Source organism: Inconstantimicrobium porci, assembly GCF_009696465.1.
GTDB classification, from domain to species: Bacteria; Bacillota; Clostridia; order Clostridiales; family Clostridiaceae; genus Inconstantimicrobium; species Inconstantimicrobium porci.
The window spans coordinates 1-115,343 of the sequence record NZ_VULX01000003.1 but is presented as its reverse complement, the minus strand read 5'-3'; the positions used below and the strand labels follow the sequence as shown (position 1 = coordinate 115,343).

Genomic DNA, 115,343 nt, shown 5'->3' with positions numbered 1-115,343 from the left:
TTGACTTTATAATTATCAACTGTCTTATCTATAAGAACAAAATGAGTTGTCATCATATTAAAATTATCCTTTAGTTTATTAAGACCGACAATTGATGCCATGCTCTTTGGCAGAGACTCATCAAGATTATAATATACGCTTGCATTTCTCTCTCCAAATACAGCTGGAATAAAAGCTATTACAAAAACTGCTATAAAAGCCTTGTAATGCTTAGTAACTATTCTTGATACTTTTGCGAAATTTGGAATTATTGTCTTATGTGTAGACCTGTGAATTGGCTTATCAAAAGCTAAGATAAATGCTGGCAAAACTGTTACTGCACATATAACACCAATAATAACTCCCTTAGCCATTACTATTCCTATATCTTTTCCTAAAGTTAAGTCCATAGTACATAATGCTAGGAAGCCTGCAATAGTTGTAAGAGAACTTCCTGATATTGAAAGCATTGTTGCAGAAATAGCTTCAGCCATCGCATCTCTTTTATCTTCATACTCTTTAATCTTTTCATCATATCTGTGCATTAAGAATATAGAGTAATCCATCGTAACTCCTAGTTGCAAAACAGCAGCTAATGCTTTTGTTATATAAGATATTTCACCTAGAAATATATTTGTTCCCATGTTATAAAGTATGCCGATTCCTATACATACAAGGAATATGATTGGAACTAGTGTTGATTCCATAGATAGAATAAGAACTACAAGTGAAAAAACAACGGCAAGTATAATATAAAATGGTGCTTCTTTATCCGCAAGGTCCTTAGTATCCTTTAATATAGCGGACATGCCACTTAAATAACATTGCTTACCCATTACATCTCTTAAGCCATCAATTGAGTGCTGAGTAGTTTCAGATGCTGATGATTCTTTAAGTTTAACGACCATAAGTGTTGAATTACCATTATACATCTGTTTTTTCACATAATCCGGAAGCATTTCCTTTGGTATTGATATATCAAGTGCATCATCAAGCCACAATACATCTTCAACACCATTTACCTTTTTCATTTTGTCTTTCATAGTTACAATGTCCTTTGACTCCATACCATTAACTACAATTAACGCCATTGAAGCATCAGAATAAGTTTTATCAAGTATTTTTTCCCCTTTTGTTGAATCCAGATTCTTAGGGAGATACCCCAATATATCATAATTAATCCTAGTATTAAAATACCCAAATACAGATGGAATCAATAGTAATAATCCTATAATCACAACAAGCATATAGTGATTTGATATGAATTTCCCAAATTTCCTCATCTAATTCATCCCCTTTTAAACTCAAGCTATCATAGTTAGTATTTTTTTAAATAAAATAGGTTTAATACTATCTATGTCTGTCGGTTCATTATTGATTATGCAGTTATACGATACGCTTCCAACCAATTCTACAATCAAAAATAGTGTAATCTCAGCCTCCTCTCCTGACATACCTCTTTCTATTAGTTTTTCTATAAAAAAGGTTACAGTCTCTTCTACTTCGTCATGTTCATCCAACCTGCTGACTGCAATCTTATATAGGCTCCATGAAAAGTTCTTATTAATTAGCTTAAGCATTAGTTTATTATCTTTAAAGTAATTAATCACATATTCTACAAAAAATATACACATCTCATCAAATTCAATAATATGAGACTTCTTGGTTGCATCCATTGCTTCATCAAATATCTGTCTACTTTTTTGAAGTATTATTTTATTGATGATGTCATACTTGTCCTTAAAATACAGATAAAATGTCCCCTTAGCAACACCCGCTCTTTTTACAATGTCATCAATTGCTGTATTATTAATCCCCTTTGATATAAATAAATCGAATGCTGAGCTACACAGCTTCTCTTTCTTTAAATTTTTCTTCATTATATTTTTTTCTTTGCTCATCAATGCTATTCTCCTTTGCAAATATGACTAATAGTCATTTAACAATTACCATTATATGTCCAAAATGACTATTAGTCAATATTTTTCAGCCATTTTTTTGAATTTATTCTATTTCTTACGCATCTAAGAGTTGCTCACTTTTCATCTCTTTTTTGTTATACTCAATATAATATAAACCAATTAAATTACAGACACGTAATTATGTGTAAAAAAAGAGCATGTACAAAAATACATGCCCAATTTATATATAGAATCAATTTATACTATTTCTCTTTTGCAATTGTTATTATTTTCTTAACTCCAAATATAACAAATCTTATAGCCAGATATACACAGAACAAATAGAAAAATCCATTCATTCCAGCAACAATATCACCAAATTCCATGTTTCCTCTTTTAGTAAGCCACTGTTCTATTTCTATAGCAAATACTATAACAGTAAGCACAGTTAATGAATAAATAAATGAAATTGCAGTTATGCTGTACTTTGAAAGCCACTTAAACAATGCCTGAGTTGCAAAGAATATTACCATACCTATGATGCCAATAACAATAAAATGCAGCTGCTTATCATTGATGCCTGTCCCTAATCCCCCCACAGAATTCTGTATTGCATCATGAATATTATTTACTATATTTAAAAATTCCTTCATTATTTTTACCATAAAAAAACCACCTCACACTAATATTTATATATTATAGCATAAAGGTGGCTTAAGATTATAATAATTTTATTACATTATCACTTTTGCTACTGTTGTAGTTAAAAAACATACTACTATGGCGATAGCTGTAGGTATAACAAAACCTGCAATCGTCCATTTTATACTACCGGTCTCTTTTTTTATTGTATACAGTGTTGTGGCACAAGGCCAGTGCAATAGTGCAAAAAGCATTGTATTAAGAGCAGTAATATATGTCCATCCATGTGAAACAAGTATCTGTCTTAACTGATCAATGCTTTGAAAATCAGTCATTGATGATGTTGATAAATAAGCCATTAATAATATAGGAATGACTATCTCATTTGCTGGTATTCCAAAAATAAATGCCATAAGTATATATCCATCAAGGCCTAAACATCTGGCAAATGGATCTAAGAAACCTGAAATGGCTGCAAGCACGCTCATATTCCCAATCTTGATATTAGCTAGCAACCATACAATAGCACCTGCCGGAGCAGCTACCACTACAGCCCTTCCTAAAACAAAAATGGTTCTATCGATAATTGAAGTATAAAGAATTCTACCTACCTGAGGTTTCCTATAAGGTGGAAGTTCTAATGTAAAACTTGAAGGTACACCTTTTAGTAATGTTTTTGATAATACATATGATACAATCAGTGTCATTAAGATGCCCAGTATAACAATACCAGTAACTATTAGTGCAGGTATAACATTTAATCCTCCTGCAGTGACTTTAGCCGTAAAAAATACTGCTGCTATTGCAATAAGTGTAGGGAACCTTCCATTACAAGGCACAAAATTATTTGTTAGAATTGCAATAAGCCTTTCTCTTGGAGAGTCTATTATTCTGCAGCCAATTACCCCTGCTGCATTACATCCAAGTCCCATGCACATACTAAGACACTGCTTACCATGTGCACATGCTTTTTTAAACAGATGATCAAGATTAAAAGCAACTCTCGGTAGATATCCCAGATCCTCTAATAGCGTAAATAGAGGGAAGAATATTGCCATAGGTGGAAGCATTACAGAAACTACCCATGCAAGCGTTTTATATAATCCATCTATTAACACTCCAGTAATCCATGATGGTACTGCCAGTTCTATAAACCATTCTTTCAAAATATCCTGAAGTTTAAATAGTCCTGTACTTAAAAGCTCCGATGGGTAATTTGCACCTTCTATTGTTAACCATAATACCAATGCAAGCATAGCGCACATTAGTGGTATGCCATATTTTTTTGATGTAATGACATCATCTATTTTTTTATTTAATTCGTTTTTCTTCCCTATCTGTTTTACATATTTTCTGCTTATTTTTTCAGCCAGTTTATAATTTTTTTCTGTAATTTCATCACGTATCTCCTTTTTGCTAAGTGCTTCTATTTTATCTTTAAACTTTAGAGATATTTGATCTACTACTTTAATATTTATATACTTTTCCATTGACTTTAGCAGACTTTCATCTCTGTCGATTATTCTTAAAGCGAGCCATCTGGAATTAATTTTTATCCCTGCCTTTTTAATTTCTTGTTCTATTTCTCCTGCCAGTTTTTCTATTCTGTCACTATATTGTACTACTTCCCGTGAATTACCTTCTTTATTTAATGACATTTCTTCAATTTTGTCCTTTAATACATCAAGCCCTACATTATTTCTAGCAGCAGTAAGGACAACTGGAATACCAAGTTCCTTTTCAATGCCTGATCCATCAATGTAAAGACCATTCCTTTTGGCTTCATCAATAAGGTTAATACACAGTATAACATTCTTTGTAATCTCCATAACTTGAAATACAAGATTTAAGTTTCTTTCTAAACAATTAGCGTCTGTAACTACTATAGTAGCATCAGGATTACCAAAACAGATAAAATCTCTAGCTACTGTTTCTTCCACAGAAGACGCAAAAATAGAATAAGTTCCTGGAAGATCAACTAATATATAGTCTCTATTATTATACTTAAATTCACCACGAGCATTTGTAACCGTCTTGCCCGGCCAGTTTCCAGTATGTTGATGTAATCCTGTCAGTGCATTAAACACTGTACTTTTCCCTGTATTAGGATTACCAGCCAAAGATATTACAAATTGATTATCAGTTTTGTCCACATTAAATAATTCTTTTAACGAATCCTTACCAGTAGATTCATAAGTAAGTCCCATAAACAACCTCCATAAAAATATTTATTATATTTCGATTAACTGACTTTCTTCACTTCTTAGAGCTATCATTGTTCCACGTACGTTATAAAGAGTAAGATCGTTTAAAGGTCCTTTTCTTACAACTTCTAATACAGCTCCTTTTGTAAAACCTAAAGCCAGCATACGTTCTCTGATTAAACCATCTGCAAGAAGATTTTTTATTTCAACTTTCTGATTTATTTCTGCTTCTGTTAATTTTTTCATCATTACATTCCTCCTCGTATTATACAAGACTAATTTTTTTATCCTCGACTAACTTTTTATTAATATATAGTAGTATATATAACTATAGATGGTTCATATTTTTGAAAAAATTTCATATAAATCTTAGTATACAAATAATATGGAGGTTTTTATGGACAATGAATTTTACACATTTACGCAATATATGAAAAGTGATTATAATATTCTCAGTGCATCTGGAGAAGATTACCTAGAAATGATCTACAGACTCAGCCTTGAAAGAGGTTTTACACGTGGCAATGAACTGGCTGCAGCACTAAATGTTCAGCCTCCATCTGTAACAAGAATGCTCAAAAAGCTTGATTCTCTTGGATATATAGATTATGAAAAATACAGCATAGTAAGGTTAAAAAAGAAAGGAGTAACTATAGGGAAATTTCTTTTAGACAGACACGAGACACTAGAAAATTTTTTAAAGATGATAAATGTTTCAAAGACACTTGAAGAGGCAGAGAAGATTGAACATACGCTTAATGATGAGACAATTTGGGGGATTAAGTGTTTATCAAAATATTTTAATGATAATCCAGATTTAAAAAAAGACTTTACTAATAAATATATTTTAAATAAAAAAAATCAGACATAAAAAATATGTCTGATTTTTTAAATTATTAAAGAACTCTTCTAGCTCTTCCAATACTTTTCCACGGAACATTGGTGATTCTAACACATCCATTATGGTTCGGTGATTCAATCCATTGTCCATTTCCTATATACATTCCAACATGTCCCAAATTACTATAGAACAATAAATCTCCTGGCTTAAGATCGTTAAGAGGGACTTCTATTCCACTGTTAATTTGTGAATATGTGCTTCTTCCAATATTAATTCCAACCTGTTTAAATGCCCAATACATTAAACCAGAGCAATCAAATGCCTTATAGCCTTTTCCTACTTCTCTTGCTGCATTATCATACTTTCCAGCACTTGCATAAGAAGGGTTTTCAGCTTTTAGTCTGTCTAATAATGACGATGTTAATTCTTCTCCCGCACCACCATAAACATATGGTGAACCAATTTGCTGTTTCATTAAACTAAATACTTTTTCATAAGTAGCTGATACGTGTTCACTACTTGATTCATGTGAACTACTGCTATTTGAATTACTTGAACTTGAAGCCGTAACAATCTTAATATATGTCTTACTAGCATATCCTTTTTTACCATTCACATCAACGTGGTACCAAGAACCAGATTCTCCTATAATTTTAAATGTTGTACCTGGATAGATATATCCTAAAACTGAACCTGTTGTACTAGCCGTACTTCTAATTCTTAAGCTGCTACTCACATTATGTAATGTCCCATTCTTAGTAGCATAGTTTTGATTTGTTCCTGAGCTTGTACTATTCTGGCTGTTATTTGAGGAAGAGCCAGAAGAACTGCTGTTATTGTTTGTACTACTGCTTGAACTACTAGCTGAAGTTATTTTAATGTATTCTTTGCTGGCGTATCCTTTTTTACCATTGACATCAACATAATACCAAGAACCAGATTCTCCTATAATTTTAAATGTTGTACCTGGATAGATATATCCTAAAACTGAACCTGTTGTACTAGCCGTACTTCTAATTCTTAAGCTGCTGCTCACATTCTGTAATGTACCATTCTTAGTAGCATAGTTTTGAATTGTTCCAGAAGTTGTACTACTATGACTATTATTTGATGAAGAACCAGATGAACTACTTGTACTATTGTTTGTACTGCTACTTGTTGATAATTTTACATAATCTTTTGATACATAACCTGTCTTACCATTTACAGAAACTTTGTACCAGTTGTTTTCCTGTCCTTCTATCTTAAGTGCTTGTCCATTTCTCAAGTAATCAATAACATTAGTGCTTGTTGATGGACCTTGCCTTAATCTTAAAGAAGTACTTACATTTGTGACATATCCAGTATTACTGCTTTTAGAAGCAGTTAAAACTCTTGGCTCTTCCACAGCAACATTAATATATTCATCATAAACATATCCTGATACATTACCATGCTGTATCTTATACCAGTCTCCTTTTTTCTCTTTAATATCTACTACTGTATTATTCTTAAGCTCACCTACAATAGCAGAACTTGTTGAAGCATTTTCTCTTATTCTTAGAAAGCTGCTTACATTTTGTACTGTACCTTTAGTATTTAATTCTGCTGCATATGCATTATCTTTAGGAATCAAAATTGCTGTTGAAATCGTAGCACCCAGTATTATTCCGCGTAATTTTTCCTTTTTCAAAATTCTTTCCTCCTACGATGCGCAAATTTTAACATATAATCATTAACTTCACTATTAATACTAAAGTTTTTTGAACTTTTTTTCAAGAATAATATAGAAAAAAGGAAAATTATTATGTTAATTTTCCTTTTAACCACATTTATGTATTACTTCTCAGAAAAAGTTGCACATAATGTCTGCTCTGCTTGATGAGCATGTTCACCAGCAACCTTTATACTATCTGCAGTACATATATGACTACAGTTATATACACATTTTTCAGCTGCACATCCAACTTCTACATTGGGATTAGGATCAACTGTAAGATTTGTGAAACCATTATCTTTTTCTACAAAACTTTCACAGTCAGTATACTCAGGTTCATCGGCATTTTTACCACCTACATAAATTGAACTTATGCAACAATAATTATGATTATTATTAGCACAATTTTTAACACTACAATTTAATTTAGTCATATCTATCCCTCCAAAATCATTTTGTTTTATTTTGCTCTTCTAAAAAATAATTTATTCACCTTTCATATAGACTTTATATAGTTTTGACATAATTCTGCCACAATTCACTTTTATAATAGTAATTGTAAAGTAAATAAACAATTTCCCATAAAACATTAAAAACACTAAGTTCCCCATTAAAAAGCTCAAGAAAACCTATTCCCAAGGTTTAACTTGAGCTTTTGTGTATGCAAAAAGCCGGAGAATCAACTTCCCCGACTTCTTCATAAAATCTATAAATCAGTGCTGCCATATACTGCTGCATATTATCAGTAGTACTTTTAGCAGCTTCAAACCACCTATCACCAGTTAGATACAGTATAGGGTTATTAACTACGGACGAGAAACTATAAGCATATTTTGCACTTTTTACAAAAATCATATCAGCAAACTCTTTAAATCTGTAATCTTTATATTCGTTATACTTGGAACTATGATTTATCAATAAATCATAATTTCGATTATCTACATACTTCTCATAAAAATAATGTGTGCTATTTGCTGCTGTCAAATTTGCTACATGGTGAGGTTCATTAATATCTTGAAAATAATGAAGTGATCTGCCAAACTCTGTAATAGCATATTCATGATTAGATTTATAATTGTCAAGTGCATTATTTAGATGCTCCCTGTACTTTTTATATGCATTTTCCTTACTGCCTTTAAGAAACCCAGCAAGATAGCTTTTTCCACTGTATGGATTATAGAAATGACTGCTATATAAATTATCTTTTTCATCCTTATCAGGAAGATCACTAGAAATTACAATTACATACTTATCATTTAATATAGGCTGTATGTTTTCTCTGCCAAAATCATTACATAGTATATTAAATGCATTGTTGCAGAATATCTGATGAGAATGATTTGATCCACCCGATTCATATCTATGATTATCTTTTGCATATATACTTTTCACTGTAAAAAGATTAAGTATTACTACTGAAATTAAAAATACACTTAAGCTTTTCTTCATTATTATTTAATTCCAAGTGTGTTTTTTGCGTCATTTATCATTTTTGTAAGTTCATCTTTTGCTGCTCTGGGTGCTTTTTCAATGTCCTTCATAGTTGATATAAAATCATCCTTACTCTTCTTTAAAAGACTATCACTATCCTTATCTAATGATTCATGTGCTTTATTTATCTCAGCGAGATTTTTATCGATGCTAGCTATAACATCTGCATTCATCTTTTTAACTTCTGCATCATCGCTCTTTACATTTGTCTCAAGGTCTGTCTTTAAGTTTTCAAGTCCCTGTCTTAAATCTTCATATGAAGTTTTTGTGCCTGTTACCATATCTTCAGAAACTTCTACTTTTGCTTCGTCTAACTTGTTAAAATCATAATCTGTGTCTATCTTCAAGTCAGTAAGATAGACATTTGCTCTGTCTTCAAGATAATTTGCATAATCTTCTTTACTTGAAATAGACGCTGCTTCACTGCTCTGTGCACCAGTTCCTGAGTTTTCCTGTGGCTGTACTGTCTTTTCTTCTCCACATCCATAAAAATTAACAACCATTGCAGCAACCGCTGCTAAAGTCAATGCTTTTATTCTTTTGTTCATTCTCTATTCCTCCCAGGCATGAATTGAAAACATCAATTCAAATATTAAATTCTAATATTATAATGCCTTATTTAAAATTTAATATTCCTAGTTCATAAAGCTTATAATAAAAGTAGTACCTTTATTGAGCTCACTAAATACTTTTATTTCGCCATTCTGTGCTTCTATAATGCTCTTTGAAAGTGAAAGCCCAATTCCTATACTATTTGGATCTACACTTTTATTACACTTATAGAATCTCTTAAAAATATTCTTTCTTGTTTCTTCCGTCATTCCTTTTCCATTATCACTTATAAGAATCCTTGTAATAAGTTTTCCCTGTAATACTGTAACTTTTATTATTCCGTCATCATCAGTATGTTCTACTGCATTCTTTATAATATTGGAAAAAGCTTCAGCCAACCAATCTTTATCGTGATTAATATCGGCATCAAGATCACCTTCAGCAATGATACTTTTACTGCTTTTTATATTCTGCATAAAAGGCGCTATAGCAATCTCAACAGCTTCTCTTATTGGCTGCTTTTCCATATCGAACTTTACAGCCCTTGCCTTCAGTCTACCCATCTTTAAAAGATTCATGATAAGCCATTCCATCCTCTGCAGCTGTTCATCTGATTTTACTATAAACTTATTCCTGTCCTCATCTGATAATTTTTCATTAGTCTTCATTATATCGTTAAACATAATGAGAGAAGAAAGTGGAGTTTTAAGCTGATGTGATATATCAGCAAGAAAATCTTTAAGATTGTTCTTCTCTTTCTCCAGCATGCTTATAGAATTATTTATTCTCTCACCAAGATAATTTATTTTTGAGATAAGGATAGAAATTATTCCTTCTTCAAAGTCTCCATCAATATTTCTATACTCACCATTAGTTATCTTGTCAGCTGAATCAATTATTTTATTTAACGAATCAAATACTCTTTTTATATCTCTTACTGAGATAAAATAACAAACTGCTGTAATCAAATAAAATATAGCAAGGAACACGCATGCTGTCATGAAAAACAATTTATAAAACAATCCATTTGCTGCAAAAGAAAGGTTCTCATCATAGCCATAACTTTTTAAAACTTCCTTGGCTTCTTTAAGTTTTCCCTTTGATACATCCTGGCTAAAATTTTTTATAATATCTATCTTATTGTTATATTCAATAATATCAGCATAAGTCTTTATATTGCTGTTAATTATATCATTATTTATTTTTTCTGCGATAATAAATGAAGAAAGCATTATAATAATGCTTCCTACAATTGCTATCAATATATATCTTTTATTTATTCTCTTTATTTCAGGATTTCCATACAATTCTTTTATTTTCATCATTATACTCCTACAATCCTATAGCCAATGCCTCTTATAGTTTCAATATATGGACAATTCTTGTCTTCTTTCAGCTTTTCTCTCAGCCTTTTTATGTAGACTGTAAGTGTTTTTTCTTCAATAAAATCTCCATCTACATCCCACAGACTGCTTAAAAGCTGTTTTCTTGTGAGAACATTTCCTATATTTTTGATCAACATAAGCAGTAGCTTGTACTCCATTGTTGTAAGCTGTATCTTTTCCCCATCCTTATAAACCTCATATTTTAGAGGATATATGGTAAGGTTCCTGAATGTTATCATATCGTTAGATGTGTTTTTGCTTTTTCTTCTTGCTACAGCCTTAATCCTGGCTGTAAGTTCTCTTATTCTTACAGGTTTTGTGATGTAATCATCGGCTCCTATGTCAAGTCCCAGTACTATATTTCCCTCTTCATCACATGCTGTAAGAAAAATAATCGGCACTTCGCTACTCTTTCTCACTTTCCTACATAAATCATAACCTGTTCCATCAGGAAGAGTTACATCAAGAAGTATCATATCTGCGTGTTCATACTTTTCCTCAGCCTGCTTTAGAGTATATGCACATTCAACTTCAAAGCCATCATTCTTAAGTGAGTACTCAATCCCCATAGAAAGTGTTTCATCATCTTCTACTAATAATATTATCATCACATCACCCCTTATAGTCCTAATCGTCGTCTCTTATCCCTTCTACTATTGTAATAGTCTTTAGTTTTTTTAGTGGTGCTAAAGTTGCAGCATATGTTACAAGAATTGTAACTATAATTGATGATATAAATGGTATTACTGCAAATTTATACTGTACTTCGCCAAGTCCTCCGCCTAACTTTATAAGCAGAAGAAGTAATGCAACAGAAATTGCTCCACCAATTATTGATGATATTATACCATATATTGTACCTTCAAGTATAACACTCTTTCTAAGCTGTTTCTGCGTCATGCCTATAGCCTTCATGGTTGAAAATTCTTTCTTTCTAAGCAAAAGATTTGTTGAGATTGTATTAAGTATATTAACAATTGAGATTACAGATACAATTATGATAAAACAGTATACAAAGAATGATATCTGATTATAAGTATGAGTGATAAGATCAACTGCCTGCTGCTTATCCACATAATTATACATAGCATTATTATCATTCTTACTAAAATAATCAAGAGCTCTAGTTCTGTCATTATCATTATCAAAGTTGATTCCTATTCTGCTTATCATCTTAGTTCCTTTTATTACATTTGCGGTTTTATTATTCATAAATATCTGTACTGCATTATCAGATGAAAACCCTGAAAAAGGATCTCGGTTAGCTATAGCCATTATAGTAAACTCATAATATTCATTATTTCTTACTGCCTTTTTTGCTGCATTCATATATTTATCATGGTAATTTTCTTCTTTACGATCTAAATCAAGATTTACTTTTGGAATTCTTATTTTGTCTCCTACCTTATACTTTGCAGGATATACTGTTTTAATCTTGCCATTTTCATTTTTATCCTTGTAGCCTGCTACAATTATCACCTGGCCTTCATTTATTTTCTTTTTATCAATCTTACCTTCAACAATATAGTCCTTTAATATATTTAAAGAATTATTGTCTGTTGAAATTACCCTGGTTAACAAATTAACCTTATCTTCACCAAAGTCATGTTCAAATTTATACCTTTTAGCTGCTGTATTTACTTCATTTTTATCTATTACCGAATATATAGTATTATCAGTCCTAAATACAGACATATTTTTAATGAAGCTGTTTTTCTTAAATTCATCGATAGATTTTTCGTCAAAATTCAATGATGGTTGAACTTCAGCCTGATACGCTACATTTCCATACTCTTCTCTTACCATCTGCTTCGCATAGTCCATGAAACCATAGAACACATTAAAAATAACTATTGAAACAGTTAATGCTAAAACTGTTATGATAAATCTAAGAGGTGTTCTCTTTATGTTCTTATATGCAATATCTCCTTCAATACCAAAGATCTTGCCAATAAGCCCACTCTTTCTTTTCTTAAGCTTACCCTTTTTAATTTCGTTTGAGTTTTTCATAGCCTCAACAGCTGGTATCCTCTTAGCTTTTTCAGCAGGAAAAATCATTGAAAGGAAGATTGTCACAGCTACTACTACTGCTGAAATGAGAATTGCTTCCCAATAAAATTTTACTGTGAAGTTATCCATTCCTAACAGATCTCCGCCAACAAAAATCTTTATACCATACTTTAGCGCAAAGAATCCTACAATACATCCAACTGGAAATGCAATAAGCCCCATCTTGATTCCTTCATTAAAAATTATTCTCTTAATCTGTGAAGGCGTAGCCCCTATAGCCTTAAGTATTCCGAAATACCTGATTCTTTCTATAACAGACATGTTAAATGAATTGTATATTACTATAATTGTACATACAACTATTATTGCAATAACAAATATTGTTATATATTCTAAAGCAATATTCTTGTCCTTATTACTACCATTGCCTGTTAAATAAAGTATTTTACTATTACCGGTAAGATTATCTGAATTTATTGTTACCTCTGCGTTAGATGCTATTTTCTTAATTATAGACTGTTTATTCTTATTTGATTTTAGGTTAACTGCAACTGTATATTTTTCATCACTAGTCATCCTAGATGAATCAAAATATGTCGCAATATTAAGTCCTAAGTAATAATCTGATTTAGATATACCTACAACTTCAAACTCTTCATTCTTGCCTTCTGAATTCTCAAGCTTGATTTTATCACCAATATTAGTTTCAAGGTACTTCTTTGTATAATTATCAATTACAATCTCGCCATATTTTTCAGGCATCTTTCCTGAACTTAATTTACTTCTATAAAGTCTTTTAAAATACCCACTATCACCTACTAAAAGATAACACTCTTTATTATTGACCTTATAACTTTGTTTATCATCAGTGGACCTCTGTACTGAAAAATTTGCTACTTCAACATTCTTGATGATCTTTTCAGCTTGCTTATCTGTTACATCAATAAACTTAAATTCAAAATCATTACCTGTACTTCTTTCATTAGCTATCATAGAATCCCTGAAACTTAAAAGGAATGTACCTACAGCAAATATAAGAACTGTTGCCATCATTATACCAAAGATAGTCATCAATGATCGTTTCTTATTCTGTTTCATGTATCGGTTTGATATTTCACTATAACTTTTCATGATACTTCCTCCTATTCAACAATTCTGCCATCTTTGATTTTGATGATTCTATCAGCATTTTCTGCTATGTTTAAATCATGAGTTATAACTATTGCTGTCTGATTATATTTTTTAACAGAATATTTAATCATCTCGATGATTTCTTTTGAATTTTCACTATCAAGATTTCCAGTAGGTTCATCCGCAAGCACTATTGAAGGCTTATTGATAAGAGCTCTTGCTATTGCAACTCTCTGCTGCTGTCCACCAGATAATTCCGATGGCAGGTGATTAAGCCTTTCCTTAAGCCCCAATGTTTTTACAAGATCATTAAAATATTCTTCATCTACAGTTCTATGATCTAGAAGTGCCGGCATCTTAATGTTTTCTTCCACTGAAAGAACTGGTATCAGATTAAATGACTGAAATATAAAGCCTATTTTTCTTCTTCTAAAAATAGCTAATTTTGATTCATTAAGTTTATATATATCTGTATCATCTATAATTACCTGACCACTAGTTGGCTTGTCTACGCCTCCTATCTGATGAAGAAGTGTACTTTTTCCAGAACCACTTGCTCCTATTATCGCAACAAATTCTCCTTTCTCTACATTCATATTGATGTTATCAAGTGCAACAACTTTATTTTCACTTTTCCCATATACTTTTCCAAGGTTCTTAGTTTCTATTACTTTCATACCTATATTCCTCCAAAATTTTCTTCATGAGTTTATAATAAACTATCAATATTACAGCAGAGTTAATTACTTTATTACAATTTTGTAATAAAACTATTTTATGTACTCACTTTCTATTGCATGTACAAGGTCACATATCATGCTATTATATGGACACTCAATGTTATACTTGCTGCTAAGTCTTACAACTGTTCCATTTATTTTATCTATTTCAGTTTTTGCTTTTCTTAAAGTATCCTGATACATTGATGATTTGCTTAATCTTGTTTTATATGATACATCTAGTGCATTATTAAAGGCTTCTTCAAAAGTAAAATTCATTCCTTCTTTATTAGCCACGATCACAGCTTCTTTTACAAGCTTTGCTGCTATTTCTTTTACGCTGTCATTTTCAGCAACTGCACCATTATTCATTTTAAGAATTGTTGTTAATGGGTTTATAGCTATGTTAACAAATAGCTTACTCCATATTAATCTTTTTACATCATTATTTACTTCAGTAATGAATCTAGCTTTATTGAATATTTCTGCAACTTTTTCTGCATTATCCTGATTTCCAACTACTGTACTAATATGTGTTGTACCACAACCAGCATGTTTTGCATGTCCTGGTCCTACCATTATAGAACTATGTGAAGAAGTTCCAATAATTATGTTCTCTTTCTTTACAAACTTCATTATGTCTTCATCATTTCCATATCCATTTTGAAGTGTAAGCACTATTGTGTCTTCCTTAAAAATATTTTTATGTTTATTTAACTCACTTATTGTATTAATTGATTTCACAAAAACAATCACAAGATCAACATCATTAATATCTCTTGAATCCTCGTATGCCTTTGCTTTATATGTATATGAACCATTCTCCTCATCTAGCGTTATCCCATTTTCATTTATTTTTTCAACATTATCCTTCCATCCATCAATCATTATTACTTCATTGTCTTTTGAAAGATATGCTCCGTATAAGCACCCCATAGCACCTGATCCTATAACTGCAATTTTCATAACATCCTCCTATATTATACATTATTTATCTTAAACACCATTATAATTTACCATTTTTGATATTAACTATCAAATCATCAAATAATAAAATATAACAAATGTAATTATATAAATTCTTTTACAATATTATTATCATTAAGCATTTATTACATTTAAAACAAAAGCGATTTGTCGTATAATAATTATATCAATAAATTGTATTTTTAATACAATTAAGGGGGGATAAAACAAATGTTATTAATAGATGAAGCTAACAGATGTCTACAATGCAAAAATCCAAGATGTAAAAATGCATGTCCAATAAGCACATCTATACCTGAAGTAATTGCACTTTATAAAGAAGGAAAAAATCAAGAAGCTGGCAAAATACTTTTTGAAAATAATCCACTTTCACTAATATGTTCAATAGTATGTCCTCATGAAAATCAGTGTAGAGGAAACTGTGTAAGAGGACTCAAAGGCGAACCAGTTAAATTCCATGAAATCGAAAAGGAATTATCAACAGAATACCTTAATTCACTTCATTTTGATAAAGCTGCTAAAAACAAGGATAATGTAGCAGTTGTTGGTGCAGGTCCTGCTGGAATTACTATTGCCATGATACTTGCTTTAAAAGGATATAAAGTTACAATTTTTGATGCACATGAAAAAATAGGCGGCGTTCTTAGATATGGAATTCCAGAATTCAGACTTTCTAATAAAATAGTTGATATGATGGAAGAAAAACTTCTAGAATTAGGAGTTACTATAAGACCAAATACTGTTGTAGGGCCAGTACTTTCTTTAGATAAGCTTTTATCCGATGGTTATAAGGCAGTTTTTGTTGGTACTGGAGTCTGGAATCCAATGCCTCTTAATATAAAGGGAGAATCTTTAGGCAATGCTCATTACGCTATAGACTATCTTTCTTCACCATCTGTATACAGATTAGGAAAAAGAGTTGCCATTATCGGTGGTGGAAATGTTGCAATTGATGCGGCAAGAACTGCAAAACGTTCTGGAGCTGATGAAGTATATATACTTTACAGAAAAGGTGAAGAAAATATGCCTGCTACTAGAGATGAAATACGTGAAGCTAAAGAAGACGGTGTTAAATTTAAATTCTTCCACGCTCCTCTTGAAATTACAGATAGCGGTGTGAAACTTGCAAAGACCCAAAACGTTACTGATGAAAATGGTAGAATTTCTACAAAAATATTAGATGGAGATGAAGAATTCTTTGAATGTAATTCAGTAATAATAGCTGTAAGCCAGATGCCTAAAACTAATATTGTTTCATCAAACACTGATATAGATACTAATAGACGTGGATTTATTATCATCGATGAAAGTGGCAGAACCACTAAAAAAGGTGTCTTTAGCTGTGGTGATGTTGTAACTGGCGGCAAAACAGTAGTTGAAGCAGTTGCCTCTGCAAAAAAAGTTGCCAAATCAATAGACGAATACTGTAATAATTTATAATCGATGATGGAACTCCTTCGGAGCTTCCAAAATAAAGATGAAATTGCCTCTTTAAAACTCTTCTAAATTCATAAATAAAATAATTTATAGACTTGGAAATAAAGCCTCTATTATCAATAAAAACAGCAGTCATTAAAATGCCTGCTGTTTTCAAATTCAATTTTAAATTTAAAATCTAAATTTAAAAATTATTTTTCTTGTGTCCAGCTAACCTTCTCAACTCATCCACTTCCTGTTCTGTTATATATATCCACTTTCCTTCTTCTATATTATCTATTTTTATATTTAATATTCTTATTCTCTTTAGCTTATCTACTGTGTATCCAAGTGCTCTACACATTTTTCTTATCTGCCTGTTTAATCCCTGTGTAAGAATTATCTTAAAAGTAAAATCATCTACTCTCTTAACTATACATTTTCTTGTAACTCCACAGTTAATATTAACTCCACTGCTCATCCTCTCTATAAACTCATCATCATATTTTTCTGTAAGTGTTACAATATACTCTTTTTCATGATAATTATCGGAATTTAAAATATCGTTAGCAAGATCACCATCATTTGTGAGAATGATTAACCCCTGTGACTCTTTATCCAGTCTTCCTATAGGAAAGATATAAGCTCCATAACTTATATAATCTATTATATTATTATGTACAGTCTTTTCAGCAGTACATGTTATTCCCCTTGGTTTGTTAAATGCTAGATACACTTTTTCATGATCATAAATTTCCTCATTATCTATTAATATTTCATCACTTTCTTCTACCCACTGGCCAGGTATGCACTGTTTTCCATTTACAGTTATTCTACCTTCTTCTATCATTCTCGCTGCATCTTTTCTAGAGCATATGCCCTTGTTGCTCAATAACTTATTTATACGCATATAAACTTTCCTTTACAATATAATTAATACTCTAGATTTTATCATATAAAAAAGAAACTGTCATAAATCCACACATAATTTATAACAGCTTCTTTTCTATCTTAATATTAAATTAGCAAAATCTATTATTTTATGCTTCTGCTACATTATCAGCTTTTACATTCTTAGTTCCAGACAACTTTTTTGCACAAGATAAAACTACAATAACTCCAAGTGCCATAAGCATTATTGCAATAATTAACTGTAATCCATCTACCATGAATACGAAATTTCCTGTAACAAAAAGCTTCTTTAATAGATTTACTGTAGCTTGTAATAATGCAGTAAATGTAACTGCCATCATTACAAGCATAGGAACCCATAGCATAAATCCTTTACGTCCTGTTGCTCTAAGGAATACAACAAGTGTAATTAGTACAAGTGCTGAAAGTAGCTGGTTTGCAGCTCCAAATAATGGCCAGACATTATTATATCCTCCAAGACATAATACAAAGCCAGGTGCAAGAGTAACTGCTGTAGCAAAATACTTATTTGTTAATACTTTCTTAACTCCTGTTACTTTAGATAAATCATCCTCGCCATCAAGAAATAATTCCTGGAATGACATACGTCCTATACGTGCAACTGAATCTAATGAAGTAAGTGCTAGAGCTGAAACGCACATTGTCATAAAACATACAGCAACGTGATTAGGTACACCAAGCTTGCCTAAAAATCCTGCAACTGAACCTGCAAATATTGAGAATGGTGTTCCATCTGGAAGCTTTCCTCCTACAGAAACAGATCCTGCAACTACAAGTGCTATAACACCAAGTAGTGATTCTACAAGCATTGCCCCATAACTAATTCCAAGCATATCTTTTTCATTTTTGACAGTCTTAGATGAAGTACCTGATGAAACAAGACTGTGGAAACCAGATACAGCACCACATGCTATAGTAACAAATAATGTAGGAAATAAGTTTTTCCCACCAACATTAAATGCAGTAAATGCAGGAAGATTCATAGCTGGATTCGCTACTACTACTCCAACAACTGCTCCAACAATCATTCCTATAAGAAGGAATGTACTAAGATAATCTCTTGGCTGCATAAGAAGCCACATAGGTGTAATAGATGCAAGGAAAAGATATATACATACTACTACAAGCCATACATTTTTGCTGAAATATAACGGACATGCTATTCCAAGTGCAAGCATTCCTACAAGAAGTACAACTCCAATAATAAACTGCTGTTTAGAATTTGGCTTTCTATATTTTACATATAATCCAAAAATCATTGCAACAACTATAAAAAGCATTGAAATAGATGCTGCTGCTGCATTTGGTGAGCTTTTGGCACCTGTTTTTGTGAATCCATTAAATGTTGTAGCAACCATATCTGAGAATGCTGCAATTACAAGTAAGGTAAAAAGCCATGCAAAAAGTGAAAAAATCTTCTTACCTGTTTTACCTATATACTGCTCAATTAGAAATCCTATAGATTTACCTTCATTCTTAACTGATGCATACATTGCTCCAAAGTCTGTTACTGCTCCAAAGAATATTCCTCCAACTAGAAGCCATAATAATACTGGAACCCACCCAAAAACTGCTGCAAGTATAGGTCCTGTTACAGGGCCAGCTCCTGCTATTGACGAGAACTGATGTGAAAATACTACTCCTTTTGATGTCGGAATGAAATCCACACCATCTTCATGAGTATATGCAGGTGTCTTAGCTTTTGCATCTATGCCCCATTTATTCGCAAGCCACCTTCCATAAAATAAATATGCACTGCTTAAAATAACTATAGCAACACCTACCATTAATAATCCATTCATAATAATAACCCCCAAGTAAAAATAATTTCTTATTTTTAATATAAATTTATACTAAATATACCGGCTAGCACTTGATATATTTTATACATTTTACATATAGATTATATTTTGTTTTGCAAATCCAATATTTCATTATTTAGATAATAATACCAGAGTGATATTTTGTCAATATTTTTTAAGTTTTATTGTGCATTTTCTTTATTTTATTAGTTTTTACATGTTTCTTATCAAAATAACTCGTCATTTATTATTTTTTTATCAATTGTATTTACAACCAATAAGAATTATTAGATAATAATCAATATAATCTATGGAGGTATACATAATGAAAAATATAATAATAAAAGAAGGTATGAAAGCACCAGACTTTACTTTGAATGGATCAGATAAAAAAGAACATAAACTAAGCGATTACTTGGGCAAAAAGATAATATTATACTTTTATCCTAAAGACAACACACCAGGATGTTCTGTTGAGGCTCAAGATTTTAAAAACTGCTTCGATGATGTAAGCAACAAAAATACAGTGATACTTGGCATAAGCAGAGATTCACTAAAATCTCATGACAAATTCATAGCTAAATATGATCTTCCTTTTATTCTTTTATCTGATGAAGATGAAACAGTATGTAATATGTATAATGTAATGAAAGAAAAGAAAATGTTTGGTAAGATATGTTACGGAATCGAAAGAAGTACATTTATAATCAACGAAGAAGGCATAATTACAAAAGCATATAGAAAAGTAAAAGTACCTGGACATGTAGATGATGTACTAACAAATATTTAAATAAACAAGAGTCTCCATACTATTTAAAGACTAGAAATAATTAAGAATTTAGATTTTAAAATTTAGAATTATGGATGGAACCAGCTAGTTTTGCTAGCTGGTTTCTTATATTTTAATGAAGCCAAAGCCTCCAAACCTCTATGTGCAGTATATTATTAATATAAAAAAAGTTTCCCACAAACTCTTTTTGTGAGAAACTATATTCTACTATTTCTGAGCTAACTTAAACTTTTTCCAGTCTCCGTCTGCTATGTATATTGCGTCTTTTTCAAATCTTTCATCTATTGATGGATTATAGAAGTAAACATAACACTTTTCCTTAGTTCCATCTTTGTGTTCAACTTCAAGTAAAGTTTTATGATATTCATTTTCAGGATTTCCTTCTCCCTTGAAGTTTTCCATTACATCGATAGCATTTATAGTATCATCATAATTTTCAACTTCAAAGATTTCTCCCTGAACTATTCCAGTTCCTTTAGTTATAGCTGGGTAGCCCTTATATGGAAGATCATATAAATCCATGTTCTTTAAAACTGCTGGAGTCATCTTGATAACTCTTCCCTTTAGATACTTGTCATAATTGTAAAACCCTTCTCTTAAACTTCCATAAACAAAAATATTAATATTACTCATTAGCAAATTGTACCTCCTATTACTTTGATGTCTTCGTTATTCTCTACTGCTGCCTTGATACAAAGTTCTAATCCTTTTGCTATATCATTTACTGACATTGATGGTTTTTCAGGCTTATCAATAACTTGAGCTGGTGTATATGGAACATGGATGAATCCGCCCTTAACTCCAGGATACTTTTTATCTATCATATATAGTATTCCATACATAACATGATTACATACAAAAGTTCCTGCAGTATTTGAAACAGCACTTGGAATACCATTTTCCTTCATTTCCTTAACCATTGCTTTTATTGGAAGGTTTGAGAAATATGCATTTTCGCCATCTTCAAATATAGTGATATCTAAAGGCTGATTTTTTTCATTATCTTCAATTCTTGCATCATCTATATTGATTGCTACTCTTTCAGGAGTAACACCAAATCTTCCACCTGCTTGTCCAACTGAAATAACAATATCAGGATTATATTTTATTATGTTTTCTTCTATTCTTTCTAATGATTTTCTGAAAACTGTAGGAATTTCTATTTTTATTACTTCGGCTCCAGCGATGTTGTCTGGAAGCGCATTAACTGCTTCTAGAGCAGGATTTATCTTTTCTCCGCCAAACGGATCAAAACCAGTTATTAATACCTTCATAATATCAGCTCCCTTAATTTATTAGTTAGTGTAAAGTTTCTTCACACTTTTTACTTTAAAATTTATTTATATATCAAGGTTTCGGAAGTTTTTTTGTATAAAAAAACAACGACCCCCTAATTTCATGTTACAATTGAATCTCCTACAATACAAAAATAAACACGAAAGGATGTCGTTATTGTGGATTCAATTATAACTTATTTACTAATATATAATCAATATCGAATTAAAATTATTTATCAACTTATAGGATTTATTGCTCAGCATATACCACTTAAACAAATGCAATTTGATGATTCTAACAGTCCTAAATATCAAAAGTTCAAAGTTGATAAACTTCCTATAATCAAACGTTTTGAGCAGGTTGATTACAAACTGCTTTTAGCGTATTACAAGCATAAATATAATAAAATTATCAAGCCCGTCCAAAGACGTAACGGTAAAACTATATCCCACAAAATTGTCTGTCCTAAATGTGGTGCCACTCATGAATACATCTATGATAACAATGGTAGTAAAGGCCAGTATCAATGCAAAGTTTATGGTACTGCATTTCAAGAGTCTAATTTTGTTACTAAGCCTTTAGTTTTTAAATGTCCATACTGTGGCTCGACGCTTACGGAACGTAAGGAACGAAAACATTTTAAAGTACATAAATGCACAAATAATAAGTGTTCATACTATCTTGCTAATTTAATTAAAAACTTCCCAAACAAAACTCTTAAGTTCATTGCTGATGGCTATAGTGCGTATCCATTAGCAAAGCAGCAATTTGAATTGGAAGAAGATAAAATCTTTAATCTAACCCAAGTCATTGGATTAACAAATGATGATCCTGTCTCAACAGAATTCAGATGGGTAAAACAAGTTGTTGAGCGATTAAACAGGACTTTCAAATCATCCTATCGTGTTACTTGCGGATACGGCAGTGATGACGGTGCCCTTTACGGTTTTTCTTTATGGACTGCATATTACAACTTTTTAAGACCTCATCCTTATAATTACTGGAAGCCTTTAAATGAGCTTAAAGAGTTTGAGTTTGCCGAAAACATGCCTGCTAAATGGCAGATACTCATTAGCTTAGGTCAACAGACAATTCTTCAAATGCAAGAATCAGATGCTTCCTGACAAGTAATTTAACTAAATATTTATTGTTATTTTTTGCCTCCGTCACCGAAGGCCTATTTGCTATATTCAATTTTAAAAATCAAATGAAAGATTAAGTTCATATTTCTAAAATAAGTAAGAAATATTTCTTCTTTATTTTTTCATACGAAACTTTACACTATCTTTCACAGATACTGCTGATGAAACCTCTCTAATGAATAAGTATCCAGTTAGCAACTTACCAGTTGATAATCCTTTTGCCTTTTTAATAAGCATAATTGCCTTTTCTTTAAGTCCATATCTTTCACATAATCCGATTACAGGAAGTGTTAATAAATATAAACACATTTCTCTTTTAGCAATAAACGTTTCTCCTAAAGTATTAAGTATTTCAAAAATACTCATATCTGCAACTAATCCAGTTGCAATACCCGCACTAATAACTACTGCTATAGTATTAAGATTCAGTGCAAATCCTATAATAATTATTAAAATCCCAATTAATGCTATTGTTTTTCAATTCATTTCATCTGTTTTTTATAATTATACATTAAATTTAATTATAATTCTATGGAAATTATTAACAATTTTATAATTATCTTTGCTTTTGATTAAAAGATAACGTTTTCTTATTTATTTCTTGCATTTTTATGTCGAATATGCAGGATATATTTCAAATATTTTGTCGATATATAATAAATCTGTATTCACTTGTCTCTAATATTAAATTGCAATATTAGAGCAAATACAGTAGACTAATCTTAATTTAAATATTAGGAGGTTTAAAATGATTTTAGGAAAAAGCATTGATTATAATTCTTTCAAAGCCAAAGCATCGAAAGAAAATCTTGATATGATTGTTCATAAGGAATCCCAACAGATCAGTTATTTTAACAATTCTAAAGATAAAATTCTCGATAAAATATTAAGTATAAATATAGAAACAAATATAGCAGTCTTCTCGTCATCAAGATGCCCTGATGCCGCTACTGCAACTCCTATACTTGTAGAGATAAGCAAAATTAATCCTAATATACATATTAACTTTTATGATATAGAAGAACATAAAGATTTCTTAAACAAATGTCTTAGTGAATCCAAAATACCTACATTTATTAATATGGACACTAATAGCAATGTTATCTCAAAATACTGTGAATTTCCTGTGGCTTTTAAAAAAATCTTATCAGATGTACAATTTAGAGAAGATGCTGACAGCATCATTACAGACTTTAGAAATGGTGAATTTAATGACATTCTTTTAGACGAACTTATTGAATTGATTCTTGGAACAGAACAGAACAATTATATTTCATTTGATAAAACAAAGCTGCCATATAAATCTGAATCTTCATCCCCTCAAGATTAATTCTGAATGAATATTACAAAATGATGAATTATGAATGAAACTCCATTAAAGGAGTTTCAAAATAATTTAATTCTATATTTTTAGATAGTACACTGAGCAATCTGTGCTTCTTCCTAAGAATCCATATTCGATCAAAGCTCTTCGTACTGTAGCATAATCTTTATATATCCTTTCTATTATTTCGTTGACCTGCTGCTCATTATAATTTTTATTCTTTTCAAAGCTTTCGCAGATTTTTTCAAGAATTATTATCTTCTTCTTCTCTTTTGATGGGTAATTCTTTAATGTACCATCTTTATTAAAATAAGATGCCTTTACTTTTGTTTTTTCAACATCAGTAATATTAAATCTATCATCTAATGTAGTAGCTGTTTTATGAGCATCACATATAAAGCCATTATCAAGAATATTGATACCTTCCTTAGTATCCTCTGATAAAAGCTGCATTATAGATAAGAATATCTTAGCCTGCTTTTCTTTTTCTCTAAGTTTGTATCGATGATTTCTAATTGTTGACTGCGCAACATCTAATTTTGTAGCTATCTCTTTATCTGAAATGTTCTGCGCAAACATCTTTATAATTTCAGTCTGAACAGCTGAAAGACCAGTAAAACTTGAATTCATACTTAAAAGATACTCAAGCATAGACTTGTGCTCTTTTTGAATATGAATTTCTACTGACTTTTTTGAATCATATAGTTCATCAACATATTTGTATATTCTACCTTTAATAAATTTTTTATTGCATATAAGACATGTATAACTGTTGTCATCTTCACTGTAACCTTTTTTTATATCATCAACCGATGAATTCCAGAATCTTTCATTATCCTTATACATATTTATTCCTCCATTTGTTCTTTCCAATACCTAGAACCATCTCTTGTTCTCTTCAGCATCTTATAATCGATAAGCCCTCTTCTAAGCAGAAAATAATCATTAAAGCTATGATATTTATCAATAATGCTGTTTACTTCTTTTTCAGTATAGTCCCTGTCTTCTTCAAACTTAGTACTCAAATACTGTAAAACAGCTTCCTTTGCTTCATGCTTTTTAGGCCATACATTAATTATACCATTTTCATCGATATACCTTTCTAATTTTACCACAATATCGTCCCCCATTAATTTCATAATTATATATTACAATCTTTTCTTGAATTTGTCTATACAGTGGCAAACATTTTACATTATTGTTTGTTATATGCATGTAAAAAAAGCTTCTGCATTTAATACAGAAGCCTTTTTATTTTAATACTTACTTTTTGTGTTCCAATCTATATCCTATTTCTTTGTTTGCAATCCTGTAACCTTCCTCAATCATTTCTTTTTCAGTTCTTTTCGTTCCAATTAGATCCTCAATAGTAATCTGATTTCTGTCTGGAAAATACTTTTCAAGAAGCATGTGTTCTATTTCTACCTGAGTCTTAATTTCCCCGCTATGAACAATATGTTTAACTCTAATTCCTATATCCTCAAGATATCTTCCAAGAAGAATGCTCCTTGGACATCTTATCGGTTCCTTCATTGCACCAAGCAGTGCTATTTTATATCCTTTCTGTAACCCTTTTTTCAATCTATCTATGCCTTTTAAGAATTGATCATCAAATATCAGCTTATTAAAGTCACAGTATCCCATTTCATTATATGTGGATCTATTATCTCTTTTTGCGCCAAATTCATAACCCATATAAATATATGTTAATCCTGCCTTATTTAAAGAATACTTTATTATTTCCTTATCAAAATGATCATTGTATTTTGAATACGGAACAGCTCTTATATCAATGACACAGTTAACTTCATACTTTTTTAGCATTTCTACAAGTTTATCAAAAGAATAATTAGAATGTCCTATGGTATAAATTTCCGACAATTTCAGTATAATCCTTACCTATTTATTACTTTAACCTGCATTGCTGACATAACATCAAGAGCCTTTTCATGAAGTTCATCATCAAAACTTGCACATAAAGATGCATCTACTATAATTTCTGCGTTCATATATTGAGACTGTAGTACTACAACATTGCTGATTACACACATATTGGTAACTACTCCAACTATCTCTATTTCATCAACATTGCTACCAATCTGATTTGATAACTCTTCAATGTTTTCAGATGACATTCCAAAAGAAAATTTGTTTATATGAATAGTATTTTCTGCATCTTTATATTGATTAAGTTTTCCATACAATTCATGTCCATAAGTACCTTCAACACAATGAAGTACAGAGAGTTTCTTACCTTCCCTAGTATTCAAATAATCTTCATGATGAGTATCATAGGTAAATAAAACACTATGACCCTCATTCAAATACTGTTGGATTTTAGTAACGATACCCTTTTCTAAAGTGGCTGCTTTCTCAAATCCCAATGATCCATCTACAAAATCATTCTGATAATCTACAACTACAAGTAACTTTTTCATTTATATTCTCTCCTATCTCTTAACTATTATTTTATAAATTCTTTGAAATTTTTATTATTCTACAGATATTCTCCATTGTCCTCGTTATATTAATTTTACCATTTTTAAGTGCATCTTCAAGAGCTACAGCTCCCGGAACTATACATACAATTGAATCAATCTCTTCATATAATTCTTCTATTCCTTCTCCTGATCTGCCACATAATGCTATCACAGGTATATAAAACTTCTTAGCAGTTTTTGCAACTCCATAAGGTGTCTTGCCCTCTTTTGTCTGTGAATCAATACTTCCTTCACCTGTAATGACGAAATCTGCATTTTTCATCTTTGATTCTAAATTGCAGCACTGAGAAACTATACTAAAGCCATTTTCTAGCTTTCCGCCTAAGAATCCAGTAACAGCAGCGCCTAATCCTCCAGCAGCGCCAGCACCTTCAACATTATCAATGTCAATTCCATACTGTTCTTTTACCACATTCGCATAATGTTTTAAATTATTATCAAGCATAACTATGTCTTCCTCTGATGCACCTTTTTGTTTCGCAAACACTCTGCTTGCGCCCTTATCTCCAGTAAGATGATTTTTAACATCACAGGCTGCCTTTATCTCAATATTCTTAATTCTCTTATCAATCATGCTAATATCAATTTTGCGTATCTTAGAAAGGAAAGCCCCTCCAAATGATATTTCTTCATCTTTTTCATCAAGAAATTTGACACCAAGAGCCTGAAGCATCCCTACTCCTCCATCATTAGTTGAGCTCCCTCCAAGCGTAATGATTAATTTATTGATATTCATATCAAGCGCAGACTTAATAAGCTGTCCAACACCATAAGTTGTTGTAATTAACGGATTTCTTAATGATTTATCTACAAGCTGCAAGCCACATGCTTCTGCAGCTTCAACTATTGCTGTATTCTTATCGCCAAGTATTCCAAACTGTGCCTTAATATCTCTTCCTAACGGGCCTTTTACTATTTCAGAATAAATCGTTCCATTTGTACTGTCAATCATAGACTGCATTGTGCCTTCACCACCATCAGCCATCGGAACTGCTATTATCTCTGCATTGCTAAATACTTTCCTTATTCCCTCAGTAATTGCATTACAGACCTCTTTAGATGTCATGCTCTCCTTAAATGAATCTGGCGCTAAAACAAACTTCATAATTTATTCTTCTCCTTTAAATAACTTATTTTCTATGCTCTCCACTTAAGCTTCATTTTTTTCTTTCTATTGTTGAATTCTCTTGATTTAAGTTTTCTTTTTTCTTTCTCCATCGCAAACTTAACTTCTTTCTGAAGCTTCAAATAATTTTTAAATCTTTCTTTAGATAAAGTGTCCTCTTGTAGCGCCTTTCTCACTGCACAGCCTGGCTCACTGTTATGAGTACAATCACTAAATTTACAATTATGTGCCAATTCTTCAATATCGCTGAAAGTCTCATCCATACCATTTTCAGCATCCCATAATCCCATTTCTCTCATCCCAGGAGTATCAATTACCATATTTCCATCGCTAACAAAAATCATCTGTCTATGTGTAGTTGTATGTCTTCCTTTACTATCATCTTCTCTTATATCATTAACTTTCATTATTTCTTTACCTGCCAATGTATTAGTTAATGATGATTTACCAACGCCTGACGAACCAAGAAGTACAAGTGTCTTATTGCGCTTTATATATTTCTTAAGTTCATCAATACCGTAACCAGTATAAGAGCTTACTGCAAATATATCTATACCAAAGGCTATTTCATTAAGTTTCTCTATCATTTCAGAATAGTCACTGCATAAATCACACTTAGTTAGAATTATAACAGGAGTTCCTCCGCTCTGCCATGCACAAGCTATATACCTTTCTATCCTCTTTATATTAAAATCATAATTCATTGATACAACTATAAATACATAATCAAAATTAGCCGCAACAATCTGTTCTTTCAGATTCCATGAATCAAGACGAGAAAATTTACTTTTTCTCTTTAACACTTCATAGATTACGTCATCACCCATAGGATTATACTTTACTAGAACAAAATCTCCAACAGTTGGATACTCATTCTCAAAACTGTCATTATAAAATAATGAGCCCTTAAGCTTTGCAGACTTTTCCCCAAAACGGCTTATTACTTTATACTGTTCCTTATGCACTTCAATTACTCTTGCTGGAACAATATCTTTATCATCTATATTCATTTCCTCAACTTGTCTTTTATAAAAATCACTATATCCAAATTCTTCTAAATTAATATTATTCATCAAATTCCTCCATAAAATTAAAGTATCTCTTTTCTATACAAAAACTAAATTTTCTCATAATACACTCCTCCTTTAACTAATAAAAATGGGTATAAAAAATCCATAGTAAACAGCCCTCATTAAATAGGCTGCCAACTATGGATATTAACCCCATTTTATTTTTCTTTTTACAGCATTTATTTGTGAAAGGTCTTTAAACACAAAAATACAGCTTCATTCCGTATTTCTGTAAATATTAAGTTTTAGATATTAATCACCTTTATATTCTTTTTCATTCTAAAACAACTCCTTTCAAGCATCATCTCTAATGCTATAAAATAAATACAATTTGATTTTACCACCTTTAACATATGATGTAAATACATTTTTTGCTATATCTTAAATCAAGATTAATTTTGCTGCTACCGCAAATAATATTAGGCCCAAAAAATTATACAGTGAAAATACCCTCATATACTTTCCTGAAGTTTCACCATATTCTTTAACATAAAGCTTGTACGAAATTACACTGGCAAGCGATGCAATAAGCGTTCCTAATCCTCCGATATTAACTGCAAGAAGCAGTTCTTTATAATAGCCGGTGAATCCTGATAAAAGCATAGTTGCCGGTACATTGCTGATAAACTGACTGGAAATAAGCCCTGCCCAGAAAGTATTATCTGCACTTTTGAGAATTCCCCCCATAAATGATTTTACTGCAGGCATATTTGAAATGTTGCCGACAAAAATGAAGAATCCCACAAATGTTATCAACAGTGAATAATCAACTCTTGTTATCAGTGACCTATCCATAATAAGTACAGACACAACTGTAACAGCAAAAGCTATTCTATAATCTAATACATGAAATACAGATAACAATATTATAATTAAAACAACTGAAAAAATAGCTAGCTTTGACTTACTTTTAATGTTTATTTTATTAAATGTCAGTTCAATACTTTCATTCTTTCCCCTGAGTATAAAGAATACTAGAAAAATCACTGATAATAAGACTATTACTGATGTAATCCTGAAAGATTCAGATGTTTTAATATTATAGAAATTATATACAAAAATATTCTGTGGATTACCCATTGGTGTAAAGCTGCTGCCAAGATTAGCTGCTATTGTCTGCAGCACCACAGTCTTAATAACATCAATATCTATTTTCTCACCAATGATCAGTGTAATCGGCACAAATGTCAGAAGTGCCACATCGTTTGTAACAAACATTGATGATATAAAAGTTATAAAGACAAGTGATAAATACACCGTCCTGTAACTTTTACACCTGCTAACTACTGATACTGCTATATAATCAAGCACATTCATTTTCCTGAATGCCGCAACTATTATCATCAGGTTAAAAAGAGTAATCAGCACTTTGAAATCTATGTATTCAATTTTGGGCAACGAAAACACAGATGTTACACATGCCAAAAGGACTGCAATTACAAGTACAGTTTCGTCTTTGATATATTTTTTAATTTTTTCTATTTTCATATAATCCCTCTTCATTACTCTAATTTAATGTCTCTGCCAATAACAATACACTTTGAATCTGTGCCATGGCCTATCATTTCTGTTTTTGCTATAGGTATGTTTCTCTCACCAATAGCTTCTAGAACAAGTTCTTCTATAGAAGGTCTATATTCTTTTCTCTGCATTTCTGTATATGTTCCAAGTATTATTCCCTTAATCTTATCAAAGACACCCATCATTTTGTATTGTGCAAGGAATGTAGCCATCTTCGCTACATCTCCGCCAAGACTTTCAATAAATAATATTTTGTCTGTAAAATCAGGCATATATTTTGTACCAGCAAGCTTTAAAAAACATCTTATATTTCCACCTACAACTACCCCATGCATAGATTTTCCTTTAAGCCATTTATAATCAAAGTCTAAAAGTGTTTCCTCATCATTCATAAATGTCTTTTTGAATTCTGCTATCTGTTTTTCTGCGTTATCAGAAACAAGATTCCTTATCTGATACAGATAAGTTTCCAATCCACATTGAGAATATAATGAATTCAATATTACAGTAAGATCACTATACCCAAAAAACATCTTTTTGTTATTTTTTATTTTTTCAAAATCAAGATATCCAATAACCTGGTTAGCAACATCACCACCTGAAATATCAAACACAGCTTTTATACTGTTATCCTCAAAAAAACTCATAAGTTCAGATGCTCGTTCTTTTCCTGTTCCATTAAAAATTGAATTTTCAGCATAAATATACTTTGATTTCTGAACATCAAGCCCCATATCAGTAAGTACCGCTGTCAGTCTTTCAACCTTTTCAGCATTTTCTTTATATAATCCATTAGAATTAGCTACTAATGCGACTTTATCGCCTATATGCAGTTTCTTCATATTATCTCCTCCTAAAACAATCCATTTATTATTTTACATCATATACTGACTAAAGAATATACATAAAAACATTAATTATGCAAATCATAAAATTGAGAATACTTAGCCAAAATATATAAATAAACAAGAAATTATTTTTTAGGAGATGAAGATTATTGAATAAAAAGAATAGGAAAAAAATAATCGCATTACTATCATGTATATTTCTATGCTTATTCTTATTAGGAGCTGCTTCTGAAGGCAAAAGCAATAATCTAAGTGATACTAATAGTGATGAAATTCATCTAATTCTTGATATAATGCGTTTTGACCAACTCCCAACACATTTCAGGACTACAGCTGACTTATCAGTATTTAATAACACAAATATCAATACCAAGGGTATGAGCACATTAAATATATCAGGCAGTGAACAGTTTTCAAAAACTAATCTTCCACTGCTTGTAGATGCTATAAAATCACCTTACAAAATTACAGATATTGATTTAAGACAGGAATCACATGGCTTTATAAACGAACTTCCTATAAGCTGGGCTAATGCACGTGATAATGCTAATGCTGGTTTAAACCTATCTCAGATAAATATGAGGGAAAATAAACTATTAAAGAGCGTTCCGCTTAATAAACCACTCACTTTCTATAATCGTCCCGATGTTACTATAACCCCAACAGTAACATATACTGAAGAAACACTTGTTAAAAGTAATGGCCTTTCCTATATAAGAATACCTGTTACCGACTTTGATTTGCCTGATAATTCAGCAGTCGATTATTTTCTTAATCTAGTAAAAAACCAGTCAAAGAACTCATGGCTTCATTTCCACTGCAAGGAAGGCGTTGGCAGAACAACAACATTTATGATCATGTATGATATCATCAAAAACTGTAACTATGTATCTCTAGATGATATTATTACAAGACAGGTTAACTTCCCAGTTTCATTTAAAGAAGAAACTAAAGCAGAATTCAGTCAGGGTAAAGAATTTGTATTTTTATCAAAGTTTTATGAATACTGCAAATCAAATGCCAAAGATAACAATCCATCATGGAGCAACTGGATAAAACTACACATATAAAAAAGAGTTGTTTACAATGTTTATGATTGTAAACAGCTCTTTTAACTTTATTTATTCCAGTCAGCTTTGGCTTCTTCTTCAAGCTTAGTAAGCCTTGTATAATAATCTGGAAACTCCATAAGATGTGCCAGTGCAATCTTGCCAGTCAAAATAGGATTATCATTAGTAACATTTGTTTTCTCAGATTTCCTGCCATGTTCTAATTCTACGTTAACCCCTATTGTAAACTGTGAAAGATCAAATTTTTCCTTTGAAAAATCTATTCCTAATTTCTTGGCAATTTCTTTAGCTTCTGAAGTTGTAAACATCTTACTCTGAGTCTCTTTTCTAAAAAGATTACGCATCCTCATATAAATTTATCCTCATAATTGTTATATTTCATGTTATGATTAACTTAACACCACTTTACAAGTAATTAAATTACCATAAAATACAACGAACCAAAAACCGTTTCCTGTACAAACTAAGCATAACAAACAAACTCTTTTGTAAGGACGGTGTTTGGTTCTATGAATAGTATTGGTAATAATTCACTAATTAATACATTAAAAAAATATTAACTGCATATAAAAGTATTTTTTATAAACGAAGCTTTGATAACTTTCAAATAATAGTAATCTCAATTCTATATATGCAAGAAGCTAAGTCTATAAAATTACTTTATGATAAATTTATAAGAAAGTATTGGAATGTCTGCTTAAATAGATTTTACTATTTCTTATCAGAAAAGAATTTTAATATAACCGAGTTAGCGATAGCAACTATCAACATTTTAATAAAGCTTATTCCAAATGAATTAAAAGATAATATAACTATTTATTTAATAGTTGATGATACACTTCAAAGTAAATTTGGAAAACATTTTGATTGTTATAGTAAGCTATTTGATCATACAAGTAAAAACGGATCTAATTATTTAAATGGGCATTGTTTTGTATGTTTAGCTATGGCTATTCCAGTAATGTATAATAAAAAAATTCATTATATTAAAATTCCAGTGCAATACAAACTCTACGATAAATCAAAAACAAAATTAAAATTAGCTGCTGATATGGTAGCATCCGTTGCCCCTGCACTTGAAGAATATCAAGTCATAGTTACATGTGACTCTTGGTATACTAAAAAGCCATTTATAGATGAAATTGAAAAATTTGCAAATATAAATGTTTTAGGTGCTTTGCGTTCGGATACTGTGATGTATGAAGTTTCATATGAAAAACATACAGGAAAAAGAGGCCGTCCTAGAAAAAGAGGTCATAGAATTAATTATAAAACTCTTGATTATGTTAAAGACGGCAAATATTTTATAGCTCATACACAAGCAAAAACAAATTTGACAGATAAAATTGTGTATATAACAGTTACTACTACCGACATAGAGACTTTCAAGTCTGTACGTTTATATATGAGCACAATAAATCCTGATGATATCAATAGTTTTGATAATTCAACAGCAAATGATTCTGATAAACTTGATAAAACAATTTATAATATTTACAAAATTCGTTGGAATATTGAAGTAATATTTTATCAACAAAAAACTTTTTGGTCGTTTAGTAATTATATGGTAATAAGTAAAGCTGGTATAGAGAAGTATGTCAATTTACTAGGGGTAGCCTATACCATGTGTATTACTTTACCTTTTATAAATGAGCAATTTTCTAAATATCAATTTCAAAGTCCACAAGAATTTAAATATCACTTGTCAGAAGGCATTCTCAAGGAATTATTTATTGATAAGTTGTTGAAAACACTACAATCTGTAAAAAATATTATAACAATTAAAGATGCTATTAATTACTTTGCTTTGCAAGACGAAGTCAGCTAATTTTATTGTAAAGTGGTGTTATTTCCACATTCTTTTAATTTATCAAACTCGGAATCTTTAAGTTTCTCTCCATCAAAAGATTTTGAGAAAATCTTTCTGCCTTCATTAAGGATGTTTTTTATATCCTGATCATAAATAATAGCATCAATAGTTCCCAGTGCATTTTCTACTTTAATTTCATCCTTGTTCTTAGGAATAGATACTGTACATGTAGATGTTGGATTCCTGGACTTCACATTTTTATAGCATCTATCTCTGAGGTAAACTTTCTGCACCTCCTTTATCGAATCATAATTAAGTCTTTCCATATAATTCACATAAAGCGATGGAAGCATCAATATAAAATACCCCAGAACTATTACTACAATACACGCTGCCATTATACTGCTGTAGGTAAATGTTTTTTTAGACAAATTCATATTATGCCTCCTTATTAAACTGGTATCCTATCCCGTTTACAGTTTTTATATAATTTTTAGGAAGTTTTTTTCTAATATTTTTTACATGTGCATCAATAATCCTATCATTACCACAATACTCATCATCAAATATCCTAAGTATCAGTTGTTCTCTTGTAAAAGCACGTTGAGGTTCCTTCATTAGAGTCTGCAAAAGAAGAAATTCACTTAATGTTAACTTTAAAGACACATTATTATAATATACTTCATACGAATCATCTTTAATAAATAAACCATCTTTCTTAAGAACCTCACTGTTTTGATTAATAGTTCTTCTCAAAACCGCCTCAATCCTTTTCAATAGTAAAATAGGTGAAAAAGGTTTTACAACATAATCATCTGCATTCATATTAAATGCTCGAATCTGTGTTTCCTCATCACCTAATGCAGTAAGCATTATAGTTGCTGTGCTACTGTTGCTGCTTTTAATATACTCCAGCACATCCAATCCACTTCCTTTGGGTACATTTATATCTAAAACTGCTAAATCATATTTATCATTTTTTATCTTATAAAGTGCTTCTTTAGCATCTTTTACACAAGTAACATCATAATTCTTCATTTTCATATACTCAGCAGTAACATCCTGTATGGTAGGTTCATCCTCTAAAAACAAAATTCTAATCATAGTATATCCTCCTCTTATTTCTGAATACTTAACTACATTTTACCAAAGAAATCCACTTTGACAATAAAAAAATGATAAAATACAAAAAATCCCGATAAACAGGAATTTGAAATAATCTACAAATTCACAGTTATCGAGATGTTAATTTTATTAGTAGAATAAAATTATACCGATAGCTCAAGTATCTGACTGATGTTATAACATTTTTTCTTAAAATCAGAGTTAAGATACTCTATCCTGCTTATCTTAACCTTTATCACATTAAGTTTTACAGGAAGCTTTTTTAATACTTCTGCTTTCAAGCCTTTTAACTTAATAACATTATTATATTCATCACTTAAATATTCAACATTTTCTGCTATTCCTGTCAGCTGCATACCCTTCAGCTTTCCCATTCCTTTATAGCTTTCAAATACAGAAACACAGACATTCTTATTCTGAAGCATACCATAAAACTTCATGCCACCTTCTGTAATCAAATAAAAATCTTTACCTTTTAAAAGATACTCTAAAGGTGTACATCTTACAAAGCCATTAGTTCCAGTTGCTAAAGCACATGTGTTATGTTCACTTAAATACTTATAACATATCTTTAATAGTTCTTTTTCTTCTATTTTTCTGCCTTGCTCTTTTAATAAATAATAAAATTTCTGTGCAATATCACATACTTCACTTACTTTAAACTTACCCATATCAGTTAAAATAATATTACTCTCATTAAAGAAGGCTTCAAGTATATCCTTATCTTCAGGCGTCAAATTTTTCATTCTTAACTCGCCATGTATAAAATCTATATAATCAGCATCTCTACCCATTATATTTGTAATCTTTTTTATATAGTTCTTTAAATCACTTTTTTCAAGTCCGACTCCTATTAATATTATTTTTTTATCCTTTATCCTATCTTTATTAGCTGAAATGTAGCTTCCTATTTTATCTGCTGTGTCATTTCCATGAAACCCAAAAATAAATATTAATCTTCCATAATCTTTACAATCTCCATTATAATCTTTAATATCATATATTTTAGAATGTCCTAATATTAAAGAAAATATTTCTCCTGCTTTCTTTGCAGAACCATAATGAGTTTCATATAATATTAAGTTATTATCCATAATACTTCCCCATCCTCATAAATATTTTTAAATTATATTGATATTTAAGTATATTATACCATTATTCTGCACAAAAGATATGATGCCATTAAAAATGGGTTTTATTTGATAAATAAATGAAAAATTTAATATTAAATGATATAATTATAAAATATTAAATAATTCATTCCGAATTTTCAAAAATGATTGGGGGATTATATATGTATAGTTTTAAAAATGACTATAGCGAAGGTGCTCACAAAAGGATTCTTGACGCTATGATAAAATCAAACATGGAACAGACCGATGGTTATGGTACCGATGATTACTGCTTAAAAGCTGCAGAATACATAAAAAACAAAATGGACTATAATGATGCTGATGTACATTTTCTTGTTGGTGGTACACAGACAAATCTTACAGCAATTTCTTCTTTTCTTAAACCTTATGAAGCAGCAATTGCTGTAAGCACAGGTCACATAAATACTCACGAAACAGGAGCTATTGAAGCTACAGGTCACAAGGTAATTTCAGCTGCTGATACTTACGATGGCAAACTACAGGCATGCCACATTGAAAAGGTTCTTGCAGAACATACTGATGAACACATGGTAAAACCTAAGCTTGTGTATATTTCAAATCCAACTGAAATTGGAACAATCTATAGTAAATCAGAACTTAAATCATTAAGCGACTGCTGCAGAAAACATAACCTTTTCTTATATCTTGATGGTGCAAGACTGGCTTCTGCTTTATGTGCAGATGGAAATGATATTGCTCTTTCAGATTATCCAAGATTATGCGATGCCTTCTATATAGGTGGAACTAAATGTGGTGCACTTATGGGTGAAGCACTTGTGATATGCAATAATTCACTTAAAGAAGATTTTAGATATAACATAAAAAATAAAGGAGCTTTATTTGCAAAAGGAAGACTTCTTGGTATCCAGTTCTTAGAGTTGTTCAAGGATAACCTTTATTTTGAATTAGGTGATTTCTCAAATAAAATGGCTAAGAAACTTAAAGATGGTATAACTAAAGCAGGATATAAATTCATGATAGACTCAGATACCAATCAAATATTCCCTATTTTCCCAAATGATATCGTTAAAAAAATAAGTAATAATTACAATTATACTTTATGGAAAAAAGAAGATGAAAATAATTCTGTTTTGCGTCTTGTAACTTCATGGGCTACTGATGAAACTGAAGTTGAAAATTTCATTGAATTTTTAAACAATCTTTAATGTTTTCGATTTTCTTTCCTTAAAGCTTCAATTGCATATGCAACATACAAGGCAGTACTTATTAGTACTGCTTTTTCATCAATATTAAATCTTTCACTATGATTAGGGTAATCCCTCCCAAGTTCTTCATTGCCAGCACCTACAAAAGCAAATACTCCAAAAACTTCTTACTGTTCCTTCTATAAAAGCCTCGCCTGAAATTACATTATGACATTTTCCAGAGCTTACATGTCCTATCGTTACTACTGCTGAATCTAAAGGATTTATTTCTCTGCTTATTATAGTTTGAAGATTCATTATAATAGCCGCACAGACTACTGTTGCATCAACACATTGATTAGGTTTTCCTGCATGTCCAGATCTACCCTTTATTCTGATACCAAACTTATTTGATGCAGCCATTCTCGGCCCTTTTTCAATTGATATTTTCCCACATTCAATATCACCAAAAACATGAAGCCCAAATATTTCATCTACATCATCAAGAACTCCCTCTTCTGATATAAGTTTTGCTCCTAGGGAGCTTTCTTCTGCTGGCTGAAATATAAGAACAACTCTTCCTGGAAGTGTATTTTCATATTTTTTAAGAATTATTGCAGCTCCTAATAAAGATGCCATATGTGCATCATGGCCGCATGCATGCATAATTCCTTCATTCTCCGATTCATATGGAAGTCCAGTCTTTTCATTTATTAAAAGGGCATCCATATCACTTCTCAGCGCAATAGTACGTCCGTTACCATTTCCTATAAATGCCGCAACACCTGTACCTGCTGTCTCAATATACTGTACATTTATTTTGTCTAATTCTGATTTTATTTTTTTTGATGTAACAAATTCTTTAAGACTTAGCTCTGGATGTCTATGGAAATACTTTCTTAACGCAATAATATAATTACCTATTATTTTTGTCTCCTTAATAATATCCATAGTATTCTCCCTTAAAATATTCTACTCAATTAAATAATCTTTTAAATACTCCAAGGCCAATAACTTTATTTCGCCATGTATCATATTTAATTGATTAAGTTCCCCTGTTTTTAATTTATACACCTCTTCTGCAATATATGATATTTTATCTACAAAATCTTTATACAGTTTATTATTCATATTATTTATTCTATTCTCTATGGCTATTGGAAGATCTATTTGTTCATCTTCAATACCATAAATTTCTGTTTTCTCAATATTTTCAACAAAACTCATTACTATTGTTATTATTTCACTTATGGAAAATCTACTTTTTATCATATTTTTCTCCTTTTAATATAAGACTATTACTTATTATAACTATAGAATCATTATGATACTACTAAAATGTATATTTTTTAATTAAATACAAGAAATATAATAAGGAGGTGCATTAGCATGGATTACAAAATTGCAGACATTACTGAAAAAGAAAACGAAGCAATCAAGAAAGCTGAAGATCTTGTAAAAAAGGAAACAGACAAAGACTACGTATTAATAGCCTGGGAAAATAAACAACAAGAAAATTCGTAGGTTCATCAAGAATTAAGATATCTGGTTTTTCAAGCAGAAGTTTTGCAAGAATCACCTTAGCTCTCTGTCCACCACTGAGTTCCTTTAAGATTTTATCCATACCTATTGCTGTTATACCCAGACCTGTAGCAACTTTAGCAATGTTACTTTCTATATTATAAAAATCTTTTTCTTCTAGAACATCTTGATAATAAGCTGCTTTCTTCATTAATTTGTCGTTCTGGATAGATGCCATTTCCATATAGACATCATTAAGTTTTCTCTCAACGTCATATAAATCATTAAATGCAGTTTTTAGATACTGAAATACAGTATAATTTTCAATTATATGAGCATACTGATCCAGAATTCCTACCTTGATGTTTGACTGCCACTTAATATAGCCATTATCAGGTACTACTTCTCCCATTAATATTTTGAGCAGAGTACTTTTTCCTGCGCCATTCTGTCCTACTACTCCCATATGCTCTCCTTTATATAATTCAAAGGATGCATTGGTATACAACTGCTTATCACCATATGAGTGTGATAAACCCATTACTTCTAATAAACTCATATTTATTATCTCCCTTCATAATTAAAAAAGCAGAAGATTACACGATTTCTCATGTATACCTTCTGCTTTACATAAAATATTATATAAAAACAAAAGGCCGAAAGCATAATACACTGCTTCCAGCCTTTATATCTCATAAGTACGCCAGTAAAAAAATGTACAAAAACTAAACTATAGCTAGACAATTATATTATAATAGAATTATACAAATTTTTACTCTACCTCAAAGAAAGGCGACTTATGATACGCTCCGCACAATGCATCATACTTGAATCATTGTTTGGAGCCTTTACCACTGCTAATGGCATCTTAATCTGTATCATAATTTTCACCTTCCTTTCAACATTATATTGTATATATTACACTACATTTCATATTATGTCAAATATTGTGGTAAAAATAATACTTTTCAATAATATTACAGTTTAATTAGGATTATATGAACGATATGATATCATATAAAAAAATACAAGAATTTTAACCCTATTTACAGTTAGAGTCAAAAACAAATCTTATTAGATTTTCACATTCATTCTCAATATCATCAATATATTCATGAATAAAAATACCATCACCACATGCATATATATTTTCTCTTGAAGTCATATAATTTTTATCGACTCTTGGCCCTGTGGTTAAAGGATTTAAATCTATTCCGCTTCTCATAGCTACGATTCCATCTGAAATTCTTGCGTACGCAAAGATAACAGTGTCACATTTTACCTTTAATGCTTCATCTCCCTTTGTGAGAATAGCTTCTTCTACTCTACCCCTACCATTAATTCTTGATATTTCATAACCATTAAAGATGTTGTCAGTCAATCCATAACTATTTTCACCAACAACTCCTACAACGTTAACGTTGCTTTTCTTTATCTCATTGATAATTCTTTTTATGCCATCATCTCCGCAAAACAATATATTCTTTCCTGGAATCATGTTCATGGCAAAGATTTTTTTAGCCATTGTTACATTTAAAATACCTGCACATCTATCTCCTGTAACTGCAATTGAGTTCCTGCCTTTTTCTTTTGCTCCATTGCAGAGAATAATATTTTTAGCCACAATCTTATGTAATCCCTCTGTGCTGTTTAAACATACTGCACTTCCATGTTCATCAATCTTAAGCACCATAGTATTACGTAACACCTTTATATCATGCTTTTTAAATTCTTCAGTTAATTCTGCAAGATATTGATTTCCAGTAATCTTTCTATCTTTATCTATAGTATACGTACAGCCGTTTAATGAGCCTCCTAAAACAGGATCTTTATCAATAATCAATACTCTTTGAATTCCATGCTTTTTGGCATTTACTGCACATAACATACCAGCAGCACCAGCCCCTACTATAACTAAATCATATTTATTCATATACTAAACCTCCCTGAATCCAACTGCTGGAGAATATGCACTATTCTTATTTATTTCACTTATATCTACATTAAGTTCTCTGCTCATTATTTTGCATATAGGAAGCATACATCCCATTCCCTGGCAACCTCCCATCATTGCACGTGTTCTTCTCTTAACACCATCTAATGTAACTGCACCAGGAACTCTATGTATTGCATCTATAATTTCTCCTTCTGTAACAAGTTCACACTTGCAGACAATTCGTCCATATTCAGGATTATCCTTGATGAGTTTATTCTTATCTTCTACACTAAGTTCAGCAAATCTTACCATCTTGTGTCTCTTGCTGATAAAATTATGTTTTTTTATCATGATTAAATTTTTTGAAATCATATCTGACACGTATTCAGCTATAGCAGGCGCACATGTAAGCCCTGGCGAATCTATTCCTATTACGTTTATAAACTGTTCATTATCCTTAAGTGCTTCTATGATGAAATCACCACTTTCTGTTTTAGCTCTTACACCACTGAATGACGTAATAACTCTTTTTACAGGCAGTTCATCAATAACTTTTGATGCTTTTTCTATAATTTCATCAATACCTTCTCTTGTAGTTGAAACTGATTGTTCTTTCTGCGAATTAGGACCAACAATAAGATTCCCATCAGTAGTAGGTGTTACCAAAACACCTTTTCCTTTTTCTTCAGGTACACGGAATAGAGTGTTCTTAACTGCTGCTCCTGCAATTTTATCAAAGAGACAGTACTCACCTTTGACTCCTCTTATATTATATTTTTCTTCGTTCATCATGTTATTAATTTCTGCGCCAAATAAACCAGCAGCATTAATTACAAATCTTGATTTTATGTCTTCACCATTTTCTAAATAGATAGTGTGAATATCTCCATTCTTTTCAATATTAACAACATTAGCTCCAAATTTAAAATTAACTCCATTCAAAGCAGCGCTTTCTGCCATAGCAATAGTCATATCATATGGATTTACTATTGCAGAAGTTTCTGCATAAAGTGCAGCTTTTACTCCTTTAGTTATATTCCCCTGCTTTCTTTTTACAGCTTCCGTATCTAAAATTGAAAGCCCTGTAATGCCTAGTTCTTCCCCATTCTTCTTTAACTGTTCTATCTTTCTAACATCGTTATCGTCATATGCTAATACAAGTGCACCGTTTCTTACCATACTAAACTCCAGCTCATCTGAAAGTATGTCAAACATTTTATTAGACTTAGCAACGAGACTACCTTTTAGCGTATTTTTCTTTTCAGTAAAACCAGCATGTACTATTCCACTGTTTGCTTTAGATGTGCCCTCTGCTACATCTAAATTTTTCTCAATTACAGTAATATCAAGCTGATATTTTGATAACTCTCTGGCAATGGAGCAGCCAATAATTCCTGCACCAATTATTACAATATCATTCACAATAAATACTCCCTTTCCATCTGTTCAATTTATTATTTAAGTATATCCAAGTTTTTTAGATAAGTAAAATTCATATTGCTAATGATTACTATCAATTATTTTTATAGTTATTATAATGTAGTTACTCGTCCCAAATCATAATGTCCATAATACCACAAGTTAGAATTATTCAGTATACCTTTTACAACAGTCCTTTCACAATTTTTCTTTTTTATTATTAATGAAAGTTTTCCGTCTCTACTTTTTCTTAAAAAAACAATGTCCTGTCCATCATTAACATACCTAGGCGCAAAATCCCAGTATCCTTTTTTATCTGTAAGTTTTTCTATTTTAGACTTTTCTATATCATACTCAAATATATTATGATCCATATTGTTCTGCCACCTAATAATTGAATCACTGCTTAGAGCAGAGGAATAAAGAATTCTTTTACCATCATGAGAGTAATATGGAGTCATAATTGTCTCATCAATTGGGGATATTTTTTTAATTTTCTTTTTTGATAAATCAATTACATCAAGCGATTTGTTTAGATTCATATCTCTAATATATCCATTAACTATAGCTACTTCATTATTGTTAACTGGTGAAATCGCTATATTATCTGTGTAAACAAGTGATATTATCTTAGATCCTGATATCCTTGAAAATATCCCTGTATTAACATTATATACACCAAGTTCCACACCATCAGCTGAAGCTGACTCTGAATTTGGTTTACACCAAATAAAAAGATTTATGCCATCATATGAAACTGATGCAATCTTAGGATTTAAACCAAGATCTCCTGTAACATAATCACCAGGTTTTCTTTCCACAATTAATATCTCATCATTATTCTTAAGATTCATTTTTACAATTCCCAATTCATTCTGATAATCATAGCCATTAATATTTTTTATGCCATTCTTCTCTGCAAATATAATACCATCTTTTCCTTCGACTATCTTTGCATATGATTCTTTGCCAAGCCTTAATATCTTATTCTTATTATTTTTCACATCCTTAACATATAATCCACCACTGTCCTTTGAATAAAGAAGACTTCCATTACTATGCCAGATATATGATAATACATCGTCAGTAACTTTATATGTTGCACTCTTATTTTTAAAATCTATCCTACTGACATACAGATCATTATTTTTTCTATAAGCTATATATCCAGTTGAAGATATAAGTGGATAGCTGAATTTTCCTCCCTTATCTACTAGAACTTTATTTTTTTCATTGTTAACATCAATAGCCCATATCTGATTTTTTCGTATAACTGCAACCACATGTTCTTTTGAAAATACACTGTTGTTTTTAATTTCATAAGCATAAACATCTGCATATGATAAAATAAATAAAATAAAAATGAATGCCATATTTTTTAGTACTCTCTTCATGCTAATCTCCTTATATTATCTTACATATTAATATCTACAATATAATTTAATATACTGCTACATTAATAGTATTCTGACTTTATTCATATTTATACAAATAAATATTATTTACGACTTTTGGTTATACTTATCATAAATGAGAATCATGCGGAGAGGAGCACAATATAATGAGACTTCCTGAACATATAGCAGTTATTCCTGACGGAAACAGAAGATGGGCATTATCTAAAAATATGGCGAAAGACGAAGGTTATGACTACGGAATAAATCCTGGACTTAAAGTATTTAAATTATGTGAAAAAGAGAAAATCAAAGAAGTCACTTTTTATGGTTTTACAGTAGATAATACAAAAAGACCTTCATATCAGAAAGAAGCTTTTACAAAAAGAAAATTATTTGGAACTGGAGGAGTTAAAGTCAATTTTCTTATAAACTACGGTTGGGAATGGGACTTATATGCACTAAAATCTGCGGATTGCAATCACAAACATATTCAGCCATACATACACTCACACGATATTTCAAGAATTGATCTTGTAATAAGATGGGGAGGAAGAAGAAGACTTAGCGGATTACTACCAGTTCAAACAGTCTACTCAGATTTTTTTGTTCTTGATAATTACTGGCCAGATTTTAAAGATGAGGATTTTTATAAGGCATTGGAATGGTATAACAACCAGGATGTCACTCTAGGAGGCTGATTTCAAATAAATAATTTTTAGATTGAAAATTTATAAGTTAACTGTTTAAGCGAACATACCAAATCTTTGATTTGATATGTTCGCTTATGTCTTTGCTTTGAAACTCCCCATAGGGAGTTCACTCCTATAATTATACTTTATACATTTTACATTACCTATTGTTTCTCATATTAAACGCTGCTAGTTCAGCACCATAATCACTCAACCCTTCTTCTTTCTTTTCTTTGATCAATTCTATCATAGCTTCATAATCCTTTGGCATAATCTTTATGAATTTTGTAGTTTCCTGATCAAAATTTTCAAGTATTCTAAGAGCTTTCTTTGATTTTGTATTACTGTAATGATTTTTGATCATCTTTAACACAATTTTTTCATCATTTTTGCTTAACTTTTCTATATATATCATATCCGTATTTACATTGCTTTCTGCATTTCTATCCTCATCATATATATAAGCAATACCGCCGCTCATACCTGCTGCAAAGTTCTTTCCGATCTTTCCAAGCACAACAACAACTCCTCCAGTCATATATTCACAGCCATGTTCACCTGTTCCTTCTACTACTGCATGAGCTCCTGAATTCCTAACTGCAAATCTTTCGCCAGCTATTCCCTCGAAATATGCTTCTCCTGATGTAGCACCATACAAAGCAACATTTCCTACTATTATATTTTTATCATATTCAAAGCCAGCATTTTTAGGAGGATATGCTATAATTTTTCCACCAGATAAACCTTTGCCTGCATAATCGTTAAGGTCTCCCTCAACTTTCATAGTTATACCTTTAGGAACAAAAGCAGCAAAACTCTGGCCAGCTGAACCTTGGCAATTAATTTTTATAGTATCATCCTTTAGCCCGTCTGGATATCTCTTTGTTACTTCATAACCTAAAATAGTACCTGCTGCTCTATCAGTATTACTTATTTCAGTATCTATTTCAACAGCTTTCTTATATTCCAATGCCATCTTTGCCATTGGAACAAGTTTTTGCTCATCAAGAGTATTTTGAAGTTTAAAATCGTATGCTTCGCTGCTACTATAAATATTAGAATAGCCTTCTGCAGTTTCCTCTTTATGAAGAAGAGATGATAAATCTAATTTGCTGCACTTTGATACATTTAGATCTTTTCTCTGGAACATCATATCCACTCTACCAACCATCTCATCAACAGTTCTAAAACCAAGCTTTGACATATATTCTCTAAGTTCCTCAGCTACAAACCTCATAAAGTTAACAACGTATTCTGGTCTTCCTTTGAAATTCTTTCTAAGTTTTTCATCTTGTGTTGCAATTCCTAAAGGGCAAGTATTTAAATTACATACTCTCATCATAACGCAGCCAAGTGCAATAAGAGGTGCTGTTGCAAAGCCAAACTGTTCTGCTCCTAATAGTGCTGCTACAGCAACATCTCTTCCAGTCATAAGCTTTCCATCTGTTTCAAGGGATACACGGCCTCTTAAGTTATTTTTTATCAGAGTCTGATTTGTTTCAGCAAGCCCTAATTCCCATGGAAGACCTGTATTCTTAATGCTTGTTCTAGCAGCTGCTCCTGTACCACCGTCATAACCTGAGATAAGAATTATCTGAGCACCTCCTTTAGCAACACCTGCTGCAACTGTGCCCACACCTGCTTCTGATACAAGCTTAACTGAAATTTCTGCCTCTTTATTAGCATTCTTAAGATCATAAATAAGCTGTGATAAATCTTCTATAGAATATATGTCATGATGAGGTGGTGGAGATATAAGTCCGACACCAGTAGTTGAATGTCTTGTCTTTGCAATCCACGGATAAACTTTAGCTGCTGGAAGATGTCCTCCCTCTCCAGGTTTTGCTCCTTGGGCAATCTTAATCTGTATTTCCTTAGCATTAACAAGATACTCTGATGTAACACCAAACCTTCCTGAAGCCACCTGCTTTATTGCAGAACACATATTATCTTCTGAATTTCTGCTTTCAAATCTTTCCTTGTCTTCTCCACCTTCACCTGAGTTTGACCTTCCGCCTATTTTGTTCATTGCTATAGCAAGAGCTTCATGTGCTTCCTTTGAAATTGAACCATATGACATTGCTCCAGTCTTAAATCTCTTTACTATAGAATCAACTGGCTCTACTTCATCCATAGGTAATGGCTTATCTACATATTTAAAGCCAAGTACATCTCTTAATGTAACAATGTTGTCATCACTGTCAATCAAAGCTGAGTACTGCTTATACATCTGGTAGTCACCAGTTCTTACCGCTTTTTGAAGTGTACGAATAGCAATAGGATTAAATAAATGCTTTTCTTTGCCAAGTTTAAATTTAATGCTACCATCATTTTCAAGTTTTTCAGATGTATCATTAAATGCAGCATTATGCTTTTCAAGATATTCCTTTTGTACTTCCTCAATACCAATTCCTTCTATTACTGACACTGTTCCAGTAAAATATTTATCTATAAACTCCTTATTAAGTCCAATTGCTTCAAATCTCTGCGCAGCCTGATATGACTGTACTGTTGATATGCCCATCTTAGAAAGTATTTTTACGATACCGTTTAAAGCAGCCTTGTTATAATTATTAACTGCAGTTTCGTAATCACACTCAATAATATTCCTTACTGATAAATCCTTTATTGTTTCATAAACAATATATGGATTTATTGCAGAAGCACCATATCCTAAAAGTGCTGCAAAATGGTGAGATTCTCTAGGTTCACCGCTTTCAAGCACAATTGATACACTAATTCTTTTATTCTTCTTTATCAGATAATGGTGAACTCCGGATACAGCAAGTAGAGAAGGTATTGCTGCTTTTTCCTTTGAGACTCCTCTATCTGTTAATATAAGAATATTATTTCCCTTACCTATTGCATCATCAACAACTTTGAATAGATTGTCCATAGCTTTCTTTAAGTTTCCCTGCTCATTATCATTATCAAATAGTATAGAAATTACTGAAGCATTAAATCCATCTCTATGAAGTGATTCTATCTTTTTCAGTTCATCATTACTAATAATAGGGCTTTCCAGTTTAAGCTGCCTGCAATTCTCCTCAGTTTCCTTTAAAATATTACCCTCTGATCCTAGATAAGTCTCAGTTGATGTTACAATTTTTTCTCTTATTGCATCTATAGGTGGATTTGTTACCTGTGCAAAAAGCTGCTTAAAATAGTTAAACAGTAACTGTGGTCTATCAGTAAGAACTGCTAAAGGTACATCTATACCCATAGCCCCTATCTGCTCTGCTCCTTTTGTGCTCATTGGCACTATTGATGCTTCTATATCCTCTACATGATATCCAAAACACTTCTGTATAGTAACGAGGTCTGCTATTTTCTCATAATTACTACAGCATTTAATATCGCTTAGTTCAAGCATATTATCATGAAGCCATTTTCCATAAGGATTTTTTTTCATATATTTATTCTTTATTTCTTCATCATCTATAATCTTTTCTTCTTTAGTATCAACAAGAAGCATTTTTCCTGGTCTAAGTCTATCTTTAATCTTTATATTTTCTTCATTTATATCAAGTACGCCTACTTCAGATGACAATATTAAATAGCCATCATTTGTTACAAAGTACCTTGCAGGTCTTAAACCATTTCTATCAAGTACAGCCCCAAGTTTAATACCATCTGTAAAGACAATTGCTGCTGGTCCATCCCACGGTTCCATCATATTAGCATAATATCTGTAATAATCCTTCTTATACTGAGCCATATTATCTACCTTATCCCATGGCTCAGGTATAGTCATGATTACAGCTTCCGGCAGTTCTCTTCCATTCATCATGAAAAATTCTAATGCATTATCAAGCATTGCAGAGTCAGAACCTTCTGCATCATTGATTACAGGCAGTACCTTTTTTATATTATCACCAAAAACATCAGACTTGAAATTATTCTGCCTTGTAGCAAGCCAGTTCGAGTTACCCCTTATCGTATTGATTTCCCCATTATGTATCATATATCTATTAGGGTGAGCCTTTGACCAGCTTGGAAATGTATTTGTACTAAATCTTGAATGTACTAAAGATAAAGCACTTGTAAATCTCTCATCATTAAGATCATTATAGAATCTTTGAAGCTGTGATCCCCTAAGCATACCTTTATACACAATAGTCCTTGAAGAGAATGATTCAAAATATACTGTGTCTTTTTCAAAACCATCAAGTAATGATAATTTTTTCTCAGTTTCTCTTCTTACCATATAAAGCAGTCTTTCAAAATCATCCTGATCTGCTATATCATCAGGTTTTTTTACAAATACCTGTTTAAAAACAGGCATACTAAGTAAAGCAGCCTTTCCTATTCTATCAGCAGTAACAGGCACATCTCGTATAGTAATGATTTCTAGATTATTATCAGCCAGACAGCCTTTTAAGCATGATATCGCCATTAAATTTTTGTCTTTATCATTAGAAAAAAACATATTAGCTACTGCATATTTACCTTCTTCAGGCAGTTTTATACCTTTTTCCCTCAATACCTCTTTAAAAAATCCATGTGGAATCTGCACAAGTATACCTGCACCATCTCCACTATCCTCATCAGCTCCAATACCTCCTCTATGATCAAGCCTTGAAAGCATTATTAACGCATCTAATACAACTTTGTGACTTTTTACTCCGTGTATATTGGCTATGGCTCCAATGCCACATGCATCATGTTCAAATTTAGAATTATATAGCCCCTTATTACTAAACATACTCTTCTTCATCGCCCTTCATCGCTTAATTTTAATATATGATTATTTTTATCACCAAATACGTGATATTGTGTCATAAAAACATAATTTTATTATCTAATTATCAATATTATATCACATTTATTATATTAATAATATATATGCACAAGCAGATTCCAATAACTTTTTTAAGTAAATTAGTATATTTTTTTGTTTTTTTTCGTTTATTGATAATAAAACTTAATTATATTAAGTGCATCTAGGTTTTATATTTAATTAAAGTTATAATAAAACTTACTTGTAAAATATATATCATTATTGTATAATAAGGAAGTAATATGATTTATGCAGGTGTGGCGGAATTGGCAGACGCGTATGGTTCAGGTCCATATGGATGTAAATTCGTGCAGGTTCAAGTCCTGTTACCTGCACCAAAGTACTACAAAAAAGCTTCAGTATGATTTTTTCATACTGAAGCTTTTTTAATATCTATCTAATATATCCTGCATTCTTTTAATATTTCTGCCAACATCACAAGGATAATGAGCATCAGAAGCAGTAAGAACTGTAACATGATTTTCTTTCATGGATTTTATCATATCTTCATTCATGCCAATCTGAGGATCATTATAGCTCATTGCAAGACCACCGCTCTCTTCAACATACATGCTTCTCTTATGAAGTTCACAAGCAAGCTTTTTATAATAATCACTATAGTTCTTTGGCGGATATGCTCCAAAACACTGCAGCAAATTAGGGTGGCAAGTCCACTAAAAAGATTACTTTTTACAAGCTTAATCATTATGCTGTAGTATCTGTCATAAAGCTTATTGATATCAACATCATTACTGCTCCATCTCTGTTTTAGATGACTGAAAGCAAAGCCGTCTATAAATTGACTTAGAATCTTTTCCAGCAAACCATTTTGACTGATATTCATTATACTGTGACATTTCATTATAAAGACTTCTGCATTCCTTATAAATATGAGTATGCTCAAGAAAGTATACTTCATTTATGTTTCTCTTTACAGCTTCATCAATGAACTTATCTAGCCACTATCTATTATATGGACCTTTTTCTAAGTGTATATGTGCATCAAGCATTTTACCGCCCCCTATTTATATTACTATTTTATATCTATTAAAAGAATATATAAATAATGAGGCGGTAAATTCTTATTGCATATTATTCACTTATTAATCTGTTAGAAAGGATAACAGCATCTTTAAACTTTCTATTAAATCTTTCCTTGCCAAGCCTCTTAACCATACCCATATTTTTCATTACTTTATAAGGTTGGTCATTTACACCTGACATAACAAGTTTTATATTATCTTTATTACACTTCTCTTCAATATTTTTAAGTACTTTATATCCAGTAGCATCAAGCATAGAAACATGTCTCATTCTAAGAATTAGTACACTTGATTCTGAATCAATTTTTTTTATTGCATCCATAAAAGTATCTACTGCACCAAAGAATAATGCACCTTCTATTTCATATACAACTATACCTTTACCGATGTTTGATGTATCAATACCATTAAGTTCAGTAAATTCTGCACACTCATCGCTATCCATCATATTTACTTCAAGGTTATTAGCCATTCTTCTCATAAATAAAAACATTGCTATAACCATTCCTATTTCAATTGCTACAACAAGATCAAAGATAACTGTTAATAAACATGTAGTAATAAGAATTATAACATCACTCTTAGGTCCTTTTAACATTGCTTTAAATACTTTTAATTCACTCATATTATAAGAAACAATCATAAGAATTGCAGCAAGTACTGTTAATGGAATATATTTTGCAAGTGGCATAAAGATAATCATGATTAAAAATAAAGTTACTGCATGTGTAATTCCCGCTATAGGGGTTCTTCCTCCATTCTTAACATTAGCTGCTGTTCTTGCTATAGCGCCAGTTGCAGGTATTCCTCCAAACAAACCGCTAGCTATATTAGCGACACCTTGTCCAATAAGTTCCATATTAGAATTATGTTTTTTACCTATCATTCCATCAGCAACTACAGCTGAAAGAAGTGATTCTATACTTGCAAGAATTGCTATTGTAAATGCTGGTTTGATAAGCTTAATAACTGTTTCTAGGTCAACTTTAGGCACTGTTATTCCTGATATTTTTGAAGATATTTCTCCAAATGTACTTCCAATTGTAGGAACATTAAGCTTAAATAAATAAGCAGCTAATGTTATAACTATCAATGCAACTAACGATCCTGGAATCATTTTATTAATTTTAGGCCATACGATCATTATTATAAGTGCAATTGCACCGAGTAAAAATGCCATATAGTTTATTGTATTAAGATGAGCAAAATAAGATGCCCATTTAGGTAGGAACTCTGAAGGTACTTTATCAATCTGAAGTCCTAAAAAATCCTTAACCTGTGTTGTAAATAAAGTTATCGCTATACCTGTTGTAAATCCAACTGTTATTGGGTATGGTATGTATTTTATTAATGAGCCAAACTTACAGATACCAAATATAACAAGTAAAATACCTGCCATAATTGTTGCCATAATAAGTCCGTCCAAACCATGCTTTTGTATTATACCAAATATAATCACTACAAAAGCAGCTGTAGGTCCACCAATTTGTACTCTGCTTCCCCCAAGAAATGATATAAAGAAGCCTGCTATTATAGCTGTAATAAGTCCCTTCTCAGGAGCTACACCAGATGATATTGCAAGAGCAATTGATAATGGTAGTGCTATAATAGCAACAATTATCCCTGCAATAACATCTTTAAAGATTTGTCCATTTTTAAGTTCCTGATCCCTATGTTTAATAATTTGTAATAGTTTTGGTTTCATATGTATCCCCTTTTAATATGTATATTTTATGTAAACTATTTCTAGAGTTTACCCACAGAAAACGCCTCGTGGGTTTCAAAAAAACCACGAGGCGAAAAATATATAAAATTATTTGCTTTCTAAGTATTCATCATATGTCATTCTCTTGTCTACGAATGAATCATGATTAACTTCGATTATTCTGTTTGCTATTGTCTGCATAAATTCATGGTCATGAGTTGCAAATAAAACATTGCTCTTGAAATCTATAAGTCCATTATTTACAGCAGTTATTGATTCAAGATCAAGGTGGTTAGTAGGCTGGTCTAAAATAAGTACATTTGCATGTGAAAGCATCATTCTAGATAACATACATCTAACCTTTTCTCCTCCTGATAAAACATTAGCTTTCTTAAGAGCCTCTTCCCCTGAGAATAACATTCTTCCAAGGAATCCTCTCAAGTAACTTTCAGTCTGATCATCAGAGTACTGACGAAGCCAATCAACAAGACTTAATTCACATCCGTTGAAGTATTCGCTATTATCCTTAGGGAAGTATGACTGAGAAGTAGTAACTCCCCACTTGAATTTTCCTGAATCTGCTTCAAGTTCTCCAACTAAAATTTTGAATAAAGTAGTAATTGAGATTTCATTTCCAACAAATGCAATCTTATCTCCCTTTTCAACTCTAAATGAAACATTATCTAGAACTTTTTCCCCATCTATAGTTTTAGTTAATCCTTCAACAGTAAGAACTTCATTTCCAACTTCTCTTTCCATACTAAACCCTACGAATGGATATTTTCTTGAAGAAGCTGGTATTTCGTCTAATGTTATTTTATCAAGTAGTTTCTTTCTTGAAGTAGCCTGCTTAGATTTTGAAGCGTTAGCTGAGAATCTTGCAATAAAGTTTTGAAGTTCTTTAATCTTTTCTTCCTTCTTCTTGTTCTGATCTTTTGCCATCTGCATTGTAAGGCTGCTTGCCTGATACCAGAAATCATAGTTACCAACATAAAGCTTAATCTTTCCAAAATCCACATCACAAATATGCGTACAAATCATATTTAGGAAGTGTCTATCATGTGATACAACTATAACTGTTCCTTCAAAATCAGCTAGGAAGTTTTCAAGCCATGCTACTGATTTAGCATCTAAGTGGTTTGTAGGTTCGTCTAGTATAAGAACTTCAGGCTTACCAAATAATGCCTGAGCCAAAAGAACTTTAACCTTTTCTCCACCTGTTAATTCTGACATCTTCTTATCCTGAAGTTCAGTACCTATTCCAAGTCCCTGTAAAAGCATTGCAGCTTCAGATTCAGCTTCCCATCCATTAAGTTCTGCAAACTCACCTTCAAGTTCAGATGCCTTTATTCCATCTTCATCTGTAAAATCAGCTTTAGCATAAAGCTCATCTTTTTCCTTCATTATCTGATATAATCTTTCATTACCCATAATAACTGTTTCAAGAACAACATTTTCATCATACTGATAGTGGTCCTGTTTTAAAACTGAAAGTCTAGCATTAGGATCTAATGAAACATCTCCAGTGTTTGGTTCTATCTGTCCTGAAAGAATCTTTAAGAAAGTTGACTTTCCTGCTCCATTAGCACCAATAACTCCATAGCAGTTTCCTGGTGTAAATTTCAAATTAACATCTTCAAATAATCTACGTGCACCGTATCTTAAACTTACATTAGTTACTGTTATCATTAATTTACTGCACTCCTCTATATAAATATTTTCTATTTAAACGCAAATGAGGCTGCTGCATAATAGATGTAATATAATAATTAAGTAACCATATCTATAGGATAATCCCTTGAAATATGTACATTTTACATCTACATTATAGCAACGGTCTCATTATTCTGTGTATATTATATCAAATTTACTCTGTAATGACTATTATTTTTCTATGGTAATTTAAAATACATATTATTCTTTACTTACAATTCCAACATTTCTCTTCTAGATGATGATTTTTCAAACATATCCTTAAGTGATTCAGCATCGTTTTCTTTTATACTTTTTTTAAGCATATCAAGCTGATTTTCAAAATTGTCAATACAATGAAGAAGATTCTTTTTATTGTGCAGAAAAAGTTCTGTCCACAGAGGTCCATTAATATTTGATATTCTTGTAAGTTCCCTGTAGCTATCTCCAATAAACTTTCCTGTATCATATTTTTCATCATCACTATTAATAAGTGCTACAGCTAATACATGCGGAAGCTGTGATGTAAAGGCAATAAGTGCATCATGCTCTACAGGAGAAATTCTCGTTACTCTTCTAAAACCAATACTGTAAGCAAGCTTTTCAATCATGCTCATTGCTTGCTCACTTGTCCTTTCAGTAGGTGTTATTATATAATTTGCTCCCTTAAAAACTTCTCCACTTGCAAAAAGTATACCTTTTTTCTCTCTTCCCGCCATTGGATGTCCAAAAACAAATTCCACATCATCTCGTAAACATTTCTCTATTTTATCAACGATACTTTCTTTTATTCCTGTAGCATCTGTTAAAACAGCACCATGTTTTAAGTATTTTTCATTATCACGTATAAAATTAATAATTGAATTTGGATACAGACTTAAAATAACCACATCACATTCATTAAGTATTTCACCACCACTAGTAAATCCTTCAATTATTATCCCCATTTCCTTTGCAGTCTTTAATGTTTCTGTATCATTATCAATACCATACACCTCTTTATATCCTGCTTCTTTTAAAGCCAGTGCATAAGATCCACCTATAACTCCTAATCCTACAATGCATATTTTCATAATAGCCCCCTAATTTTCTGCAGTTTTTACTGCTCTTTTATATTCTTTACTGCCATTAGCGCAAGTACATATCCATATATGCCAAGGCCTACAATCTGACCTGAACATGCTGCTACAGTCACAGATGTATGTCTAAACTCTTCTCTCTTATGTACATTACTTATATGTACTTCTATAACTGGCATCTCTACACTTTTTATTGCATCCATAATTGCATATGAATAATGAGTATATGCACCTGGATTGATTACTATTCCATCATAATTATTAAGATAAGCTTCCTGAATAAAGTTTATAATCTCTCCTTCAATGTTACTCTGTCTACAGTCAGCAGTAACATCGATTTTATTTGCTTCATACTTGATGTACTCTACTACATCTTTAAAGCCCTTCTTACCATAAATGTTTTTTTCCCTGATACCAAGGAAATTAAGATTGGCTCCATTTATAACCATAATCTTCAATATAATCACCTCTTCCCAAGATTCATTTCTCTTATAATATCATCTGCGCAATGCTCAGCAGAACTCTCATTTTTGATATGATAATCACAGTAAAGTTCATAAAGTTTTCTTCTCTCATTATACAACTTATAAAGATTATCTTTACCTGATTTAAGAAGAGGTCTTCCTTCTACATTTATATCATTTAAAATTGATTCTATGGGTCTGTCGATATATACAATACAGCCATTCTCTTTAAGGCAATCGATATTTTCTTTCTTCTTTATTATTCCGCCGCCACATGAAATAACTACATCCTGCAATCGGCTAACATCCTTTATAGTATCGCTTTCACATTTTCTGAAATACTCTTCTCCATAATCAAACATATCTTTAATTGACATATTATTTTTCTTTACAACGTAATCGTCTGTATCAATAAAAGTTCTGTTTAATCTTTTACTCAAAATTTTTCCAACGGTTGTTTTTCCTGCTCCCATAATTCCAATTAGAACTATATTCAATTTCTCCCCTCCATAATATCCTTAAGTTTCTTGTAAATAATCATTTCGTCCTCTTCACTGATTTCTTTACCAAGCCATATTTCTTCTGCTTTAATAGCCTGGCCAACAAGCATATACAGACCACCTATAGTCTTTAGCCCTTTTTCTCTAGCAATCCTTAAAAACTCAGTTTCAAATGGGTTAAAAATAAGATCAATAGCTATATTAAATTTTTCAATTACACTGCCATCAACGACGCTGACTCCTGCTTTAGGATACATCCCTACTGGTGTAGTATTTAATATAATATCTCCCCTTATATTTACAAGTTCATCATAATTTATAACATCATATTTCTTGAATGAATTTTTAGCTTTAACTTTATTTCTTGCTACTATTAGTATATCTTTAGGATTCTGATCAGCTACATACTGTACAACAGCCTTTGCTGCTCCTCCGTTACCTAAAACCACTACAACTTTATTTTTTAAATTCACATTGAAATTTTTAAGCATTCTTCCAAATCCATAGTAATCGGTATTATAGCCTTTAAGTACACCATCTTTATTTAATATAGTATTGATGGCGCCTATTTTCTCAGCTTCCTGTGATAATTCATCCACAGAATTTATAAGTTCCTCTTTATAAGGAATTGTCACATTGATACCTTTGATATTAAGAACTCTTAAAGCATCACCAACTTCTGAAACATTATCTTCATCAACTTCAAAAAGATTGTACACTGCATTTTCTTTTAATAATTTAAAAATTTCATTATGAATTTCTGGTGACATACTATGAGATAATTTTTCACCAACTAAACCAAAAATTTTCATATTACACCTCTAAAATAAAATATTATTTCACTTCGCATGATGCTTTATAACATCCTAGAAGTCTAAAATATGATGAACTTGTTTTTAGCTCATTAATTGCCTTATCTATAGCTTCATTATTTAGATTTCCTTCAAAATCTATATAGAAAAAGTACTCCCAGTTAGTTTCTTCTCTAGGCCTTGATTCTATCTTTAATAGGTTTATCTTATTCTCAGCAAAATATTTAAGTACACTGTAAAGGCTTCCTGATTCATGTTTTAAAGAAAATACTACAGATATCTTATTATATATATCATCATTTTGAAGCTTCTTCCCTACTATTATGAACCTTGTAGTATTATTTCTGTTATCATTTATACCTTCCTTGATAACCTTTAACCCATATATCTTAGCAGCTTCTCTACTTGCTATGGCAGCTTTATGCTTGTCATTAAGTTCTTTTACATGCTTTGCACTTGTTGCTGTATTATGATAAGGTATAAGCTTCCACGTCTTATGATTCTGCAGGAACATTGTACTTTGTTCAAATCCTTGTGTATGAGAGTATACTTCTTCTATATCAGTAATTTCAGTACCATCAATACCAATAAGATTCTGATCTATGGATATACACTGTTCACCTACAATATAAAATCCATACTTCCTAAGCAAATCATAAACACTGTTTATTGCACCTGTTGAAGAATTTTCAATTGGCAGAACTGCATACTCTATTTCGCCATTCTTTAAAGATACGAAAACATCTTCAAAATCATTATAATTCTTTGCATTTTTTTCTGTTTTAAAATATTCCAAAAGAGCCTGATGGCAAAATGAGCCTCTTACGCCTGGATAACCAATTTTCACATAATCATAAGTACTAGTATTTTGCTTGTTAATTATCTTAGCCTGATATTTTCTGCTTACAGCCATCATTGCTTCAAGAAATTCTTTTCCTTCTTCCTTAAGACTGTCATCAAGCAGCTTAACATTTTTTTCGATAACCTGGTTCTCTCTACAAGTATTAAGTATTTCAATATTATGTTGTTTTTTATATAGCCCAACCTTTGTAACAGTTTCCATTCTGTCCACAAAAAGTTTCATAATCTGCTTATCTATGTCATCTATTTTTTTTCTATATTCATCTAATCCCATAAAAAGCAATCTCCTATTCTTTAATTAAATCATAAAGAGCAATTGCAGCTACAGCTTCAATAACAGGTACAGCTCTCTGTACAATACATGGGTCATGCCTACCTACAATCTTTAATTTATCATTTTTCTTTTCCTTGATATTGATTGTATTCTGCTCCTTATATATTGATGGTGTAGGCTTTATTGCAACCCTGAAGACAATATTCATTCCATTTGTAATGCCGCCAGTAATGCCACCATTATTATTTGTATATGTTTTAACTTTATCACTATCATAGTAATACTGATCATTAGCTTTTGATCCAGTCATTTTAGTTATATCAAAACCTTTACCAAATTCAATTCCTTTTACTGCTGGTACCGAAAATACAAGATGCGAAATTGTACTTTCTACAGAATCGAAGAATGGATCTCCTATTCCACCTTCTACTCCTGTTATAATGCACTCGATAACTCCACCTACAGAATCGCAGTCTTCCTTAACCTCAAGAATTCTATTCTTCATCTTTATCATAGTCTCATCATTTAAAACTGCCATTTCTTTTGACTTCAGATTTTCAAATTTATCTTCATTGATACAGCATAAATCAATCTCATCATCATATATATTACTTATTGATTTAATATGTGAATAAACCTTTATATTTTTTTCTAAAAGCATCTGCTTAGCAATTGCACCTGCAAAAACAAGAGGTGCTGTAATCCTGCCTGAAAAATGTCCTCCGCCTCTGTAATCATTGAAACCATTATATTTTAAGTATCCGGGATAATCTCCATGACCAGGCCTCATTAATACAGCTTGTGTGCTGTAATCTCTTGATTTTTTATCTTCATTCCTGATGATTCCACATAATGGAGTTCCAGTAGTAACACCATTAAAGATTCCACTCATTACTGTGACTTTATCGCCTTCTTTTCTGGCAGTGCTTATACTATTTCTTCCTGGTGCTCTTCTGTCCATTTCCTGCTGCACCTTCTCAAAATCAATCTTAAATCCTGGTTGAAGACCGTCTATTGTTATTCCAATTCCTTCTCCATGTGATTCGCCAAATATGGATAGTTTAATTTTACTGCCCCAAAATCCACTCATCTATATTACCTCCAAGTAACATTCATTCATGCAAGATTCCTAATAATCATTTATATTACTATTATACTTATATAATTACTTAATGAAAAACTGCCTGCTTTCTTTTATAATTCTACAACTGCCTATTTTATCCAAAACAATTAAATTAAGTACATTATTTAGATTCTTTTTATCTAAAGATATTGTATCGATAATTTCTTCTTTATTATCTATTTTAACATCATAAGGAAGATCATATTTAACAAGAATATTTATTATTCTATCTGCAGTTCCCTTTTCAGTAAGACCTTTCTCTTCACTTATTTTCGTTATTTCATACATACCAATAGAAATAGCTTCTCCATGAGTGTACTTTTCAAAATTAAAATACTTTTCAATTGCATGACCAATCGTATGTCCAAAATTAAGAATCATTCTAAGTCCTGTATCTTTTTCATCTTTTTCAACGACTATTCTTTTAATATCACAGCACGTATGTATAACATCGTCTATGATCTTCATTACATCGTTTCTGCCACCTGCATTATAAAGTTTATCAAATAATTCTTTATCACCAATAAGTCCATATTTTATTACTTCCCCCATACCATCATTGAATACTCTATCTGGTAAGGTATCAAGCATTTCGCTGTCTATAATAACAAGAGATGGATGATAAAAAGCACCAACAAGATTTTTACCTTTTTCAAGATCAACTGCTACTTTACCACCAACAGAAGAATCTACCTGTGCAAGAAGCGATGTGGGAAACTGCACAAACTTAATTCCCCTTAAATATGTAGCAGCAGCAAATCCACCAAGATCTCCAATAACTCCACCGCCCATTGTTATAATAAGGTCACTTCTTGTAAGATTAAAATCGATAAACTCATTGTAAAGTGTCATCAGACTGTTAAAAGATTTAGTCTTTTCACCAGCCTTAAGTACTATTTTCCTAACATCAAATCCCTGATTCTTCAAAGATTTTTCTGTTTCACTTCCATAATATTTATCAACATTTTCATCTGTAATAAGGGCTATTTTTCTGCCATTAAAAATATTTTTTATTTCCGTTCCTATAGTATGTCTTAATCCTTTTGCTATTTTTATGTCATAACTTATATTGCCTAAATCAACATGCAGTTCTTGCATTATAATCACCCTTTGACTTACTAAATTTCTTTACCTACAGCTTTAGCAATCATTTTTAATTCCTGAACAAGGCTGTCAAATTTATCCGGCTTAATTGACTGCTGTCCATCACATAAAGCATTTGCAGGATCATTATGGACTTCTATAATAAGGCCATCAGCTCCTGCGGCTACAGCTGCCTTTGCTAATGGTTCAACAAGCCACCACTTTCCTGCTGAGTGAGAAGGATCAATAATAATTGGAAGGTGAGACAATCTCTTTATCACTGGTATTGCAGCCACATCAAGAGTATTTCTAGTGTAAGTTTCAAATGTTCTTATTCCTCTTTCACAAAGAATTACATTATCATTTCCACCAGCCATTATATATTCTGCTGACATTAGCAGTTCTTCATAAGTTGCACTTAATCCTCTCTTTAAAAGAATAGGCTTTCTAATCTTTCCCAATTCCTTTAAAAGTTCAAAGTTCTGCATGTTTCTTGCTCCAACCTGTATTACATCAACATCATTTGCGAACCTGTCAAGATAATCGGTAGACATGATTTCTGTTACAATAGGAAGTCCTGTAGCTTTTTTTGCCTTAAGAAGTAAATCTAGCCCTTCGTCCTTTAATCCCTGAAAAGAATATGGTGATGTTCTAGGTTTGAAAGCTCCACCTCTTAACATTGTAGCTCCTGATTTCTTAACTGACTTAGCTATCTCAATAATCTGTTCTTCACTTTCTACTGAGCATGGACCTGCTATTAGTCCAAAATGGCCTCCACCAATCTTGACACCATTTACATCTACTATTGTATCTTCCGGTTTAAACATTCTATTAGCCCTCTTAAAAGGCTCCTGAACATGTAAAACCCTCTCTACACAATCATTAGCTTCAAGAATTGTTGAGTCTACTTTGCTTGTATCCCCAATAAGTCCTAATACTATAAGTTTATCGCCAACTACAGTACTGACTTTCAGACCACGTTTTTCAATATTTTTTGTTATTTTTACTATTTCATCTTTTGATGTTCCTTGTTTTAAAATAACTACCATAAATAAAATTCCTCCTCTTTAATAAATAAATTTATTGAATATAATAAAAAAAGAGAACTCTATGAGTTCTCTTAAAATCCAAAATACTTAGGAAATATTGTAATAACAAAATATGTTAATAAAAACTCATTTCATAAGGTTTATTATTTATTTTTGAGTACGCAAAAAATCTAGTACAAAAGTTAAAGTACCAGCTAAAGTAATAATATTTATAAGCTTTTTCAAATAAACCCTTAAAATTCATTAACATATTTGTTCCTCCTCATATTTCATAATAACACATTATAATAATAATATATGTTTTTTTTCAATTTGTCAACATATTATTAAATTTGTTGAATTGTTTCTATTTTTCTTCTTCATAATTTATCTTTTCGTCAATAATATATAGTGGTCTTTGTTTACTTTCATCATATATTCTTGCAATATACTGCCCAATAATTCCCAAAGACAATAGCTGTACTCCGCTAAACAATGCAACTGCACAAATAAGTGATGTCCATCCTTGAACTGTGCTTCCTTTAATAATCTTTTCTACAATAGAGTATATGAATAATATTATCGAAAGGACAATTGTACATCCACCCACAAAAGATATCATCTTTAGCGGCTTTGATGAAAAACCTATAATACCATCAGATGCAAATTTCAGCATCTTCTTTAATGGATATTTAGTCTTACCAGCAAATCTTTCCTGTCTTTCATATTCTAAAGGTATCTGCTTAAATCCTACCCAACTGATCATACCTCTAATAAATCTGTTTCTTTCAGGCATGTTCTTAAATACTTCTGCCACTTTTCTATCTATAAGCCTAAAATCTCCAGTATCTTTAGGTATTTCTACATCTGACATCGCATGAAGAAATTTATAAAAATATTTAGCTGTTACAAGCTTGAATATGCTTTCACCTTTTCTCTGCTTTCTTTTTGCATAAACGACATCATAGCCCTCCTGCCATTTTGCAATCATATCAGGAATTAATTCTGGCGGATCCTGAAGATCAGCATCAATAATTACTATTGCATCTCCACTAGCTCCAAACACTCCTGCAGTCACAGCATTCTGATGTCCAAAATTTCTTGAGAAGCTGATTACTTTAACTTTTTTATCATTTAAAGCTATTCCTTTCAAAATAGGTAGCGTTTTATCTGTTGAACCATCATTAACAAATATAAGTTCATAATCTGTGTCACCTTTGCTCATTACATCTGTTAATCTATGATAACATTCATATGCAACCTCTTCTTCAAAATACATCGGAACAACTACCGATACAAGTTTCTTCAATCTAATCATCCTCCATTACATTTGCAATTTACTTTTAAATTATAGTACACCTATTTTCCAAAGTAAACAAATAAGATTTTTTATCATAAAAACTTAAGAAATGATTATAGTGCTTTATAAAATTTCAATGTATAATTGTAGTGACATAATTTTAAAAAAGGAGCTTATAAATATGATCGATATTTCTGTAAAAGAAGCTGAAGAATTGATATCTACTGAAAAAGATCTTTTGATTCTTGATGTAAGAACTCATGAAGAATATGTAGATGGCCATCTTGAAAATTCAAAGCTTATACCTCTAGGAAAACTTCCTCTTGATATAGATGAATTATACGGTTTAGAAGACACTCCTATTCTTGTATACTGTAGAAGCGGTGGAAGAAGTTATCAGGCTTCATTAATACTTGAAAATAACGGATTTCGCAAGATATATAACATGCTTGGCGGTTACACTAAATGGGAACAGCATTTAGGTAATAAATAATTTAAAATAAAAAAGTAAAACCCGGAAAACCAGGTTTTACTTTTTTATATCTTACTTTTCTATCTTAAAGCTTGGACTCTTATAATAAACTCCATCTTTCCAGTCGATATAGCATGCTTCAATAGTATCCCCACTGCTAATCTTTTTCTTATCTACTTCAAGAGTTGTTGTATTAACAAAAGTAGTATCAACTATCTTATTATTTTTTAACACTCTGCTCTGTTCTGTGAACCCAGTACCTTTAATTACTGCTTTATCACCATCAAACTGTACAGAAGTAACCTTAAGTGGTGTAAGTCCTATAGCTATATCTTTAACCTCAAATGGTTTAGATTCATCATATAAGTAATCTTTACCATAAAGGATATCGTACTCTAGTAGTTTAAAGTCTTCTTCAGATGCCTGTCCCTGTTTATACTTTCTCTGGAACTGAGCCATGGATGTTCCTTCCATACCTAAACAGTCAAATACTTTTGGAGCAAGTTCATATGCATTTATATCTTCATCCTGCTTCTTCTCACCAATATTATTCCATATAACGTATGGAGTCTGATACTTCTGAGTATCTGAAAGATTAACTTTGCTATAAACACTTAAGTTATCTCCTAATGAAGGAAGATGATCTCCATACATAAATAATACAGTAGGTTGTCCACTTTCATTAATCATGTCTATTATTGATTTAATAAACTTATCTGTCTGTTCAAGCTGATAAGCATAATTTTCTACTTGAATTTTTTCTCTTTCACTTAGTACATCAGATGTTACTCTTGGGCAATCTTCAGTAATAAGCTTATCACCATCATATGGTCCATGAGTCTGAACTGTAATTCCAAAAATAAAGTTGCCACCCTTCTGGCTGTTAAATACTTTCTTGATTGGATCAAGCATTACCTTATCTTCAGTCCATCCTCCAATTTTAGTCTTATTTGCGATAGTTTCACCACTTATAAATCTATCAAATCCAATATTTTTATAGACATCAACTCTGTTATAGAAATTTCCCCAGTGATCATGAACAGCAGTTGTAGTATAGCCGTTGTTTCTAAATACACTAGGCATAGATTCAACTGACTTAGTTCTTAGAGTCTGAACATATGGTGTATTTCCTGGACTTAAAAGCTTTGTGCTCATAGAGGTAAATACTTCAAACTCAGTATTTACTGTACCACCACCAATTACAGGCACTGTCATTTTACCCGAAGTATAGTTTTTCATTAATGCTCTAAAATTCGGAATTGGATCTCTTGAAAAAGTCACTCCTGGAAGTGTTGTTGGATCAAAAAATCCTTCTAATAAAAAACCTATAACATTAGGTTTTATCTGTGCATTATTTAAATTTGATGCTTCTACTGACTGATTCTGATCCTTGGCAGTAGTTTTTTCAATATTATTTTTTATTGATTTAACAGTTTCTTTTGAATATTCCTGTGGTTTTTCCGGTTTCAATGACAGCACAGTTTCCGCAAAAGAATATGCAAAACCATATTTAAAATATGAACCTTTCATATCCCATCTAACAGGATTTATGTTTAATACATTAAGTATTCCCTTTGATGCAACAGGGAATAAGCATAATAACACTAATGCTGCAATAACAAAATATTTGCTTTTAAATCTTTTGCTATACTTTTCTTTTTTCCACACATAAACTATTGCTGCAACTGAAATTAAAGTCAGAACTATTATTAATATAATTCTTCCCACACTCAAATATGAGCCAGCAACGTCTCCTGCTTCCTTAAGAAGGAAAAAGTCCTGAGCCATTAGTGGATCTCCTCTAAAATCAGCTTTTATACCGCTTGCACAACTTAATCCTATCCATACTATAGAATAGATTACAAATCCAAGATTTTTTCTTTTTAAAAATAAAATAAAAAAACTTAAAAATACTAATAAAAATATATTATAGATTGAAACTAACGGATTCTGAAAAATATAAGTTATTCCTTGCAAAACGCTTGCTCTTTGAAAACATTCAACTACAAGAAATAATCCAAGATATTTTGCTATCCATGTCATTGTATTTTTATGCGCTTTTAAGAAATCTAACATACGTTCCTTCATCTGCATAAATCTCTCCTTTATCTATGGTATTTTATAATAAGCTTGTCCACACTAAATATATACCTCATAACTTTTTCTATTATACGCTTTTTTATTTAAAAATTATACCCTTTTTCTAAATGAAATTATGTGAAATTCTTCATATTTAAAATATAAAAGCTGTCAGAAAATATTCCGACAGCTCTTATTGTTTTTTATTTATTTGATTTTCTTTTCTTTGAAACGATCAAAGTAATTACTCCTGCTGCTATTATGACAAGTGCAACCACAATAATTGTCGCCATATTTATCACACTTCCAGTCTTAACAAGAGCAGCATTGTTCTTGTTACCATTAGAAGTATTATTGTTATTTTGTGGATTCTTGTTGTTATCTGTTTTTGCAGGATTTTCTGGATTAACAGTAGTTCCTGGCTTCTGCTGTGTTCCTGGTTGATCAGTAGTTCCTGGGTTTCCAGGATCACCTGGTTGTTTTCCTGGATCTACTGGCTGATCAGTCTTAATGATATTTTCAATCTTATCATCAAGCAGTACAAAGTCAGTCAGCTTATCAGTTGTAAACTGAACCTCTAAATTATCTTTAACATTTATGCTTTGAATAAATGAATATTTTCCATCCTTGTCTACTGCATAAACATATAATGTTCTGCCAGCATATTTCTTATCTACTTTTGCAGTTATAACAACTTTAGTGCCAAGCTTTCCATCTTTAAGATTTGTCTTAGTCCCCATCTGCAAAGCAAGATGATTATTAACTTTCTCTACTAAAGATGAAGATGCAATCTTATCAATTACAATACATTCAAAATCATTATAACCAATACTGTCTAAAGCTTCTTTCAACGCTTTAACATCTTTAATGATAAATTTATTGTCTCCTCTTAATATTACAAAAGTAAGGTTCTTTTTGCTATTAGCAGCCTTTTCTAATACACCTTTACTTATGCTGCAATTATTATCAGAAATAACAACTTCACTGCCATCCTTAGCGTTCTCAATTTCCTCACAGATAGCCTTCTGAGACTTAGGAATAGCTCTTTCTGCGACCTTGTCTCCCTCATAAGCATCCTTTAAGCCATCGTAGTTTACTTCAATAGTCTTAACTTTATCAACTAAGATTACACCACTTAAAGATGGAATCTTAACAGTTACCTTGCCATCTTTAACTGTATAGCTTTCAGCAGAGTTTAATATATTAGTAAGTTTAGTTCCATCCTTAACACCAGGAGCACTTATAGTTACAGTAATATCTTTCTGCTGTCGATTTGCTGCAGCTAGTGCATAAGAATCATTGTCTTTTCTTGCATATGATATAACATCATCCGCAAAAGCTTTTTCAACATCTGAAACAAGTACATCACCTGTTCTTAATGAAGAATACTGACTTCTTACAGCTGCAAGTTTTGCATACCATTCTACCTGAGCTTTATCTCCTTTACCCCAGATAAATGCTCTTCTATTATCAGGATCATCACATCCTACCATTCCAGCTTCATCACCATAGTAGATAGTTGGTGCACCTACATAAGTCATCTGTAAGAAAGGTATTAATCTCATTTTCTGCTTTGCAAGATCAGTAGCTGGCTTTGCAAAATCTCTCCTGCTCTTCTGATATCCATCAAGAGCAGATAAAACTCTCTGAGTATCATGTGAACCTACAAGATTCATCATAGCTTCAAGAGCTTCTCTTGGATACTGCTCTCTCATCTTTTCAAGTTCATTCATAGAATCCTTTGCAGAAACTGTAGTAACATTATCATCTGTAGTTCCTTTTACGTAATTAATAACAGCTCCTCTGAATCTGTAGTTCATAACTGAATCATACATATCACCAAGGATATAATGAGTTGCATCTTCCCATATTTCACCGATAACTGCGTTATCGCCTTCACTCTTTACAGCTTTTCTAAATGCTCTCCATGTTTCGTCAGAAACTTCGTTGGCAACATCTAGTCTCCATCCATTTGACCCATTTCTAAGATATTTTCTTGAAACAGCATCTTTGCCATCAATAACTTCATCAGCCCATGTTTTAACATTATATTCTGAACCGTTTAAAGCCTGAATAACTGGCATAGAATCAAACCCCCACCAGCCTTCATAAGTGTAATGCTGATCTTTCACTGGTATAGGCTTCTTATCTGCATCTACAGTAGGTTTATCATTATTAATAATAAACCAGTCTTTGTAATGAAGGTCTGTAATGCCTGCTTTCTTTAAATCTGCAGTAACCTGCTTTTCTGCCTCCTGCTGATTTAATCCTTTTTCATTCATCAAATCATATACTCTAGACCAGTACTGATAAGCTCCAAGTGGCTTTCCTTTAGCCATGAACTTGCCATATCTGTCAAAGTATACCGAATCATCTGATACATGGTTATATACTCCATCAAGAATTATATGCATGCCATTTGCTTTTGCAATTTTGGCAAGACTTACAAAATCGTCCATTGTTCCAAGTAAAGGATCTACTTTGTTATAATCAGAAGTATCATATCTATGGCTTGAAATAGACTGTCCAATAGGATTTAAATAAAGAATAGTAACACCTAAAGATTTTAGATATTGAACTTTCTTTTCAATTCCTTTTAAGTCACCGCCATAAACATCATTTGACCATACTGAAGTATCTCCTACATTTGCGTTTTCTGGATACTTAAATCCATCTTTTAGCTTTAATTCAGGATCTTTAGGAAGTGAATACCAGTCCTTAACAAATTCATATTCAGAATTTCCTCTTGAATATGTCTGAAGATAATCATTTGTTGTATCTCCATTAAAGAACCTGTCAGGATAAATCTGATACATAACTCCATTCTTTAGCCAGTCTGGAGTCTTAAAGTCTTTTGTATGAATGTTAAATTCATAATTCTTTACTTCACCGATATTTCCTGCTGTACCTTTTCCAAAATATCCGTCATCATCACCATAAGCTTTTACATCTGAGCCATTGCTTACTACAAAATAATATTTGTAAGTACCTATAGCTGCTGGTGTATAATTTAATGTCCACTTATCAGTTCCATCACTGAAAGTACCGTTTTTAGTCATATTTTTTACAGTAACACCATTGCTGCCACAAATAATCATCTTAGCTTCAGTAATCATATCCTTTTTTGTACTCAAATTAAAAGTGATTTTTTCACCTTCAGCAGTTGATCCATAAGGTTTCTTATAATCTTCTACTCTTGAATTATACATTATACCAGTTGTATCAATCTTTATATCTGATGCATCATTATAGCATAATTCAGTTGTTGGATCTAAATAAAATGTTACTATTTTATCCTTATTTACCTTTACAGAATCAACCTTTACAGTCTTGGTATCATCTTTATCTTTTATAATAAGCGATAAATTATTGTAAGTGCCTGCCTTTAAGCTTATACTTCCTGAATAAATACCATTAAGCTTTTCATCTGTAATCTTAGTTAATTCTTTTTCACCATCTTTTAAAGTTATATCCAGTACCTTATAAGTAACGCTGTTTACAACCTTATGAGAATCATCATTATATAAAAATGTTACATCCTGTTTTTTAGGATTAACAAAAGGTATATTGTCACCATGATCTACTCCATTTAATCCATAATTTTCAGGATCCCAGCTGTGATTAACTGCAATCTTATATTCATATGATCCAGCTGCTACATTCTTTAGAACCAATTTATAGTTTCCGTTTCCTGTATAAGTGAATAACATCTTGTCGTCTTTAGGATCCCATGATGCACTTGAACCTACTGCTGTTTCAATAGATCCTGGAAGAGTAATTATTCTTCCCTTATACTCTGGAAAATCAATTGTTGAATTGCCATCTTTATCTGTTGTTGAATTAAATGGATCCACTGTCCATTTTCCATCAACTATAAACTTATATGATAAAGTTTGTGCTTTATCTCCTACTCTTAATGTTTTTGACCATACGCCTTCAGCATCTTTTGTCATCAACTGTTTTCCGTCTCCCCAGCTTGTCATATTTCCTGCCAGGTAAACTTCTTTAGCATCAAGAGCCTTATACTTAAATGTAACAGTTCCGTTGCCATTAATTACTGGTCCAGTTACAACTTCAGGCTTTTTAGCTAATCCTAAAGCAAGGTTAACATCATCAGCATTGTTAACAGAGTCGTAAACCTTTCCATCTTTAACATCAGCTATAAATACTACATTAGTATCTTTAGCAATCTTAAGTTTTGCATTATCTCCTGGGTATGAAACTTTCCAAGCATGATTTAAACATATCTTGTACTCATACTCACCAGTTTTTAAATACATTGTATAAAGGAACTTTGTTGCATCAATCTTATGCATATCAAAATCTGTATTAGTCTCTTTCCAGTTAATAGCTTCATCTCCTCTTACAGTTCCTATAAGTGAGGCTTCATTAACTATTTCAGGAGTTTGTATACTGTCTGTTACATTACCTGTAAGATAATCACCAATAAATGTTATCTTCTTAGTTCCTTTTGGAATTTTTACACTGACATCCTGTCCTGGAATTTCACCATTACCCCATGCACCATTAAAGGCAATCTTATAACTTAAATCATACTCATTAGCCTGTGCATCTTCTTTGATGTCAAAAGTCTTTGCGTATATTCCACCGCCAAGATAATCCAGCTTAAAATTATCATCTTCTGGTTTCCACGCCTGGCCTTTATCAAGCAAATTATCTATATTACCAGTAACAATTGCCTTCTGCTTAAAGCTTTCTGGATTGTTTACTGAATCGTAGACTTTTTTGTTTTTAAGGTCTAATCTAAAATATACTTTTGTATCTTCTTTTAATTCTAATGCTGTTTTGTCATTTTTAACATTTTCACCACAATAACTTTCATCCCAAGTACCATTCATCGCAATCTTATATTCATAAGATCCCTTCTTAAGACTGAAAGCTTTTTCATAAATACCATTTTTGTATTCTGTAAGCTGATTATTATAGTTTGCTGGATCCCAGTTCTTTCCGAGATTATTACTTTCCATACAATCACCTACTAATACTGCTACAGCATTAGATGATACAGCTGACTGTTCTTCTGCCTTTACTGATGCAGGTATAAAAACGCCATTAAATAATGTAAAGCAGAACAAAATCAGTGTAAGCCATGTTAGTCTTTTGACTTTTCTCTCTTTCATTCATAAATCCCCCTTAAGTTTAGAAAACGTTTCCATGATTGCTTTGTTATTATTTCCATATAAAATTATACTACTTTCATTTTCTATTTTCCATATATTTTAAATTTATTTTTTAATTTGTTCACCTTAATTTTTAGCTTCATGTTTATATTATAAATTAATCATTAAACCAAGATTAATTTTTTAAATTGTAATTTTCCACAAAATAGAAAATCTCGATAAACTAAAATTTTTATCGAGATACTTTACTTCAATTTATTAATTTTATTCTAATATATATTTTTTCAACTGAGCCATATCTTCTGCAATATAATCAGCACCTTCTTTTACTAGCTCTTCTTTGCTTCTGAATCCCCATAGCACTCCTACCGATTTAACTTCAGAATTTCTTGCTGTTATTATATCAACATTTGAATCGCCTACATATAAACATTCGCTTTTCTTTAAGCCTAGCATCTTAATAACTTCATTTACACTATAAGCATCAGGTTTAGTCGGGCAGCCAGGCCTATGTCCAAATACCACTTCAAATCTATCTCCAAGGAAATCCTTGACTATCTTTGTTGTAAATTCATGAGGCTTATTTGAAACTACAGCTGTTTTAATGCCCCTAGTTCTAATTTCATCTATAAGCTCTATAGCACCTTCATATGGTTTTGTATTATCAAACATATGAGCACCATAATATTCATCAAATAACTCTAATAACCTGTTTATATTTTCTTCAGTTCTAAGTTCACTTGATATCATTCTCTCTATAAGTTTATATCTGCCATCACCGACAAAAGTTTTATATTGTTCAACTTCATGCACCGGAAATCCGCATTTTTCAAGACCATAGTTACATGCTGCTGCAAGATCACCTATAGAATTTATAAGCGTTCCATCTAAATCAAAAATTACTCCTTTATACATCTTTATCTCTCCAGTCATACTTATTCTAAGATATATTATACAGTAACTCATATATAAATCAAAATAGATTATAACTATGAGAGCAGAGATTAGAGTACAGGATTAAATTTATTCGCTTCGCTTATAAATTTATTATTTTAATGGAGGCAATGCCTCCAAACCTCTCAAATTAATAATTATAGAGGCTTGGAGGTGAAACCTCCATTTTTAAACTCCTACTGGGAAGTTTCATCCTTTTCTCTGCTCTCTTCGTTCTGCTCTCTTAACTAATCTACAAATCCTCATTTATCATCACATTCACTTAAACTTATAGAATTTTATTAAACGTAGTTCTTTATTTAACTGCGTCTTTCAGGTCATAAAGATTATTGTAACTTTCTACTGCTTTACCGTTTTGCTTAATCCAGTTCATGATTTCATTATTGCCTGCTCCAACCTGGCCGCTTGTCATTGCAAATCTTACTTCACCGTTTTTAACCATAGTCTTAAACTGATCCAGAGTTATGATATTGTCATTTCCTGAAAATCCGCCAAGTGCCATTACATTTTCACCAGTTTGAAGAATGATATTAGCAAGACTGTTTGAAGACTGTGCTATGAGCAGATACTTAGCATTTCCTTTATTCTGCTGAAGATACTTAATCATAGATGAACTTGTTTCACCAAATGCTTCACCCTGCTTTCCATCATTATTGTTACTATCTGGCATCATCTGCATGATACCATCTGTATTATTGTTGTTATTTGAAGGCTGATTATTTTCATTATTCTTACTGCTACTATTACTATTATTCTGTGGCGGTGTAGCTCCATCATTCATAGGAGGTTGATTGTTACCTTCCATCATACCCATCTGATGCTTCATATTACCGTCGCCTTTTACGCCCATTCCTTCTCTGCTGCTAAGAAGGCTTAGTCCTGCTGAAGGGAAAGTGCCCTGCATAGTCTTAAACAGTGTCACAGATGAACATACAAGCGGAGTTATCAAAAGTCCTGTAACAGCTGCCATTATCAGTTTTTCTTAATGATTACTGATACATCATTCTTAACATTAAATATGCAGAGAACTGCTGCTGATAGTAATGTTATTACTGCTATAATAACTATAAGTATTTTAGCTACAGTCATATCAAAATTATATGATAATAAAAGTATCTCCAAAGCACCGTCTGCACCTAATGCTGCTGGTAAAAGCCACTTCATCCAGTCCTTGTTTTCTTTATACAATCTCCACATTGATACAAGCCCTATACCAGTCAGAGCTGATATTGGTGCTGCCAGCATTGTTAAGTAATAAGGGTGGAATGTTCCTGTAGTATAGCTGAAGAATATAAATACAGGTAGGAACCACATAAACCATAATGTTAACGATACTCTCTTCTTATTATCCATTGTTTTTTTAGATTTTTCGCAAAGTATTGAAGCTATAAAACCTATTAATGCTAATGGTATAAGATACGAAATCTGATCAAATAATCCATTGCTTGAGAAAAGTCTTAGTATACTAGCTTCTTCAGAGCCGCCAAAATTTGAATTAACTCCACCATGATTTCCGTTTTTCATATTTTTCATGTCCATACCATCGGGTGGATTTCCCATGCCCTGTGGCATATTATTTCCTTGTGGCTGATTTTGATAATTATCTTTTCCTGGATCATTCTGTATCTTATTATCAGTACTGCTATTATTCTGATTCATATTTCCATCAGGTCTTTCCATTTTCCCATTTTTCCCTGATGGAGCTAAACCTGGCTTACCGCCGCCTAATGATGTAGTAAACCTTTCAATGCCATTATGCCCAAAAATAAGCTCCATGACTGTATTATTAGTACTGCTGCCTACAAACGGTCTATTTGAAGGTGGTACCATATCAACCACAAATGCCCATGATAATGATACAACTGCTAAAACTAAAGTACCGCACGCAAGATTAATTATCTTCCTCTTCATTGTTAAGTTTTTAGACACAAGATATGCAAGATACATTGCAGGAAGTATCATGTACGCCTGAAGCATCTTAATATTAAAACCAATACCTACAAGCACAAGACTGAAAATAAGTGTTTTAGTTTTGCCATTCTCAGCCGCCTTTGACAATAGCAAACATGCTAATAATAAAGCAAGGACTAATAAATTATCTATAGTATTATTTTTGCTTGCTGCAACAAATATTGGTGTAACTGCCATGCATAAAGCTGATATAAGACCAGCATTCTTGCCAAACGCTCTCTTAACAATCATATATAAAATTCCTACTGAAATTACCCCGGCAACTGCCTGTGGAAGAAGAAGCCCCCAGCTGTTAACGCCAAAAATCTTTGCTGAAACAGCCTGTATCCAGAATCCCAGTGGCGGCTTATCTATGCTCACAAAACCAGAAGGATCAAATGAGACAAAGAAAAAATTCTTTAAACTCATTGTCATACTCTTAACTCCAGCTGCATAGTACTGATTGCCATAGCCCTGAAGCCCTAAATTTCCTATATTTAATACTGCTGAAAGCATTAATATAGCCACTAAAAGAAAATTAAAAGATATTCCTACATTCATACTGAAAATTGATATACCATTTACTATATTTCTAATAGTCTGCTCATAGCCAATCCAGCTTATTAGTCCTCTCACATACCTATTCTTTTCTGGTAGAACCATAAGCTGATTGCATACTTTTCTGTCAATTAGCCTGAAATCACCGGTATCTACTGGTATATCAATATCTGACATGCTTCTTAACAATCGATAGTACATTTTTGAAGTAAACTTTTTAAAGAAAGTTTCGCCTTCTCTTTTTTGTCCTCTTGCCATATACTACATAATATCCTTCTTTCCATTTTTCAATCATTTGAAGAATTACTTCAGGTGGATCCTGTAAATCTGCATCTATAACCACAACGGTTTCTCCAGAAGAAAGCTCCATCCCTGCTGTAATAGCAGCCTGATGGCCAAAATTTCTAGAAAAATCAATAAGTTTGACTTTTTTGTCAATCTCACAAATCCTCTGAAGCTGTTCTTTGCTCTTATCACGGCTGCCATCATTTACAAAGATAATCTCATAACTTTCCTTTGTTTTGCTCATAACATTACTAAGTCTGATATAACTTTCTTTAATAACAAGTTCTTCATTATATACCGGAACTACAATCGAATAAACTACTTTATCCATTAGTTACTCCTCCTTTTTTAGCAATTCACTAACAACATTACATAATTTTTTATCTATGTATTTATATTACAAGGAAAATATAGGAGAAGTATCAAATCAATATGTTAATATTATGTGAAGTGAAATAAATACATTTATTACAAAATAAAAAAACTATAACCTCAACATAACTTGAAATTATAGTTCATAAAGTTTTATCTTTACCTTTTAATTTTTATGACAAATGTAACACCCACATCTTCGTTCTGTGCGTATACAACACCTCGATAAAAGTTAATTACTTTTTTAGAAATAGCAAGACCTAATCCAAAATTCCCGCTTTTATCTTTATACTGATTATCAAAAATATCATTAACAGGTGTCTTTAAGTCATGAGATATACTCTGAAGGAACATCTTTTCCTCTTCATCTGCACGCCTTAATTCTATTTGCATTTTATTCATAGACTCAGCAAGTCTGCCTATTTCATCTTTACTGCTAATTTCAATAGGTGTTTCCCATTCCTTCTTAGCAATTTTCACTGTATAATCCTCCAGTTTTTTCAATGGCTTGGCAATCGAACTTGCAACAGTATTAGATGTAATAAAGTCAATAATAATAAAAATTAATCCAATTACTATTTCATAGTAAATAAGCCTGTTATCTTTTGATTCAGGGCTATATGATATTAAATATATACTTCTTCCTTTGTCTTTCTTTACATAGCTTATAATAAAATTATACATTTTGCCATTAAACCTCTTCTGATATTTTGTATCATTTAGGTTTCTGCTATTTGCAAAGCTGCACATCCACTGATGTAGACTTCTCTCTTTGCTAAATGGCATATCATAATGCATCTCTTTATTTGCAAAACTCTTGTCTGTAAGACTTTTGTTTACTGGAGCTTTATCCTCTATACCCTTATCAGGCATAAGTATTTTATTCTGTATTGGTACAATATTAACGCTTTTATCATATTTTTCAACAATAAAATGTCTACTCTGCATTAAGTTATGAAGCTCATTGAGCCTGTTAGGCTCATAAATATTATCACTTTCAACAATCATATCATGAGCTACCTTTAAGTCATTCATTTTTGCTTCATTATTGATTCGTCTGAAAATAACAAGGTATATAAAAGAAATACCAAGTATAATCACAAGAATTATTACCGTAAATGTTGTCCAAATCCTCATTGTTAATGAACGAAATTGAAAAAGTATCTGGTCTCTGGAAACAAGATTGTTTTTATTTTTCACAAAATAACTAAGAAGATCAAATTCCTTATTAGTAAGCTGAATTTCAGAAGTATCATAATACACTATTCTTTGATTGCTGTCGATTAAATAACCATTCACATTACATATATTTTTGAAGTCTTTTCGTCATTGCTTCCATATATTCTCTGCATAAGTTTGTTTGTTCTAATAACAAGTTCTCTGGGCAGGAATGGTTTTGAAAGATAGTCATCACTTCCAAGTTCTAGCCCTACAACCCTATCAAGCTCTTCATTTCTTGTAGACATGAAAATAACTGGCGTTTTGCTACTATGTTTCTTGATAGCTTTAATTAAATCATATCCACTTATATCTGGAAGCATTATGTCTAAAATCCACAGCTCTGGACAATCATTGATTGCTTTCATTGCTGAATTTCCATCAAAAAAAGTAGTAACCTCATACCCTTCAATCTGAAGATATTTTTCAAGAAGTACATTTAGACTTCTCTCATCTTCAACTAGACATATCCTCATAGAGGATACCACTCCTAACATATATTTTAGTACATATTATATTACCATAGAATTTTGTGTACATTATGTGATTATTATATCATACTAATTTTAAAATATAATCAGTATGAAAAAATGCCCTGACATCATAACGCTGATTTCAGGACACCTTTTAATCTTTATTTCTCTTTTCCTTCTATATATGCTGTTGATAAATCATAATAAGGTCCAAACTTTGGTACTGTAAAGTTTTTAACATAATTCTGTCTAAACTGATTTAGTTCTGTATAATAAGTAGGCATTACAGCAGCATCTTTTGCAATAAGCATTTCTTCTGCCTTTTTATATAAATCTAATCTCTTTTCATTATCATTTTCTATACCTGCTTTATTTATAAGTTCATCATATTCTTTGTTTGAGTATTTACCATCATTATTGGCATCACCAGTTCTGAATACAGTGAAAAATGTACTTACATCATCATAAGCTGCAGCCCAGCCACCATTGCATATATCAAAGTTGCCATCAGTCCTATCCTTATAATAAGTCTGTGCATCTGGTGTAAATTCCTGTTTAATATTTATACCAAACTTATCTTTATAAAGCTTAGCCAAATAATCTCCTGTTGCTTTTGATTCTGCAGTCTGCACACCTAAAAGCAGTTTTAAAGATACTTTTGATGCATCGTCTATGCCTTCTTCTTTTAATCCTTCTTCAAACAATTTTTTAGGATCATCCTTAACATTCTTAAGTGGTTCCTGTACTGCTTTTCTATATTCCTTATCTCCACATGAAACTCCATTGCCTATATATCCGTTAGATGGAAGATAGCTCTTATAAACTACATTTAAGAACTCCTGTCTGTCTAAAGCAAGTGACAGTGCAAGTCTTATCTTAGCATTTTTTAGAACTGAACTTGTGACATTATAGTAATTAAAACATGCTCTTGATTCTTTTCTTGTAACATATTGATACTGTCCCTTTTTTGATTCTTCTTTTAATTTATCAAGATCATCCTTGCTGGCATTAACCACATCAAGTTCCTTGTTCTCAAAAAGTTTTACAAGCGTAGATGGTTCAGTAACGATAGTTCCATTTGCCTGCTCTAACTTAACATTTTTAGCATTCCAGTATTTATCATTCTTTTTATAAACAATCTTAGATCCCTTTGCATATTCGCTGATTACAAATGGTCCGTTATATACTGTACTTATTGGATCTGATCCAAACTTATCTCCCTGTTCCTTTACTTTATCTTCTCTTACTGGTGCAAGGCTCTTAAAGCATAAAACATTAGTGAAATATGGTGTAGGCTTTGACAATGTTACTACAAATGTATAATCATCTTTTGCCTTTACTCCAAAATCAAGAAGAAGCTTGTCTATTTCTGACTTATCTTTCTTAGCGTTAACTGCTTCAATTATTTCTTTAGCTCCCTTAACATTTATATCATCCATCAAATTCATATATGGTGCTGCTGTTTTAGGATCTATTATCCTTTTCCATGCATATACATAATCTTTGGCAGTTACAGGCTTTCCATCAGTCCAAACTGCATCTTTTCTTAAATGGAAAGTGTAAGTAAGCTTGTCTTCACTTATATCAACTTTTTCTGCACCGGCAAATTCATTGTGTGATTCTCCCTTTTCATTTACAACTTCCTTCATAAGTCCCTCATAAACATTAGTCATAGCTGTAAATGACTGTGCATCAGCAACTTTCCCTGGATCAAGTGAATTAAAATCATACCCTATGATATTTAGTATCTGTTTTTCATTAGTACTCACCTTAGTAGTTCCTGTAGGACCCAAATTTCCACATCCTGACAAAGCAATAGATGCTGTTAATGCTGCTGTAATAATTGTTGTAATTAATCTTTTTCTCTTCATTATTAACCCCCAAAAAGTAATTTGCTTAAAATCCATACATGATGCCCCTATGTTAATAATTCATTCCAACAAAAAAGCACTAGAGAATAAATCCCTAGTGCAAAAAATCACTATAATTCACACTCTCATCTATCAGCTAAAATATAGCTGCAGGAATTAGCACCGTAATACTTTTAGTAAATGAACTAAAATATCGGTTGCTGGGCTTCACAGGGCCAGTCCCTCCACCACTCTTGATAAGACACCAAAATATAAAATTTTATATTATTTTCTAAATTATATATTACATTTTATATTATGTCAATTATTTTTTATTCTAACAAATAAGCAATCTACATACATTCGTACTGTATGAATGAAAATTAATCCAATAATTTTATATTATAATTTTATTTTTAATGATTATTTTTTGCATTTATAATATAATTATTTACATAAATATATATTTAAGGGGGATTTCTAATTTGGAAAAAGAAATGGGATTTTTTCAGAAGTTCATTAACAGCTTTTATAATTTTAAAGCTTATAATGAATTCAAAAAACAATCTATAGAAAAAGCTATTGTTTATATACTTTTTGTAAGTCTTATATTTACTACTTTATCAAGTATCTCTAATTCTATCAAGTTTATAACTACATCATCAGTTATAAGAAGCGAAATGGAAACTAAAATGCCTGATTTTGAGTTTAAGGATGGAGTGCTTAAAGTTGACAGCAATGAACCACTAAAATTTGTTGATGATGACACATTATTTATGATTGATACATCAGGCAACACATCTGTTGAAAGCTTGTCATCATATAGAACTTATTTTCTTATTACTAACGATACTGTTTATTTTAAAGACTCTAGTTCTTCTATGCAGCAGATAGATTTAAGTACATTTAGTACACTTACTCTAAATAAACAGACTGCAAAGAATATTGCCAGCAAACTGCTTACTACAATATTGATAATTACTATAATATTCAGTCCGATTATTGCTTTCTTAGGCAAACTATTAAACTCATTTACAGTTATGGCTCTTGCAGGCCTTGCTCTTAGTGCAATAATGAGTAAAAAACTCAAATACGGTGAATGTGCAAAATTATCAATTTATGCTTTAACAGTTCCGTTTGCCATCAAAACAATCTTAAAAGTATTTAGTATTACAATTCCATGTTTTACACTTGTGTACTATGCAATTGCAATACTATATCTGGGATTTGGCATCAATGCTCTTACAGAAGAACAGAATGCAGATCCAGAAAATAAAGATACTGCTTTACTTAATAACTAATCTAAGTATCTGTGCCAGATCTAAGGCCTGCATAGTTGTTACTACTGCACCTTCAAGATCTGGTATTTCTGCGTTCAGACCATTTATTTCACATGTAGTAAAATCTATATTTTTTAATGATGTTTTATTAAAATAAGCATTATTCATAACATTATCCATAAATGCAATATTTTTATGATTCACTTCCTGAAATACCCCTTCTTCAATTCTGCACTTTTCAAACATTACATTCTGCAGCTTAGAATATGAAAAATTAGCATAGCTACATACAGAATCCTTAAACAATACATCCTTCATATGATTGCTATCAAATTTCGCTCCCATAAGCTTACACCCAATAAACTGAGTTCTTGTTATGCTTCCATCTGTCATTTCTACATTAGACATATCACAGTTTTCAAAAACCACATCAATAAAATCTATATTTTTAAATGTACACTCCTGAAATATAATGTTCCTAAATATGCATGAATCTAAAGTAGTACCTCTCCCATCTTTATAACGTATAGCCTGATTCTCAATTACTTTATCTGCTATTTTATCATCAAAATCATATTCATCTATTCTGCTTTCTTCTTCAAGTTCATCAATAAATTTAGGCTGTTGTATCTTTATTTTCGCCATATATGCTCCCTACTCTCTATATGAATTATAGCACTATTATTACATAATATATTACATTTGTAAAAACATCTCTTTCTATTTCGGACACTTTAAATGTATAAACATACTATATAATAAAAATAATCATTGGAAGTGATCAGCATTTGACAGCCATTATATTATATAGTCTTTGCTTATTTTTACTTATTTTATCATTTTGTAAAGACAAAAACAAAACAAAAACCGCATTAAAAAAGGGTTACAAAAGCTTTGAGATAATGATGCCTCAGTTTCTAGGAATAATCATGACAGTGGGCATTCTCCTAGCAGTAATTAAGCCCTCTGTCATATCAAAATTAATAGGTTCTTCATCAGGTTTCTTAGGCATTTTGATCTCAGCTATAGTTGGTTCAATAACTATTATGCCCACATTTGTAGCATTTTCAACCGGCAATACTCTTTTAAAAAATGGTGCAGGTTATGGTCAGGTAGCCGCTCTAATTTCTACTCTGACTTTAGTCGGTATAGTGACTATTGGCCTGGAGTCAAAGTATATTGGCAAAAAAGCAGCCTTACTCAGAAATTTTGTATGTTTCTTATTCTCAATTGTTGTAGCTGTATTTATTGCATTTGTTTTCGAATAATAGGAGGTTAAAAATGAGGAAATTAATTATTCGTTATAAATTTTTTTTAATCATGATTATATTTACACTTATTATCTTTATGATCAATCATGATATTGGGATAAATGTACTTAATACTGCCTTTTCCAGCTTACTGCAGATGTTAACCGTCGTACCTCCAATCATGATAATGCTGGGACTTATGGACGTCTGGATTCCAAGAGAAAAATTCATGAAACACATGGGAGAAAGCTCAGGTATTAGTGGAATACTAATAACCATACTAATTGCCAGCATCGCAGCCGGCCCTATGTATGCAGCATTTCCTTTCATACCAGTGCTTATGAGAAAAGGTGTAAAATTCAGCAACATACTGCTTTTTATGAATGCATGGTGTGTAATTAAAATATCAACACTTTTATTTGAGATTTCAGGAATAGGCATAACTTTTACATTCTGGAGATTTGTAATAGATCTGCCTGGAGTAATAATTATAAGCTTGATAACAGAAAAAATGATGAAAAAAGATGAGATAGACAACCTATACGCTCTAGCAGAAAACCTATAATTTGCAACAAACTAAATTTAACATTAAAAACCTGATAAACTGAAATTCAAAAAAGATTAGAGAGTTGAAATTAGAGATATGAGAACTGGATGGAATTTATTCGTTACACTTTCTCTGCTTTCTTATCTTATCTTCAAATTAACATTTATCGAGTTTGTTATTTCTAAACATATATTATTTAAAATATTTTATGCAAACTGGCTCTTGTAGATTGATGCGTAGACACCGTCCTGCTTTAATAATTCTTTATGTGTTCCTTTTTCAACTATGTTTCCATGATCCATTACAAGAATCATGTCTGCTCCTTCAATTGTTGAAAGTCTGTGGGCAATTATAAAGCTTGTTCTGCCTTCCATTACTTTTTCAAAAGCAGCCTGTATTTTAAGTTCAGTTCTAGTATCAATATTGCTTGTTGCTTCATCAAGTATGACAATCGGTGGATTCTGAAGCATTGCACGTGCTATTGTAAGCAGCTGCTTCTGTCCCTGTGATAAATTTGAACCTGAATCACTGATAACTGTATCATATCCATTTGGCAGCTTTCTTATGAAGCTGTCTGCATCAGCCATCTTAGCTGCTGCTATAATCTCTTCTCTTGCTGCATCCCTGCTGCCATAAGCTATATTATTAGCAATTGTATCACCAAAAAGGAATGTTTCCTGAAGGACCATGGCAAAATTTGATCTTAAGCTGTCCCTTGTAATCTTTTTTGTATCCACTCCATCTAAGTATATATGTCCATTGTCAATATCATAAAAGCGCATAAGCAGGTTAACGATAGTTGTTTTTCCTGCCCCCGTTTTACCGACAATCGCAATCTTATGACCACTTTCTGCTTCAAAGCTGAGATTAGTAATTAATTTCTTACTCTTATCGTAAGAGAATTCAACATCTTCAAACTTTACATTACCAACGCATTTATTAATACTTGCTTTCTGAGATTCATCTTCTTCACTTTCCATATCTAGTATATCAAATACACGCTGTGCTGAAGCAGCTGCAGACTGAATCTGCGTAAATACTCCTGTTATTTCGTTAAATGGTTTTGAAAACAGATTAGAGTAAATAAGGAAACTTGAAATATCTCCAATTGTAATCATGCCTAGTATTGAAATAACACTTCCTATCATTCCCACTACTGCATAGACAACATTATTTATAAGTCTTGTTGATGGATTTACAAGTGCTCCAAAGAACTGAGATTTAACTCCAACATTATATAAACTGTTGTTCACTTCTTTAAAATTATCAAAAGACTTCTTTTCATAACTGAAAGCTTTAACTGTCTTCTGACCACTAACTATTTCTTCTACATAACCATTTAATCTGCCAAGCTCTGTTGCCTGAGCCTTAAAATATTTCTGACAGTTTATTGTAATGTACCTAGCCATAAAATAAGTTAAAGGCGCTGATAAAATAACTATTAAAGCCATAATCCAGTTTATAGATACCATGAAAGCTATAGCCCCAATAATTGTAGCTATACCTGTCATCATTGTAGTTATCCCCTGCAAAAGTCCGTCTGATATAGCATCGGTATCATTGATAAATCTGCTGATTATATCTCCATGTGCATTAGTATCAAAAAAATAAAGCGGCAGAGAATTTATCTTATCGAACAAATCTTTACGCATACTTCTTACAGTATTATAGGAAATTGTATTTGTAAGATAAGTAAGTATCCATGTAAACAGAAACCCAAAACTATAAACAACTACAAGCTCAATAAGTATCATAATAATACTTTTAAAATTAACATTACCTTTTGTAATCATCATATCTATAGCATGTCCAATAAGAATAGGACCTATAAGACTTAGAATTACACTAATGACTGCACATATAAAGGCAGCTATTAGATTTCTTTTACTTTCCTTTAAGTACTCAAATATTCTCTTAAATGTATTCTTATTTTTCATAACTTACAGCTGCCTCCTCATCTGATAACTGTGATCTTACAATTTCATTGTAGACTTCACATTGCTCTATCAGTTCATCATGTTTTCCAAAGCCAGCTATCTTTCCATCATCAAATACGATAATCTTGTCGCATGATTTTACAGAGCTTGATCTCTGAGAAACTACGATAACTGTAAGGTCCTTAAAATTATCACTGATGGCATGTCTAAGTGCAGCATCAGTAGCAAGATCAAGTGCACTTGAAGAATCATCAAGAATAAGTATGTCGCTTTTTTTAGCAAGGGCTCTGGCAATTGAAAGACGCTGTTTCTGTCCTCCTGAGAAGTTTGCTCCACCACGTTCTACAATAGTATCATATCCGTCTTTAAGATAACTTATAAATTCAGACGCCTGAGCTATTTCTGCTGCTTTTTTAATTTCATCATCTGAAGCATTTTCATTGCCAAACTTTAAATTTTCAGCTATAGTACCTGTAAATAATTCAGTCTTCTGCGGTACAAGGCTGATCATTTTTCTAAGTTCTTCAAGACTGTAGTTTCTAACATCATTATTATTAACTAATACACTTCCCTGCATAACATCATAGAATCTTGGTATAAGATTAATCATAGTTGATTTTCCGGAACCTGTACCTCCTATTACTCCTACAGTTTCGCCCTTATTAATTATAAAAGAAATATTCTGAAGTACTGCATCACCTGAATCACTATATCTAAAAGTAACATCATTAAATTCTATCATTTTATCACTGCTATTTACTGAAATATCATTGCTGTTTTCTACTATTGATGACTTCATCTCAAGCACTTCATTTATACGCGAAGCAGATGCAGATGCCTTTGTAAACAGTATGATAAGATTAGATACAACAAGTAGTGCAAGCAGTATCTGAGTTATATAATTAATGAATGTGATAATAACTCCTGGTGACATGCTGCCAGCATTAATTTCTACAGCTCCTGTCCATAAAAGCACGATTATTGCAAAATTCATTACAAGTGAAGTAAGCGGATTTAAAAGTGCTGATATCTTACCAATTCTGATTGCTGCGGATGATAATTCATCATTAGATTTATCAAATCTTTGAGATTCATCATTAGTCTTTACAAATGCTCTTATGACTCTTACACCCATAAGATTTTCTCTTAGTATACTACCAAGATCATCAAGCCTCTTCTGATACTTTTTATACATAGGTGCAGTTCTTGACATAAATAAATATAAAATAATTGCAAAAAATGGTGCTGTACAAAACAAAATGAATGATAGCTTGAGATTAAGAATCATTGACATTACAATTGCCCCCATACATATAAATGGAGCTCTTGATACAAGTCTTAAAAGCATAGCTACAGCTGTCTGAACCTGGTTGACATCGTTTGTAATTCTATTAATAAGAGATGATGTTCCTATATCATCAATCTCTGCATAAGAAAGAGATGACATATGTATAAACAGTTCATTTCTAAGTTCAGTCCCAACCCCCTGTGACGCTTTAGACGCAAGATACTGGCACACAAGAGAACTACAGTATCCAAGGCATGACATTCCAATCATGATAATTCCCATTTTTATTACGTAGTTTGTGTCATGCTTCATAACGCCATTATTTATTACAAGTGCCATAATTGTAGGAAGAATAAGTTCAAGTATTGCCTCAAACAATTTAAATATAGGAGCAATAATGCACTCCTTCTTATAATTTTTTAAATATGGCAGTAATTTAAACATATTATTAGTCCACCTTTCCATATATGTTGTTTTTTCCATAAATTTCAGCTATTATTTTAGCATAGTTATTTCCATATTAATAATACTTGTTTTATATGTTTAATATATGAAAAAGATATGTAGAGGAGACGTAATGGATTTAAAACAATTAAAATACTTTTTAACAATAGCTGAAGAAGGACAAATAACATCTGCTGCTAAGAGACTTCATATTGCACAGCCTCCACTAAGCCAGCAGCTTAAGAATCTTGAAAACGAACTGGGCATAGAGCTGATAAAAAGAGGTTCACGTCATATAGAATTAACTGATGCAGGAAAGATACTAAGAGACAGGGCCTCACAGATATTAAATTTATCCGACTCCACAGTTAATGAAATACTTGATTTAAAAAAAGGATTTTCAGGAACACTTAAGATAGGTACAGTTTCATCATCAGGTACAATCCTATTAAACAGCAGAATGAATGAATTCGTCTTAAAATACCCTGATGTAAAATTTGAATTATATGAAGGAAATACATTTAAAGTACTCGATCTTCTTGATGAAGGCATAATTGAGATAGGTATTGTCAGAACACCATTTAACAACTCATCATATAACTGCATCTATGCAGAAAAAGAACCAATGATTGCCATAATGAATAAGAAATATGACTGGAAAGAATCAAAAAACGTGGTTTCAATTAAAGAATTAAAAAACAAACCACTGATATTATACAGACGTTTTGAACAGCTGATTAAAGACTGCTGCATAAAAGAAAACTTTGAACCTAATATTTTCTGCAAAAATGATGATGCAAGAACTACTATTCTCTGGGCTAATGCTGGCTTTGGCATTGGAATCCTTCCTAAATCAGCATATAATCTTGCCAGCAATAATAATCTTATCTATAAGGAAATACAAAATACTAAGCTGACAACACAAATTTCTGCCATTTACAAAAAGAATAGATACTTATCAACTGTTGCACAGAATTTTATAAATGAATTTTCTCTTGATTGATCGAAGCTATGAGATTATCTTCATTAAAAAAGAGTTGCAAGACATATTCCGAAACCGACGTCGTTCCTTAAAGTCTCTTAAGGTCGTTTCTTCATATGTTTTGCAACCCTTAGATTACTAAAGGATGAAATTGCATTCTACCATTCTTTTACACGAACGTACAACCACTTTAATTTCAAGACTTTATGATATTAAAAAACGATATTTTTCAATGCAATTTCCTTTATTATTCACATTATAAATTATACATTAAACAAAAGGATTGTAGTATCTTCCGCCATTTATATAAATAAAGGCTAGTGATACTGCAAGTAAAACAACTAGAAGTCCTATAGATATATAATCCATCATTCTGAAAGGTCTAGCGCTATACCATGTCCTTTTTTTCTTATTTCCAAAGGCTCTAAGCTCCATTGCTGAGCTTATTACATCTATTCTATCAAGACTTGATAAAATAAGTGGCATAATAATTGATGCTGACCCTTTAATTCTATCTATAAGTTTAGCTTTTTTAGAAAGCTCTATTCCTCTTGCTTGTTGTGCAAATGAAATATTTCTATAATCATGCTGTATATCAGGTATATATCTTAATGCTAAAGATACTGAATATGCTATTTTATAGCTAACACCTATTCTATTAAGTGAAGAAGCAAATTCACTTGGATTTGTAGCAACCATAAATAAAAGTGCTATAGGTATTATTGAAAAATATTTCAAAGTTATGTTTAAATGATAAAATAATTGTTCCTTTGTAACGACATATGGTCCTGCTATTTTAAATAAATCAGTCCTTGTGCCATAAATCTCTACACCTTCTAAAGGAGACAATAAAAATATTGCGATATTATTTATAAGTAAAAAAACAAGTATAAAATAGAATACAAAAGATACCTGCTTAAACTTTACCTTTGAAATCTTGAAAATTACAAGACCTGCAATAACCATAAATGCCAGGATACGCGTATCATAAGTTATCATTGATGCAAATGCCCATAGTATAAGGCATATAAGCTTAGTTGCTCCAGTAAGCTTATGCACCGGCGAATCTAGGTCTGTATACTCAAGCATTACTTCATTCATTTATTTCTTATCCTCCTGTCATAATCAACAAACCTCACTGAAAACTCTTTAGGATCTTCAATTCCTGCTTTTAGAGCGAGCTGATATACTGAAGTTTCTTTAAGATTTGCTTTTTTAATTATACCATCATCAGTAAGAATATTAATTGCTTCATCATCAGCAATTTTCTCACCATCACAAAGTACTACAGCCCTGTCTGTATACTCCACCATAAGATGCATATCGTGAGTAATCATTATTATGGTAATTCCTCTTTCATTGATTTTCTTTAAGAACTCCATAATTTCAGTGTAGTGATTAAAGTCCTGTCCTGCTGTAGGTTCATCAAGTATTATGATATCAGGATTTAATACTAATATAGAAGCTATAGTAACACGTTTCTTCTGTCCAAAACTTAATGCTGATATAGGCCAGTTACGGAATGGGAATAATCCGCATACCTTTAATGTATTAAATACTCTCTCCTTAACTTCATCCTCAGAAACTCCTCTAACTCTAAGACCTAGCGCTACTTCGTCAAAGATCATTGTCTTAGAAATCATCTGATTAGGATTCTGCATTACCATACCTATTTTTTCAGCACGTTCTTTTATACTATCCTTTAAAATACTCTTTCCTTTGTAAAGAATATCGCCTTTTGTCGGCTTATAGAATCCACATATAAGCTTAGAAATTGTAGACTTTCCAGCACCATTCTTACCTATAACACTTAACATCTCGCCCTTCTTAACATCAAAGGAAAGATTATTAAGTATCTTTCTTCTGCCATTATAGCTAAAGTCTACATTTTTAACTTCAAGAATACTTTCAGCCTCTTCTTTATGTAAACCTCTATCAGTTATCCTAAACCATTCTTTAAGTTTTTCATTGAACTTATCAATATCAAGAATATTTATATCTTCGGGATGCATACTCTCATCTATCTTAACACCCGCATATTTTAGTGCTGTTATGTATAAAGGCTCCCTGATACCTGTCTGTTTTAAAATTTCCGTACATAAAAGCTTATTAGGTGGCATATCAGCAAGTATAGTTCCATTATCAACTATTATAACTCTGTCAACATCACAATGAAGAACATCTTCCAGTCTATGCTCTATTATGATAATTGTTTTATTTCTTTCTCTTTTAATCTTATCGATAAGCTCTATAGATGTCTTACCTGTAGCAGGATCAAGATTTGCAAGTGGTTCATCAAATAGCAGTATTTCTGCATCTCCTACCATTGTTCCAGCAAGTGAAACTCTCTGTTTCTGTCCTCCTGAAAGATTATTTGGTGCTGAATCAAGTCTCTTATCTATATCTACAATTTCTGCTGCTAACCTTACACGTCTTTTCATTTCTTCTATATCAACGCAGTCATTTTCAAGCTTAAATGCTATATCTTCCCCAACTGTCAGACCTATAAACTGGCTGTCTGGGTCCTGAAGAACAGTTCCTACCATATTAGAAAGCATCGCTATGCTTAAATATCTTGTTTCTATGCCTTTAATTTTCAGGCTTCCCTGAATATCACCTTTATATCGAAAAGGTATTAGTCCATTTATGCAATTAGATATTGTGCTCTTGCCTGAACCTGATGGTCCGACAATTAAAACTTTCTCACCCTCATATATAGTCAAATTAATATTATTTAATGTGGGTTTTGTCTGAGCATTGTACTTAAAAGAAAAGTTATTAAATTCTATTATAGGTTTCTTCATACAAAACGCTCCTTCTTAACGAGTATATTACTACAATATGATAAACTATTTTGTTTAATATGTATAATATTATTTAAAATAATTTAATATATATTAAAAAAACCAAGGCTGCCTCAATCCCAAGTCTAAGAATTTCGACAACCTTATTAGTAATTTTATTAGTCTTCCTTAGAAAGACTTCCGCTTTTAACTTTTGTTTTTGCATAACCTGCAAGTAGAATTGTACCTAAAACTGCTACACAAAGTATATTAGAAATTCCAGCAATAGCTCCCTGAATAAATACTTTCTTTGCAGGTTCGCTATAGATTATTATATCTAATAATGGTGCAACTACAAACCAAGCTGCTGCATTAGCTATAATCTGATAAATGTTAAAGATAAGAATCTGTTTTTTACCGAAATTTCCTTCTTCAATATTTATCTTACTTTTTGCAAGACCAATTACAAGCCCTACAACTCCTGATGCTATGGCCCAGCTAAACCATGGCATTCCATAAGCAATTAGATCCTTTAATGAATGACCTATAAGTCCTATAGCAAGACCTGCAATAGGTCCAAAAATAACTGACATTAATGCTAAAAATGCATATACAATCTCTATTTCGGTATTTGGAATAAATGTGGGTATGCTTGCAAATCTTGCAAGTATTATAAATACTGCTGCACCAATACCAATAGCAACAATAGTTTTAATTGTCATTTCCTTTGATTTATTCATAAGTTCATTCCCCCTTGTAAATAATATAAAACTTAATATATTGTAATAATCTTTTCAATAATAAAGTCAACCATAAAAGCATACTATTTTTACATATAAGGACTAAATTGCATTCTACCATCCTTTTACACAAATGTGTAAACCCTTTGTTTTCAACGCTTTACAGCATTAAAATTTCACTTTTTTCAATGCAATTCACTAGACATTAAAAAAACACTTCAATAAGAAGTGTTCATTGATAGCAAAATAAGCCAACATGCTTTAAAAACTTCTTATTTTTCAGGAAATGTTCCTGTAGGATTTAGCACCACAAAAAAAAATCAAAATTTCTTCAGGTTGCCGGGTTTCATTGGGCCAGTCCCTCCGCCACTCTTAATAAGATTAACTTACTAAAAATATTCTATTTATATTTATTATACGCACATGTACTAAATTGTCAATATAATTTTAAATATAATTTTCCTAACAAAATAACTGCCAGATATAAAAATCCGGCAGCCATTATATTATTCGAATTTAACTCCATCTAAATGATCTTTAAGTGCATCTCCTAAAGTTGCTTCACTTACTGAATCATCAGTATAATTTAAGCTCTCCTGTGGTTTTTCTACAACTTCTTTAATACTTAAACTTAACTTATGGTTTTCAGCATCCATGTCAAGTATTTTTACTTTAACCTGTTGTCCTTCTTTTAACACGTCAGAAACTTTTGCTATGTTTTCATCAGATATTTCACTTATGTGAACTAATCCTTCTACTCCATCAGCAACTTCAACAAAAGCTCCAAAGTTCATCAACTTAACAACTTTACCTTCAATAACATCTCCATTATTAAATTTAGCAGCAGCTAAAACCCATGGATTGCTGTCCTTATCTTTTAATACTAGAGCAATTCTATGCTTATCAGTATCTACTGAATCAACATAAACTTCAACTTTATCTCCAACTGAAACTACTTCTTCTGGTTTATGTATTCTCTTCCATGATAAATCAGAAATATGAATTAGTCCTTCAACTCCACCAAGGTCTACAAATGCGCCAAAGCTTGCAAGTCTAGTTACTGTTCCCTGTCTCTTTTGTCCAGCTTCAATTGATGCCCAAACCTGTTCTCTAGCAGCCTTTATTTCAGCTTCTTCGATTACTCTTCTTGATGCAACAATGTTTCTCTTTGTCCTGTCAACTTCAGTAAGTTTAACTTCTAATTCTTTGCCGACTAATGTGTTAAGTTCAACTCTCTTAGCTGATGCTAAAGATCCTGGTATAAATACTCTGAATCCCTTGTAAGATGCAATTAAACCACCCTTAGTTTCGCTGTTAACTTTAACTGTTATAGTCTTGTCTTCATCTTTGATTTCTTTTATTTCATCCCAAATCTTAACTTCATCAGCTCTCTTCTTAGATAAAACAACATTTCCTTCTCCGTCGTCAGTGCTTAAAATCTTAACCATGATTTCATCGCCTTCTTTTACAACGTCTTCAGGATTAACGTCTTTATCAAAAGAAAGTTCATCTCTGCTGATTATTCCATCTGAAAAATAATTTATATTTACAATAACTTCGTCAGAAGCTACACTCAATACTTTTCCCTTTACGATTTCTCCTCTGTTTATTCTTTTAAAGTCATAGTCTTTTAAGACTTCTTCCATTCCCATTTTTTGATTATTTTCCATCAATATCACTCCTTAATATGTTGGTACCTATAAGATATTTTACCCCAGCTTAAACTTATTAACAAGTAAATATTTATTTCCTTAATTATTATGATATAATTAAAATATATTTTTGGAAACTTTTATAATAATGCCAATTTAGGCTATAAGTTATTCATTAACTTATAAAAAAGTAAAATTTAAAGCAAAACGTAGAAATTTAAAGCTTATATTAGGCTATATGTCCTCTATTTGTTTAAATGGTATCTTATAACTCATTATAAGTTTAATTATGCTTTGCAAACAGTTTTATTTTACTATATAATCAATTCATAAAGTAAATCAAACGGAGGTGATCAAAATTAAAAATAAAAGGCGCTTTTTATTTACATTATTATTAACATTAATTTTTATTACGTCATGTTTTACTGTAGATGTACCGAACATTTTTAATGTAGCAACATCAACACAATCAGTTGCATACGCTAAAAGTTCACATTCATCATCACATAGTTTTAAATCTTCTGGAAGCTTTAAATCAACAAAATCTTCTTCCGGCGGTTTTAAATCAGGGTCATTTGGAAGCTCAAGCAGCAAAAGTTCATCTGGAGGCAGTCTTTTTGGATCAAGTTCAAAATCTTCTTCTGGTGGATTTAAGTCAGCAAGTTTCTCAAGTTCAGGAAGCGGATCATCAAGCAGTAAGAAGTCGAGCAGTTCATCAGGTGGATTTAAATCAGGGAATTTTTCTTCATCACAGAATAGCGGAACTAATAATAACAGTTCTTCCTCATCAGGCTCTTCGAGCTCATCAAACACTTATAACAGAGGAAGTTCAGGCACAAGAACAAGATATGTGCCAATACCTTTCTTCGGAAGATCTGCTTATTACGGCGGATATGGCTACAGGGGATCAAGCATTCTTGGTTCAGCATTTAAATTATTAATAGCACTGATTATAATAATTATAATTATAAAAATAATAAAGAAATCTAATAGAAGATATTAATGGAGGTATTCAATAATGGGAGTATTTACAAGAATTTCAAACATGGTTAAAGGAAAGGTTAATGCCACACTAGACGATATGGAGAACCCAATCGAATTACTAGATCAGAAAATAAGAGAAATGGAAGAAAGCTTAAACAAAGCGAAATTATCATCAGCTCAGGTACTTGGCAACGTACATGAAACAGAAAAGAAACTTGAACTTGCTAAAAAGGAATCTGCTGATTACGATGAAAAAGTTAAACTAGCAATGTCTAAAGGAAATGAAGATCTAGCAAAGAGAGCTCTTCAGAGAAAACTTGATGCTGATAAAAAGGTTCAGTCATTAACTGCAAGCTACAATCAGGCAAAGGTAAGTGCTGATGCATTAAAGAAGAACTTAAAATCATTAGAAGATGAAATCCAGAAGACTAGAAGCTACAGAGACGAAGCAGCAGCTAGATCTAACAATGCAGATGCATCAAAGCAGGTTAATGAAATACTTGCAAATGTACAGACTAAGAAGAACTCTATCAGCCTTGACGACGTAGAAAGAAAAATTCAGAGAAAAGAAGCCATGGCAAGCGGACTTGGCGACTTAAAAGAAGTAGATGATCTTGATAAAGAGTTCGAAGCTTTAGAAGCCGACGTTGATCTAGATGCTGAACTAGCAAAATATAAGACTAACTCAGATTCTACTAACAGCGAAAACTAAAAATAAAGCAGAGGTTTAATTTATGGCTAGTGATTTAGATTTTATAAAGTCTGAGAAAGATACCTGGGGAAAAGTATATGTAGATATATGCTATGCTTATGACAGCGTAGCTCCCTTCCTTTCAGAAAAGACATTAAAGATAAGAAAATATATCAATAAATCAGATGTACTAAAAAAATATATCGATCTTCTTGATTCTTCAGAAAGTGAATTATCAAACAAAAAGAACAAGCTTTTCAGCATGTTTAATGGCAACAAATATGAAAGCCTGCTTACATCATACAAGAATGATAACAGAGAAACTTTTAACCAGCTTCACCAGTGCACAAAGTGCCAGTGCTTAAACTGTGTAAAAGAATGTAAGTTTAATTCATGCAGCGGCTGCAGGGAAAACTCTTTCATCAAGCAATGTGATAAAGAAAAGCTTAATATTACTGTTCACAATAACTTCACTCTTGATCTTACTAACAATAATACTGGACGTGCTTCAAGATACAGAGTCCTTGCTACAATGCAGGATTGTGAAAAAGACAAACAGTATATAATTATTGAGAACGTTGTTGATAAAGAAGATAAATTCATTCTTTACTACTACCCTGGCATCTCAAATGATGATTATGGCGAAATAACAGATCCAGAAGAATTTGATTATATCGCAGAAAATTACCAGTCAATTTAATTTATAATTTAAATTGTATAATGTAGAATTGAGGAAGAATCAGCTTTCAAAGCAAGCTGATTCTTTGTTTTAATGGAGGTTTCACCTCCAAACCTCTAAATTATTTAATTCAAATAATTTAAAGAAATACTAAAAGTATTTTTTAGTTCTGTTTAATGATATAATTAGTTTATTCAAAAGAAAAAGAGGTAATAATAATGAACTTTAATCAACTTGGAATAAGCGATAACATATGTAAAACACTTAAAAAATCAGGAATCCATGAAGCAACTCCTGTACAGGAAGAAAGTATCGAAGTGATACTAAGCGGCAAAGATGTCATTGCTGAAGCTGCTACAGGAACAGGCAAAACTCTTGCATTCCTTCTGCCAATTTTTGAAATGATATCTGAAAAAGACAGCAATGTGCAAGCACTTATATTAACACCTACAAGAGAACTTGCACTTCAGATAAGTGAAGAAGCCAAGAAACTTCAGGAAGCAAAAAATATCAATGTACTTGCTGCTTACGGCGGTAAAGATATTAACGGCCAGCTTAAAAAGCTTAATAAGAATGTGCAGCTTATAGTTGCAACTCCAGGCAGACTTCTTGACCACATAAGAAGAAAATCTATAGATTTAAGCCACTTAAAAACTTTCGTACTTGATGAAGCTGATCAGATGCTTCTTATGGGCTTTAAAAATGAAGTTGAAATGATAATGAAAGAAACTCCAAATAAACTTCAGACTTTATGTTTCTCAGCGACTATGGATTCAGCAGTAAAGAAGCTTGCTTACAGATATATGAAAGATCCTTCTGTTATAGCAGTTAATGATGAAAAAATAACTCTTTCAAATATTAAGCAGGAAGTTGTTGAAACTATCGACAGAGAAAAAAGAAATGACTTATGCAGAGTCTTAGAACAGGATAATCCTTATATGGCCATCATCTTCTGCAGAACAAAAAGAAGAGCTGATGAACTTGAAGAAGTAATGTATAAGAAAGGCTTTAACTGTAGCAAAATTCATAAAGACATCCAACAATCAAAACGTGAAAGAATAATGAAATCATTCAGAAAAGGCGACCTTCAGTACCTTATAGCTACAGATGTTGCTTCAAGAGGTCTTGACATAAGCAACGTTACACATATATACAATTACGATATTCCTGAAAAAGCAGATACTTACATCCATCGTATAGGAAGAACAGGAAGAGCTGGCGAAAGCGGCTATACATGTGTATTTGTTGACCCTAAAGATATGAGAGTATTAAATGAAATAGAAACAAAACTTAAGTACAAGATTCCAAGAAGGGAAATTTAATATAAAGGGGGCCATTTAAATAGATAATTACAACAGTATCATCATTATCTATAAAATTGCAGCTTTATGCTTTATCTTATATAATGGCACAATAATGAAAATTGCGCCTCAAATTTTAGTATTGTACATGCTTATAATAATCATCTTTACATTCATGAAGAACATGTTCAAAAATCAATATGTCTGCATAATTTGTGAAGCTGCTGCTACTCTGCTCTTTGCAGTTAAATATCTTGACTGTGCATCTATTCTTTTATCTATTGAATGTACAGAATTTCTTCTTCCTAAAATAAAGAATACAGTCTTAACAGCATTATTGTCACTGCTGATTCCCATTATAATTTTCAAATGGCATATTCCAGCTTATGAGACTCTACTAACTGTAATAATCGCAATCTCATTATCAGAATTATATAAATTATCACTGAAAACTGTATCCTTTGAAAAGGAAACAATGATGCAGAGGAAAAAGATAAATCATCTTGAATACGAGATGAAACAGGAAGAAAGCAGTCATAACCAGACCATATATACAGCACGTCTTGAGGAACGTACTAAAATTTCCGGCAATCTTCATGACAAAATTGGACATACTATTTCTGCTGTGCTGCTGCAGCTTGAAGCAATAAAATTCATTATGAACAGCGATAAGGATAAAGCATCAGAAATGCTCACAACTTCAATTAAAACTCTCAGAGGCGGCATGGATGAAATACGCGTTGCATTAAGAAGTATACGTCCTGCCGAAGAGGAAATGGGTATTAATAGAATAAAACTACTAATGGATGAAAAAACAAAGAACACTGGTTTTAAATTCACAATAAATTATACTGGTGACTTAAATAAAATAACATCATCATCCTGGCATCTGTTTTACCAGAGCGTAATGGAATTATCAACAAACTCAATCAAGTATTCTAAAGGCAGCCTGATAACAATATCCATCAATGTTCTCAACAAGATCATCAAACTTGAAGTAAAAGATAATGGAATCGGCTGTACTAAAATAAACAAAAATATTGGACTTAGCAATATTGAAGATAAAGTCTCTTCTGAAAATGGCAAAGTCATAATTAACGGCGAAGACGGATTTTCAGTAATAATCTTAATGCCGTATTAACTATTACAATTAGGGGGTATCAGCAGTGAGTATTAATTTAGTTTTAGCTGATGATGATACATTAATCAGGGAAAGCCTTAAAATAATCTTATCATCTGACAAAGATATAAATGTTACAGGATGCTTTGAAGATGGGAAAAGCGCTGTAGATTTTATTTTGAACAATGAAGTAGACATAGCACTTTTAGATGTAAGAATGCCTGTGCTAAACGGTGTAGAGGCTACAAAAGAAATATCAAAAAGAACAAAGACAAAAGTAATCATCCTTACAACATTTGATGAGGATAACTATATAAAAGACGGCATAGCCTACGGTGCAAAAGGCTACCTGCTTAAAAATACGCATCCTGAAAAAATAATCAAGACAATCCACATAGTAAATGACGGAAACTGTGTCTTTCAGGATGAAATAGTCAGTAAGATTTCAAACCAGTTTTCAAATAGTTCAAATACAGTAAGCAGCATAGATAAGAGTAAGTTTACGGAAAGAGAGCTTGATGTAATGAAAGCTATCGCCGACGGTCTCAGCAATAAAGAAATTTCCCAGCTTCTCTTCATATCAGAAGGTACCGTTAAAAATTATATAACTTCAATATTCCAGAAAACCGGACTTGAACATAGAACACAAATAGCTATATACTACATCAAAGGGCACCTGTAATCTTAAAATAACACTTATCTAAATCCTAAAAAAGCACCCCTATTTAATTATGTTAAATAGGAGTACTTTTCTATTATTTATGCTTCCTTAACTTTTTTATCAATCTTATCGAGATTTTTATTAAATCTGAACATATAAAATGATGCTGCAAAAATGACTATATACCCGATAATGCTCATACCATCAGGTATCACATTAAACACTATAATACTGATTACTGCTGAGAAAAGGATATTTGTATAATCGAATATAGATATTTCCTTTGCCTGAGCGTATTTATAGGCAAATGTCACACCAAACTGTCCAATACTTGCACATGCACCTGCTAAAATCAGATATGTAAGCTGAAGCATGCTCATCGGCTTATATGTCATAATCATCATAGGCAGACTGGCTATTGTTGAAAATGCTGAAAAGAAAAATACTATAGTGTCTGGACTTTCCTTTCCACTTAAGCTTCTTACGCATGTATATGCAGCTGCCGCAGTCACCCCACCCATTAATCCTGCAAGTGCTGGAATAGCTTCAAGATTAAATGTCGGCTTGATAACGAATAAGGCACCAATAAATGCAAGAATGCATGATATTGTAACTACCCTCGCCTGCTTAGGCTTCATTCTTTCTTTCAAAAATAAAGTTGAAAAAATAATAACAAAGAATGGACTTAACTTATTAAGCATATTGGCATCTGAAAGTACAAGCCTATCTATAGCATAATAATTAAACCATATGCCAAGAGTTCCAAATGTTGATCTCATTATCAGTCTCATCCTGTTTTCTTTCTTCCCGACAAGACTTTCCTTCTTCTTTATGACTAGAACAAGCGAAACTGCAACCGCCACTAAGTTTCTAAAAACAGTTTTTTGAAATGAAGGCAGGTCACCAGACAGTTTTACGAATGCAGACATCATAGCAAACCCGCAGGATGATGCTATCATAAACGTAATGCCTTTGCTTCTGTTGCTCATTTTACTGAAATTCATACTGCTACCTCTTTCTATATATTTAAATATAATTATTAACATACATACAATTATATAATAAATATAATCTATTTGAAACGTTATATGCTTATAACACTATCTATTATATTCTGATTTTATTTTATTAAAATAAATTAGCGTAACAATAAGTACAGCAGGAAAAATAACTGCCAGAAGAATGCCTTTTTTCAAGTCATCATTAAAAGCACCAGACATAAGTCCTACATATGTCGGTCCCATTGAACATCCTAGATCTCCTGCAAGTGCTAATAATGCAAACATAGCAGTTCCCCCACCTTTAATAGTTTCAGATGCCATGCTGAAAGTCCCAGGCCATAATATTCCTACCGATAAACCACATAGACCACACCCAATAAATCCAATAAACGGTACAGGACATAATGAAATACAAATATAACTTGCAAAGCATAATATGCTACTTATAAACATAAATTTATCTAAATTAATTTTTTCACTGCACTTTCCATAATATGCTCTTGAAATCCCCATCATTGCTGCAAACATCAATGGTCCAAGAAGATCTCCGATTGATTTTGAAAGATTAAGCTGACTCTCTGCATAAGCTGAAGCCCACTGGCTCACCGACTGCTCACATGAACCGGCAAGAAACATTAAAAGTATCATGATCCAGAATGTTTTTAATTTTAATATTTCTTTTAACTCAAGCTTCTTTTCTCCCTCTTTTATAAGTGGAGCTATAGGTACTTTTATAAAAAATAATGAATTCATTATAGGAACTATTGCCCATACCAAAGTCATAAACCTCCAATTGTCGATACCAAACAGCATAAAAAACAATGTTGATATCAGCACTACTCCCACATGCCCCCAGCAATAAAAAGAATGTAAAAGGCTCATGGCAGCATCTTTTCTTTCTGTAGGGCATGATTCTACTATAGGACTTACAAGAACTTCAATCAATCCTCCACCTACAGCATAAATTATCACTGAAATTAAAATTGCTAAGAACTTATCGAAAAAAACTTCTGGAAGTACTGCAAGTCCTATTAAGCCCACCGCCGAGAATATATGTGCCATAATAACCGATATTCGATAGCCAATCTTATCTATTAATTTCACTGATAATAAATCTATAACAAGCTGCACAATAAAGTTAAAAGTAACAAGCATAGTAATCTTATCTATTGAAATATCATATGTAGAATGAAACGTTAAAAATAAAAGTGGTACAAAATTATTAACTATCGCTTGTACAATATACCCTATAAAGCATGCATAAATCGTATTGTTATAATTCATCTTACATTTCATAACATAACCTCCGTAATTTTCAATAGGTATATTATAATACATAATTTCTGTTTATGTAATAAATTCAAAAAATCTGCGAATATAGTACTAATATGTTACTATAATCGCAGAATATTTCTTACTAATTAAATTGAAAACTCTTTATCCTGTTTTGAAGTTTTATATGCAGCTATTACAAAAAATGCTATTGCAAATAGCAGCATTATGCCCAGATACTGTACTATAGATGATAGTGGAATTCCTAACTGCATTTCAATTATTGATTTCATTGCCCATCTGACTGGTGTGAAATATGAAAGCTTCTGGAATGTTACTGGCATAAACTCATATGGTACAAAGCATCCTCCTATCATAACCATGATGATAAGCACAAACATATAAGTGTTGCCTGCCTGATTAGCATTTTTAGAAAATGATCTGATCATCATTGACAGAGCTACTGCTACAACTGCCAGCACATTAAGAACAATGAAAATTGATAGTATTGGCACACCAAGATCGTAATTTATCGCTTTTATTCCAATTAAAGATAAGATTATCTGTAAAAGTATTGTTAGATAACTGCTTATGCCATCTGCCACATAATACTCCCATGTTTTAACTGGACATATAAATATTCTTGTAAATACATTTTCAGTCTTTTCTTTAAAATAATGTTCAGAATTATTTATACCTCTGTTAAGCATAAATAATATTAGAAATCCTATAAATATCTGTCCTAAAGTATATTGTGTTGAAAGATCTGACAGTTTCTGTTTTTTTACGCTGCCTGAGTCTGATTTTGCATATGATTCAAGAGTTTTCTTATAAAGCTCTTTATTTTTTCCACATACCTTGGCAATATCATTGATATTTCGAATTTCTGTACCCAGTATATTCTTAGCCAAACTTGTATTTCCCTCTTCACTTGTTGATGTATTTATCTTAACATCTTTATTATTAATTACCCTGTCTTCATAACCATCTGGTATTTTGACGATAGTTTCTACAGTTTGATTGATAAGAGCATCTTTTTCTTCACTTTCCTTAAGATTAACCACCTTTACAGTATTGTCTTTCTTCAAAGTATCAATTATCATTTTTGAAGTAGCTGAATTATCCTTATCTATTACTCCTATATTAAGCCTGCCATTATTTCTTCCTAATATCTGAGCCGAAAAAAGAAGTATGATTATAGGAACTATAATACCTAGAAGAAACTTCTTTGGTTGTTTCAGCACAGCTATATTTATATTATTCTTTAAAAGTACCAATACATTACTCATAATACTTCTCCTCCATTCTGCTGAATACTGAAATAAACAGATAAATCATCACTGAGATAACAGCTCCGACTATAAGGAAATTAATTAAATAGCTATTGTCAGCAGCATAAACTGACTTAAATACAGCCTCATTAAACCACTTTAATGGAGAGATTTTCCCTGCTATATCAAAGAATGCACCATTGTTACCTGTAAGTGCTATATAACCACCACCTACAAATACAAGAAATATAATGAGAATCTGCATAACATTATTGACAACACCTACAGTTTCTTCCTTCTTAATCAATACTGAGATCATCACTGCAATTCCTACTATTATAGAAATGAATGGAAGTGCAGCAAGAGGCAGAATGAATATATTATTTCCATAGTTAACTCCAATTACGAACTTGCAGACTAGATATGAAATCACAATACATACTTCAGCGTAGATTATATTGGCAGTATATACTGCTAAATAATATCTCCTGCTAGGAATCCCTGAGATTCTTATCCTGTCTTTAATATTATTTTTTCTGTATTCTATAACACTGTATAACGGCATATTAAAGAAATAAAAGATTATCAGTCCTATTTCTGCAACACCGTAATAGCCCATAGCTGTTGTAACATTGTTAGATGATATCTTTGTTGTTGTAAAATACTTTTCTGTACTTTCTTCTGCATTTTTGGCAGACTGCATTGCTCCCTGAGGATTTATCTTGTACATAGCGGTTACTGCATTGTACTTTCTGCATATTGAATTTACTGTAGCAAAAACAAAGCTTGGCTTTGAAATTGAATCACTATTAGAATAAAAATCTATCTTATCACCATTAAGATGAAGCAGTATACTTTTATTCTTTCTTACATCATCTTTTGCTTTATCTAAAGAGACATCCTTAGTAAATCTAAAAGAAAATTCCTTACCGTCCTGTTTAGAAATATCCTGAAGTGTCTTGAAAATTTTCCTTGTATTTTCACTGCCGTCATCTATATATCTTATCTCTATGTTCTTATAAGAAACATTATTTCCACCAAAAGTACCTGATAATAAATTTCCTAACACAAACACAAGGAATACAGGAAAAATAATATAAAACATTGTATTTTTTCTATCTCTTATATTATCAAGAATAGTTGCTTTAATAATAGCTAACATATTATTTCCTCCTTAATCCCTTAAATTTCTGCCTGTAAGTGAAAGAAATACAGTTTCTAGTGATATATCCTTAAATCCTAAATCAATAATTTTAGCAGAACTTAACTCTATTGTATTAATAAGTTTATCAAGATTACTAACTTCTTTTGATGATGTAATACTTAATGTATTTTCTTTCACAGAAACATCCTGTACTCCCTGTACACCTTTTATCTGGTTCACATCTAGTTTATATATATCATCAACTGTAACAGACAATGTACTCTTATCGCTTATCATGTTTTTAAGTTCTTCTTTAGTGCCTTCAACAATTATCTTACCTTTATCTATTATTGCAATCTTTGAACACAATGCTTCTGCCTCTTCCATATAATGAGTTGTATATATTATTGTTGTCCCTTCTTCATTAAGCTTTTTAACTGCATTCATTATATGATTTCTTGACTGTGGATCAATGCCAACAGTAGGCTCATCCATGATAATTATCTGAGGTTTGTGGACAAGGGCACATGCTATATTAAGCCTTCTCTGCATACCACCAGAATAAGTCTTAGCCTTTTTATCTTTAACATCCATAAGGCCCGTAAACTCTAAAGCTTCATTAATTCTCCGCTTTAACATATCACCTTTAAGTCCATATAACTCCGCAAAAAATTTAATATTCTCATAAGCAGTAAAATCCTTATATAATGCAATGTTCTGCGGAACTAACCCTATTTTCTTTTTTATCTCTCTGCTGTCCTTTTTTATATTAGTTCCCATAATTTCTATATCACCATCTGTAGGATGAATAAGTGAACATATCATACTGATTGTTGTACTTTTTCCAGCACCATTAGGTCCTAAAAAACCATATATTTCGCCTTGTTCTATATTAAGATTTATATTATCTACAACAATATTTCCATCAAATTTTTTTGTAATATTCTTCAAACTTATTGCATTCATATTTTTACCTCCATAGCAACTTTCTTCTTTATGGTCTTATTATACAAAATACAAAAAAAATAGTAATCCAACTAAAGTCATTTCTTTATATATGACAAAAGTCACATAGTAAACATTGAGTTTTTATTAAGTTTTATATAATTAACATTTATGTATTTTCTTACCAATTATTTCATGTATAATAAAGTGGAGGGTAAAGTATATTTTACTTTTATTATTAATAAGGGGGTTTTGTTATGAAAAACAAAAAATTATTTTCAACTTTAGTACTTGCTTCTTTTCTTGCAACTGGATTTATACAGCCTCTATCAGCAAAAGCAAATACAATAAATGTCAATGGTATACTTGAAAGCATAAAGAAATCATCTGGCAAAGAGTTTAAGATGGCAGTACAAAACAAAAATCAAAAATCTTTATCAGGTAAGCTTTCAAAAAGAAAAACTTCTAACAGTTCAGAAGCCATAAAATTTCTTGATGAAGTCAAAGATGTTTTATCTTTGAAAGATGTAAATAATAATTTTGTTACTAATAAAGTTATTGATAAGAATAATAAATTACTCTCAACTTACCAATTTAATGTACACTACCAAGCACCCGATATTGGAAGCTATTATGTCTACGTTGACATGAATACTGGAAAAATTGTTAATACAGAAAGCAGACTTAAATTTGATGGTGCAGTGACTGGAAGTGGAACAGCTGAAAATGGAACAGAGAGAACTCTAAATCTTTATCAATCAGGAAATTCTTATGAGGCAAAAGACATAACTAAAGATATGCCTGGACAAATTTCCACTTATACTGCTAACAACAAGCAAGAACAACCAGGAAAACTTTTCACAAGCTCTACAAAAACAATATCTGATCCAGCAGTAGTAAGTGCCCATTCATACGCTGGTGTTGTTTATGACTTCTATAAAAAATTGTTTAATAGAAATTCAATTGATGGAAACGGTATGAGTCTTATTTCAACCGTTCATTATGCCAAAAATTATGCTAACGCCTTTTGGGATCCAGAAACTAATCAAATGGTTTATGGAGATGGTGATGGTAAATACTATAGACCATTATGTACAGATTTTGATGTTGTAGGTCATGAAATGACTCATGGTGTAACTGATAAAACTGCAAAGTTAACTTATGCAAATCAATCTGGTGCATTAAACGAAAGTATGTCTGATGTTATGGGAGTTCTTATCCAAACTTGGGACAAGTATAATGTACAAAATGGAGGCACTTGGGAATTTAACGATTCAGATTGGGTTATTGGTGATGAAATATGTACTGGTAAATCTAACGAAAAAGCGTTCAGAAGCTTAAAAGATCCAACATTATATGATCAGCCTGATAGCATGACATCACCAAATTATTACACAAAATATTGGGATCAAAGTAAAGTTTCTACTGAAGATGCTGAAAAAATAGATTATGGCGGAGTTCATACTAATAGTGGTATTCCTAACAAAGCAGCTTACCTTGTAGCAAAATCTATAGGATGTGAAAAAACAGCAAAAATTTATTATAGAGCACTGACAACTTACTTTAACGCCAATACAAACTTTGCTGGTGCATATAGTGGACTTGTACAAGCTGCTACAGATTTATATGGTGCAAACTCAAATGAAGTAAAGGCATTAACATCAGCATTTACTTCTGTTGATATAATATCAGGATCACAGCAGCCTACTACTGACACTTATGAGCCTAATGACTCTATTAAAAACGCTTATAAGATAAAATCAGGAGAAACTTATAAATCTTATATAAGTAGTTCTTCAGATGTTGATTATTACAAGATATATGTACCATGTTCAAAAACATTAAATATTACCCTATCAAATCTTCCAAAAGATTATGATCTTTATTTATATAATGCAAATGGATCCAAATTAAAGAGTTCAACTAAAGGATCTACTAGCAAATTATTAACTTAAGCAGCTCGATAAACAAGAAGTTATTTATTAAACATACGGTTAATCATCACCGACAAAGTTTATCGAGACTGCTTTGCATTATTGTTCATTTTATCTTTAATAAATTAATATATAATATTAATCATCAATATTAGGAAGTGTTTATTTTTGAAACGAAAAGCTCTAATTTATACAATTATAATCTCATCATTAACTATACTGAGTTGTACCTACATTTTTCCCTCATATAGAAACACTGCTGATAAGGATAGAATTCTTCAGAATCTAAAAAATTCTTCTGGAAAACAGTTTAAATTCTATGAAGACTCAGAAAATAGACAGATATCATTATCAGGCAAGTTATCTAAAAGAAATAGTTCAGATAGTATTGAAGCATTAAAATTTATTAATGAGATCAAACCTGTATTATCAATAAATAATGTAAACAATAACTTTACAATAAAATCACTACGCAAAGATGAACTGGGATTTACTCATATTGTTTTAGGACAGATATTTAACAACATTCCAGTTGAAAAAGCATCAATTTCAGTACATTTTGATAGCAGCAATGTTATTACAAACGTAACTGCTAACATAAATTACGATGTTATTAACAGCCATCAGCAGCTAAAAAGGAATATTACAAAAGCTAATGCTGATTCTATTATAAATAAAGAATTTGCAGATAATAATCCACAAATTAAATTTTTATCAGAAACAGTCATTTCCAAAAAGCCCCACATATATTTCTGTTATAAATACAATGTTCATTACAACACAAATAATCTAGGATCTTACGATGTATATGTTGATATGGCTACAGGCAGAATCGTAAATAAAATTAATAAAATCATATATCAAAAGCCTTGATTTTTTAATAATAGTACTGTATCCCTGTATCCCAATTCAAGACGCATTTTATTTGTTATTTTATTAAAATTAAAAGCACCGGTTATCATTCCACCCTGAAATATACTAGGAGTTATAATTGTAAACTCAGCACCCTTGTATTTTGAGTAATCAATTATGCCATTTATATCAAAATGAACAACAATAAATTTTCTATATCCAAGATCATACAACGGCTTTATAGGTATGTTATCAACTGCACCACCATCAATATATAGATGCCCATCTATATTCACCGGATCAAATACTACTGGGAATGCTGAAGTAGCCATCAAGGCTTTTTTTATCTTTAATATATTTTTTCCTTCCACATCGAAATAATGAGCCTTAAATTGTGGTATTTCTGTACATGATAATATACACTTTATATTTGAATTTGCTATATAATCAATATTAATATACTTCTCTACAATTTCAACAAGTCCATTTCTTGATATTACTTCTGTGTCAGCTATATTCTTAAAAAATTCAGTTGGCTTTTTGCTTTTCAAGTCAAAATTCTTTAGAAATTCACTAATTATTTTCTTCGCATCAATTACTACAATCTGCTCACTAGAAATATTTCGCCATAAACTTTCTGCCTTTTCATAACTTCCCTGTGCAAAAAAAGCTGCATTGATACCACCAATTGAGGTACCTGATACAGCTTTTATATTTTTTTCTATACCAAACTCTCTAAGTGCCTTCCATACACCAATCTGATAAGCGCCTCTTCCTCCGCCACCACCAAGGACAAGAGCTATATTCCTTATATCCTGCATCTTTATCACCAATTAACATTGATCACGATATTATATGCTGATTTATCAGAAATGATATATATTTATTTATCTATACTTAGAATCATCTACTTTTACCCGCTTACCTAATCCAAATGATAAAAAGTAAAGAAGATCATTCAAAACTACAAATACTGTAACTGCCAGAGCATATCCTATATTCTGATTCCAAAACATCTTCTTAAATACACTTTCAAGAAGTACAAGAGAAATGATAACAGCTACAGTAGATGCCATTATAGAATATTTTAATGACATCCTCTTATATACGGATCCACACTTACTGCATTTTACTATATTGCATGCATATTTTATAGATTTGATTTTATCAAATAAAGTGAACTTATGTTCACACTGTGTACATTTACTCATAAAACTCCCAGCAGAATAACTGCTGTTTCCTCCTCACTGCTAATGTTTGCTGTCTAGCTACCTTATAACAAATTATATCAATAAAGATTATAACATATTTTTACGCTTGATGCTGTTTGCACAAATAAGTAATATAAGACTGCCTGCTGCGTAACATAAAATATCTTTTATATCAAATGTTGAACCAAATACAATTCGTGCAACTGTATTATTAGAAAGTCCAAGCACCTTAATAAGATTAAAATACTGTAGAATCTCAACAAAAACCGCAAATATAAACACATATAATATCATGTATTTCACACCTTCAGGTATAATTATCCTCATAAACAGATATACAACTATTACAACAAGTACATCACCAAAATAAGGCCTTATAAAATTATCATGTACAAATAACGCAATATATACCTCAAATATTAGGAATATTAAAAATAACATACCATAAATTACACGCTTTTTACTTTTATTCAAGATTACTTATCTCCTCTTCTATTCATAAACTCTTTTTAAGACTAATCCGTTCTTAAATCCTCCTCTTTCTTTAAGTTTTTCATTTCTCGTATGTATTAGTTCCTCTTCAGTATAACCCATGTTTTTTGCAAGCCCAAACAATACTTCCATTATATCTGCAAGTTCTTCTATATTCTTATCCTCGATATACTCGTTAACTTCTTCTTTGAGCTTTTCTTCTAATCTATCTGTTAATTCATTATTATGTACAATTTCAAAGTCGCACTTTTTACCTGTATTATTTATAATTTCTGGTATAAGATCTCTCACAAGTTTATCATACTTTTTCATAATTTTTTCTCCATTGTTTTTTATTTTAATACCCTTAATTTTACCATATTATTCTGAATTGTTCATAAAATAATAATGTAATAAAATTAATCCCTTAGGAAGTGATAAAAATGTTGCCATATGCTTTATTATTCCTTCTAATAGTCTGCCTTATATGTTTAATAATCTGTGATTACTACAAAAGATATTACTTTAGATTATTATTTAAAACATTGTGCAGCATACTCTTTGTACTGATTGCTTTAAGCAGTTACTATATAAACTGTAAAAATGCCATATATTTTATATTGATGATTGCAGCCTTTATATTCTGCTTAATTGGAGATGTTCTGCTTGCACTAAATAAAAAATCTGATGGTCCAAAAGATATATTCTTCATTTATGGAGGAATAAGTTTCGGTATTGGTCATATTTTCTTTTCTTCAGCATTTATTTATCTTATAGGATTATTCTATAGCGATTTTCTTATAACCACTATTATATATTTATTACTGATATCATTTTTAATGTTCTCAAACAAATATAACTTTAAAGGTATGTTATTAATGGTCTGCACTTACTGTATTCTTATATCATTTATGGTTACAAAAGCATTATCCTTTTTAAATGTATATTCTATAATTCCTAAACAGTCACTTTTCACAATCATAGGTGCACTGCTCTTTCTTTTTTCTGACTGCGTGCTTTCTCTAATTGTTTTTGGCAAAAAAGAGCCACCAAAATGTCTTACTGCAATTAACTTAATTACCTATTATATTGGGCAATCATTGCTTGCATTAAGCCTTATGTAATTTCACTTAATAAAAAATTAAAAAAACATATTTTAAACCTCGACTTTCTTTAACCTTAGTTTATAATTAATATTATAACATTTTCATAAATGTAATTCTTTTGTAGGATTGGGGGTTATTTGATATGAAATTAAGAGAAATACAAGAAAAAGATAACAAACAGGTTGAACATGTTATAAGGACATGCTTACTTGAATTTGGCGGTAATCGAGAAGGTCTTGCCTGGTGCGATCCTTATCTTGGCAGATTTTCAGAGGTATATAGTACTAATAATTCAAAATACTTTGTCGTAGAAGATAACGGCAGAATACTTGGAGGATGTGGCATAGGACCTGTTGAAGGGCTTAATGATACATGTGAACTACAGAAGATGTACTGCTTAAAAGAGCTGAGGGGAACTCACTTTACACATGACCTTTTGGACGCATCACTTGAATTTGCAAAGCAGCATTACAAAAAGTGCTATCTTGAAACACTAAGCAATATGGTGGCAGCAAATAAGTTTTACAAAAAATATGGATTCACTAAATTAGATAAACCAATTGGCAATACTGGGCACTATGCATGTGATACATGGTACATTAAAAATCTATAACCCAAAATAATAATTATTTAAATGAATATTTTTACAGTAATTTAGAATGAAGATTTCAGAATGATGAATACCAGCTGGGAATTACACTTTTATAGTTATCATAATGCTCTAAAGATGCTTTACATCTTCTTATCATCCCATCAACTTCATCTTGTCCAAATTTTATTGCCCACCTTATAGAATTTAATGAAGAATACGCCACATACACTGCAAGTATTCTCCAAAAAATCTCAGGAACATTTTTGTCAAAATAAGCATCTATCTGCCCTCTGCAGTAAGGAATGCTTACTTCAACTGCAAAACTCTCTAATTTAAAAAACTCCTCATAAGCATCGCCCACATTATTTCTATTAAAATCAATAACTCCTACATCACTATTACATAAGTGAATCAGATTTCCTGGATGAAAATCACCATGCTGATATACCTTAGGCAGTCTGTTTATTTCATGCACATGATCACGTACATAATTTACTGCTGCTTCATCTCCCTCTACCCTTATACCTGATTTAAGGTATAAATCAATCTTATGCAGCATTTTTTCTTTTTTACTTTGATCATTAATATCACTATCATCCACTTTTATGGAATGAATCTGCTTTAGGATTTTTCCTGCCCTCCAGCCTGCTTCATACTGTTCCTGCTCTGACATTTGATTAAGAGCTTCTTCTAAATCCTCTCCCTCTACCCACGAAAGAATCATATAAGTATTTTTGCCATTATTGCATATACCAAAATCCACAGGCTTGGACATTACAAAATCCAGACTGCTAAACTTTTTTATTATTCCATATTCATGTTTCTTTTTATCATAATCTGCAATATCAGAAATTCTCAATATATATTTTACATTATTACAATCTTTTATTATATACTTTGATTCGCTGGACCAGCCTTTATATATCTTTTTTACACTGACCCACTTATCGGAATTCATTATGCCGTATTGAAGAATTTCTGCTTTTTTATCATTTAATAAATTTAGATATTCTTTTAATCTGTTTCTATGAGCTGTAACGTATTTATCACTCTCTATAAAACTGAAAAAATCATTTTCAGATAGCCATAAATACGAAATAGTTTCACCCTTTTGAAGAACAATCGAGTCCTTATCGCAGTCAACTTCTGCTAAATATCCATAATATATTGTATTTTTATCTATCGCCTTATATATTGGCACCAGATTGCCACATATAATTCCTGTTTCTTCTTTTAATTCTCTTCTGGCACCCTGCTCTGGACCTTCACCTTTTAGCACACTTCCACCTGCACTGCATTCATAAAGTCCTGGAAATGTTTCTTTCTCATAATCTCTCTGCATTAAAAGATAAGAACCATCTTTATGTTTTACAGTTACATCACTCACCAAATGATAAAGCCCATCTTCAATAGCCTGTCCCCTTATTAGATCTCTGCCAGCCAATGTACCATCTTTTTTATATGCATCCCATATCTCCATAAAAACAGCTCCTTTCAATACTCCAAATTATAATTTATTAATAATCTCAATGCATTCATCTGCTTTAACTACATCTGCAAACCACTTATCAATTGATGCTAGATATGTGTTTTGAACAGTTTCAGCCGGAATTATGTTATCATTCCACTTTAAATCTCTTGTTGCGCATGCATCACCTACAAGTATAACCTTATAACCATGATTTACTGCTGTTCTTACAGAAGTGTCTACACACATATGTGTCATCATGCCACATACCACTATAGAATCTACATTATGTTTTCTTAGATCATAATCAAGACTTGTCTCTAAGAAACTATCTGGTGTGTGCTTAACGATTTTTATTTCATCCTGCATAGGGTATATGCTTTTATTGAAATCGGCTTCCGTACCTGGCTCTACGAACTTTGTATTCTTATCTAAATGCTGCACATGAAATATTGGATAACCTTTTTTTCTAAATGTATTTAAAACATCAGCCGCTTTAGATGCAGCTTCTTCAGGCTGATAAAGTTCTGAACTACCTCCTTTAAAATAAAAGTTTTGAATATCAATAAGTACTAAACCTATCATTTTTTCCCTCCTATCACTTATTACAAATAAAGTATAATAAGAGTATACCAACAAGTAAATTACTTACTTTTTTGTATGTATAATATATATTTATTTTTCTTTTAAATTACTCTGATGTGATAAATTATTTACTCACGCATATAATCTAGCCCTATATTCTGCATTATTCTTACGGCTTCCAGCATCTTCTGCCCACGTGGTGTAAGGTAGTACTCAACATGAAGCGGATACCCTTCATATTTCTCTTTATCTATTATTCCAAACTCTCTAAGTTCTTTTAGCTGCTCCAGGAGCATTTTTTCTGAAATACCATTTATACTCTTTTTTAACTCTGAAAGACTCATTCTGCCATCTCTAAGCTGAAAAACAATAATTGGCTTCCACTTTCCTTTAACCATATCATGAACTATTTCTAATGGACATGTATACTCATTCCTAATCTTCATAACTCCACCCCTTTTATATATTAATTATACCCAATTAACAGAATTATGTAAATTTACAAAGCCAATACTATCAAAAAAACTGTATACAATCAAATCTCTTATCAATTGTATACAGCTTTTTACTAAAAACACTTAACTCTGTTATAGCATAATAAAATATTATGACCTTGCTTCTATATATACTTCTGTATTATTGTTGTCATAACCAATAAGTCTTATATTAAAATGACCTTTATATGTGGTAGAATAATTCCTTGATTCTGCTTTTATGATATACCCTTTATCATTTTTGCATACACTCAAATTTTTAAATTCATTAGAATTTTCGATATATCCACATATATTTCTTCTTATTGTTTCTATATCTTTCTTAACAAAATTGATATCACTTACAAGTTTATCCATCCCTTCCCCTCACTCTTTTATCCTTTTATCGCCAGCCTTTCAAGTGTATCATCATTTATATCTATTTGTCAATATTTACCATATAGATTCCATATTAAAAATATTTGAAATTATTTTCTTTGTAAAAAAGACGCCTATAAATTTATTATAGACGTCTTTTTTCTCTGTATATTAATTTTCACTTAATTTAGTCTTATTTTCTCTTAATAATGAAGGATACTTATTCTTTAAAACAGTGAATACCGGAACTCCCACAATGGAAATAACCACTAGTTCCCCTGCAGCAACCTGTAGTCCATTTATCCAAAATGGAACATCTGGAGTAATGAATAAAGAAAGCTCTAATCCTATTAGTATTCCATTAAATACTGCTGGCCATAATGATGATACAAATAATGAAACTTTATTTTTCATGAATTTAGCAGTCAAACTTATTGCTCCAACACTTAAAAATGTTGCAAATGTACCTATGATTATGTCAGCAGGTCCATTTGGTCCAAGCATGTTGGCAATAAAGCAGCCTAAAGTTAGTCCTCCTATATAAAATGGATCAAAGAAAGCTAATAACACAAGTACTTCTGATACTCTGAATTGTACGCCTCCATATGATATTGGTGCAAACAATAACGTAAGGACAACATATATTGCTGCTATAAGAGCAGTCCTTACTAATCTCTTTGTTGTAATATTATTCATATATAACATCTCCCTTAGTTTTATTTTAGGACAGGAGGTTTGCGAACTGTCCATTTTTTGCTGACAAAGTCAACATCGTCTATTTTATGATATTCTCATACAACAAGTCAAGCAATAAATTTCAATAATATTACAAGGACAACACAGAAACTCCAATAAAACTCTATAGGTAAATTCCCAGAATATAAAGAAAGCACATCTGTATTCAACTAATACAAATGTGCTTATTATAACTTAGATTTTATTCGAACTATTTCTTAAGCTTTTTCACAAAAATTGATGATATAAATGCGACTAATGGAACTGTAAGAATTATTCCTATGCTTCCTGCTACTGATTGAATTATCTCAATTGCAATCGAATCTGTATTAAACAGCTGCATCATTGGTATTCCATATGAAAATATCAAAAGCAGCAGATTTAATGAAGATCCTGTAAATGCAAGTATAAGAGTATTTGCCATAGTTCCCATCGCATCTTTTCCAATATTCATTCCTGACCTAAATAGCTGTTTACTACTCATATTTTTATTAACACTGTTTAGTTCATATACTGATGATGCTATTGACATTGCAACATCCATAACTGCTCCCAGTGATGATATAAATATTCCTGCAACAAGAAGGCCTTTTATCTTCAAATTTGTATTGCTTCCTATCAGCATTAAAGATTCTGCTTCATTCATATTGTATCCTGTAACATTAACTGCATAACCAGATATATATGCCAATAGTCCTGAAATCATTACTCCTAAAATAGTTCCCATTGAAGCTGATATAGTTTTAGAGTTTACTCCATTAAGAAGCACCATACAGACAACTGTAGTTATTATTATAATAAATATTGCTGTAGGTATTGAATCATAGCCTTTAGATAAAAGAGGAAGAAGCAGGAACAACACACAGAACAGTGTAAACAATAGTCCTGCCATAGCTTTTATACCCTTTTTGCCGCCAATTACGGCAAGCAGTACAAATTGAATCTCCTAGAATACAAAAATAAACACGAAAGGATGTCGTTATTGTGGATTCAATTATAACTTATTTACTAATATATAATCAATATCTAATTAAAATTATTTATCAACTTATAGGATTTATTGCTCAACATATTCCACTTAAGCAAATGCAATTTGATGATTCAAACAGTCCTAAATATCAAAAGTTTAAAGTTGATAAACTGCCTATAATCAAACGTTTTGAGCAGGTTGATTACAAACTGCTTTTAGCGTATTACAAGCATAAATATAATAAAATTATCAAGCCCGTCCAAAGACGTAACGGTAAAACTATTCCAGACAAAATTATCTGCCCTAAATGTGGTGCCACTCATGAATACATCTATGATAACAATGGTAGTAAAGGCCAGTATCAATGCAAAGTTTGTGGTACTGCATTTCAAGAGTCTAATTTTGTTACTAAGCCTTTAGTTTTTAAATGTCTATACTGTGGCTCGACGCTTACGGAACGTAAGGAACGAAAACATTTTAAAGTACATAAGTGCACTAATGATAAGTGCTCTTATTATCTTGCAAATTTAAAGAAACTTGATAAAGACATAAGCCATGCTGAAAAATCAAAATATAGCTTCGCTATATTTATAGAGAATTTACCATAAACTTCTTCAAGATGGATTTATACTCACTTCCTGAGCGCGCTACAGGTTTTAGTTTTAAAAAGTTTAATCTTCACATAATGGGGTTATGCCTTACTTATCATGTGAATTTAAAACTTTCTACAAGGCAGACTGCTCATGCTCTAAAAGAAGTTCACGGCATAGATATATCTCACACTATGGTTGCCAATTACGCATTAACAGCTGCTGCTGTTATAAAGCCGTTTGTAGATACTTTTGACTACAAACCATCAAATATTCTATCTGCCGATGAAACCTATATCAAAGTTAAGGGCATTAAGCATTATGTCTGGATTGTAATGGATGCCTGCAAGAAATCCATTTTGGAATACCAGGTATCGGACACACGTGCCGTAGGGCCGTGTATTCTTGCTATGCGTATGGCTTTTGACAAGTTTAAAAACTTCCCAAACAAAACTCTTAAGTTCATTGCTGATGGTTATAGTGCATATCCACTTGCAAAACAGCAATTTGAATTAGAAGAAGAGAAAATCTTCGACTTAACTCAAGTCATTGGATTAACAAATGACGATCCTGTTTCAACAGAATTCAGATGGGTAAAACAAGTTGTTGAGCGATTAAACAGGACTTTCAAATCATCCTATCGTGTTACTTGCGGATACAGCAGTGATGACGGTGCCCTTTACGGTTTTTCTTTATGGACTGCGTATTACAACTTTTTAAGACCTCATCCTTATAATTACTGGAAGCCTTTAAATGAGCTTAAAGAGTTAGAGTTTGCCGAAAACATGCCTGCTAAATGGCAGATACTCATTAGCTTAGGTCAACAGACAATTCTTCAAATGCAAGAATCAGATGCTTCCTGACAAGTAATTTAACTAAATATTTATTGTTATTTTTTGCCTCCGTAACCGAAGGCCTATTTGCTATATTCAATTTTAGAAATAAAATGAAAGATTAAGTTCATACTTCCAAAATAAACAAGAAATATTTCTTACTTATTTTTTCATACGAAACTTTACACTATCAGAAATATTTATCAAAAAAGCAGAGCAATAAAATATTACCCGTACGCTTTTAGATACAAAATAAAATTATTCTTTGAAACTACTTCTAATATAAAATATTTTGTTTCTTCATATGTTATTCTCTTGTTAAAAAATATTTCTTTTGTGTTAATAATTACATACCTGGAATATTGCATCATTTATTGTTATATTTTGCGAATGTTTTTTATTCTCTTTTGTTCGTATATCTACAGTAAAATTAGTTTTAATTAATAAAATGTATTTAAATTTTTATTTAGAAAGGTTGAAAATGAGGATTATACAGAATTGATTACACTAATATTAATAAATTTGGGGAAAATAAAAAAACACTGATTAAAAATCAGTGCAAAATTCTTTGGTTGCGGGGGCAGGACTTGAACCTACGACCTTCGGGTTATGAGCCCGACGAGCTGCCAACTGCTCCACCCCGCGATATTAAATTAAGTTTGTTAGTTACATTTCTTAACTAACAAACTTATTATAATACTATAAAAAGTAAATGTCAACAATAAATAGATAAATATATTTTTATATTTTCCCTACAAGATCGATTCCAGGAGTTAAAGTTTCAGCACCTGGTTTCCACTTAGCAGGACATACTTTGTCGCCATACTGAGCAACAAACTGAGCTGCCTGAACTTTTCTTAACAGTTCATCTGCATCTCTTCCTATGCCAAGATCGTGGACTTCATAAGCCTTTATTTCTCCTTCTGGATTTACAATAAATGAACCCCTTAAAGCCATACCATCCTTTTCAATTAAGACTTCAAAATCTCTTGCAAGCTTTCCTGTTGGATCAGCAAGCATTGGAAATTGAATTTTTGCAATAGTTTCTGATGCATCAGCCCATGCCTTATGAACAAAATGTGTATCCTCAGATACTGAATATATCTCACAATTAATCTCTTTAAACTTGTCATAATTATCTGCCAAGTCTCCAAGTTCTGTTGGACATACAAATGTAAAATCAGCAGGATAGAAGAAGAATACAGACCAGTGATTTTTCAAAGAATCTGATGAAACCTCTGTAAAATCTCCATTCTGATAGGCACTTACCTTAAATTCAGAAACTCTTTTCCCTATTAATGACATATAAACACCTCCTAACAAAGTTTAGTATTATCTAAAGTCAAAAAATTATGAGCAGTTAGAGTATAATTTTTGTAGGCAGGAAAATTGATAAAAAATAAAGGAGATGTAAAAACATCTCCCCAATACATAAATTATCCATTATAATTTAATTGTCGATATTAAATGAATGGAGCTGAGTTTATGTATGATTTAAGTTTAAATGAAAAAGGAATAAGTT

General features: G+C 31.6%; 102 protein-coding genes, 2 tRNA genes, 5 pseudogenes and 2 riboswitches (1 of these 111 running past the window's edge). Of the genes and pseudogenes, 25 read left to right on the top strand and 84 right to left on the bottom strand.

Features of this window, described 5'->3' with window-relative positions; all coding sequences use genetic code 11:
- From FYJ33_RS04115 to FYJ33_RS04095, 5 genes are all read right to left on the bottom strand, one after another.
- A protein-coding gene (locus FYJ33_RS04115) for an efflux RND transporter permease subunit (RefSeq protein ID WP_154530497.1) crosses the window boundary here: on the bottom strand, nucleotides 1-1,262 show its 5' portion. 841 nt of this gene lie to the left of the window's left edge; only the first 1,262 of its 2,103 coding nucleotides appear in the window; the start codon lies at nucleotides 1,260-1,262; the stop codon falls past the left edge of the window.
- Nucleotides 1,263-1,283: 21 nt separating this feature from the next.
- On the bottom strand, nucleotides 1,284-1,880 hold the full coding sequence (locus FYJ33_RS04110; protein ID WP_154530496.1) for a TetR/AcrR family transcriptional regulator: 597 nt from the start codon (nucleotides 1,878-1,880) through the stop codon (nucleotides 1,284-1,286).
- Between the two features lie 263 nt (nucleotides 1,881-2,143).
- The gene (locus FYJ33_RS04105; RefSeq protein WP_154530495.1) at nucleotides 2,144-2,545 is read right to left on the bottom strand and encodes a hypothetical protein; all 402 of its coding nucleotides are present in this window, start codon (nucleotides 2,543-2,545) and stop codon (nucleotides 2,144-2,146) included.
- A gap of 69 nt (nucleotides 2,546-2,614) precedes the next feature.
- A complete protein-coding gene (feoB, locus tag FYJ33_RS04100; protein ID WP_154530494.1) occupies nucleotides 2,615-4,729 on the bottom strand; it encodes a ferrous iron transport protein B in 2,115 nt (704 codons plus the stop codon).
- 24 nt (nucleotides 4,730-4,753) lie between these two features.
- Nucleotides 4,754-4,975, bottom strand: a complete 222-nt coding sequence (locus FYJ33_RS04095; protein WP_338157069.1) for a FeoA family protein — start codon at nucleotides 4,973-4,975, stop codon at nucleotides 4,754-4,756.
- 148 nt (nucleotides 4,976-5,123) lie between these two features.
- Between FYJ33_RS04095 and FYJ33_RS04090 the strand changes: the two genes are divergently transcribed.
- Nucleotides 5,124-5,597, top strand: a complete 474-nt coding sequence (locus FYJ33_RS04090; protein ID WP_154530493.1) for a metal-dependent transcriptional regulator — start codon at nucleotides 5,124-5,126, stop codon at nucleotides 5,595-5,597.
- Between the two features lie 25 nt (nucleotides 5,598-5,622).
- Here the strand turns inward: FYJ33_RS04090 and FYJ33_RS04085 are convergent, their stop codons facing one another.
- The 9 genes from FYJ33_RS04085 to FYJ33_RS04045 form a co-directional block, all read right to left on the bottom strand.
- Nucleotides 5,623-7,239 carry a C40 family peptidase gene (locus FYJ33_RS04085; RefSeq protein WP_154530492.1) on the bottom strand — a complete coding sequence of 539 codons (1,617 nt, stop codon included), beginning with the start codon at nucleotides 7,237-7,239 and terminating at the stop codon, nucleotides 5,623-5,625.
- A 146-nt stretch (nucleotides 7,240-7,385) separates the two neighbouring features.
- Nucleotides 7,386-7,697, bottom strand: coding sequence for a DUF1540 domain-containing protein (locus tag FYJ33_RS04080; RefSeq protein WP_154530491.1), 312 nt, complete (start codon nucleotides 7,695-7,697; stop codon nucleotides 7,386-7,388).
- A 208-nt stretch (nucleotides 7,698-7,905) separates the two neighbouring features.
- The gene (locus tag FYJ33_RS04075; RefSeq protein WP_154530490.1) at nucleotides 7,906-8,712 is read right to left on the bottom strand and encodes a phospholipase C/P1 nuclease family protein; all 807 of its coding nucleotides are present in this window, start codon (nucleotides 8,710-8,712) and stop codon (nucleotides 7,906-7,908) included.
- 2 nt (nucleotides 8,713-8,714) lie between these two features.
- Nucleotides 8,715-9,302 (bottom strand): hypothetical protein, encoded by a 588-nt coding sequence (locus FYJ33_RS04070; RefSeq protein ID WP_154530489.1) that lies wholly within the window; start codon nucleotides 9,300-9,302, stop codon nucleotides 8,715-8,717.
- Between the two features lie 87 nt (nucleotides 9,303-9,389).
- Nucleotides 9,390-10,628 (bottom strand): sensor histidine kinase, encoded by a 1,239-nt coding sequence (locus tag FYJ33_RS04065; protein ID WP_206046607.1) that lies wholly within the window; start codon nucleotides 10,626-10,628, stop codon nucleotides 9,390-9,392.
- 2 nt (nucleotides 10,629-10,630) lie between these two features.
- The gene (locus tag FYJ33_RS04060) at nucleotides 10,631-11,302 is read right to left on the bottom strand and encodes a response regulator transcription factor (protein WP_328598652.1); all 672 of its coding nucleotides are present in this window, start codon (nucleotides 11,300-11,302) and stop codon (nucleotides 10,631-10,633) included.
- 16 nt (nucleotides 11,303-11,318) lie between these two features.
- The gene (locus tag FYJ33_RS04055) at nucleotides 11,319-13,832 is read right to left on the bottom strand and encodes an FtsX-like permease family protein (RefSeq protein WP_154530486.1); all 2,514 of its coding nucleotides are present in this window, start codon (nucleotides 13,830-13,832) and stop codon (nucleotides 11,319-11,321) included.
- A gap of 11 nt (nucleotides 13,833-13,843) precedes the next feature.
- Nucleotides 13,844-14,509 carry an ABC transporter ATP-binding protein gene (locus tag FYJ33_RS04050; protein WP_154530485.1) on the bottom strand — a complete coding sequence of 222 codons (666 nt, stop codon included), beginning with the start codon at nucleotides 14,507-14,509 and terminating at the stop codon, nucleotides 13,844-13,846.
- A 93-nt stretch (nucleotides 14,510-14,602) separates the two neighbouring features.
- A complete protein-coding gene (locus FYJ33_RS04045; RefSeq protein WP_154530484.1) occupies nucleotides 14,603-15,517 on the bottom strand; it encodes a ketopantoate reductase family protein in 915 nt (304 codons plus the stop codon).
- Nucleotides 15,518-15,748: 231 nt separating this feature from the next.
- Here FYJ33_RS04045 and FYJ33_RS04040 point away from each other — a divergent pair, with 231 nt between their 5' ends.
- Nucleotides 15,749-16,978, top strand: a complete 1,230-nt coding sequence (locus FYJ33_RS04040) for an NAD(P)-dependent oxidoreductase (protein WP_154530483.1) — start codon at nucleotides 15,749-15,751, stop codon at nucleotides 16,976-16,978.
- Between the two features lie 181 nt (nucleotides 16,979-17,159).
- Here FYJ33_RS04040 and FYJ33_RS04035 read toward each other — a convergent pair whose 3' ends face one another.
- Together FYJ33_RS04035 and FYJ33_RS04030 are read right to left on the bottom strand one after the other, a co-directional pair.
- Complete coding sequence (locus tag FYJ33_RS04035; protein ID WP_154530482.1) at nucleotides 17,160-17,864, bottom strand: pseudouridine synthase; 705 nt, start codon at nucleotides 17,862-17,864, stop codon at nucleotides 17,160-17,162.
- Between the two features lie 130 nt (nucleotides 17,865-17,994).
- Nucleotides 17,995-19,689, bottom strand: a complete 1,695-nt coding sequence (locus FYJ33_RS04030; RefSeq protein WP_154530481.1) for a carbon starvation CstA family protein — start codon at nucleotides 19,687-19,689, stop codon at nucleotides 17,995-17,997.
- Nucleotides 19,690-20,014: 325 nt separating this feature from the next.
- Between FYJ33_RS04030 and FYJ33_RS04025 the strand changes: the two genes are divergently transcribed.
- Nucleotides 20,015-20,479, top strand: a complete 465-nt coding sequence (locus FYJ33_RS04025; RefSeq protein ID WP_154530480.1) for a peroxiredoxin — start codon at nucleotides 20,015-20,017, stop codon at nucleotides 20,477-20,479.
- 207 nt (nucleotides 20,480-20,686) lie between these two features.
- Here FYJ33_RS04025 and FYJ33_RS04020 read toward each other — a convergent pair whose 3' ends face one another.
- Nucleotides 20,687-21,112: a gamma-glutamylcyclotransferase family protein gene (locus FYJ33_RS04020; RefSeq protein WP_154530479.1), complete on the bottom strand. Its 426-nt coding sequence runs from the start codon at nucleotides 21,110-21,112 to the stop codon at nucleotides 20,687-20,689.
- Nucleotides 21,112-21,753, bottom strand: a complete 642-nt coding sequence (gene pcp, locus FYJ33_RS04015; RefSeq protein WP_154530478.1) for a pyroglutamyl-peptidase I — start codon at nucleotides 21,751-21,753, stop codon at nucleotides 21,112-21,114. The genes FYJ33_RS04020 and pcp overlap by 1 nt, the downstream gene beginning before the upstream one ends.
- A 180-nt stretch (nucleotides 21,754-21,933) precedes the next feature.
- Here pcp and FYJ33_RS04010 point away from each other — a divergent pair, with 180 nt between their 5' ends.
- On the top strand, nucleotides 21,934-22,881 hold the full coding sequence (locus FYJ33_RS04010) for a hypothetical protein (RefSeq protein ID WP_328598651.1): 948 nt from the start codon (nucleotides 21,934-21,936) through the stop codon (nucleotides 22,879-22,881).
- Between the two features lie 162 nt (nucleotides 22,882-23,043).
- Here FYJ33_RS04010 and FYJ33_RS04005 read toward each other — a convergent pair.
- Nucleotides 23,044-23,370: pseudogene (locus FYJ33_RS04005) on the bottom strand (5-oxoproline transporter, DUF969 family subunit); the annotation flags it as partial.
- Nucleotides 23,371-23,647: 277 nt separating this feature from the next.
- Between FYJ33_RS04005 and FYJ33_RS04000 the strand changes: the two are divergent.
- Nucleotides 23,648-24,229: a thioredoxin family protein gene (locus FYJ33_RS04000; protein WP_154530476.1), complete on the top strand. Its 582-nt coding sequence runs from the start codon at nucleotides 23,648-23,650 to the stop codon at nucleotides 24,227-24,229.
- Nucleotides 24,230-24,301: 72 nt separating this feature from the next.
- Here the strand turns inward: FYJ33_RS04000 and FYJ33_RS03995 are convergent, their stop codons facing one another.
- The 8 genes from FYJ33_RS03995 to FYJ33_RS03960 form a co-directional block, all read right to left on the bottom strand.
- Nucleotides 24,302-25,069: a DUF2087 domain-containing protein gene (locus FYJ33_RS03995; protein WP_154530475.1), complete on the bottom strand. Its 768-nt coding sequence runs from the start codon at nucleotides 25,067-25,069 to the stop codon at nucleotides 24,302-24,304.
- A 2-nt stretch (nucleotides 25,070-25,071) separates the two neighbouring features.
- A complete protein-coding gene (locus FYJ33_RS03990; protein WP_277643253.1) occupies nucleotides 25,072-25,338 on the bottom strand; it encodes a DUF2087 domain-containing protein in 267 nt (88 codons plus the stop codon).
- Nucleotides 25,339-25,486: 148 nt separating this feature from the next.
- On the bottom strand, nucleotides 25,487-26,104 hold the full coding sequence (locus FYJ33_RS03985; protein WP_268891442.1) for a DUF488 domain-containing protein: 618 nt from the start codon (nucleotides 26,102-26,104) through the stop codon (nucleotides 25,487-25,489).
- Nucleotides 26,105-26,118: 14 nt separating this feature from the next.
- Nucleotides 26,119-26,661 carry a cysteine hydrolase family protein gene (locus FYJ33_RS03980; protein WP_154530473.1) on the bottom strand — a complete coding sequence of 181 codons (543 nt, stop codon included), beginning with the start codon at nucleotides 26,659-26,661 and terminating at the stop codon, nucleotides 26,119-26,121.
- A 31-nt stretch (nucleotides 26,662-26,692) separates the two neighbouring features.
- Nucleotides 26,693-27,829: a glycerate kinase gene (locus FYJ33_RS03975; protein ID WP_154530472.1), complete on the bottom strand. Its 1,137-nt coding sequence runs from the start codon at nucleotides 27,827-27,829 to the stop codon at nucleotides 26,693-26,695.
- A 32-nt stretch (nucleotides 27,830-27,861) separates the two neighbouring features.
- Nucleotides 27,862-28,923 (bottom strand): ribosome small subunit-dependent GTPase A, encoded by a 1,062-nt coding sequence (gene rsgA, locus FYJ33_RS03970; protein WP_154530471.1) that lies wholly within the window; start codon nucleotides 28,921-28,923, stop codon nucleotides 27,862-27,864.
- Nucleotides 28,924-29,301: 378 nt separating this feature from the next.
- Complete coding sequence (locus tag FYJ33_RS03965; RefSeq protein ID WP_154530470.1) at nucleotides 29,302-30,408, bottom strand: SLC13 family permease; 1,107 nt, start codon at nucleotides 30,406-30,408, stop codon at nucleotides 29,302-29,304.
- 14 nt (nucleotides 30,409-30,422) lie between these two features.
- Entirely contained in the window at nucleotides 30,423-31,283 is an 861-nt protein-coding gene (locus FYJ33_RS03960; protein WP_154530469.1) for a S66 family peptidase, read from the bottom strand.
- A gap of 155 nt (nucleotides 31,284-31,438) precedes the next feature.
- Between FYJ33_RS03960 and FYJ33_RS03955 the strand changes: the two genes are divergently transcribed.
- Nucleotides 31,439-32,359, top strand: coding sequence for a fused DSP-PTPase phosphatase/NAD kinase-like protein (locus tag FYJ33_RS03955; protein ID WP_154530468.1), 921 nt, complete (start codon nucleotides 31,439-31,441; stop codon nucleotides 32,357-32,359).
- Between the two features lie 47 nt (nucleotides 32,360-32,406).
- Here FYJ33_RS03955 and FYJ33_RS03950 read toward each other — a convergent pair whose 3' ends face one another.
- Complete coding sequence (locus FYJ33_RS03950; RefSeq protein WP_154530467.1) at nucleotides 32,407-32,709, bottom strand: DUF5661 family protein; 303 nt, start codon at nucleotides 32,707-32,709, stop codon at nucleotides 32,407-32,409.
- Between the two features lie 159 nt (nucleotides 32,710-32,868).
- Between FYJ33_RS03950 and FYJ33_RS03945 the strand changes: the two are divergent.
- Nucleotides 32,869-34,187, top strand: a pseudogene (locus FYJ33_RS03945) (IS701 family transposase).
- A 2-nt stretch (nucleotides 34,188-34,189) separates the two neighbouring features.
- On the opposite strand, the gene FYJ33_RS03940 reads toward FYJ33_RS03945, so the two are convergent.
- The 3 genes from FYJ33_RS03940 to FYJ33_RS03930 all read right to left on the bottom strand — a co-directional run bounded on the left by FYJ33_RS03940 (nucleotide 34,190) and on the right by FYJ33_RS03930 (nucleotide 36,388).
- The gene (locus FYJ33_RS03940; RefSeq protein WP_154530465.1) at nucleotides 34,190-34,606 is read right to left on the bottom strand and encodes a hypothetical protein; all 417 of its coding nucleotides are present in this window, start codon (nucleotides 34,604-34,606) and stop codon (nucleotides 34,190-34,192) included.
- Nucleotide 34,607: 1 nt separating this feature from the next.
- Nucleotides 34,608-35,273 carry a response regulator transcription factor gene (locus FYJ33_RS03935; protein WP_154530464.1) on the bottom strand — a complete coding sequence of 222 codons (666 nt, stop codon included), beginning with the start codon at nucleotides 35,271-35,273 and terminating at the stop codon, nucleotides 34,608-34,610.
- Between the two features lie 164 nt (nucleotides 35,274-35,437).
- The gene (locus FYJ33_RS03930; protein WP_154530463.1) at nucleotides 35,438-36,388 is read right to left on the bottom strand and encodes a flavodoxin domain-containing protein; all 951 of its coding nucleotides are present in this window, start codon (nucleotides 36,386-36,388) and stop codon (nucleotides 35,438-35,440) included.
- Between the two features lie 200 nt (nucleotides 36,389-36,588).
- Between FYJ33_RS03930 and FYJ33_RS03925 the strand changes: the two genes are divergently transcribed.
- Entirely contained in the window at nucleotides 36,589-37,614 is a 1,026-nt protein-coding gene (locus FYJ33_RS03925) for a threonine aldolase family protein (protein WP_154530462.1), read from the top strand.
- 126 nt (nucleotides 37,615-37,740) lie between these two features.
- On the opposite strand, the gene FYJ33_RS03920 is transcribed toward FYJ33_RS03925, so the two are convergent.
- The 6 genes and pseudogenes from FYJ33_RS03920 to FYJ33_RS03895 form a co-directional block, all read right to left on the bottom strand.
- Nucleotides 37,741-38,544, bottom strand: coding sequence for a M20 metallopeptidase family protein (locus FYJ33_RS03920; protein ID WP_328598650.1), 804 nt, complete (start codon nucleotides 38,542-38,544; stop codon nucleotides 37,741-37,743).
- A 21-nt stretch (nucleotides 38,545-38,565) separates the two neighbouring features.
- Nucleotides 38,566-38,865, bottom strand: a complete 300-nt coding sequence (locus FYJ33_RS03915) for a hypothetical protein (RefSeq protein ID WP_154530461.1) — start codon at nucleotides 38,863-38,865, stop codon at nucleotides 38,566-38,568.
- 238 nt (nucleotides 38,866-39,103) lie between these two features.
- Nucleotides 39,104-39,673, bottom strand: a pseudogene (locus FYJ33_RS03910) (ATP-binding cassette domain-containing protein); the annotation flags it as partial.
- Nucleotides 39,674-40,156: 483 nt separating this feature from the next.
- Nucleotides 40,157-41,047 carry an FAD-dependent oxidoreductase gene (locus FYJ33_RS03905; RefSeq protein ID WP_154530459.1) on the bottom strand — a complete coding sequence of 297 codons (891 nt, stop codon included), beginning with the start codon at nucleotides 41,045-41,047 and terminating at the stop codon, nucleotides 40,157-40,159.
- Between the two features lie 3 nt (nucleotides 41,048-41,050).
- Nucleotides 41,051-42,472 (bottom strand): NAD(P)/FAD-dependent oxidoreductase, encoded by a 1,422-nt coding sequence (locus tag FYJ33_RS03900; RefSeq protein ID WP_328598649.1) that lies wholly within the window; start codon nucleotides 42,470-42,472, stop codon nucleotides 41,051-41,053.
- Nucleotides 42,473-42,582: 110 nt separating this feature from the next.
- Nucleotides 42,583-43,863, bottom strand: coding sequence for a TolB-like translocation protein (locus FYJ33_RS03895; protein ID WP_154530458.1), 1,281 nt, complete (start codon nucleotides 43,861-43,863; stop codon nucleotides 42,583-42,585).
- Between the two features lie 167 nt (nucleotides 43,864-44,030).
- Between FYJ33_RS03895 and FYJ33_RS03890 the strand changes: the two genes are divergently transcribed.
- Nucleotides 44,031-44,564: an undecaprenyl diphosphate synthase family protein gene (locus tag FYJ33_RS03890; RefSeq protein WP_154530457.1), complete on the top strand. Its 534-nt coding sequence runs from the start codon at nucleotides 44,031-44,033 to the stop codon at nucleotides 44,562-44,564.
- 151 nt (nucleotides 44,565-44,715) lie between these two features.
- Here FYJ33_RS03890 and gltB read toward each other — a convergent pair whose 3' ends face one another.
- Nucleotides 44,716-49,272 carry a glutamate synthase large subunit gene (gene gltB / locus FYJ33_RS03885; RefSeq protein ID WP_154530456.1) on the bottom strand — a complete coding sequence of 1,519 codons (4,557 nt, stop codon included), beginning with the start codon at nucleotides 49,270-49,272 and terminating at the stop codon, nucleotides 44,716-44,718.
- Nucleotides 49,273-49,586: 314 nt separating this feature from the next.
- Here gltB and FYJ33_RS03880 point away from each other — a divergent pair.
- Nucleotides 49,587-49,673, top strand: a tRNA-Leu gene (locus tag FYJ33_RS03880).
- 48 nt (nucleotides 49,674-49,721) lie between these two features.
- On the opposite strand, the gene FYJ33_RS03875 is transcribed toward FYJ33_RS03880, so the two are convergent.
- The 12 genes from FYJ33_RS03875 to FYJ33_RS03820 form a co-directional block, all read right to left on the bottom strand.
- Entirely contained in the window at nucleotides 49,722-49,991 is a 270-nt protein-coding gene (locus FYJ33_RS03875) for a PHP domain-containing protein (RefSeq protein WP_154530455.1), read from the bottom strand.
- Between the two features lie 436 nt (nucleotides 49,992-50,427).
- A complete protein-coding gene (locus FYJ33_RS03870; RefSeq protein WP_154530454.1) occupies nucleotides 50,428-52,083 on the bottom strand; it encodes a SulP family inorganic anion transporter in 1,656 nt (551 codons plus the stop codon).
- 108 nt (nucleotides 52,084-52,191) lie between these two features.
- A complete protein-coding gene (locus FYJ33_RS03865; RefSeq protein WP_154530453.1) occupies nucleotides 52,192-53,772 on the bottom strand; it encodes an ABC-F family ATP-binding cassette domain-containing protein in 1,581 nt (526 codons plus the stop codon).
- A 236-nt stretch (nucleotides 53,773-54,008) separates the two neighbouring features.
- Nucleotides 54,009-54,848: a prephenate dehydrogenase gene (locus FYJ33_RS03860; protein ID WP_154530452.1), complete on the bottom strand. Its 840-nt coding sequence runs from the start codon at nucleotides 54,846-54,848 to the stop codon at nucleotides 54,009-54,011.
- A 26-nt stretch (nucleotides 54,849-54,874) separates the two neighbouring features.
- Nucleotides 54,875-55,312: a type II 3-dehydroquinate dehydratase gene (aroQ, locus tag FYJ33_RS03855; protein WP_154530451.1), complete on the bottom strand. Its 438-nt coding sequence runs from the start codon at nucleotides 55,310-55,312 to the stop codon at nucleotides 54,875-54,877.
- Between the two features lie 5 nt (nucleotides 55,313-55,317).
- Complete coding sequence (locus tag FYJ33_RS03850) at nucleotides 55,318-55,815, bottom strand: shikimate kinase (RefSeq protein ID WP_235900765.1); 498 nt, start codon at nucleotides 55,813-55,815, stop codon at nucleotides 55,318-55,320.
- Nucleotides 55,812-56,630, bottom strand: a complete 819-nt coding sequence (gene aroE / locus FYJ33_RS03845; protein ID WP_154530450.1) for a shikimate dehydrogenase — start codon at nucleotides 56,628-56,630, stop codon at nucleotides 55,812-55,814. The genes FYJ33_RS03850 and aroE overlap by 4 nt, the downstream gene beginning before the upstream one ends.
- 22 nt (nucleotides 56,631-56,652) lie before the next feature.
- Nucleotides 56,653-57,765, bottom strand: a complete 1,113-nt coding sequence (gene pheA / locus FYJ33_RS03840) for a prephenate dehydratase (protein WP_154530449.1) — start codon at nucleotides 57,763-57,765, stop codon at nucleotides 56,653-56,655.
- A 13-nt stretch (nucleotides 57,766-57,778) separates the two neighbouring features.
- A complete protein-coding gene (aroC, locus tag FYJ33_RS03835; protein WP_154530448.1) occupies nucleotides 57,779-58,855 on the bottom strand; it encodes a chorismate synthase in 1,077 nt (358 codons plus the stop codon).
- Between the two features lie 75 nt (nucleotides 58,856-58,930).
- On the bottom strand, nucleotides 58,931-59,986 hold the full coding sequence (gene aroB, locus FYJ33_RS03830) for a 3-dehydroquinate synthase (protein WP_154530447.1): 1,056 nt from the start codon (nucleotides 59,984-59,986) through the stop codon (nucleotides 58,931-58,933).
- Nucleotides 59,987-60,006: 20 nt separating this feature from the next.
- Entirely contained in the window at nucleotides 60,007-61,020 is a 1,014-nt protein-coding gene (gene aroF / locus FYJ33_RS03825; protein WP_154530446.1) for a 3-deoxy-7-phosphoheptulonate synthase, read from the bottom strand.
- 346 nt (nucleotides 61,021-61,366) lie between these two features.
- Nucleotides 61,367-62,317 (bottom strand): glycosyltransferase family 2 protein, encoded by a 951-nt coding sequence (locus FYJ33_RS03820; RefSeq protein ID WP_206046605.1) that lies wholly within the window; start codon nucleotides 62,315-62,317, stop codon nucleotides 61,367-61,369.
- A gap of 163 nt (nucleotides 62,318-62,480) precedes the next feature.
- Here FYJ33_RS03820 and FYJ33_RS03815 point away from each other — a divergent pair, with 163 nt between their 5' ends.
- The gene (locus FYJ33_RS03815) at nucleotides 62,481-62,792 is read left to right on the top strand and encodes a rhodanese-like domain-containing protein (protein WP_154530444.1); all 312 of its coding nucleotides are present in this window, start codon (nucleotides 62,481-62,483) and stop codon (nucleotides 62,790-62,792) included.
- Nucleotides 62,793-62,843: 51 nt separating this feature from the next.
- On the opposite strand, the gene FYJ33_RS03810 is transcribed toward FYJ33_RS03815, so the two are convergent.
- The 9 genes and pseudogenes from FYJ33_RS03810 to FYJ33_RS03780 all read right to left on the bottom strand — a co-directional run bounded on the left by FYJ33_RS03810 (nucleotide 62,844) and on the right by FYJ33_RS03780 (nucleotide 77,672).
- The gene (locus FYJ33_RS03810) at nucleotides 62,844-64,865 is read right to left on the bottom strand and encodes an LTA synthase family protein (RefSeq protein ID WP_154530443.1); all 2,022 of its coding nucleotides are present in this window, start codon (nucleotides 64,863-64,865) and stop codon (nucleotides 62,844-62,846) included.
- Nucleotides 64,866-65,053: 188 nt separating this feature from the next.
- Complete coding sequence (locus FYJ33_RS03805) at nucleotides 65,054-69,991, bottom strand: pullulanase X25 domain-containing protein (RefSeq protein WP_154530442.1); 4,938 nt, start codon at nucleotides 69,989-69,991, stop codon at nucleotides 65,054-65,056.
- 264 nt (nucleotides 69,992-70,255) lie between these two features.
- Nucleotides 70,256-70,906 (bottom strand): HAD family hydrolase, encoded by a 651-nt coding sequence (locus tag FYJ33_RS03800; protein WP_154530441.1) that lies wholly within the window; start codon nucleotides 70,904-70,906, stop codon nucleotides 70,256-70,258.
- A gap of 334 nt (nucleotides 70,907-71,240) precedes the next feature.
- Complete coding sequence (locus FYJ33_RS03795) at nucleotides 71,241-71,915, bottom strand: mannosyltransferase YkcB-related protein (protein ID WP_154530440.1); 675 nt, start codon at nucleotides 71,913-71,915, stop codon at nucleotides 71,241-71,243.
- Between the two features lie 2 nt (nucleotides 71,916-71,917).
- Nucleotides 71,918-73,324 (bottom strand): glycosyltransferase family 39 protein, encoded by a 1,407-nt coding sequence (locus tag FYJ33_RS03790; RefSeq protein ID WP_235900770.1) that lies wholly within the window; start codon nucleotides 73,322-73,324, stop codon nucleotides 71,918-71,920.
- A gap of 168 nt (nucleotides 73,325-73,492) precedes the next feature.
- Nucleotides 73,493-74,069, bottom strand: a pseudogene (locus FYJ33_RS16220) (glycosyltransferase family 2 protein); the annotation flags it as partial.
- Nucleotides 74,070-74,269: 200 nt separating this feature from the next.
- Nucleotides 74,270-75,409: a HAMP domain-containing protein gene (locus tag FYJ33_RS16215; RefSeq protein ID WP_328598648.1), complete on the bottom strand. Its 1,140-nt coding sequence runs from the start codon at nucleotides 75,407-75,409 to the stop codon at nucleotides 74,270-74,272.
- Nucleotides 75,406-75,804, bottom strand: a complete 399-nt coding sequence (locus FYJ33_RS16210) for a response regulator transcription factor (protein WP_328598647.1) — start codon at nucleotides 75,802-75,804, stop codon at nucleotides 75,406-75,408. Before FYJ33_RS16210 ends, FYJ33_RS16215 begins: the two co-directional genes overlap by 4 nt.
- A 158-nt stretch (nucleotides 75,805-75,962) precedes the next feature.
- A complete protein-coding gene (locus tag FYJ33_RS03780) occupies nucleotides 75,963-77,672 on the bottom strand; it encodes a peptide ABC transporter substrate-binding protein (RefSeq protein ID WP_206046604.1) in 1,710 nt (569 codons plus the stop codon).
- Between the two features lie 122 nt (nucleotides 77,673-77,794).
- A riboswitch (SAM riboswitch) is annotated at nucleotides 77,795-77,915 on the bottom strand.
- A 221-nt stretch (nucleotides 77,916-78,136) separates the two neighbouring features.
- Between FYJ33_RS03780 and FYJ33_RS03775 the strand changes: the two genes are divergently transcribed.
- Complete coding sequence (locus FYJ33_RS03775; protein ID WP_206046603.1) at nucleotides 78,137-78,952, top strand: DUF1189 domain-containing protein; 816 nt, start codon at nucleotides 78,137-78,139, stop codon at nucleotides 78,950-78,952.
- On the opposite strand, the gene FYJ33_RS03770 is transcribed toward FYJ33_RS03775, so the two are convergent.
- Nucleotides 78,938-79,576: a pentapeptide repeat-containing protein gene (locus tag FYJ33_RS03770; protein WP_154530437.1), complete on the bottom strand. Its 639-nt coding sequence runs from the start codon at nucleotides 79,574-79,576 to the stop codon at nucleotides 78,938-78,940. The two genes, FYJ33_RS03775 and FYJ33_RS03770, sit on opposite strands and share 15 nt — an antisense overlap.
- A 143-nt stretch (nucleotides 79,577-79,719) precedes the next feature.
- Here FYJ33_RS03770 and FYJ33_RS03765 point away from each other — a divergent pair, with 143 nt between their 5' ends.
- Complete coding sequence (locus FYJ33_RS03765; protein ID WP_154530436.1) at nucleotides 79,720-80,199, top strand: permease; 480 nt, start codon at nucleotides 79,720-79,722, stop codon at nucleotides 80,197-80,199.
- Nucleotides 80,200-80,212: 13 nt separating this feature from the next.
- Entirely contained in the window at nucleotides 80,213-80,746 is a 534-nt protein-coding gene (locus tag FYJ33_RS03760) for a permease (protein WP_154530435.1), read from the top strand.
- 188 nt (nucleotides 80,747-80,934) lie between these two features.
- On the opposite strand, the gene FYJ33_RS03755 is transcribed toward FYJ33_RS03760, so the two are convergent.
- Nucleotides 80,935-82,665, bottom strand: coding sequence for an ABC transporter ATP-binding protein (locus FYJ33_RS03755; protein ID WP_154530434.1), 1,731 nt, complete (start codon nucleotides 82,663-82,665; stop codon nucleotides 80,935-80,937).
- A complete protein-coding gene (locus tag FYJ33_RS03750; protein ID WP_154530433.1) occupies nucleotides 82,655-84,397 on the bottom strand; it encodes an ABC transporter ATP-binding protein in 1,743 nt (580 codons plus the stop codon). The genes FYJ33_RS03755 and FYJ33_RS03750 overlap by 11 nt, the downstream gene beginning before the upstream one ends.
- 133 nt (nucleotides 84,398-84,530) lie before the next feature.
- On the opposite strand from FYJ33_RS03750, the gene FYJ33_RS03745 reads away from it, so the two are divergent.
- The gene (locus FYJ33_RS03745) at nucleotides 84,531-85,400 is read left to right on the top strand and encodes a LysR family transcriptional regulator (protein WP_154530432.1); all 870 of its coding nucleotides are present in this window, start codon (nucleotides 84,531-84,533) and stop codon (nucleotides 85,398-85,400) included.
- A 249-nt stretch (nucleotides 85,401-85,649) separates the two neighbouring features.
- Here FYJ33_RS03745 and FYJ33_RS03740 read toward each other — a convergent pair whose 3' ends face one another.
- From FYJ33_RS03740 to FYJ33_RS03720, 5 genes are all read right to left on the bottom strand, one after another.
- Entirely contained in the window at nucleotides 85,650-86,480 is an 831-nt protein-coding gene (locus tag FYJ33_RS03740; protein ID WP_154530431.1) for an energy-coupling factor transporter transmembrane component T family protein, read from the bottom strand.
- Nucleotides 86,477-88,183, bottom strand: coding sequence for an ABC transporter ATP-binding protein (locus tag FYJ33_RS03735; protein ID WP_154530430.1), 1,707 nt, complete (start codon nucleotides 88,181-88,183; stop codon nucleotides 86,477-86,479). The genes FYJ33_RS03740 and FYJ33_RS03735 overlap by 4 nt, the downstream gene beginning before the upstream one ends.
- Nucleotides 88,184-88,341: 158 nt before the next feature.
- A complete protein-coding gene (locus FYJ33_RS03730) occupies nucleotides 88,342-88,902 on the bottom strand; it encodes an ECF-type riboflavin transporter substrate-binding protein (RefSeq protein WP_154530429.1) in 561 nt (186 codons plus the stop codon).
- A 269-nt stretch (nucleotides 88,903-89,171) separates the two neighbouring features.
- Nucleotides 89,172-89,284: riboswitch (SAM riboswitch) on the bottom strand.
- A 124-nt stretch (nucleotides 89,285-89,408) separates the two neighbouring features.
- Nucleotides 89,409-90,572: a 30S ribosomal protein S1 gene (rpsA, locus tag FYJ33_RS03725; RefSeq protein WP_154530428.1), complete on the bottom strand. Its 1,164-nt coding sequence runs from the start codon at nucleotides 90,570-90,572 to the stop codon at nucleotides 89,409-89,411.
- A 321-nt stretch (nucleotides 90,573-90,893) separates the two neighbouring features.
- Complete coding sequence (locus tag FYJ33_RS03720; RefSeq protein WP_154530427.1) at nucleotides 90,894-91,367, bottom strand: hypothetical protein; 474 nt, start codon at nucleotides 91,365-91,367, stop codon at nucleotides 90,894-90,896.
- Nucleotides 91,368-91,572: 205 nt separating this feature from the next.
- Here FYJ33_RS03720 and FYJ33_RS03715 point away from each other — a divergent pair, with 205 nt between their 5' ends.
- The 5 genes from FYJ33_RS03715 to FYJ33_RS03695 all read left to right on the top strand — a co-directional run bounded on the left by FYJ33_RS03715 (nucleotide 91,573) and on the right by FYJ33_RS03695 (nucleotide 96,011).
- A complete protein-coding gene (locus FYJ33_RS03715) occupies nucleotides 91,573-92,250 on the top strand; it encodes a PspA/IM30 family protein (RefSeq protein ID WP_154530426.1) in 678 nt (225 codons plus the stop codon).
- Nucleotides 92,251-92,272: 22 nt separating this feature from the next.
- On the top strand, nucleotides 92,273-92,929 hold the full coding sequence (locus FYJ33_RS03710; protein ID WP_154530425.1) for a DUF1292 domain-containing protein: 657 nt from the start codon (nucleotides 92,273-92,275) through the stop codon (nucleotides 92,927-92,929).
- A gap of 197 nt (nucleotides 92,930-93,126) precedes the next feature.
- Nucleotides 93,127-94,230, top strand: coding sequence for a DEAD/DEAH box helicase (locus FYJ33_RS03705; RefSeq protein WP_154530424.1), 1,104 nt, complete (start codon nucleotides 93,127-93,129; stop codon nucleotides 94,228-94,230).
- A gap of 154 nt (nucleotides 94,231-94,384) precedes the next feature.
- Nucleotides 94,385-95,350: a sensor histidine kinase gene (locus tag FYJ33_RS03700; protein WP_206046602.1), complete on the top strand. Its 966-nt coding sequence runs from the start codon at nucleotides 94,385-94,387 to the stop codon at nucleotides 95,348-95,350.
- Between the two features lie 25 nt (nucleotides 95,351-95,375).
- The gene (locus FYJ33_RS03695; RefSeq protein ID WP_277643584.1) at nucleotides 95,376-96,011 is read left to right on the top strand and encodes a response regulator transcription factor; all 636 of its coding nucleotides are present in this window, start codon (nucleotides 95,376-95,378) and stop codon (nucleotides 96,009-96,011) included.
- A 77-nt stretch (nucleotides 96,012-96,088) separates the two neighbouring features.
- Here FYJ33_RS03695 and FYJ33_RS03690 read toward each other — a convergent pair whose 3' ends face one another.
- The 5 genes from FYJ33_RS03690 to FYJ33_RS03670 all read right to left on the bottom strand — a co-directional run bounded on the left by FYJ33_RS03690 (nucleotide 96,089) and on the right by FYJ33_RS03670 (nucleotide 101,644).
- Nucleotides 96,089-96,994 (bottom strand): DMT family transporter, encoded by a 906-nt coding sequence (locus FYJ33_RS03690; protein ID WP_154530422.1) that lies wholly within the window; start codon nucleotides 96,992-96,994, stop codon nucleotides 96,089-96,091.
- A gap of 96 nt (nucleotides 96,995-97,090) precedes the next feature.
- Nucleotides 97,091-98,287, bottom strand: a complete 1,197-nt coding sequence (locus FYJ33_RS03685) for an MFS transporter (protein WP_154530421.1) — start codon at nucleotides 98,285-98,287, stop codon at nucleotides 97,091-97,093.
- 125 nt (nucleotides 98,288-98,412) lie between these two features.
- Nucleotides 98,413-99,552, bottom strand: coding sequence for an ABC transporter permease (locus tag FYJ33_RS03680; protein ID WP_154530420.1), 1,140 nt, complete (start codon nucleotides 99,550-99,552; stop codon nucleotides 98,413-98,415).
- Complete coding sequence (locus FYJ33_RS03675; RefSeq protein ID WP_154530419.1) at nucleotides 99,545-100,696, bottom strand: ABC transporter permease; 1,152 nt, start codon at nucleotides 100,694-100,696, stop codon at nucleotides 99,545-99,547. Before FYJ33_RS03675 ends, FYJ33_RS03680 begins: the two co-directional genes overlap by 8 nt.
- Before the next feature lie 12 nt (nucleotides 100,697-100,708).
- Nucleotides 100,709-101,644: an ABC transporter ATP-binding protein gene (locus FYJ33_RS03670; protein ID WP_154530418.1), complete on the bottom strand. Its 936-nt coding sequence runs from the start codon at nucleotides 101,642-101,644 to the stop codon at nucleotides 100,709-100,711.
- A 236-nt stretch (nucleotides 101,645-101,880) separates the two neighbouring features.
- Here FYJ33_RS03670 and FYJ33_RS03665 point away from each other — a divergent pair, with 236 nt between their 5' ends.
- A complete protein-coding gene (locus tag FYJ33_RS03665) occupies nucleotides 101,881-103,578 on the top strand; it encodes a M4 family metallopeptidase (protein ID WP_154530417.1) in 1,698 nt (565 codons plus the stop codon).
- Between the two features lie 147 nt (nucleotides 103,579-103,725).
- Complete coding sequence (locus FYJ33_RS03660; RefSeq protein ID WP_154530416.1) at nucleotides 103,726-104,430, top strand: hypothetical protein; 705 nt, start codon at nucleotides 103,726-103,728, stop codon at nucleotides 104,428-104,430.
- On the opposite strand, the gene FYJ33_RS03655 is transcribed toward FYJ33_RS03660, so the two are convergent.
- The 4 genes from FYJ33_RS03655 to FYJ33_RS03640 form a co-directional block, all read right to left on the bottom strand.
- On the bottom strand, nucleotides 104,418-105,230 hold the full coding sequence (locus tag FYJ33_RS03655) for a patatin-like phospholipase family protein (protein WP_154530415.1): 813 nt from the start codon (nucleotides 105,228-105,230) through the stop codon (nucleotides 104,418-104,420). The two genes, FYJ33_RS03660 and FYJ33_RS03655, sit on opposite strands and share 13 nt — an antisense overlap.
- Before the next feature lie 66 nt (nucleotides 105,231-105,296).
- Nucleotides 105,297-105,620, bottom strand: coding sequence for a hypothetical protein (locus FYJ33_RS03650; RefSeq protein ID WP_154530414.1), 324 nt, complete (start codon nucleotides 105,618-105,620; stop codon nucleotides 105,297-105,299).
- A gap of 87 nt (nucleotides 105,621-105,707) precedes the next feature.
- Nucleotides 105,708-106,094 carry a ribosomal maturation YjgA family protein gene (locus FYJ33_RS03645; RefSeq protein WP_338157037.1) on the bottom strand — a complete coding sequence of 129 codons (387 nt, stop codon included), beginning with the start codon at nucleotides 106,092-106,094 and terminating at the stop codon, nucleotides 105,708-105,710.
- An 18-nt stretch (nucleotides 106,095-106,112) separates the two neighbouring features.
- On the bottom strand, nucleotides 106,113-106,424 hold the full coding sequence (locus FYJ33_RS03640; RefSeq protein ID WP_154530413.1) for a nucleoside triphosphate pyrophosphohydrolase: 312 nt from the start codon (nucleotides 106,422-106,424) through the stop codon (nucleotides 106,113-106,115).
- 110 nt (nucleotides 106,425-106,534) lie between these two features.
- Here FYJ33_RS03640 and FYJ33_RS16950 point away from each other — a divergent pair, with 110 nt between their 5' ends.
- Entirely contained in the window at nucleotides 106,535-107,215 is a 681-nt protein-coding gene (locus FYJ33_RS16950; protein ID WP_154530412.1) for a lysoplasmalogenase, read from the top strand.
- Between the two features lie 124 nt (nucleotides 107,216-107,339).
- Entirely contained in the window at nucleotides 107,340-107,810 is a 471-nt protein-coding gene (locus tag FYJ33_RS03630) for a GNAT family N-acetyltransferase (protein ID WP_154530411.1), read from the top strand.
- Between the two features lie 55 nt (nucleotides 107,811-107,865).
- Here the strand turns inward: FYJ33_RS03630 and FYJ33_RS16200 are convergent, their stop codons facing one another.
- The 6 genes from FYJ33_RS16200 to FYJ33_RS03595 form a co-directional block, all read right to left on the bottom strand.
- Nucleotides 107,866-109,269: a phosphotransferase gene (locus FYJ33_RS16200; RefSeq protein ID WP_235900763.1), complete on the bottom strand. Its 1,404-nt coding sequence runs from the start codon at nucleotides 109,267-109,269 to the stop codon at nucleotides 107,866-107,868.
- Between the two features lie 27 nt (nucleotides 109,270-109,296).
- On the bottom strand, nucleotides 109,297-109,842 hold the full coding sequence (locus FYJ33_RS03615) for a cysteine hydrolase family protein (RefSeq protein WP_154530410.1): 546 nt from the start codon (nucleotides 109,840-109,842) through the stop codon (nucleotides 109,297-109,299).
- A gap of 128 nt (nucleotides 109,843-109,970) precedes the next feature.
- Nucleotides 109,971-110,288 carry a winged helix-turn-helix transcriptional regulator gene (locus FYJ33_RS03610; protein WP_154530409.1) on the bottom strand — a complete coding sequence of 106 codons (318 nt, stop codon included), beginning with the start codon at nucleotides 110,286-110,288 and terminating at the stop codon, nucleotides 109,971-109,973.
- A gap of 159 nt (nucleotides 110,289-110,447) precedes the next feature.
- Entirely contained in the window at nucleotides 110,448-110,693 is a 246-nt protein-coding gene (locus FYJ33_RS03605; RefSeq protein WP_154530408.1) for a hypothetical protein, read from the bottom strand.
- 171 nt (nucleotides 110,694-110,864) lie between these two features.
- Complete coding sequence (locus FYJ33_RS03600) at nucleotides 110,865-111,389, bottom strand: QueT transporter family protein (RefSeq protein ID WP_154530407.1); 525 nt, start codon at nucleotides 111,387-111,389, stop codon at nucleotides 110,865-110,867.
- Between the two features lie 250 nt (nucleotides 111,390-111,639).
- Complete coding sequence (locus FYJ33_RS03595) at nucleotides 111,640-112,359, bottom strand: YibE/F family protein (RefSeq protein WP_268891443.1); 720 nt, start codon at nucleotides 112,357-112,359, stop codon at nucleotides 111,640-111,642.
- A gap of 53 nt (nucleotides 112,360-112,412) precedes the next feature.
- Here FYJ33_RS03595 and FYJ33_RS17120 point away from each other — a divergent pair.
- Nucleotides 112,413-113,851, top strand: a pseudogene (locus FYJ33_RS17120) (IS6 family transposase).
- 539 nt (nucleotides 113,852-114,390) lie between these two features.
- On the opposite strand, the gene FYJ33_RS03580 reads toward FYJ33_RS17120, so the two are convergent.
- A tRNA-Met gene (locus tag FYJ33_RS03580) sits at nucleotides 114,391-114,466 on the bottom strand.
- Between the two features lie 96 nt (nucleotides 114,467-114,562).
- Nucleotides 114,563-115,126 (bottom strand): alkyl hydroperoxide reductase subunit C, encoded by a 564-nt coding sequence (ahpC, locus tag FYJ33_RS03575; RefSeq protein ID WP_154530403.1) that lies wholly within the window; start codon nucleotides 115,124-115,126, stop codon nucleotides 114,563-114,565.
- Nucleotides 115,127-115,343: the final 217 nt, after the last annotated feature.

What these genes read in the sequence shown, in the direction of transcription:
- FYJ33_RS04080 (WP_154530491.1), bottom strand. Translation starts at nt 7,697, where the DNA reads ATGACTAAATTAAATTGTAGTGTTAAAAATTGTGCTAATAATAATCAT.
- FYJ33_RS03685 (WP_154530421.1), bottom strand. Translation starts at nt 98,287, where the DNA reads ATGAAATGTAAGATGAATTATAACAATACGATTTATGCATGCTTTATA.
- FYJ33_RS03705 (WP_154530424.1), top strand. Translation starts at nt 93,127, where the DNA reads ATGAACTTTAATCAACTTGGAATAAGCGATAACATATGTAAAACACTT.
- FYJ33_RS03680 (WP_154530420.1), bottom strand. Translation starts at nt 99,552, where the DNA reads ATGAGTAATGTATTGGTACTTTTAAAGAATAATATAAATATAGCTGTG.
- FYJ33_RS03805 (WP_154530442.1), bottom strand. Translation starts at nt 69,991, where the DNA reads ATGAAAGAGAGAAAAGTCAAAAGACTAACATGGCTTACACTGATTTTG.
- FYJ33_RS03690 (WP_154530422.1), bottom strand. Translation starts at nt 96,994, where the DNA reads ATGAATTTCAGTAAAATGAGCAACAGAAGCAAAGGCATTACGTTTATG.
- FYJ33_RS03930 (WP_154530463.1), bottom strand. Translation starts at nt 36,388, where the DNA reads ATGGATAATAACTTAATATTATATGAAACTCATTATGGTTCTGCAAAG.
- FYJ33_RS04030 (WP_154530481.1), bottom strand. Translation starts at nt 19,689, where the DNA reads ATGAATGGATTATTAATGGTAGGTGTTGCTATAGTTATTTTAAGCAGT.
- FYJ33_RS03925 (WP_154530462.1), top strand. Translation starts at nt 36,589, where the DNA reads ATGTATAGTTTTAAAAATGACTATAGCGAAGGTGCTCACAAAAGGATT.
- FYJ33_RS04045 (WP_154530484.1), bottom strand. Translation starts at nt 15,517, where the DNA reads ATGAAAATTGCAGTTATAGGATCAGGTGCTATGGGGTGCTTATACGGA.
- FYJ33_RS03950 (WP_154530467.1), bottom strand. Translation starts at nt 32,709, where the DNA reads ATGAGGATGCGTAATCTTTTTAGAAAAGAGACTCAGAGTAAGATGTTT.
- FYJ33_RS03960 (WP_154530469.1), bottom strand. Translation starts at nt 31,283, where the DNA reads ATGAAGAAACTGCATATAGGCGATAAAGTCGCATTAGTAGCTAATTCT.
- feoB (WP_154530494.1), bottom strand. Translation starts at nt 4,729, where the DNA reads ATGGGACTTACTTATGAATCTACTGGTAAGGATTCGTTAAAAGAATTA.
- FYJ33_RS03755 (WP_154530434.1), bottom strand. Translation starts at nt 82,665, where the DNA reads ATGAAAAATAAGAATACATTTAAGAGAATATTTGAGTACTTAAAGGAA.
- FYJ33_RS03750 (WP_154530433.1), bottom strand. Translation starts at nt 84,397, where the DNA reads ATGTTTAAATTACTGCCATATTTAAAAAATTATAAGAAGGAGTGCATT.
- aroB (WP_154530447.1), bottom strand. Translation starts at nt 59,986, where the DNA reads ATGCAAGAACTGCATGTTGATTTAGGCAATATAAGTTATGACATAAAA.
- FYJ33_RS04040 (WP_154530483.1), top strand. Translation starts at nt 15,749, where the DNA reads ATGTTATTAATAGATGAAGCTAACAGATGTCTACAATGCAAAAATCCA.
- FYJ33_RS03790 (WP_235900770.1), bottom strand. Translation starts at nt 73,324, where the DNA reads ATGAGTTTAAAGAATTTTTTCTTTGTCTCATTTGATCCTTCTGGTTTT.
- FYJ33_RS03905 (WP_154530459.1), bottom strand. Translation starts at nt 41,047, where the DNA reads ATGAATAAATATGATTTAGTTATAGTAGGGGCTGGTGCTGCTGGTATG.
- FYJ33_RS16210 (WP_328598647.1), bottom strand. Translation starts at nt 75,804, where the DNA reads ATGAGGATATGTCTAGTTGAAGATGAGAGAAGTCTAAATGTACTTCTT.
- aroE (WP_154530450.1), bottom strand. Translation starts at nt 56,630, where the DNA reads ATGAAAATTTTTGGTTTAGTTGGTGAAAAATTATCTCATAGTATGTCA.
- FYJ33_RS04110 (WP_154530496.1), bottom strand. Translation starts at nt 1,880, where the DNA reads ATGAGCAAAGAAAAAAATATAATGAAGAAAAATTTAAAGAAAGAGAAG.
- FYJ33_RS03895 (WP_154530458.1), bottom strand. Translation starts at nt 43,863, where the DNA reads ATGAAGAGAGTACTAAAAAATATGGCATTCATTTTTATTTTATTTATT.
- FYJ33_RS03700 (WP_206046602.1), top strand. Translation starts at nt 94,385, where the DNA reads ATGAAGAACATGTTCAAAAATCAATATGTCTGCATAATTTGTGAAGCT.
- FYJ33_RS03870 (WP_154530454.1), bottom strand. Translation starts at nt 52,083, where the DNA reads ATGAAACCAAAACTATTACAAATTATTAAACATAGGGATCAGGAACTT.
- gltB (WP_154530456.1), bottom strand. Translation starts at nt 49,272, where the DNA reads ATGAAGAAGAGTATGTTTAGTAATAAGGGGCTATATAATTCTAAATTT.
- FYJ33_RS04055 (WP_154530486.1), bottom strand. Translation starts at nt 13,832, where the DNA reads ATGAAAAGTTATAGTGAAATATCAAACCGATACATGAAACAGAATAAG.
- FYJ33_RS03980 (WP_154530473.1), bottom strand. Translation starts at nt 26,661, where the DNA reads ATGAAAAAGTTACTTGTAGTTGTAGATTATCAGAATGATTTTGTAGAT.
- FYJ33_RS03815 (WP_154530444.1), top strand. Translation starts at nt 62,481, where the DNA reads ATGATCGATATTTCTGTAAAAGAAGCTGAAGAATTGATATCTACTGAA.
- FYJ33_RS03920 (WP_328598650.1), bottom strand. Translation starts at nt 38,544, where the DNA reads ATGGATATTATTAAGGAGACAAAAATAATAGGTAATTATATTATTGCG.
- FYJ33_RS03865 (WP_154530453.1), bottom strand. Translation starts at nt 53,772, where the DNA reads ATGATAACAGTAACTAATGTAAGTTTAAGATACGGTGCACGTAGATTA.
- FYJ33_RS03730 (WP_154530429.1), bottom strand. Translation starts at nt 88,902, where the DNA reads ATGAATAAATCAAAGGAAATGACAATTAAAACTATTGTTGCTATTGGT.
- rsgA (WP_154530471.1), bottom strand. Translation starts at nt 28,923, where the DNA reads ATGAATAATATTAATTTAGAAGAATTTGGATATAGTGATTTTTATAAA.
- FYJ33_RS03650 (WP_154530414.1), bottom strand. Translation starts at nt 105,620, where the DNA reads ATGAGTAAATGTACACAGTGTGAACATAAGTTCACTTTATTTGATAAA.
- FYJ33_RS04090 (WP_154530493.1), top strand. Translation starts at nt 5,124, where the DNA reads ATGGACAATGAATTTTACACATTTACGCAATATATGAAAAGTGATTAT.
- FYJ33_RS04095 (WP_338157069.1), bottom strand. Translation starts at nt 4,975, where the DNA reads ATGATGAAAAAATTAACAGAAGCAGAAATAAATCAGAAAGTTGAAATA.
- rpsA (WP_154530428.1), bottom strand. Translation starts at nt 90,572, where the DNA reads ATGGAAAATAATCAAAAAATGGGAATGGAAGAAGTCTTAAAAGACTAT.
- FYJ33_RS03710 (WP_154530425.1), top strand. Translation starts at nt 92,273, where the DNA reads ATGGCTAGTGATTTAGATTTTATAAAGTCTGAGAAAGATACCTGGGGA.
- FYJ33_RS03715 (WP_154530426.1), top strand. Translation starts at nt 91,573, where the DNA reads ATGGGAGTATTTACAAGAATTTCAAACATGGTTAAAGGAAAGGTTAAT.
- FYJ33_RS04025 (WP_154530480.1), top strand. Translation starts at nt 20,015, where the DNA reads ATGAAAAATATAATAATAAAAGAAGGTATGAAAGCACCAGACTTTACT.
- ahpC (WP_154530403.1), bottom strand. Translation starts at nt 115,126, where the DNA reads ATGTCATTAATAGGGAAAAGAGTTTCTGAATTTAAGGTAAGTGCCTAT.
- FYJ33_RS04065 (WP_206046607.1), bottom strand. Translation starts at nt 10,628, where the DNA reads ATGAAAATAAAAGAATTGTATGGAAATCCTGAAATAAAGAGAATAAAT.
- FYJ33_RS03890 (WP_154530457.1), top strand. Translation starts at nt 44,031, where the DNA reads ATGAGACTTCCTGAACATATAGCAGTTATTCCTGACGGAAACAGAAGA.
- FYJ33_RS03740 (WP_154530431.1), bottom strand. Translation starts at nt 86,480, where the DNA reads ATGAATGAAGTAATGCTTGAGTATACAGACCTAGATTCGCCGGTGCAT.
- FYJ33_RS03655 (WP_154530415.1), bottom strand. Translation starts at nt 105,230, where the DNA reads ATGCAGGATATAAGGAATATAGCTCTTGTCCTTGGTGGTGGCGGAGGA.
- FYJ33_RS03615 (WP_154530410.1), bottom strand. Translation starts at nt 109,842, where the DNA reads ATGATAGGTTTAGTACTTATTGATATTCAAAACTTTTATTTTAAAGGA.
- FYJ33_RS03935 (WP_154530464.1), bottom strand. Translation starts at nt 35,273, where the DNA reads ATGATTAGAATTTTGTTTTTAGAGGATGAACCTACCATACAGGATGTT.
- FYJ33_RS03780 (WP_206046604.1), bottom strand. Translation starts at nt 77,672, where the DNA reads ATGAAGAGAAAAAGATTAATTACAACAATTATTACAGCAGCATTAACA.
- FYJ33_RS04035 (WP_154530482.1), bottom strand. Translation starts at nt 17,864, where the DNA reads ATGCGTATAAATAAGTTATTGAGCAACAAGGGCATATGCTCTAGAAAA.
- FYJ33_RS03860 (WP_154530452.1), bottom strand. Translation starts at nt 54,848, where the DNA reads ATGAAAATATGCATTGTAGGATTAGGAGTTATAGGTGGATCTTATGCA.
- FYJ33_RS03600 (WP_154530407.1), bottom strand. Translation starts at nt 111,389, where the DNA reads ATGAATAATATTACAACAAAGAGATTAGTAAGGACTGCTCTTATAGCA.
- FYJ33_RS03665 (WP_154530417.1), top strand. Translation starts at nt 101,881, where the DNA reads ATGAAAAACAAAAAATTATTTTCAACTTTAGTACTTGCTTCTTTTCTT.
- FYJ33_RS03940 (WP_154530465.1), bottom strand. Translation starts at nt 34,606, where the DNA reads ATGAATTTGTCTAAAAAAACATTTACCTACAGCAGTATAATGGCAGCG.
- FYJ33_RS03745 (WP_154530432.1), top strand. Translation starts at nt 84,531, where the DNA reads ATGGATTTAAAACAATTAAAATACTTTTTAACAATAGCTGAAGAAGGA.
- FYJ33_RS04075 (WP_154530490.1), bottom strand. Translation starts at nt 8,712, where the DNA reads ATGAAGAAAAGCTTAAGTGTATTTTTAATTTCAGTAGTAATACTTAAT.
- FYJ33_RS04070 (WP_154530489.1), bottom strand. Translation starts at nt 9,302, where the DNA reads ATGAACAAAAGAATAAAAGCATTGACTTTAGCAGCGGTTGCTGCAATG.
- FYJ33_RS03630 (WP_154530411.1), top strand. Translation starts at nt 107,340, where the DNA reads ATGAAATTAAGAGAAATACAAGAAAAAGATAACAAACAGGTTGAACAT.
- FYJ33_RS03975 (WP_154530472.1), bottom strand. Translation starts at nt 27,829, where the DNA reads ATGAAGTTTGTTTTAGCGCCAGATTCATTTAAGGAGAGCATGACATCT.
- FYJ33_RS03820 (WP_206046605.1), bottom strand. Translation starts at nt 62,317, where the DNA reads ATGATTAGATTGAAGAAACTTGTATCGGTAGTTGTTCCGATGTATTTT.
- FYJ33_RS03995 (WP_154530475.1), bottom strand. Translation starts at nt 25,069, where the DNA reads ATGTATAAGGATAATGAAAGATTCTGGAATTCATCGGTTGATGATATA.
- FYJ33_RS04000 (WP_154530476.1), top strand. Translation starts at nt 23,648, where the DNA reads ATGATTTTAGGAAAAAGCATTGATTATAATTCTTTCAAAGCCAAAGCA.
- FYJ33_RS03770 (WP_154530437.1), bottom strand. Translation starts at nt 79,576, where the DNA reads ATGGCGAAAATAAAGATACAACAGCCTAAATTTATTGATGAACTTGAA.
- FYJ33_RS04020 (WP_154530479.1), bottom strand. Translation starts at nt 21,112, where the DNA reads ATGAGTAATATTAATATTTTTGTTTATGGAAGTTTAAGAGAAGGGTTT.
- FYJ33_RS03640 (WP_154530413.1), bottom strand. Translation starts at nt 106,424, where the DNA reads ATGAAAAAGTATGATAAACTTGTGAGAGATCTTATACCAGAAATTATA.
- FYJ33_RS04105 (WP_154530495.1), bottom strand. Translation starts at nt 2,545, where the DNA reads ATGGTAAAAATAATGAAGGAATTTTTAAATATAGTAAATAATATTCAT.
- FYJ33_RS03810 (WP_154530443.1), bottom strand. Translation starts at nt 64,865, where the DNA reads ATGCAGATGAAGGAACGTATGTTAGATTTCTTAAAAGCGCATAAAAAT.
- FYJ33_RS03760 (WP_154530435.1), top strand. Translation starts at nt 80,213, where the DNA reads ATGAGGAAATTAATTATTCGTTATAAATTTTTTTTAATCATGATTATA.
- FYJ33_RS16200 (WP_235900763.1), bottom strand. Translation starts at nt 109,269, where the DNA reads ATGGAGATATGGGATGCATATAAAAAAGATGGTACATTGGCTGGCAGA.
- FYJ33_RS16950 (WP_154530412.1), top strand. Translation starts at nt 106,535, where the DNA reads ATGTTGCCATATGCTTTATTATTCCTTCTAATAGTCTGCCTTATATGT.
- pheA (WP_154530449.1), bottom strand. Translation starts at nt 57,765, where the DNA reads ATGGGATTAGATGAATATAGAAAAAAAATAGATGACATAGATAAGCAG.
- FYJ33_RS03795 (WP_154530440.1), bottom strand. Translation starts at nt 71,915, where the DNA reads ATGGCAGCTGTTACAGGACTTTTGATAACTCCGCTTGTATGTTCATCT.
- FYJ33_RS04050 (WP_154530485.1), bottom strand. Translation starts at nt 14,509, where the DNA reads ATGAAAGTAATAGAAACTAAGAACCTTGGAAAAGTATATGGGAAAAGT.
- FYJ33_RS03735 (WP_154530430.1), bottom strand. Translation starts at nt 88,183, where the DNA reads ATGAAGAAACCTATAATAGAATTTAATAACTTTTCTTTTAAGTACAAT.
- FYJ33_RS03670 (WP_154530418.1), bottom strand. Translation starts at nt 101,644, where the DNA reads ATGAATGCAATAAGTTTGAAGAATATTACAAAAAAATTTGATGGAAAT.
- aroF (WP_154530446.1), bottom strand. Translation starts at nt 61,020, where the DNA reads ATGGTAGTTATTTTAAAACAAGGAACATCAAAAGATGAAATAGTAAAA.
- aroC (WP_154530448.1), bottom strand. Translation starts at nt 58,855, where the DNA reads ATGAGTGGATTTTGGGGCAGTAAAATTAAACTATCCATATTTGGCGAA.
- FYJ33_RS03605 (WP_154530408.1), bottom strand. Translation starts at nt 110,693, where the DNA reads ATGGATAAACTTGTAAGTGATATCAATTTTGTTAAGAAAGATATAGAA.
- FYJ33_RS03965 (WP_154530470.1), bottom strand. Translation starts at nt 30,408, where the DNA reads ATGAAAATAGAAAAAATTAAAAAATATATCAAAGACGAAACTGTACTT.
- FYJ33_RS03800 (WP_154530441.1), bottom strand. Translation starts at nt 70,906, where the DNA reads ATGTATAAAGGAGTAATTTTTGATTTAGATGGAACGCTTATAAATTCT.
- pcp (WP_154530478.1), bottom strand. Translation starts at nt 21,753, where the DNA reads ATGAAGGTATTAATAACTGGTTTTGATCCGTTTGGCGGAGAAAAGATA.
- FYJ33_RS03915 (WP_154530461.1), bottom strand. Translation starts at nt 38,865, where the DNA reads ATGATAAAAAGTAGATTTTCCATAAGTGAAATAATAACAATAGTAATG.
- FYJ33_RS03675 (WP_154530419.1), bottom strand. Translation starts at nt 100,696, where the DNA reads ATGTTAGCTATTATTAAAGCAACTATTCTTGATAATATAAGAGATAGA.
- FYJ33_RS03610 (WP_154530409.1), bottom strand. Translation starts at nt 110,288, where the DNA reads ATGAAGATTAGGAATGAGTATACATGTCCATTAGAAATAGTTCATGAT.